Here is a 112,999-nt window from a genome sequence, read left to right as displayed (position 1 = left end):
CAACGGTGTTCCGCTCAAGGTCGAAGGGAAGTGTCTTGACCTCGAGGGGGTGGAGAGCGGAAGCAACGGCGAGAGAGTGATCCTCTGGGATTGCACGACACTCCACTCCGGCGAGGCCGCCGACAGGGACCAGCAGTGGCGCCTCTACCCGGACCAGACGATCCGAGTGCTCACTAGCGGTCGTTGCCTGGATGTTGTGGGCAACGGGACTGCTCTGTTCACTCAGGTGGAAGTGTGGGACTGCAACGGTGTGGGCGGGCAGAAATGGGTGCCCCAGGCGAACGGCTCGCTCAAGAACCCGCAGTCGGGGCTATGCCTCGATCTGCCCGGTGGCTTGACCAACAATGGGCGAGTCATGCAGATCTACACCTGCAACGGAGAGCAAGCCCAGGTCATCAAGATCAACGGTTTCTGATGCAGGCGTGATGGGAGAGTAGTCAGCTGCTCCTTGCGGGTCGGACGCCGTTCTTCAGGCGCCCGACCCGCACCTGCGGTCTTGAGCCCGCGCTCCGACTTCGGGATCTCCGTGGAGTGCCTCGCCCGGTGGTCTGCGAGCGACCACAACCTGACATCGGAGACCTCATGCCGTTCGACCCCTTCCTGTCTGCGAAGCTGCACCTGCTCGAGGGCGCGTCCTGGTCGTCGATCGATGCGGGGACTCTGGCGCGGGTCCAGGAGTACAGCCGCGATCCTGCCGAGTGGTCGGCTCCCGCCGAGGTGAGCATCCGGGACGACGAGGTCGCCGGTCTCCACGGTCCCGTGCGCTGCCGCGTGTACAACCCCGCGCGTCCGTCGGGAATCGGCCTGGTGTGGGCCCACGGCGGCGGCTTCGGTGGAGGGGACCTGGAGATGCCGGAGGCTCACATGGTCGCCGCGGAGCTCGCGGCCCGCGCCGGCACCGTGGTCGTGAGCGTCGACTACCGGCTGGCCGCGGACGGTGTGCGCTATCCCGTGCCGATCGACGACGTCAGTGCGGTGTGGTCGAGCGTCGTGAACGGGGAGGACCTCCTGGGGACGGAAGGACTCGAGTGGCTCGCCCTCGGTGGGGCGAGTGCGGGCGCCGCACTGGCGCTGGCCACGTCGATGCGGATGCGCGATGGCAAGGGCACCCCGCCCGCCGCCTTGCTGGTGGCCTATCCGTTCGCGCACTTCCCCAACCCGGCGCCGGAGCCGGCGCTGAGCGCGGAGCTTGCCGGACTGCCCCAGATCCTGCGCTTCTCGCCGGAGTCCGTGGAGGACATGGTGCGCAACTACGTGGGGCGCGTCACCGATCTCCCGGCCGATGCGCTGCCGGGCGCCGCTGCGCTCGGGGGTCTCCCGCCCGTGCACCTGTTGATCTCCGAGTACGACGACCTCCGTTCCTCGGCCGAGCTGCTCCAGCGACAGCTCGTCGAGGTCGGCGTTCCCGTGACCGCGCACCTCGCTCCCGGAATGCCCCACGGCCACCTGAACCGCACCCCGTCGTTGCCGGAGGTCGACCGGTCGCTCGACTACTTCGCCGCAGCGCTCCGTGGGGGCTTGGTCTGAGCCCGGTGATCCGGGGCCGCCGCGCCAGTAGTCCGTCCCGTCCCCCGCAAGGTCGCCTCCGACTCGCCACCGTCGGGTGGAGTCCGACAGGTCGAGCACAGATGGCGCACGCACCCGACGTCCGGCGTGTCTTGACACGGGTAACAGTTGCCTGGTCTAATTAGTTAATCGATATAGCGGACAAGGGCAACGACGGCAGCGGTGCTGCCATCGTGATGCTGGCGTCCAGCACGTCACACCCAGCGAGACTGGTGGGAGCGGATTCGGATGCAGCGCTCATGGAGTGCCCTCATGATCGCTGCCGACCAGGACCGCGCGGGCGCTCCTCTCCTTCGGACGGAGCGCCGCGTCGAGGTGGTTCACGGAACCGTCACCCGTGCGGCTCTGGCGGTGACGGCGCTCGGCATCGTGGAGTGCTACGTCGGCGGTCGCGCCGTGAGCGACGAGGTGCTCACACCCGGGTGGTCGGCGTACGAGTGGCGGCTCCGATATCGCACGCACGACGTCACACAGCTGGTGCGAGAGGCTGGTGCGCACCTGGTGCTGGGCCTTGCGTTGGGCCGCGGTTGGGCTTGCGGACGGCTCGGCTACACGGGTGGGCGTGCTTTCTACGCACAAGAGCCTTCCGCCATCGCCGAGCTCTGCATCGAGTTCGCGGATGGACACGTGCAGACGATCGTGACCGATGCGTCGTGGCAGGCAGGACCGTCATGCGTGACGGCCAACGACCTGTACGACGGGCAGTCGATCGATGCGCGGCTGCGCGACGACTCCTGGCTCAGTCCGGGAGCGATGCTGAACGACTGGGGCGGGGTGCACCCTGTGGAGTTCGACAGCTCTCGACTGGTCGCCTACAGAAGCCCCGTCGTCCGGCGTCAGGAGACGCTCGGGCCACTCGCGATCTGGACGAGCGGGTCAGGATCGACTCTCGTCGACTTCGGGCAGAACCTCGTCGGGTGGGTTCGCCTGCGGGCTCGCGGCGAACCTGGATCCGTCATCACCGTGCGGCACGCCGAGGTTCTCGACCATGGCGAGCTCGGTGTCCGTCCACTACGGTCGGCGCTCGCGACCGATCGGTTCGTCCTCAGCGGGGCTGACGACACGTTCGAACCGACCTTCACAGCCCACGGGTTCCGGTACGCCCAGGTCGACGGCTTCCCCGGGATCCTGCAGGCGGACGACCTGGAGGCGGTCGTCGTCCATACCGACCTCGACCGCATCGGAGCGTTCGAGTGCTCTGATCCGGCCGTCACGAGACTGCACGAGAACGTCGTCTGGAGCCTCAAGGGCAACGTCCTCGACGTGCCGACCGACTGCCCCCAACGGGACGAACGCCTCGGATGGACGGGGGATCTCGCCGTCGTCGCCCCCGCCGCGGCCTATCTCTTCGACGTGTCGGCGTTCCTCGACGACTGGATGGCCGACCTCGCAGCCGAGCAGCGGGCCGCGGATGGTCGCGTCCCCTTCGTCGTGCCGGACCTGCTGAAGCTGGATCAGAAGGCACGTGGCATGTTCCCGCCGATGGAGAGTGTCGCGATCTGGTCCGACGTAGCCGCGTGGCTGCCGTGGACCCTGTGGCAGGCGTACGGAGACCGCGAGGCCCTGACCCGACACTTCCCGGCGATGGTCGCCCACGTCCGGCGGGTCGAGCGCCTGCTGTCCGCACGCGGACTCTGGGAGGGTGGCTTCCAGTTCGGCGACTGGCTCGACCCCGACGCTCCTGCAGATGACGCTGCCAAGGCCAAGGCTGACAAGGCGGTCGTCGCGACAGCGGCGTTCTACCGATCGGCCGCGATCACCGCCGCAGCCGCGCGCGTGCTCGATGACGCCCCGACGGCCGACGCGATGACCGGCCTCGCAGCCAGGCTCAGGGGTGCGTTCAGGGAGCACTTCGTGTACGACGGCGGCCACGTGGTCAGTGACTGTCAAACCGTGTACGCCTTGGCAATCTGCTTCGGTCTGCTCGACGGGTCAGAGCGCGACGTCGCGGGTGCGCGCCTGGCGAGCCTCGTCGCCGGATCCGGGTACCGGATCGCGACCGGTTTCGCCGGCACTCCCTTCGTGCTGGACGCGTTGACCGACACGGGCCATGTCCAGTCCGCGTACCGCATGCTGCTGCAGCCGGAGCCACCCGGTTGGATGTACCCGATCCGGATGGGCGCCACCACCATGTGGGAACGCTGGGACTCCATGCTGCCGGACGGCTCGATCAACCCGGGTGAGATGACGAGCTTCAACCACTACGCGTTCGGGTCCGTGGCCGACTGGCTCCATCGAGTCGTGCTGGGGATCGCACCTGGGAGCCCCGGATACGGCGACGTCATCATCGCGCCGCGAGCCGGCGGCGGACTGTCCTGGGCGCGAGGTTCCCTGCGCACGCCGCGCGGGCTGGTGTCGCTCAGCTGGTCACGAGGGGACGGCGACTCGATCACGCTGGACGTCAGCGTGCCGGATGGCATGCGCGCGATCGTGCGCTTGCCGGGTGAGCCCGAGCACCAGCTCGCCGGCGGACAGCGGAGCTTTCGGTACACGACCCACGTGGCGCCGTGACCAGGAAGGCGATGACCGACTCAGCAACCACGGTCACCGCGCTGCGCACGAACCACCCCCGGGGCCTGCTCGGCGTCCCGAGCGGCCGCTTGGTGGTCAGCTGGCGCGTCCGGTCGAGCGACCCGGCAGCGCAACAGCTGGCATTCGAGCTGCAGTCCTGCGCTGACGAGGACTTCGAGGTGATCACGTCGACGGGCGTCGTCAGTGGTGCGTCCGCGATCGCACGCGACGCTCCGGGCGGGCCTCTGGCCTCCCGGGAGGTCCGGTTCCTTCGGGTGCGGATCGCCACGCACAGGGGCTGGACCAGATGGAGCCCGGTGTGCCGCGTGGAAGCGGGACTCACGCAGGTCTCGGACTGGCACGCCCGCGCGGTGGGCATCCCTTGCACGCCGGGGGGCCCATCTCCCCTGCTGAGGCGCGAGTTCGTCGTGCGGGACGTCCCGCTCCGGGCTCGGCTGCATGTCACCTCCTTGGGCGTGAACGACATCGCCATCAATGGTCAGAGGGTCTCGGGGGACCATCTGGCGCCTGGCTGGACGCCTTATCACCAGCGCCTCCTGGTCTCGACCCACGATGTGACCGACCTTCTGGTCCGCGGTCTCAACGCCATCGGGGCCGCGCTGGGCGACGGGTGGTTCCGTGGACGGCTCGGCTGGCTCGGCGTCGACCAGCACTACGGCGGGGAGCTCGCTCTCATCGCACAGCTGGAGATCACCTACCCCGACGGATCCACGGATCGAGTCGTCACGGACGAGGCGTGGCGGGGCTCGATCGGCCACATCCGTGCCTCCGGCATCTATGACGGGGTCGACATCGACTGGCGCATGGAACCGACAGGGTGGGGCTCGGCAGGCTTCGATGACGCGTCGTGGCAGCCTGTCCGCCTGGTGCCTTGGCAGATGGAGGTCCTGGCCGCGGCCGGAGCCCCGCCGATCCGTGAGATACGGACGTTCACCATGCGGGTGGAGCGGGCCGGTGAGGGGTTGATCCTCGACGCGGGCCAGAACCTGGCGGGATGGGTTCGACTCACCGTTCGCGGTCATGCCGGCGATCGAGTCGTCGTTCGGCACGCCGAGATGCTGGACACCAGCGGCGACCTGCTCACGATGCCGCTGCGATCGGCTCGGGCCACCGACACCTACCTCCTGCGAGACGAGGGCGTCACGACGCTGGAACCGGTGTTCACGTTCCACGGGTTCCGCTTCGCGGAGGTGACGGGCGACGCCGAGGTCCTGTCTGCGGTCGCCGTGGCCATCAGCAGCGACAACGAGCCGCGTGGCGACTTCGAGACCGCCGAGCCTGCCCTGGTTCGACTGCACGACAACGTCGTCTGGTCGCAGCTCAGCAACTTCCTCTCGGTTCCCACCGACTGCCCGCAGCGTGACGAACGGCTGGGCTGGACGGGCGATGCGCAGGCATTCGCGGCCACGGCGAGCACACTCTTCGACACCGCGGCGTTCTGGCAGTCCTGGCTCGTTGATCTCGCGCTCGAGCAAGAGGCCGACGGCGGCGTCACTGCGGTGGTCCCCAACGTCCTGGACCCTGAGGCGATCGTCGTCGAGGGAAGCCCGGTGGGCGTCGTGGGCCGAGCCGGCTGGGGCGACGCCGCCACGATCGTGCCCTGGGCCGTCTACGAGTCCTACGGTGATGACTCGGTGCTCCGACGGCAGCTGCCGAGCATGCGAGCGTGGATCAGCCACCTCCTTGCGCGCCGCGGCCCGGACGGGCTCCTTCCCACGGAGTTCCAGTTCGGCGACTGGCTGGACCCGGATGCCGCGCTGCCGTGGAAGGCGAAGGTCTCGGGGGACTTCGTCGCCAACGCGTTCTTTGCCCACAGCGCACGAATCCTGGCCCGCGCTGAGGCCCTCGTCGGTGATCGGGCGAGGGCTGCGCAGGCCTCCGCCCTCGCGGATGAGGTCGCGGGGCTGGCGTGGGCTCGCCACGGGCCTGCGGCGCTCGCCAGTCAGACGGGGTGCGCGCTGGCGCTGCAGCTCGCCGTCGCACCCGCGAGCGAACGAGCCCGGGTCGCGGCCGCCCTCGCCGCGGACGTCGATCGCCGGTCGGGTGCCATCGCCACAGGCTTCCTCGGAACCCCGCTCGTCCTCGAGGCGTTGTCGAACACCGGGCATGTCGAGCAGGCCTACCGCATGCTCCTACGACGCGACGCACCCTCCTGGCTGTACCAGGTCGAGGTCGGCGCCACGACCGTGTGGGAACGGTGGGACGCGCTGCGACCGGACGGGAGCGTCAACCCGGCAGACCCGACCGACCCCGCCAGCCCCAACCTGCTCTCACTGAACCACTACGCGTACGGCGCGGTGGTCGACTGGATGTATCGCAACGTGGCGGGGCTCGCGCCGGTAGCCGACGCGCCGGGCTACCAGTCGGTGCTCATCGCGCCCCGCCCCACGGTCGGCGTGCCGTGGGCTCGCGCGGCGATCGACACGAGCCTCGGGCGGCTGGCCATCGACTGGACCCTGAGGCCGCACGGCGACGTGCGGATCGACCTGGAGATTCCCTTCGGTACGACGGCCGTGCTCGCTCTTCCGATCACGGAACGCTCGATCATCACGGTGGACGGTGAGATGTCCCATGACGGTGCACGACTGACGCACGGAGACCACCAGATCGTCGTCACGGCACCATCCGTCGCGTCCGTCTAGTGCCGCGGGGTTTCGTGCATGGATACGGCGAGCGATGGCGGGCCAGTTCTCATCGGGGCCAACTGGTATCGGTTCCGTAGTGGGGAGCGCATCAGTCATGCTCACGTGCAGAGCGTATCGTTCGTCTGGGTGGCTCACGGCACAGGAACGATCGTCAGCGGCGGTCAGTCCTTCGCTATGACGACCCATGCGATCCTTCGATTGCCGTGGCGTCACGACGTGCACTACCGCCCGGACGCGCATTCTCCGTTCCACGTCGGGATCATTCACTTGATCCCGTGGCACGATGCCGCTGTGCCGGTCGAACCACGGGTCGCATTCCAGAGTGGGGATGCGCTGGTCACGGCTCCGTGGCGGCGAGCGGCGGCGCTGGGCGAGCATCCGGTGATGATGTCGAGCCGGTCCATCTCTGGGCGAAACGTCATCGCTCTCGCTTCTCACGGTGTTGAGCGGTTTCTGACTGGGAGAACAGGCGAAGCACCGCTGCGCGCGCTCGGTGTGCTCATATCGGACGAGAGCTCCGACTGGGCGGCAACCGAATCAGTTGCCCAGGGCTTCCCGACCCTGCTCGACCTGATGATCGACTGCATCCTCCGAAACATTGATCGACACCTCACCGTCGCTGAGATCGCCGATGCGGGGCAATGCAGCATCACCACGACGGAACGGTTGTTCGCGCGCTACACGGGATTGTCGGTGATTGCGTGGTCGCGGCTCAGACGAATGCAGGAGGCCGCGCTCTTGCTGCGCACGAGCGACCTTCGCGTCAACGAGGTCGCACGGCACGTCGGCTACGTCGATCCTCTCTACTTCTCTCGGGTGTTCAGCGGAGTCTATGGCGTAGCGCCCAGCAAATACGCCTCGAGTCAACTGCGCCCCTAGCCTCGCTCTTTCATGGGGCGCCGGTGCTCGGTCGTAGTGGCGGCCGGGCCGTCGGGTCGGGGTGATTTTGGCATCTGGGTGTGACAGCGGCCCGAGTGTCGTCTCGGGTGGTCACCGAGCGGCGTCGACCAGATCGTTGCGAGGGCCGAACCCTCTGTGGCGCGCAGGGTCAGTCCCTGAGCCGGCGAGCCTGCTTCAGCTCGCGGGCAAATGCCCACCCATCCGCCACGGGGCCCACGTGCCCGAGCTTGTCGGGGTTGACCACCGAGCGGATCGTCTGGACGCGCCCGCCGAGCACGTCGAGCATCAACGTGCCGACCACCTTGCCGTCCCGATCGCGAAGGATCGCGCCTGGCCGGCCGTTCACCTCGCACGGCTCGACCCTCGCGCCGATCGCGGCGAGCACCGGGGACACCGAAGCGAACACGCGGGCCACGTTGTCGGCACCGATCACGACGTTGGCAAAGGCCGGCGCCTTCCCTCCTCCGTCCCCGACCATCTCGACGTCGGCAGCGAGGAGCTCTCTCAGCCCGGCGACGTCGCCATCGCGGACCGCGTCGAAGAACCGCGCCGCCAGCTCCTCGCGTTCCCGGCGGTCCGCCTCGAACCGGGGGCGCCCCTCGTGCATGTGACGTCGCGCCCGGACCGCGAGCTGGCGGCAGGCCGCCTCGGATCTCCCGACGGCCGAGGCGATCTCGGGAAAGCCGAACGCGAACACGTCTCGCAGCACGAAGACCGCCCGCTCGAGCGGGCTGAGTCGCTCGAGCAGCAACAGGGCCGCCATCGACAACGAGTCGGCCAACTCGGCCGACCGCGCCGGATCCTCATAGGGGTCGGTGACCAGCGGCTCGGGCAGCCACGTCCCGACGTACGTTTCCCGCCGAACGCGTGCCGATCGCAGTACGTCGATCGAGATCCGAGTGACCACCGCCGCGAGAAAGGCCTTGGTCGACGTGGGCAGCGTCGGGGAGGACTCGTAGCGGAGCCAGGCCTCCTGGACCGCGTCCTCTGCTTCAGCCACGCTGCCGAGAATCCGGTAGGAGATGGCGAACATGAGCGGTCGCAGCTCCTCGAACTCCTCGGCTCGCGTCATGCGAGCTGTTCCTTGAAACCCTGTCGCCACGACGGATAGCGGAGCTCCCAGCCGAGCTCCCGCTTGGCCTTGGCGTTGGAGAAACCACGCCCCTCGGTCACCATGCCCACCGCCATCTCGCCGGCGAGCATCCGGGCCAGCCACGCGGGGACCCGCCGCGGCGGTTTGGCCCCAGCGCACTCCGCGAGATAGGGCAGCCACTCGCTGGCCGGCGCCGGCTCGTCGTCGACGATGTTGAACACGCCCGTCGCCTCCTGCTCCACCGCCAGGACGGTGGCGCTCGCCGCGTCGTCGAGATGCACCCACGAGAGATAGCCGGTGCCACCGCCGACGAGCGGGAACAGCCGCTTCCGCACGAGCGTGATCTGATCGTCGTTGGCGCCCGGCCCGTAGAACCCGCCGTAGCGCAGGACCGCCCCGCCTGCCCTGACCACCGCGTCCTCGAGGTGGGTGATCGCCTTCGTTCCCTCGATCACCTCCAACGGGTCCTCCTCGGTCTTGACCCATCCGCCCTCGCGGATCCCGTTCATGCTCGCATGGCCTTGCGAAACAACGTGGGCGACGTCGGTCGCCGCAGCCGCGGCCAGCAGGTGGTCGATCCCTTCGCTGCGGAGCCGGTTGGTCGTGGCGAAGTATCGGTCGGCCCTCCTCAGGTTGGGCTTGCCGGCGTGCGCCACGGAGAGGCCGGTCATCTGATTCACGATCGCGTCCGGCCGGGCCGCGGCCACCGCCTCGCCCACCGACGCCGCATCCAGCCCGTCCATCACGACACCCTCGGCGCCCAACTGCGCCAGCAGCCCCAGCTTGCCCGCGGTCGTCGACGTCGCCGTCACCTGATGGCCACGGGCCACCAGCTGCGGCACCAGGCGACGCCCGATGACCCCAGTCCCTCCTGCCACGAAGACTCGCATGACCTCACCCCGTCCAATCCGGTTCTGCCCTTGCCACCGAGACGAGACAGCCCGGCAGCCTGTGACATGGGAGATGGCGCAGGCGTCGGTTGCGTCGGGACGTCATCGGACTGAACTGGCAGCGCACTTACCTGGCCGGCGATCCGCGCCTTCACCGGCAGCGGCCTTCCGGCTCCTATGACCGTCAAGTCGCGAGTTCAGAAACGAGCCCTGATGGCGGGTTCAAGCGGTCGGTGCAACGGGTCCTGTGAGATGAGCCGGAAGCTGATCACGGGAGGGTCCGGATGCAGGGCAAGCATGGTCATCTCAGCCGGGAGCAGAAGCAGCTGGCGTTGCGGCTGCACGCGAAGGGCTGGCGGCTGGTCGACATCGCGCGGGAGATCGGATGCAGCGCCCCGATGGTCGGCCTCATGGTCCGGACCGGCCGACACATGGACGCCAAACCGTTCGGGTCGGAACCCCGCCCAGGCTGTCTGACGTTCGCCGAGCGCGAGCAGATCCTGGTGGGCTTGCTCAGGGACTGTCGTTGACGGCGATCGCCGCCCAGCTGGGACGCGCTGTGTCGACGATCAGTCGGGAGGTGGCCCGCGCCGGCGGCCGGGAGGAGTACTCGGCGTGGACCGCTCACGAGCACGCCCGAGCCCAGGCTCGCCGCCCCAAGCCGTTCAAGCTCGCGGCGGGCCGGCCGCTCGAGGAGGTCGCTGGGAGGCTCGAGCAGCTGTGGTCGCCTCAGGAGATCGCCGCCCGCCTACGGTTGGAGCATCCCGGCGATCCGGAGATGCAGGTGAGCCACGGGACGATCTACCAGTCGCTGTTCGTGCAGGGCCGCGGCCAGCTGCGCCGAGAGCTCACGCGCTGCCTGCGCTCGGGACGGACCGCGCGCAAGCCCCGCACTGCGGTCGACGGGCGTGGGCGGCTTCCAGGCATGGTCATGATCAGCGACCGGCCGGCCGAGGTCGAGGACCGGGCCGTTCCCGGGCACTGGGAAGGCGACCTCATCCTGGGCGAGCAGAGCCGCAGCGCGGTCGGGACACTCGTTGAGCACTCGACCCGCCTCACGCTCCTGCTGCACCTGGGCGAGGGGAAGAGCGCAGAGAATGTCGAGGTCGCGATGCGCGAGGCGATCACCGCGCTACCGGTGTCGTTGAGACGCACGATCACCTGGGACCAGGGCGCGGAGATGGCCAAGCACGCCGCATTCACCGCCGCGACGGGCATCCCGATCTACTTCTGCGACCCGCACTCACCCTGGCAGCGCGGCAGCAACGAGAACACCAACGGGCTCCTGCGCCAGTACCTGCCCAAGAGCACCGACCTGAGCCTGGTCAGCCGCGACGAGCTCGACCGGATCCAGGACAGCCTCAACGGCCGCCCCCGCAAGACCCTGGGCTACATGACACCATCAGAGAAGTTCGCAGAACTCGTTGCGACCACCGCTTGAATCCGCCATCGCATTGGACCGGCGCAGCTCCTTGACCTCGCGCTCGAGCTCGGCTGGGCACTGCCCGGTGGGCCACGCAGGTCCAGGTGGCGACCCTGCCCGCCGATGCCCGGGCGACGCTGCGTGTCGTCCTCGGGATCCTCGGCCGCAAGTACGGCAAGTCGGACGGCGTGTACGCGACCCGGCTCGGCCGCCGGCAGATCGACGGCTCCGGGCTCGTCGGGAGCATCAGCTCGCTGCGCCTGCAGCTCGGTGTCGGGGGGCCGCTGGCCTAGGTGCCCGGCTGCACGACGTGCCCGATGACGAGCCCGCCGGCTCCTCAGAAGGGCCGGCGGTTCAGACGGGCTGGAGCTCGATCGTCGCGAAGGGGGCGACATAGTGGTGCAGGTCGAGCGGCTGCGCCTGCAGGATCGGCATGTACGCCATCGCCTCGCCCTCGAGCATCGACTCCGTCGTGAAGTCGTGCCCGTCGTTGTAGTGGTAGACGAGGCGGACGTGCCCCGTGGTCACGGTCCTGGTGTTCGAGTCGCGTGCGGTGCTCATGCCGTCCATGCCACTCACCTCCACCGGGCACTCGACGAGCCTCTGCCTGTACCAGTGATGAGCCGCCGGGACGTCAGGAATGACGCCGTTCACTGGGTGAATGTCCGGGTCGTGGGTGACCCCGACGCCGCCGTAGGGTCGGCGGATGGGGTCACTCGCGTGGGATGTCGTGGACTGGCGACGTCAGGTCAGTGAGGTCTACCGAGAGGTCCGCCACGAGCGAGACCCGGCGTCTGCCCATGCGGCCTGGGCGACGGCCCGCGGACGGCTCCTGGCGACACATCCGGCATCGCCCGTGCCGATTGCCTCGCGGGCCGGCTTCGGCGGTGTGGCGATGGCGCCCTACGATCCGCGGTTCCGGTTCGTCGTACCGGTCGACGTCGACGTCGAGCCCGAACGGCGCGAGGTGGTCACCGGCACGGACGGGGTGGTGCCGTTCGAGCGGGTCGGTCGGGTGGTGCTCGCTGGGCTCGGTGCGCTGGACGTGTGGTGGATCGCGACGTACGGGGGTGGTCTGTTCCTGCCGTTGCGCGACGGAACCAGCGGCGGGACGTCCTACGGCGGTGGCCGGTACGTCCTGGACACGGTCAAGGGGGCGGACCTCGGCGGTGGACCGCGCGAGCTCGTGGTGGACCTGAACTTCGCCTACCAGCCGTCGTGCGCGTACGACGCGTCCTGGGCCTGCCCGCTGCCCGGGCCCGGCAACTCGGTGCGCGCGCCGGTCCCGGTCGGAGAGCACCACGTCCCGGTGCCGACGCGCGCACCGGCCGGGCCCGACTGATCTGTCGTAGGGAGATCGGAGCCCATATGCGGACACGGCGTCAGATAGCACCTACCATCGAGAACCAGGACGAGTACCGCCGACCGGCGGTCCTCGCGGCGAGGAGGGGGCAACCGTGGATGCGTGGCTCCTCTCGCTCGCCGCTTCACCGCTCGTTTACCTGGGGATGTTCCTCTTCGCTGTGGTCGACGGCTTCTTCCCGCCCATCCCGAGCGAAGCTGCCGCTCTCGGTCTGGCCGCCCTCTCGGTGGCGACCGGCAAGCCGAACCTCGCACTGGTCCTGCTGGTCGCCGCGGCGGGCGCCTTCACCGGCGACCAGGTCGCCTACGCGATCGGCCAGCGCCTCGACGTCCGCCGGTTCCCGCTCCTGCGCAGCGGTCGCGGGCGCAAGAGCCTGATCTGGGCGGAGCAGGCCCTGACGCATCGTGGGCCGTCGTTCATCCTCGCGGCGCGGTTCATCCCGATCGCGCGCGTCGCGGTGAACATGACGGCGGGCGCGGTGGGCTACCCCCGGCGCCGGTTCGTCTGGCTCGCCGCGCTCAGCTCGGTCACCTGGGCCGCGTACTCCGCCGTCATCGGGGTCGGGGCAGGCGCGTGGCTCCAGGGCAATCCGTGGGGTGCTGTGGCCGTCGGTGTCGTCGGCGGGCTCGTGATCGGCGTCGTCGTCGACTGGGCCCTCACCCGGCTCCCGACCCGCCGCGTCCGCGTCGACGTCCTGGTCACCACCAGCATCGACGAGACCGGTGCGCGACCTGCTCCGGTGATGGCCGACAGCGCGATCGGCGACTGAGTCAGAGCGTTCGAGCGGACTCCGTGGGGTCGAAGCCCAGGGCGACGAGCGCCCTGCCCACCGAGGCCTCGGGTGTCCCGGTGCCGGCCACTGCCCACCAGATGAGCGCCTCGATGGTGGCCCACCACAGGGTTCGGGCGAGCACGACCGGCTCGAGATCGCCGGCCGGGCGGTCGGTGCTGCGGGCGATGACGTCGGCGATCGCCGCGACGGCAGGTTCGGCGGTGGTGTGCAGGTGGGTGCGGAGCGACGGCGTGCTGTCGATCAGCCGCAGGCGCAGGCGAAGGGCATGCGTGTCGTCGCCGGGGAAGCGCAGCGCCGCCATCAGGCATCGAGCCACCTGCGGTCGCCATGCGGGCCCGGGCTCCGCGTGGCCGAGCTCGGCGAGCAGCGCCTGCTCGGCTTCGAGCCGACCGTGCCAGACGATGGCGCTCTTGCTCTCGAAGTAGCGGAACAGCGTCGATCGACCCACGCCGACCTGGCCGGCGACATCGGCCAGGGTCGTGGCGTCGTAGCCCTGACGGGCGAAGAGCTCCAGGGCGACCGAGGCGATCTGGGCAGCGGACGTGACCGGGGGGCGCCCCTGGGGAGACCGGTGCTTGTCCGTCACGGGCGTTGACTCTAGTTTGTGGACTGAGTACCGGAAACCCCGGGCTGATGATCGCGCTCGTGTCAGAGAGGACACATCCATGTCTGTCGCCGCTGAGTTCACCGAGGGTCGTTTCGCCGGCAAGACCGCCATCGTCACGGGGGCAGGTTCGGGTATCGGCCGTGCGACTGCCCTTCGTCTCGCCCGTGAAGGCGCACGGGTCGTCGCGAGCGACATCTCGGAGCAGCGCCTCGCGGAGCTCGTCGCCGAGAACCCGGACCTGGACCTGGTCACCGTGGCCGGTGACATCTCGACCGAGGCAGCCGTCCAGGCGGTCGTCGGCGCCGCCGGTGGCCGGGTCGACGCCCTGGCCAACGTGGCCGGGATCATGGACGCGTTCCTCCCGCCGGCCGAGCTCGACGACGCCACGTGGGACCGGGTCTTCGCGGTCAACGTCACCGCAGTCATGCGGCTGACCCGCGCGGTGCTGCCGCTGATGCTCGGGGTCGGCGCAGGTTCGATCGTCAACGTCTCCTCCGAGGCCAGCCTGCGCGCATCGGCGTCCGGCGCGGCGTACACGGCCTCGAAGCATGCGGTGAACGGGTTCACGAAGAGCACGGCGGTCTTCTACAAGGGCAAGGGCATCCGCGCGAACGCCGTCGCTCCGGGGGCGGTGGCGACCAACATCGAGGCGCCCTTCAAGTCCGCCTTCGCCGGCGAGGTGCTCGGGCCGTTCTTCGCCATCGTGCCACCCGTCGCGACGTCCGAGCAGCTGGCGGCCTCGATCACCTGGTTGCTCAGCGACGATGCGAGCAACGTCAACGGCGTGATCCTGCCGTGCGACGGGGGCTGGTCCGCCATCTGATCGGACTGTTCTCTCGGCAGTGTCGTCCCAGGTCAGGGTCTTGCTGGAGATGATCCGGCAGGGCCCTGGCCCTGGGGACCTTCAGCGTTCCTTCATGTCCCCGATCGGGTGGCCTTCAGGTCCGGAGCGCACCATGGGGTATCGGCGCGGCCCTCAGCGGGCCGGTCCTGTCGACGAGTCGAGAGGAATGGTTGACATGATGTGGAACGGATACGGGATGGGCCCTGGGATGTGGCTGCTGTGGTTGCTCGTCCTCGCGGGTGTGGTGGTCCTGGTGGTCGTGCTGGTGCGTCTCGCTTCGGGCGGTGGCACATCGTCCGGTGGAGGCTCGGGCCACGGTGGGACGACGTCCGGTCCACCGGCGGGTGGCGTCTCGCGGGCGCGGGCGATCCTGGAGGAGCGCTATGCGCGAGGGGAGATCGACTCCACCGAGTTCCAGGAGCGGTTGGGCAACCTGGACGGTCAGTGAGCTCGGAGGCGATCAGCCGTCGCCACGCCCTCGAGCTGGGGCTGCTGGGTGCAGCGAGCGCAGGTGTCGGGCTCGTCGGCCTGGGCGGCAACGGGTGGCCGCCGTTCGGGCCCGGCTCGACGGTCCGGAACCCGGCACCGGGGCAGGGCGCTGCGCTCACCGAGCCCGACGTGCTTCGCGCCGTTGACGGTGTGCTCCAGGTCGATCTCCGCGCCGCTCCGGCCGATGTGAGCCTCGCGGGCCGCACCGCCCACGTGCTGGCGTTCAACGGCAGCGTGCCGGGTCCGACGCTGCTCCTGGCCCCGGGTGACCGGTTGCGGGTGCGGTTGGTCAACGACCTCGACGAACCGACGAACCTCCACACGCACGGTCTGGAGGTGTCACCGCAGGGCGCGGGGGACAACCCCTTCGTCCGGGTCGACCCAGGCGAGGCGCACGCCTACGACATCCTGCTGCCGGCCGACCATCCCACCGGGCTGTTCTGGTACCACCCGCACCACCACGGTATGGTCGCCGGCCAGGTCTTCGCCGGCCTCTACGGGGCGATCGTCGTGGACCGCGACGCCTCCGCGACAGCGGGCGAACGGCTGCTGATCATCTCGGACACCAGCCTGGCCGCGGACGGGAGCGTCGCGGTGGTCTCCCCGATGGATCGCATGGCCGGGCGCGAGGGAGACCTCGTGCTCGTCAACGGGCAAGCTCGTCCGGTGCTCGAGGGCCGGACGGGCGCGACAGAGCATTGGCGCGTCCTCAACGCCTGCACCTCGCGCTACCTGCGGCTGAGCCTGGACGGCCACCCGATGAGCCTCAACGGGTTCGACGGCCGTCCTCTCGCCACGCCGCATGACGTCACCGAGATCGTCCTGGCGCCAGGGAACCGCGCGGATCTGACCGTGACCCTGCCTGCCGGCACGACGCAGCTGGAGACACTGGCCTACGACCGCGGCAGCGGGCGTGGCATGGGCATGATGGGCGGACGTCCGCCGTCCTCGCGGGGCGCCACGACCCTCGCCATCGTCCGGGCCACCGGGACGACGAGCGGGGCAGGTGCGGTTCCGCCGGCCGCACCCGGCCCCGGGCGTCGTCCGGCCGGGCGGGACCTGCGCAGCGCGTCCGTTGCGCGTTCTCGCGTGCTCGAGCTGGCGACGGGCATGGGCATGGGCATGGGCGACGGCGGGATGCGGTTCACGATCGACGGGCGTTCCTTCGATCCCGAGCGCATCGACCAGCAGGTTCGCGCCGGCGACGTCGAGGAGTGGACCATCCGCAACACCTCACCGATGAGTCACCCGTTCCACCTGCACGTGTGGCCGATGCAGCTGGTACGCACAGCGGACGGGCCTGTCACGGTGGTCGACCGCCGCGATGTCGTGGACGTCCCGGCGGACGGGGAGGTGACGGTGCGCATCGCGTTCGACCGGTTCAGCGGCCGGACCGTCTATCACTGCCACATCCTCGACCACGAGGACCTCGGGATGATGGGGACGATCGCTGTCGGCTGATGACCGTCGAGGTGCAGACGCACGGAGTGCCCTGGTCGCGCATCTGCCGGCTAGAACTGGTGGAGCAGCCGGTGCAGGAACTGCCGGGTGCGCTCGTGCTGCGGGTCACGCAGCAGCTGGGCCGGCTCACCACGCTCGACGATCGTCCCGCCGTCGACGAAGGCGACCTCGTGCGCGACCTCCCGGGCGAACTGGAGCTCGTGGGTGACGATCACCATCGTCCAGCCCTCGAGCGCGAGCTCCTTGATCAGGCCCAGGACGTCGCCGACGAGCTCGGGGTCCAGGGCCGACGTCGGCTCGTCGAAGAGCAGCAGCTGGGGCTTGAGCGCGAGCGCGCGCACGATGCCGACGCGTTGCTGCTGACCGCCCGACAGCTCGAACGGGTAGCTGTCCGACTTGTCGGTCAGGCCGACCCGATCGAGCAGGGCCCTGGCCTCGGCGTCGACCTCGGCGGCGGGGCGCCGCTGGACCACGACCGGTCCCTCGACGACGTTCTGCAGCACCGTCTTGTGCGGGAAGAGGTTGTAGTGCTGGAAGACCATCGCCGAGCGGTCGCGCAAGGCGGCAAGCTCGCGTCTGGACGGCGGACGGGCGAAGTCGAGCGCGAGGTCGGCGCCGACCGCGATCGTTCCGCCGTCGGCGACCTCCAGGCCGTTCAGGCAGCGCAGGACCGTCGTCTTGCCGGAGCCGGACGGGCCGATCAGGGCCAGCACCTGGCCGCGTCCGATCGACAGGTCGACCGAACGGAGCACCTGGTTGGCGCCGAAGCTCTTCGCCAGCCCCCGCACCGTCAGGAGCGGGGCGCCCGGGGAGGTCGGTGCGTCGGCCCGGTGCGGCGGCTCGAGCGGGTCGACGGCTCCGGGTTCAGTGGGCGACATAGCGGTCCAATCGCTTCTCGAGGGAGCCCTGCGCGGTGGACAGGACGAGGCAGATCAACCAGTAGACCAGGGCGGCCTCCAGGTACAGGAGCATGAACTCCTGGCTGAAGGCCGCCACCTCCTGGGCTTGGCGGAAGAGCTCGGTGACCAGGATCAGCGAGGCCAGCGAGGTGTCCTTGACGAGGCTGATGAAGGTGTTCGACAACGGTGGCACCGAGACGCGTGCCGCCTGCGGCAGGATGATCCGGCGCAGCGCCAACGGGTGCGACATGCCGATCATGTATGCGGCCTCCCACTGGCCCTTCGGGACGGACAGGATCGCTGCCCGGATCACCTCGGCCGCGTAGCCGCCGACGTTGATCGAGAAGGCGACGACGGCGCTCGGCCAGGGATCGATGACCACACCGATCGTTGGCAGTCCGTAGAAGATCACGAACAGCTGGACGAGCAGCGGCGTCCCCCGGACCACCGAGATGTACCCGCGGGCGACTCCCGACAACCACCGCCGTCGTGAGAGCCGCATCAGGGCCAGGACCAGTGCGAGCACCAGACCCAGTGCGAAGGACACGACGGCCAGCGGGATGGTGCCCCGGGCGGCTCCCAGTGTGAGAGGCCACAGGGAGTCCAGGACGAGCGTCCAGTCGGGTTGGCTCATGGTCGGTGTCCGTCGCTCGCCGGATCAGCTCGAGACGTCCTGGCCGAAGTACTTCTCGGAGATCTCCGTCAAGGTGCCGTCCTGCGCCAGAGCGGCCAGGGCCTCGTCCACCGCCTCGGCGAGCGTGGTGCTGCCCTTCGCGAAGGCGAACGCGCTCAGCGACTCCTCGTCGGTCTCGGCGGCGATCTTCAGCCCAGAGGCGTCATTCGTCTGGGCGTAGTCGAGGAAGGTGAGCTTGTCGTTGATCGTCGCGTCGACCCGGCCCTGCTCGACCAGGGCGACGGACTGGGCCCAGCCCTCGACCGCCTCGATGGTTGCGCCGCTGTCCTGCGCCAGGGTGTACCAGTTGCTGGTCAACGACTGGGCGGTGGTCCTGCCAGCCAGGGACTCGAACGACGTGATCGAGTCGTCGTCGGCCGGTACGACGATCACCCCGGTCGAGACGGTGTACGGGGTGGAGAACGTGTAGGCCTCCTCGCGCTCCGGGGTGATCGAGACCTGGTTCGCGATCACGTCGAAGCGGCCGGCCTCGAGCCCGGCGAAGATCGCGTCCCACTGCGTCTCCTCGAACACGACCTCGACGCCGAGCTCGGCCCCGACGGCCTCGATCACCTCGACGTCGTAGCCGGTCAGGTCGCCCGAACCGTCCTGGTGGTAGGAGAACGGCCGGTAGGTCCCCTCCGTCCCGACTGTCAGGGTGCCGGCGTCCACGACGTCGGCCAACGACGTGTCGGCGGGCTGCCCCGAAGGATCCGAGGTTGCGGTCGACCCGGCGTCGTCGCCGGTGGCTGAGCAGGCGGCAAGGGCAAGGGTGAGGGAAGCGAGGGCGGTAGCACGGGTGAGGCGGTTCTTCGACATGGTCCGGGAGTCCTTCGGTGGGTGCGCACGAGGCGCGACGTGGAGTGGGGAGGCTCGGGCAAGACGCGCGGATCCGGCGGAGCAGGGTGTCCGATCTCGGGACCTCTGCACGCCGGCTCCGAGCCGCCGGTGATCGTCCGGTGCGACCGGGACGGGAAGGGCGGTGTGCCGGGTCGGTCGGCGCCCTGTACAGGGCACGGACCGTCGCTCAGGTCAACAGTCGCAGCGGATGCCCGGACAGCACAGGCGCCGCATCGGGCCAACGGCGTGGGCCGTGGTCGATCGGGAGCTGTGTTGACGGGACATGGCCCAATTCCATCACACCGGGCGGACCTCGGCGGCCACCTGCGACGAAGGAATCGAGTCGCGCACCCGGTCCCGTGCGGTGACCGTGCATCTCGGTGGCGACGGGTCCCGCGACAGCCGGGCTGGCCACGCGGCGTATCCTTGAACCTTCCACGAACCCCACGATGTGCCTAGGTCACCCGAGCGGTCGACGACCGCACCGATCCGGAGGAACCCATGAGCGCTGGCGGCAAGCGAAACCCTGACAAGGACGAGCGGCGCGCCCGGCTCGCGGAGATCCAGGCCGCACAGCAGCGGGCCGATCGGCGCCGCACGCGACTCATCGCCCTGGTTGTCGGGTTGGTCGTGCTGGCCCTGGCGGTGCCCACGACGGTTCTGATCGTCAACGCGCAGCGTCAGGCCGCGGCGGCCCAGGCGGCGGCGAGCGCTCCGATCGAGGGGGAGGAGGTCGTCGAGGTGCCCTCTGCGACGCACGTCATCGAGGACGTTCCCTATCCGACGCCAACCGCCGCAGCCGACGAGGGTCAGGCCCTGCCTCCGGTCGGCGGGGATCACGACCCGGTCGTGCAGAACTGCGGCTTCTACGCGGAGCCGGTGCGAAGCGAGAACGCCGTGCACTCCCTGGAGCACGGTGCGGTCTGGTTGACGTACCGGCCCGGCCTCGACGACGAACAGGTCGCCACGCTGCGTGGCCTGGCAGAGGAGAACCCGTATCTCCTGGTGAGCCCCTTCGACCAGCTGGCATCCGATGTCGTCGCCACCGCCTGGGGCGTCCAGCTCGAGCTCGACTCCGCGCTGGACGAACGCCTGGCACCGTTCCTGCTGCGCTACCTCCAGGGCGAGCAGACACCCGAGCCGGGCGCCCCCTGCGACGGCGGGGTCGGCGGCTGACGGCCACGGTTGCCGTCAGCCCGGGGCCCGTCGGCGCCGCACTACCGGACAGCTAGCCGGCCTGGACCGTCGCAGCCTGCTCCCGTCGGAACAGGATGACGACCGCCAGGGTCAGACCGGTGACCCATGCGAGTGCGACCACCAGGGAGGCGGCCTCGTCGAAGGTCGCTGTGAGTGCGCCGTCGATCACCATGCGGGTGGGGCCGTAGCTCGGGAGGTATCGGGCCCAGCTCTCCGGTTGTGCCTGGAGCATCGGGCTCTGGCCGATGCCCAGGTCGATGAACGGGATGAGGAAGGCCATGAAGGTGCCGCTGACTCGCCCGAACAGCGGACCGAGAAGCACTCCGACCAGTGCGTACGTCAGGGCGACGAGCGTGATTGCAGCGACGTACACCCCCCATTGGTGGGCATCGAAGACGGTGGAGGTCACGATGACAGACGCCGCCGTGGCGATGCCGGCCGCCGCGAACACCGTGCTCAGTCGCGTGGCGAGGACGACCCAGCGGCGTTGGCCCGCCAGGGCGAGCCGTTGGTCCGCCTCGCGTGCGTCCAGCGCGATGAAGACTCCCGCAAGCGCCGCCAGCGAGGCCACGGCGACGGGGGCCATCGTCGCGGCATGCATGTGGGCGGGGTCGAGCATCTCGGTGAGCGGCGCACCGCCCTCGCGAAGCGTGACCGGGGTGCTGCCATGCGGGGTGATCGCATCTGACAGCCAGATGAACACCGTGGGGACAACAGCCAGCAGTGCCCACAGCACAGGTGTCCGCCGCCAGGTTCGCCACGCCATCCGCAGCCCGGTCCGCAGCTGGGTCCCGGCAGAGCCAGGGCGGGCGGCGCTCCATCTGCGTCCCACCGCGCTGGTCCGCAGCACGACGACGAAAGCAGTGGCCGTTGCGGTGACCGTCCAGGTGAGGGACCAGACGAGCTCGCTGGCCCCCGCGTGCCCCGCGGGCAGGTTGACTGTCCACAGGGAGATGAAGTGGGTGGGGAGAAACCGGGTCACCAGGGCATCCGAGCCGCTGAGCGTGGGACCGAAGAACACATCGATGATCCAGATGAACATCAGCAGGACTGTGCCGTTCACGGCATTCGGGACCGTGGCCCCGACCAGCGCTCCGAAGGCCAGGTAGACGACGGCGAACATGAGCGTCCCGAGGACCACACGGCCTGGCTGCTGGATACCGTTCCGGGCCGCAAGGGCGAGCAGAGCGGCGGTGCATGCAACCGCCGCCAGCAGCCCACCTGCGATCATCCGGGCGGTCACGAGCGTGAGGCGCGGGAGTCCCGACAGGACCAAGCGCCGGTCGGTGAGCTTGGCGGCGCGGACCTGGAAGTACATGGCGATCGCGGCCAGGAAGCCCGCTGCCCATCCTGCCGTGATGGTTTCGATCGGCGCCCCACCACCGGCGCCGCCGAGGAGTCGCGCTGCCTCGGCCATCGAGTCGGCCGCGACGACCACGAAGACGATCGGCACCAGGACGAGGAACAGGAGGTTGGCCCTGTTGCGCGCGTAGTCGTCGAGGAACCGGTGGACCAAGACCATGGTCGTCATCTCGGCCACGTCCGTCCGTCTCGAAGGTCGACGATCCGGTCGAATCGGTGCTCGTCGACGACGAAATGGCTGATGATCAAGACGCTCTTGCCCACTGCCCGGCGCTGCTCGACCAGTTCCCAGAACTTCAGGTAGGTGTCCCAGTCGAACCCGGCGTACGGCTCGTCCAGGAGCAGCACGCCAGGGTCGGCCAGGAGGGCGAGTCCGAGGTTGAGCTTCGACAGTGTTCCGCCGGAGAGCCGGTCGGCGCGCGTGCCGGCGTACCGAGCGAAGCCGAGAGACTGGTAGAGGTCCTGGCGGTTGCGGTGCGCGGCGACGTGGGGCATCCGGTATGCCCTGCCGAAGATCTCGAAGTGCTCGTCGCAGGTCAGCCGCGGGTAGACCAGCGGCTCCTGAGGGCAGTAGCCGATCTGCCCCGGGCGCGTCACTGAGCCGCCGTCCGCGGTCAATGCGCCGACGAGGATCTTCATCAGCGTGCTCTTGCCCGAGCCGTTCTCGCCCACGAGACCCACGACCTCGCCCGGGTAGAGGGTGAGCTCGGCGCCCAGGAGCACCCGCACGGACCGCCTCAGCGGCCACGGACCGCGGTGGTAGGACTTCTCCAGCCCGACGGCGGTGAGCACGGCCTGAGAACCCGGCGCCGATCGCGGTCCCGGTCTCTTGGCGGTGGGATGTGTGGCTTCGGCCATGATCGCCCTCACCCGGTCAGGTGACGTCTCCGCCGATCGATGGAACTGACGGACGCGTCGACTCAACGATGTCCGCGGTGGGATACACGATCAGTAGCGATCAGATGAAGGTTCGCTGAAGGTCGACGGTGACGTCCCGCTGAGTGGTGGAGTTGCTCGACACCGTGCGGGTCAGTGTGTTGATCATGCCGTGAGGAGTTCGGGGGCGTCCACCTCCGTCGCGGTCAGGGTCATGGTGGCGAGCTGGGCCATGGAGTGCTCGGACAGGTAGCGGCGGTCGGTGGCGGCCCATTCGTCGTGGGCTTCGACCAGGACGGCGCCGGCCAGGCGCAGCAGGGCGGCGGGGTTGGGGAAGACCCCCACGACGTCGGTGCGGCGTTTGACTTCCTTGTTCAGTCGTTCCAGGGGGTTGGTCGACCAGATCTTCTTCCAGTGGCTGGCGGGGAAGCCGGTGAACGCGAGCAGGTCCTCGCGGGCGTCGGTGAGCATCGCGGCGACCTTGGGGTGGGAGCGGCCCAGCATCGTGGCGATGACCTCGAACTGCTCGCCGACGTGGGCGTCGTCGGGCTGGGCGAAGATCGTGCGGATCGCCGCGGCGACCATCTCGGCGTTGGTCCTGGACACCGCGTCGAGCACGTTGCGGGTGAAGTGGACCCGGCAGCGTTGCCAGGACGAGCCGAGCAACACCGAGGCGATCGCGGTCTTCAACCCCTCATGGGCGTCGGAGATGACCAGCTGCACCCCGCCCAGGCCCCGGGCCTTGAGGGACCGCAGGAAGCTGGTCCAGAAGGCGCCGTTCTCGGAGTCCCCGACGTCGAACCCCAGGACCTCACGGTGACCGTCGGCGCGGACCCCGGTGGCGATGACCACGGCCTGGGACACCACCCGACGCCCGACCCTGGCCTTGCAGTAGGTCGCGTCCAGGTAGACGTAGGGGAACGCGATCTGGTCCAGCGACCGGTCGCGGAACGCACCGACCTCCTCGTCCAGGCCGGCGCAGATCCGGCTGACCTCACTCTTGGAGATCCCGGTGTCGGCCCCCAGAGCCTTGACCAGGTCATCGACCTTGCGGGTGGAGACCCCGTGCAGGTAGGCCTCCATCACCACCGCGAACAGCGCCTGGTCGACCCGGCGACGCCGCTCGAGCAACGAGGGGAAGAACGACCCGGTGCGCAGCTTAGGGATCCGCAGCTCCAAGTCCCCGGCCGTGGTCGTCAGGACCCGGTCCCGCGACCCGTTGCGCAGGGCGGTCCGCTCGGCGGTGCGCTGCCAGGGGCCGGCGCCGATCACCGCGGTCGCCTCGGCGTCGATCAGCTCTTGATACAGGTGCTCGGTCGCGGTCCGGACCCGGTCGGTGACCTCGGTGTCCTTCAATGCGGTCAGCAGGTCGAGCAGGGCAGACTGGTCCATGGCCATCGTGCGATGTCCTTCCGTGAGTTCCCTAGTCCGGTCTCACCGACCATCGCACGATGGCCTTCTCCGTCGCGGTCACCACGACGAACAAGATCGAGAACTACACCACCCCAGGGGACGTCACCAGGTCGACCGCCTTGGGTGACAGCTCATCCCGATGGCTCCGGAGGTTCGAAACCATCGGCTCCATGGTCAGGTCGGCGCGTTCAGGGAACGCAGCCGACCGCCCCTCGATCTCCCAGCGTGCATCCTGCCCGTCGCTACGGTCGGCCCATGCCCGTCGCCCACCTGCGCGGTGCTCAGGATCTGCAGCTCGCCGTCGAGAACGACGGTGGATGAAGGGTCCCGCGCGCGGATCTTCAGCGAGTCTTCATGGATCGCCGCTCGCTTCTTGATGGTCCGTGGCCAGGGTGGTGCACAGGTGCCACCGGGTGCCTGGTCGAACGGCAGGAGATGGCGATGGGTCTGTGGTGCACGCAGACGGGGGCAGGTGGCTGGCTGTCCATGGTCGTCCTCTGGGTCGCGGTCGTGGCGCTCATCGTCTGGGGGGTGGGACGACTGTTCCCCGCGCAGCCGGCGCCCGACGCCTATGCCGTCCTCGAGTCGCGGCTCGCATCTGGGGAGATCGATCCGGAGACCTACCGTCTGATCCGTCGCGAGCTCGACCGGTTGGCGCCGGTCGAGACGAAAGGAAGCTGATGAAGGGTCATCTCAAGCACATGGTCATTGGAGGAGCGGGCATCCTCGTCGTCCTACTTCTCTTCGGGGTCGGCTTCCAGGAGGCCCTGCCATGGGCCCTTCTGCTCGCGTGCCCTCTGATGATGGTCGGCATGATGTTCATGATGAACCGCAACCACGGAGCGGGCGCCTCCGGGGAGCACCAGCACAGCGCACACTGTGCGCAGAATTCGATCCAGACGCCTTCGTCGGCCGACCGCGACGTCCAGGCAGCCGGCCCGGAGGGGCGCATCCACGTCTGACCGATCGTTGCGGGGCGGCGCGCGCGGGGCAGCGCGCGCCGCCCCGCCCCGCCCGCCCCGCCCCGCCCGCCCCGCCCCGCCCCGCCCCGCCCCGCCCCGCTGCTCGGGCGCCGGAGATCACGCCCCGCGGCCGACGCGCGAAAGTCGCCGACGCGAGGATGCCGATGCCTCGAAGGTCCCGATGCCTGCGGGACCTCGATGCCCACCCGGTCGGTCGGTCCCGGCCACCGCTGACTACAGCAAGGTCTCGGGGTCCACGGTCACGCCGTTCACGTAGACCTCGAAGTGCAGGTGGCATGCCGTTGAGGTGCCCGTGGTGCCCGAGTAGCCGACGACCTGTCCCTGGGTGACTGTCTGCCCGGTCGTGACGGCGAAGGACGACAGGTGGTTGTAGCTGGTCAACAGCGAGCTCCCGTTCTGCAGGCCATGGTTCAGCATCACCTGGTTTCCGAATCCGCCGACGGACGCGGCCCACTGCACGGTCCCGGCGGCCGACGCGATGATCGGCGTGCCGCAGTAGGCGCGGAAGTCGGTCCCGGCGTGCAGCTTGCGGTACCCGTAGATCGGGTGGATCCGGTATCCGTAGGGCGAGGTGATCACGGGCGGGTTCATGGGGCTCGGGTAGGCCAGGACGCCGCGGCCGGGTTGCTGAGCCGGCGGCGGGGGAGCCGGTACGGGCTCGCCGGCCACGACAGCGGCCTGAGCCGCGGCGGCAGCCCGTCGCGCGCGGTCGTCCTCCTGTGCCCGCACGATGGCGGCGAGCTCGCTGGCGAGCGCCGCTTGCTGCGCTTCGTAGGCGGTCTTGCGCTCGAGTTGATCGGCGCGCCGTGCCTCGATGACGTCAGCGTTCGCCTGCTGCCGCGCCACGAGTGTGGCGACCTCGTCCCGACGTCGCTGGGCCGTGATGCGTGCGGACTCGGCCTCGGCGACGTTGGCATCGGCCTCGCTCTTGAGCTCGGCGATCTCGGTCTCTACTGCTGTCAGCCGGGCACGTCGGTTGCCGTTGAGCCCGTTGATCTGCTCGAGGTCGCGAAGGGCCTGGGTCTGCGCCTGCAGGACGGCAGAGGAGATCGCCGATCGTTGGACAAAGTCGGTGGCATTCCGGGAGTCGAGGACTGCCGACATCGCGGAGGCACTCAGGGAGCCCTTGTAGGCGTCCCGTGCGAGCTGTCCGATCGCCGATCGGCTCTGTTCGGCGCGCTGGGTGTCGACGAGGATCGCCGCGGTGATCGTGGCGCCCTCGGCCCGGGTCACGGTGAGCCGCTCCCCGATCATCGCCGCCTCGCGCTCGAGCCCGTCCAGCACGGCCTCCGCGGTGCTCAGCTCGGCCTGCGCGCCGGGCAGCTGGGCGGTGAGGGTCTGCAGATCCGCGTAGACGGCGACGAGCTCGGCGTCGGTGTCCTCGAGCAGCTCGTTGAGCTCTTCCATCGACGACGCAACTGCGCCCTGCTCGGACTTCGCGCGGGCCCGTCTGTCGTCGGACTCTTCGGCGGCGGCGGGCGCGACGAGGCTGGACGCGAGCGCTGCTATGGCGAGGGCGCCCGCGACGCTCAGTCGAACTGACCGTGATCGCATGGTTGACGATGGTGCGCCCCGTGAGTGACATGTGGGCGTAGTCAAGGCTCAGGTCAGCGAACCTTCATGGAATCTTGATCGCCGACCACTGCGGACAGTCGGGGTGCTCAGGGGCGATCGGCCGCTGTGGCGGGTTCGAGGAGGATCTCGAAGGTCGAGCCGGTACCGAGGCCGTCGCTGTGGGCGCTGACGGTTCCGCCGTGCGCCTCGACCAGGGCTCGGACGATGGCCAGGCCGATGCCTGAGCCGCCGTGGCCGCGGTCGCGGGCGGTGTCGACGCGGTAGAAGCGCTCGAACACGTGCGCGAGGTGCTGCGGGTCGATCCCTTCACCGTTGTCCACGACCGCCAGACGCACGCGACGGTCCTCGGTCAGGTGGGCGGTGAGCTCGACCGTCCCCACGCGCGGTGTGTGGCGCAGGGCGTTGTCGACGAGGTTGCCGAGCACCTGGCCCATGCGGTCGGGGTCGACCAGGACCGCGGGAAGCCCGGGCTCGACCTCCATCGCCAGATCGATGCCCGCGGCAGCGAAGCGTTCCTCGGCCGCGGCACGTGCCTGGTCGAGCAGGGCCGCGGGCGAGGTGGGTTCCCGGTGCAGGGTGAGCTCGCCGCTCTCGACGCGCGTGACGGCTGCCAGGTCGTCGGCCAGTCGCGTCAGCCGAGCGCCTTGGGTGCGGAGCACGGTGACAGTCTGGGGCGTCAGCGTCTCGACGCCGTCCTCGAGCCCCTCGAGGTAGGCGTTGAGGGTCGCCACAGGGGTACGGACCTCGTGGGCGACGTCGGCCAGGAGCCGGCGGCGCAGCGCCTGGCTCTCCTCGAGGCGAGCTGCCATGTCGTTGAACGCGTGCGAGAGCTGGTCGAACTCGGGTCCCATGCGGGGGCTGGCGACTCGGGAGTCGAACCGTCCACCAGCGATCCGGGCGACCGCGGCCGACAGCGCGCCGAGTGAGCCGGCGATGCGTTTGGTGAGGAACAGGCTCACCGCCAGGGAGGCAACGACGGCTGCGGCGAGCGCGACCGTCAAGGACAGGGCGGCGGCCGAGCGGAAGGCCTCCTCGGCGTGCAACACCGCTGCGGTGTCCTCTTCGAGCCCAGCCCGGACCATGTGCTGGTGGAAGATGGCCGGCCCGATCGCGCCGGCCACGAGCCAGGCGGTCAGCCCGCCGGCGACGACGACGAGCGCCAGCGCGGCCAGGAGCCGGCTGGCGATCCCCGGGGCGGCGGTGCGCCGCCGGTGGCTCATCCGCCGGTCCCGATGCGGTAGCCGACGCCGCGGATCGTGCGGATGAAGCGCTGCTCGTCCACCGTGTCGCCCAGCTTCTGACGCACGTGCAGCACGTGCACGTCGACGAGGTGCTCGTCTCCCACCCAGTTGTCGCCCCAGACCGCCTCGATGAGCGCGCGTCGGGTGAAGACGACCTGTGGGCTGCGGGCCAGGGCAGCCAGCACGTCGAACTCCGTCCGGGTCAGCGCGATGGGCTGCCCATCGAGGTGCACCTCACGCCCGGGTACGTCGAGTGACAGGGCTCCGATCTGCACCGGCTCGGTGGCCGGCGGGTGGAGCGAACCGGCCGGCCGTCGTGGGCGACGCAGGAGCACTCCGATCCGGGCGAGCAGCTCCCGGGGGCTGAAGGGTTTGGTCATGTAGTCGTCCGCGCCGACCGACAGGCCGATCAGGGTGTCGATCTCCTCCGAGCGGGCGGTCAGCATCACGACGTAGCAGTCGGAGAAGGTGCGCAGCTGGCGGCACACCTCGATCCCGTCGAGGCGGGGCAGTCCCAGGTCCAGCACCACGACGTCCGGGTCGACGGTGCGGGCGGCCTGGACGCCGTCCGGTCCGTCGAACGCCAGGTGGACCTCGAAGCCCTCCCGCTCGAGGTAGCCGGCGACGAGCCGGGCCAGCGCCTGCTCGTCGTCGATGACAAGTGCTCTTCGCTGGGGGGCTGCGGGTGGGTGGGCCATGAGGCCCATTGTGCGGGATCACGGGTCCTCCGATCCGTACCGCTCGTCCGTCACCCTCACCTTCATCAAACATTGATCCAACGTCGACCAAGAGCAAGCACGGTGGCGTCAACCTGGAGACGTCCGATCGCCAACCGGTTTGGAGACCCCCGTGCGTGAACCGACCCCAGGGTCACCCGTGGTGGTGACGGTGGTCCATGCCCCGGCGTGCCACTTCTGCGACGACGCGCAGGCGGCTCTGCGTGACCTGGCCGCCGAGGTCGACCTCGACGTGCGGGTCGTGGAGCTCGAGTCCGCCGAGGGCGCCGACCTCGTGGCGTGGCACCGGCCGGCGATGAATCCCCTGGTCCTGGTCGACGGTGAGTACTTCAGCTCCGGACGCCTGCCACGCAAGAAGCTCCGCACGCTGCTGGAGCGGCGCGGCGTGCTGGCTCCGACCACCGGGCGCGGTGGCCCGCTGGGGGTGGGTCGTGGGCACTGAGCTGCTGACCACGGGGTCGATCGTCGCGGCGTTCTTCGCCGGTGGCGTGGCCCTGTTCGCACCGTGCTGCATCGTGTTCCTCGCGCCGAGCTACCTCGCCGGGGCGGTGAAGAACAGGCGATGGCGACTGCTTCCCCTGACCTTCATCTTCGCCGCCGGACTGGCCCTCGTGCTGGTCCCGATCACGCTCGGGATGAGCCTGCTCGCCGGTGCCATCGCGCGGTACCACGCCCCGCTGTACTGGTCCGGGGGTCTGCTCATGATCGCCCTGGCCGGGCTGGCGCTCTCGGGCACGATGTGGTCGCTGCCCAGCGCCCTGCGCGCTCCGGACACCACGAAGGGGGACTCCGCGAGCTTCTTCGCCCTGGGCGTGTTCTCCGGTGTCGCCTCGAGCTGCTGCGCCCCCGTCCTGGCCGGCGTGATGACCCTCTCGGTCCTCTCGGGCTCTGCGATCGGGGGCCTGACCCTCGGGCTGGCCTACGTGTTCGGGATGGTCTTCCCGTTGTTCGTCATGGCCCTGATCTGGGACAAGGCCCGTCTGGGGGAGCGGAAACTCCTGCGGGCCAAGGCCGTCCGATTCCGGGTGGCCGGACGGGTGTTCGCCACCAACACGCTCAACGTGGCCGTGGCGATCGGGTTCGTCGTGATGGGCGTCTTCATCATCGCCCTGGCCGACGACGCCGACATGACCGGCGGCACCGCCGCGCAGGACGCCGCCGCCAACACCCTGACCGACGTCTTCCTGGCGGTCCAGGGCTGGCTCAGCCCGGTCCCCGAACCGGTCCTGGGCCTGGGCCTGCTCGCTCTCGTCGGCGTCTTCATCTGGGCCACCTTGTCCGAGAGACGACGCCGAACGACGACCCGCCCGACGGCCGAGTCGCGAGCGTCGCTCGGCGACGATGTCGTCCTGGTCGAGGGCCACCCCTCCCTGGCAGAGGCGACCGGACCGGCGTCGACCCCCACCTGCCACGACCCCACCACCGATCAAGGATCCGTGCGATGACCTCAGGAACCGCCTCGCGTCGCCAGGCCGAACGCCAGGAGAAGCTCGACGAGATCAAGAAGTCCCAGACCGGTGCCGCTCGGCGGCGGCGTCGGCTCAGCCTGGCGGCGTGGGGCGCCGGCCTGCTCGTGATCGCCACCCTCGTGACCGCTGCCCTGCTCAGCTCGCGGCCGGTCGAGTCCTCCGATGCGCGCCAGGCACCGAACTTCACCCTGCCCACCTCCCAGGGCGGCACCCTGACACTGTCGGCTCTGCGCGGGACACCGGTCATCCTGTACTTCAACGAGGGTGCCGGCTGCGACTCCTGCCTGCTGCAGATGGCCGAGATCGAGAAGGAGCCCGGGTTCGCCGAAGCCGGGATCAAGGTGGTGCCGATCGTGATGAACACCGCCGAGCAGATCAACCCCGAGCGGGAGCGACTCGGCGTCAGCACCCCGTTCCTGCTCGATGACGGAACCGTCTCCGAAGAGTACGGAACCCTGGGGACCGGCATGCACGAAGGCCTGCCCGGTCACGGATTCATCCTGATCGACGCCGACGGCGTCCAGCAGTGGTACGGAAACTACCCATCCATGTGGCTCGCCCCCACCGACCTGCTCCAGGAGGCACTCGACCGGCTCTGACGCCGAGAGACGGCACTGTCTAGACCATCACTGCACGCGCACAGGTTCGTCACCGGCGCGGAGACGGCCCAGTCCATGAGGACTGGGCCGTCGGTCGCCCCCAGGGAGCCGACCGGATCGGCGTGCAGGGCGTCGGCGTTCGAACTGGGCAAGTCGGCTCTTCAAGTGCCAGCCATCCGTGGCGCTCCTTCAGCGAATCTTGATCCGACCTGAGGGTGTTGTTCGGTTCGCCGACGTCAGCATCTGGTGGTGGCCCAGCCAGGCCATCGAAGCGTGCGACGAGGACTGCCTTTGACGTCGTCCATTGCACGGCTGGCAGAACTGACGGAGGACACCCATGCACCGAAGCCAACAGGCGAAGACGACCGCGGACGTGGTCCAGGAGCGGCGGTCCGAGCCCGCCCTCGCGCGGATCACCGGATCGGGCGATCGACAGACCCCACTGCAGTTCGTGACCTTGAGCACGCCGGCCCTTGCCGAGCTCGAGCCGCAGGCGCTGGGGTTGACCTACTGGTTCGACACGGATGACGCCGCGGCGCCCTACGCCGTCGGAGTGCGGTTCACCGGCACGCGCCTGGACGTCATCGGGAAACCTGGACCGAAGGATTCGTTCCAGGTGGTTGCCAAGCTCGACAAGGTCCTGCCGAGGACCGGTCGGGTCGCCCTGACGCACCGGATCACCGGGAAGAACCCGGGTCTGTGGAAGGTCGCAGCCGACGGACTGGTCATCCCACCCGGTGGGGACCGTTCCGCCGCGCGGCACCTGCCTCGTGCCACGGGCACCGGGCACACGACCTACGCTCCCGTCGCCGGGATCCGCGCACCGGGCGTGGTCCTGGGAGCGTGGCCGGCGCTGGTCGGACTGGGGGTCGTCGCCGCGCTCGTGGCGCAGTCCGTGCTCTCCCGCGCCCACGGACTCGCACCGGGCCGAGTCCTGGCGCTCGGGCTGCTGGCCTCCGTGGTCGGCTTGGTCGGTGCCAAGGTGTACTACCGGCTCACCCACCTGACGGAGAAGGGGCGCCTCCTGGTCACCGGGATGAGCGTTCAGGGATTCGTCGTGGCTGCCGTTGCGACCTTCCTTGCGGGCGGTCTGGCGTGGTCGGTCCCATTGGGGCATCTGCTCGACACGACGGTGCCCGCGCTGCTGATCGGGCAGGCCATCGGACGGCTTGGCTGCTTCTTCGGCGGCTGCTGCGTTGGACTGCCCACTGCCTCCCGATGGGGGCTCTGGTCCTCGGACCGGCGCGTGGGTCAGCGGCGGATCCCGGTGCAGCTCATGGAGTCGACGGTAGCGGCAGTGCTGGCCGCCCTGACCTTCGTCGTGGTTCTGCAGGGCCCGCCCGCGGTCGACGGGTTGGTCTTCGTCGCGGGCTTCGGCGCATACACGCTCGCACGTCAGCTCCTCTTCCCCTTGCGTGGCCTGCCTCGCAAGACCGCTCACGGCCGACAGGTCACCCTCGTCGTGACCTTCGTCGCCGCGGTTGGGTCGACGGTCGCGCTGCTCGTGACGTGACTGCCGGATCGAAGCGTCATCGGAGCTCGGCCGCCGTCTGTGGCGAGGGTACGTCGGCGGCTCAGGGGGCCAGTCGACGGGTGAGCAGGGTCTTGCCGAGCGCGGTCCGCGGGATCTCCGTCACCGCCTCCACCTCCACGCTCACCGATCCGGCTCCCGCCTCGGTGACGGCGGCGGCCACGCGCCGTTGCGCGGCGAGGAGGTCGACCGGCGCGGCTCCTGGCACCAGGAGGAGCCGCAGGCGGTCGTGGGTCTCCTGGACGACCTGCCATCCGGCGACGTTCAGGTCGTCCAGCACGGCGTGGAAGACGTTCGGGTGCAGGCTGACCGCGCCGCGCGCGGTGGTCACGGTGGGGACCTCCTGCTCGCGACCCTCGACCCGTTCCAGGACCCGGAAGGGGCTCCCGCACGCGCAGCTGTGGGCGCTGAGGGTGACCCGGTCGGAGAGCTCGTAGCGGATCAGTGGCATCGTCCGGGAGAACAGGACGGTCACCAGCAGGCGAGCCCCTGCGGTCCCGACCGGGACCGCCGCGCCCGTCGCGTCGACCGGTTCGACCAGGACGAGGTCCTCGTAGATGTGGCGGGTCCCGAGGTGGCACGGCGACGAGATGCCGGCGGTCTCGGTCGCCGCATACACATCGAACGGCGAGGATCCCCACGCCCGGGCCATGTCGCGTGCCGCGTGGTCGGTCAGGACCTCGGATGCGGACATGACGGCCTGGGGAGCGATCCGAAGACGCCCGGCGAGCTGCTCGTCGGCCAATGGTCTGAGCGCCGACGGGTAGCCGACCAGAACCTGCGGTGCGAAGGTGTTGAGGGCCTCGACGGTCTGGGCCAAGGGTGCTCGCGCGTCCAGGCGCAGCGTGGGCACGGTGCGTGACCTCAAGGAGGCGCCGACCACGGCGCTCTGATGGGTGGGTACCCGTGAGCTGACGACCGCCATCGGCACCGGGTGGCCCAGCCCGACGCGCACCCCTGCCCACATCGTTGCGCGCGAGTAGGACGCAAGGACGGTAGCCCACTCGTGGCGGTCCCAGACGAACACCCCACGCCGACCGGTCGTCCCTGCCGTCGCAGCCGTCCACCAGCGCCCTCGGAACGGCACACCCGGGTCGCCGCCGAGGTCGGTCAGCTGGGCCAGGTGCGCCTCGATCTGCTCGAGGTTCAGGTGCCGGTCCGTCACGAGCAGGTCGAAGTCCACCATCATCTGCGCCTTCGTCACGGCTGGCAGGGCAGCCAACGGCGCGTCCTGCAGGCCGGCGTGATGTCTCACATAGAACGGTGACCGTGCGTAGGCATGGCGGCGAAGGTCCGCTAGCCAGGCCGCCTGATGGGTGGCCAGCTGCGCCGGCGACCAACGGTCGTGGCGGGCCAGCGCGGCTCGGCGCGCAAGGACTCGCACCATCAGGTCGACGTCCACGATGACCTCCTCCTCGAGGCGCTACCAGCAACCGTCCGTCACCGCACGGTAGCGAGCTCCTCCTCCTGGGTCGCGGACGTCGCGTCCGTCGCGTGGCTGCTGCGGACCCGCACCGCGACGGTCACGCCGGCGAGGACGCTGACGACCGACCACAGCTGGGGTTGGGTCAGGCCGGCGACGACGGGGTCGTTGATCCGCAGGAACTCGACCAGGAACCGGGACACGCCGCTGAGGACGAGGTAGACGCCGAAGACGGCCGGGAGCGGCAACGTGCGGCTCGCGCGCCACAGCAGGACGGCGATCACCGCGGCAGCGAGGGCCTCGTACAGGGGTGTGGGGTGGACCGGGACGTCGGTCGCGACCACCCCGTTGGGAAAGGTCATCGCCCAGGGCAGGGTGCTCGGGCGTCCATACGTCCCGTCGCCCGACAGCAGGCAGCCGAGCCGGCCGATCCCGTAGGCGACGGTCAGCGGGACGGCGGCCAACCCGGCGACCACTCCCACCGGCAGGCCGTGCCGACGGATGATCACCAGCGCCGCGCCGATGCCGCCGATCAGTCCACCGAACCAGGTGAACCCCATGCCACCCAGGTCGTGCACGGTGATGCCGGGTAGCTGTTCGGCCAGGTAGTACACCTTGGCGGCCGCGAAGCCCCACATCGTGGCCCAGAAGACCAGGGTGTGGGCCGACTCCTTGGGTAGGCCGCGGCTCGCGAACGCTCGGCCGAGCAGGTATGCCGCGACGAGGGCGGCGAGTGCCTTGCTCACGCCGTAGGCCTGGATGTCGATGCCGAGAACCGAGAAGAGGACCGGTTGCATGTCACCTCGAACGTCATGTGCCGCGCCGCCGCGGGCCGGTGCGCACCAAACTGGATGGGGTCACCCAACGATGACCCCGTCGCATCAAGAACGGCCGACCGGACGATCAACCTTCGATGAAGGTTCGCGGCCAGGGGACAGGGCCGAGGGGCACTGAGCTGCGGCAGGGACGCGTCAGGGCCCGCCCGCTCACGCGGACAGGCCCATGGATCGCGCTCTACAGCCCCTGGCGGAGATTCTCCATCTCGGTGATCTCGACGGTCTGGGCGTCGATGATCGCCCCGGCGAGCTGGATCGCCGCGGCGTTCTGGCCGGCGGCCCGGAACTCCTCGGACATCTCGATCGCGCCGCGGTGGTGGTCCGTCATCAGCTCCAGGAAGCGGCGATCGAACTCGGTGCCGCTGAGCGAGGTCAGCTGCTCCATCACGGCCTCCTGGTCCATCCCGTCCATCTCCATGGGGCCGTGGTCCATCGAGCCCATCTCGGCCTCGGACGGCAGCTGCTCGTCCCAGGTCTCCAACCATGACGTCATGAGCTCGATCTCGGGGCCCTGGGCGCCGGCGATGCGCTCAGCCAGGGCCGTGACCTCGGGCGTGGTGGCCCGCTGTGCGGCGAGCTCGGCCATCTCGATCGCACCTTCGTGGTGAACGATCATCATCTGGGCGAACTCGGTGTCGGCGTCGTTGTGGACCGATCCCTCCGAGTCCGCATCGCTCGTCTCCGATGCCGTCGCCTGGTCGGGCTCGGCGGTCGGCGCGTCGGCGTCCCCGCTGCAGGCGGTCAGCGTGGCGGCCAGCACGACGGCGGTGGCAGTCAGTGTCAGGCGGCGGGTGTGAGTCATCGGCGGTACTCCCAGGATGTCAGTGGGGCAAGGATCGGACGCGCGGACCTCATTCCTGCTCGGATGCCTCAGGATGCGTCGTCCTGGCAGCAGTGCCCGCCGGCCTGATGGCTCGTCGTCGTGCTGCTGGTCGCCGCGGTGGTGGTGTTCGAGCAGCAGCCGGTGCTCTCGGTCTGGGTGTCCTTGCAGCAGGTGCTCATGGGTGTCTCCTGGATGAGTGGGCGGTCGGTGGTCATCGGATCCGAGGCCGACAGCGACGTCATCCAGCCTGCGACACGACGGTGATGATTCTTTGGCTCGGCCCATGAAGGTTCAATGAAGGTTGCTCGGGGCGGATCATGAGTCACGCGTGGGAGTGCCCGTGGCCCGCTTCGCGCTCGAGGTGGCGCCGTCGAACGGGCTGGGTCGTCACGACCAGGGCCGCGATGACGGTGGTCAGTGGGATGGCCAGGACCAGACCGATCGAGCCGACGAGGGTGCGGGCGATCTCCTCGGCGAACTCGCCGCTGCTGATCGTCTGAAGGATCGGGAGCTTGTAGACCTGCAGCAGCAGGAGGACTGGCAGCGCGGCCCCGGCGTAGGCGAAGGCGATGGTGTAGACCGCCGAGGCGATGTGATCCCGCCCGATGCGCATGCCACGGGAGAACAGGGCCCGGCGCGAGGCTGTCGGGTCGGCATCTCGCAGCTCCCAGACGGCCGATGCCTGGGTGACGGTCACATCGTTGAGGACACCCAGCCCAGCGAGCGCGACACCGGCGAGGAACAGCCCGCGCAGAGCCGTGCCGTCCAGCTGCCCGGTGAGCATCGCCAGCCGGTAGTTCTCCTCGGTGGAGATCCCGGTCAGGTGGGCCGCCTTGGCTGCCACGACGCCCAGGATCGCGGTGACCGCAAGCCCGGCGAACGTGCCGAGCAGGGCCGTGGTGGTTCGCTGGGAGAACCCGTGGGCGAGGTACAGGACCACGAACATGATCGCCGACGAGCCCACCAGGCCCACCATCAGGGCATCGCGACCCTCGAGCAGAGCCGGCAGCATGAAGGTGGCGATCACGACCGAGGCAACCGCGAGCCCGATGAGCGCCCGCAGTCCCCGCAGGCCAGCGACGGCGATCACCACGACGGCGAATGCGACCGCCAGTACGCCGAGCGGGACGCTCCGGGAGTAGTCGAACCAGGCCCAGACCTCCGGCTCGGTCTCGGTCTCCAGGTAGCGGACCAGGACGATCGCGGTCCCGGAGGGCACATCAGCGGCCCGGACCGTGGCCGGCGCCCACACCTCGACCGTCTGGCCCGCCACCTCGGCCGTCACCAAGGTGCACGGGACCGAGCCCGGTATCGTCCCGTCCGGTTGCCGGTCCTCGTTCGTACCCGCGCACGAGTCCGTCCTGGTTGAGGTGACCCGTGCCTGCGGGTACTCGGCGTCGACGGCGACGATGCCCGTCTCGTGAACCTCCCCGCTGGGCCACAGGGCCAGCAGCCCTGCGATTGTCGCGGCCACCAAGGGGACCACGATCGCCACCTGGACGATGGCGGCCCGGCCATAGCGGCTCACGCCCATGCCGAGGCCACCTGGCGGCACTCGCCGACAGGGCCGATGATGCGGTCCCTGGCGGCCGGCTCCGGGAGCGGGAGATCGTGGGTGATCACGTACACCGGCCGCACAAGGCCTCCCTGTTGTCGTCCCGGCTGAGTGGGCGGCGCATCCGGCCGCGTCGTTCGGTGCCCGGGGACAGCCTCGAGGGCCGTCATGTAGGGAGGCCGCAGGATCCGATCAATGTTCGATGAAGGTCGGGGCGCACCGACGGGGCGACCGGTCGGCGATGAACACCACCGATCGGTGGGAGGAGCAGGCCGCGATCACCCCTGCATGTCGTTCCGGCCGCGGGCCCAGGGTCGGTCGGCGCTTCCGGCCACCATGGCCGTGATGGACGAACCCTTCATCGCCGGCTTGGCGCGGCGGTTGCTTGACCCGGTCGAGCCGGGGCCGGCAACGTGACGGTGAAGGTCGAGCCCCGGCCGGGACCCTGACTCTCGGCGTGGATGGTTCCACCGTGGGCGTCGGTCAGGGCGCGGGCGATCGCAAGGCCGATGCCGCTTCCCCCCTTCTGGCGCGAGCGTCCGGCGTCGACCCGGTAGAACCGTTCGAACACCCGCCGAAGGTGCTCAGGGGCGATGCCGTCGCCGGTGTCGCGGACCACCAGTTCCACGACGGCGCGACGGCGGCGGCCGAGGACTGTGACGACGCCGGGTGCCGGTGTGTGCCGCAGTGCGTTGTCCAGAAGGTTGGCCAGCACCTCCTGGATCCGGTCCACGTCGACGAGGACGAGGGGCAGGTCCGCCTCGATCTCAGATCGCAGCTCGACTCCGGCGACCGCAAAGGCCCTGGTCGCGACCCGGACCGCGCTCTCCACCAGCTGACCGGCAGCGACAGGCACCAGGTGGAGGTCGAGCCGGCGCTCTTCGGCACGGGACACCGTTGCGAGGTCGTCGACCAGTCGCTCCACGCGGGACAGCTCGGCGTGCAGGGTCTGCAACGTCTCGGGGTTGACGCTCAGCACCCCGTCGGACAGTGCGTCGACGTAGCCGCGCAACGAGGTCAGGGGGGTACGCAGCTCGTGGGCCACGTCCCGCAGCATCTCGGCACGCGTGCGCTGGGTCGCAGCGAGCTCTTGCGCCATCTGGTCGAACGCATGCCCAAGGGAGTCGAGCTCTTCACCGGCACCATTGACGTCCACCCGAGCGGCGTAGTCGCCGCCTGCGATCCGCTCGGCCGCCCGGGCCATCGCGTGCACCGGCCGCACGACCCGCCGGGTCACGAACCAGCTGGCGACCAGTGCGGTGATCACGGCTGCGGTGACCGCCACACCCAGGGATGTCGAGGTTGCGCTGAGAAATGCCTCGTTGACGTGGTCGCGGAGGTCGCCGTCCAGGGGGACCTGAGCCCGGCTGAGGTGTTCATGGAAGAGACCGGGGGCGAGCATGACCGCCACGAGCGCCATCGTGACCGCACCGGTCACGATCACCAGACCCTGGGTGAGGAGCAAGCGCGGTCCAAGGCCGACAGGGGCGCGGGAGCGACTCACGTGTCGGCGCCCATGCTGTAGCCGACGCCCCGCACGGTGCGGATGTAGCGCTGCGCCCGGGCGTCGTCACCGAGCTTGCGCCGCAGGTTCGCCACGTGCACGTCGACCACGTGATCGTCACCGAACCACTGCCCGCCCCACACCCGCTCGAACAGCTGCTCGCGGGGGACAACCTGGCGGGGGCGCTCGGAGAGGACGTCGAGAAGGTCGAACTCCGTGCGCGTCAGCTCCAGGGGTGCCCCGTCCTGGGTTGCCTCGCGCGTTGCCGGGTCGATCGTGAGATCTGCGAACGTGCGCGTGGTCGACACGTCGGCGGCGCCGACCCGGGGACGGCGGAGCATGGCTCTGACTCGCGCCACGAGCTCGTGCGGCGAGAATGGCTTCCCAAGGTAGTCGTCAGCTCCGACGGAAAGACCCACCACCCTGTCGATCTCCTCGGTCCGCGCCGTCAGCATGATCACATACGCGTCGGAGAAGGTCCGGAGGCGCCGGCACACCTCCAGCCCGTCGATGCCGGGCAACATCAGGTCCAGGACGACCACATCGGGCCGGTACGCGCGAACTGCGTCCAGCGCGCTCTCGCCGTCGCCGGCCACGACGACCTCGAGACCCTCACGCTCGAGGTAGCCGACGAGCACCCGCACGATCGGGGGCTCGTCCTCGACGACGAGCACCCGCACCCGTGGCGGCGGTGTGCCGCCACGGGCTGCAGGGACCGCACCTTGAACCTGGCTCACTCGGGCTCCGACATCTCCACGAACCGACCGTGCCAGGTGTGGTCCCACACGTCCCCGGTCACGGCGTGAACCGAGAGCATGCCCTGGATCTGTCCGTCGCGCAGCGTGTGCATCGTGTAGTAGCTGGGAAACGCCTCGGCCGGTCCGAGCGTCATCCCCGCCGGCAGCTCCCGTTCGGCCGCCCCGCGGGCCTGGTCGGCCGACAGCTGCGGCGATCGCGAGGCGCCGGAACTGATCCCGAGACCTGTGTTCCACATCATCGCCGGACCGAACTCCGTTCGGACGCCTCCCGTGCGCGGGTCCACCAGGACCTCGGTGACGTTGGCGCCCTCGGAGTCCTCCAGCTCGGCGTAGTAGTGGTTCTCAAAACGCATCACCTCACCGACGCGCAGGTCGGCGGCGATCGCATCGGCGAACCGCCCGGCCTGCTCGCGCGCCTCCGCCAAGTCGTTGACCGGCTCGGACTCGCCGTCGAGCCAGCCGGGTCCACCCATCATCCCCCCGAGCGTCGGTGCCGGGCCCATCATCCCGCCCCACCCCTGCCAGCCGGCCGTCCCACCCGAGGCGGAGGACGACCAGGCCGCATCCCGCCCGTGGGTCACCAGCCACGTGCCAGAGGCGATGACGCCGGCCAGGGCCAGCATCGGCACAAGAAGCACGGCGATTCTGCGCGTCACGTCGCCTACCTCCGACCCGTCCGGCTCGAGGTGAGGGCGACCCGCATCGACTGGTAGGTCTCCGCATCCAGCTCACCCGCGGCGAATCGCCGGTCGAGAACCTCATCGGGCGTCTCTGATCTGGCCCCGGTGTCCCGGCCCGTGGGGAAGGCCCGCACACCGGCCCATCCGACCAGCACGAGCAGGCCGATCCAGAAGATGGCCATGGCAATCCACCCGCCGGCACCCATCCCCCATCCGTATCCCATCATTGTCCGCTCCTTTCGTTGGCAGTCCGACTGAACACATCCCACGATGCGCCGCTCGGCTCAAGGCCCTGTTCACACAACCTCAAGATCACGTCAAGGACGGGCTGGGGCACGCGATGGAAGGGCCTCATGCATAGCCGCGAGACGGCAATGGGCACCGCCGGCCTCCGGGCTCGGTGGTCACCGAGGCATCCGGTGATCGGCCGCTCGTTGGCTGACCTGAAGGCCGAGAGCGCCGGTGCGTCATGGATGCTCCGCTCTGAAGGCTTCGTCCAAGACAGGACGGCATGCAGCGGCGCCCGTCGCTGCCAACGGGTGCGTGGTTGGCATCGCGGAGTCGCCAAGCGGAGCCAGCGTGGCGACTGCGCACGGTGCGAGCGGGGTCAGTGGTGGCCGTCACCCGGCATCGCGAACATCATCACGGCCATCGCCCCCAGGCAGACGAAGGCGTAGAGGATCGCGCCGGAGCCCGCCACACCGGTCGCGACGAGGACGCCCACGATCACCAGCATGGGGATGCAGCAGGCGATCATCATCAGCCGGTGGCCGGAGTGGCCGTGATGGGCGGGGCTCTCCGCGGGGTGCTCGCGTCGGTCGTGCTCGTGCAGCAGCGTGTCCGGGTGGGCGATCTCGGGCCGTGCCGCCGGGAGCGGGATCGGGACCCTGCTGGACGTCGGTCGCGTCATGAGGTCACCTGCCTCAGCGAGGCCGGAACGTGACCCAGCTTCTTGTACAGGGGGCAGTGGCCGAGTGCCCCGGTCACGACCAGGTCGAGTCCGGCCACGATCAAGAGGACCTCGAGGACCACGGCAGTCGCCGACCCGGCACCGGCCAGCAGAATCGATCCACCGAGGACTCCGAGCAAGCCCACCAGGATGCGTGCGACCCGTTCCGTCGGAGTGATGTTGACAGTCACGTGGATGGTCATGGCCTTTCCTTCGTGGACAGGTAGGCGAGCCATCGGCTGGGTGTCTCACCCGTTACCTGAGACGCTGGTCGACTCAGATGGAGACCGGGCTGTCCTTCCATGAAGGTTCGCTCAAGTGCCCGAGGATGACCGCCGACGCGGTCACCATCGGCGGGCGGATGGTCCCGCTCACCGAGGGGCCGCCGCCTCATCACCGGCCTCCGGAGCGCGCCTCGATCTCGGTCACCGCGTCGGTGTACTCCCAGTGCCACGGCTCGTAAGGTCCGTCGCCTCCGCGGTGGGCCCAGGCCGGGTTGGCCCACCCGTACACCGGTCCGACCTCGTGCAGCCAGGTGCCAGCGTCGCCGGAGTACGTCGAGGGGCACAGGTCCACTGCCAAGCCCCAGCCGTGGTTGCTGGTTCCCGGCGCCGCGGCCAGGCCCCCCCTGCGCGCACGCAGCGCGGCCTGCTCTTCGAGGTCTCGGTAGCCGGACGACAGGCACATGTCCCGCCCGAACGCCGCCCGGTAGGCGTCATTGAGCGCGAACAAGGTGACCACGGCGTCCGCGCGGTCCTGGTATGGCGCCTGCCACAGGTCGCACAATGCGGCGGCCGGCAGCCGGCCGTTGGTGCCGATGTCGGTCACGACGCCGGTGCAGTCGGGCAGCGCTGGTCGCACGGCGCCGCGCGAGGGCCGCTCGACGATGCGGGAGGTCAGCTCGACGCCGACGCCGACGCCGACGATGGAAGGGCGGTCACGGACGGCGCGCAGGCTCTCAGGTGGGATGGCATCAGCGCTCGGGGCGCTGAGAACCTGGACGGCGGAGAGTCCGGTGGCCGGAGCGACGGGAGGAGCCGGCTCGGCGCGTCCGGCGACTGCGAAGGCTGCCGTGGACACGACCATCGCGGTGACCACACCGAGGCGTGCGGCGGCGCGACGCGGGTCGAGCTTGGCGCGCCTTCGGTGCCCGGGGCCCGTGGCCCGGACCGGTCGTAGGTCCCGGCGGCGCAGGTGCGGGGCGCCGGGCCGAGCGGGGCCGGGCGGTTCTTGGAGGTGGAGACGGTGCTCCGTGGCCATGTCGGCTTCTCCTCGTGCGCTGTCAGTGTCCCTGGGGCTGGTGCTCGCTGCGAAGCGGGCTTCGGCGATCGGCCGTGCAGTGTCGGGCGACCGGCCCAGGTCAGGAATGTCCTGCTGGGACATGCTTGATGCCCGGTCGGCGTGCACTCAACGGGGAACGACGAAGATTCGATGAAGTCTCGGTCGGGCCGCATTGGTCGGCCCGCCCTACCGGGACGTTCGGCCCGGGGACCGGCGCTGTTGCCCGGACGGGACGGAGTGCTGAGCGGGATACCGCAGCGAGTTCGCCGGAACCGACGTACGTGAAGCGTCAGCAGACCTTGACCGAGATCACAGCCGAATCTTCATCAGTGCGTACCACGTTGGGCATCTGGGTACCGATGGGCGCGTGGCGTCCAGGAAGCAGAGGTCGAGATGTCCCTCAAGAGCCTGTCAGGCAAGCTGTACTTCGGCGTCGCGGTCCTGGCCGGCGTCTTGTGGCTGGCCGGTGTGTCCGGACGGACCATCGCGTCGCTCGCCCTCGTCGGCCTGATGCTGGCGATGCACGCCGGCGGCCATGGGGGTCACGGCAGCCGGCATGCTCAGTCCGCGGAGACTGGTCACGTGGGTCATGGCAATCGCGCCGGTCTGGCCGAGGCGCCCGATCGGAACGCAGCGGTTGACGAGGCTCAGCCGCCGACCAGGTCCGGTTGCCACTAGATCGAGCGCCCACCGTCGAGCAACCGGGGTCGCCTCGTGTCCGGTCTTCATAGAACCTTCATCGAGCCGAAATGGGAACCCATTCCGTGCCCACGGATGCTTATACCGTACAGGGGTAGGGTACCAAGGGGAGGTCGGGCAATGACTCACAAGGAGCTGTTCTCTGTCGAGGGGCTCATGTGCGGCACGTGCCTGGTCGAGGTGCTCGAGCGGCTCCACGATCTTGACGGGGTCGTGGAGGTGGGCATCAGCCTGCGCGTCGGTGGGCATTCGCCCGTGGTGGTCCGGAGTGACGAGCTGGTCGCTCCGGAGGCGCTCGTCACGGCGGTGACGGAGGCGGGCTTCACGGTGACTGATCACAGCTTGAGCACTCGGCCGCCCGGGCGGGATCCACTGGTGGTCCGGGACAACCGTGATTGCACCGCCGCGGACCAGATGCCGATCGGAGGTGGCTGGAGATGAACGCGGTTCTGGTCGTTGGCGTGGCGGCTCTTCTGACGGGTGGGGCGCTGTGGTTCTTCTTCGGTCCGAAGCGGACCGGGCGACCTGACCTGGACCAGGGGGTCCAGGTTGTCCGGATCAAGGTCCAGGGCGGCTACAGCCCCGACCTGGTCGAGGTGACCCGCGGTGTGCCGGTGCGGATCGAGTTCGACCGGCAGGAGGCCGGTGACTGCTCCGCGCGGGTGGTGATGCCGGACTTCAAGGTCAACCAGATGCTCCCCGCCTACCAGACCACGACGGTGGAGTTCGTCCCAGGCGAGACGGGGACTTTCGCCTTCGCGTGCGGGATGAACATGCTGCGTGGCCGACTGGTCGTCGTGGATGGCCAGGGGGCGGACGCATCCGGGACGCCCACGTCCGTCGCGTCCGTCGCGGTGCTCGAGCCCCCTGCTGTCATGTCGCCCACCGCGCACAGGTCGGACGATGCGGGGGCCAACCCGCTCACGGCGGCACAGGCCGAGGAGGATGAGGAGCGCGAGCGCACGGCCGAGATCGCCGACCTGAGGAAGCGCGTTATCTTCGGCGCGGCCCTGACCTTCCCGGTCCTCTTCGCCGTGATGGCCGTCGAGCTCTTCGAGGTGGACTGGGTCCCCGAGCTGCTGATGGACCGCTGGCTGCAGTTCGCACTCATCACACCGGTGATGCTCTACACGGGGTGGCCGATCCATCGCACCGGGTGGCTCGCACTGCGCCACCGCGGCGCGGACATGAACTCCTTGATCACGATCGGTACGATCGCCGCCTACGGTTTCAGCGTCGTCGTCACGGTCGCACCTGGGCTGCTTCCCACCGAGGTGCGGGAGGTGTACTACGAGGCGGTCGGGGTGATCATCACCCTGATCCTGTTGGGCCGCCTGTTCGAGACGCAGGCTAAGGCCGGCACGGGTGAGGCGATCCGGACCTTGATCGGTCTCCAGCCCCGCACGGCGCGGGTCTGGCGCGCGGGCGCTGAGCTCGACATCCCCATCGAGGACGTCCTGAAGGGCGACGTCGTCGTGGTGCGGCCGGGGGAGAAGCTTCCGGTCGACGGCGAGGTCGTCGAGGGTCGGTCCGCGGTCGACGAGTCGATGATCACCGGTGAGCCGATCGCAGGCGTCAAGTCGGTGGGTGACGTGGTGATCGGGGCGACGATCAACCAGACGGGGACCTTCCGCTACCGGGCGACCAAGGTCGGCGCGGACACGATGCTCGCCCAGATCATCAAGCTGGTCCGTCAGGCCCAGGGCTCCAAGGCGCCGATCCAGCGGGTCGTCGACCGGGTCTCGGGGTACTTTGTGCCGGCGGTGATCATCATCGCCATCTGGACCTTCGTCACCTGGGCTCTGATCGGCCCACCGCCAGTGATCGTCTTCGCCCTGGTGGCCGGCGTCTCGGTCCTGATCATCGCGTGCCCCTGCGCCCTTGGGCTCGCCACACCGCTGTCGATCACGGTCGGGACCGGCAAAGGGGCCACGGCGGGGATTCTGATCCGCTCGGCCGAGGCCCTGGAGACGGCGCACAAGCTGGACACCGTGGTCCTGGACAAGACGGGCACCATCACGATGGGCAAGCCTGCGCTCACCGACGTGGTTCCGAGCGAGGGCTTCACGGCCGACGAGGTGCTCCAGCTGGTGGCCTCCGTCGAGCGGTCCTCCGAGCACCCGCTGGCCGCGGCCATCGTGGCCGGGGCGCTGGAGCGCGGCCTGGTGCTGGACGACGTCGCCGAGTTCGACTCGATCACCGGCAAGGGCGTGGGTGCCCGGCTGCACGGACGCAACATCCTGGTCGGGAACGCGCGGCTGCTGGTCGCGGCCGGCGTCGACGTCGGGAGCCTCCTGGCGGACCAGCAGCGACTCGCCGGCGACGGCAAGACGCCCATGCTGGTCGCGATCGACTCCCGGCCCGCTGCGGTCATTGCGGTGGCTGACACGGTCAAGGAGGGTTCCATCGCTGCGGTCGCTGCCCTCAAGTCCCGGGGTATCGAGGTGGTCATGATGACCGGTGACAACCGCACCACGGCTGCGGCGATCGCCCGGCAGGTCGGGATCAGTCGCGTCGTGGCCGAGGTCATGCCCGAGCACAAGGCTCGGGAGGTCAAGCGGCTCCAGGACGAAGGGCGCGTCGTCGGGATGGTCGGCGACGGGATTAACGACGCCCCAGCCCTCGCCCAGGCCGATGTCGGCTCGGCAATCGGCACCGGCACCGATGTGGCGATCGAGTCCTCGGACATCACGCTGATCTCCGGGGCGCTCGGCGGGTTGGTGACGGCCGTTGACCTGTCCCGGGCGACGATGCGCAACATCCGACAGAACCTGGCCTTCGCCTTCATCTACAACGGCCTGGGGATCCCGATCGCGGCCGGCGCCCTCTACCCGTGGCTGGGTCTGCGCCTGAGCCCGGTCATCGCCGCTGCGGCGATGGCACTCTCCTCGCTGTCCGTCGTCACCAACGCCAACCGCCTGCGCCGGTTCACGCCGACCGCGCTCCCGCAGGACATCACAGTCTCGGCCATCGAACCGGTGGTCGAAGTCGGAGCCGACGATCAACCGGAGGACACCATGACCACCACCCCCACCACGACCACCGACCCGGTGTGCGGTATGAGCGTGGACCCCTCGGCCGCGGCTGCGAGCGTGGAGCACGAGGGGCACACGTACTACTTCTGCTCCCACCACTGCCACAAGAGCTTCGTCGAGGACCCCGCCCGCTACGTCACCGCCCCGCACGACCACGCGGCGCATGACCACCACTCGCACTAACGGCCGTTCGAGGCAACGGCTGTCAGGGAGGAACCGATCCGTGATGGGTCGGTGCAGCGGCGACAAGGTCGCTCACCTGACCGACCCGACCGCACACCCCTGCTGGGTCTGCGGTCGGGTCGCTGCGGCATCCGAGGCGGCTGAGGCGCCATCGTTGGACAGTCAGGAGGATCCGTAGTGACGCACGCATGGGCGGACGGCAGCGATCGCCCCGAAGGTGCCGTCCCGACGGGTGCCGTCCCGCCCCAGGAGGCGGTGATCTTCGACATGGACGGTGTCGTGACGGACACCGCGTCGGTTCACGCCGCGGCATGGGCGCGACTCTTCGACGAGGTGCTGAACGACCTGAGGCTGTCGGGCGCCGGTCCGTACCAGCCCTTCGACGCGGTGACTGACTATCGCCGCTACGTCGACGGCCGTGCCCGTGAGGACGGGGTCTCCGCGTTCCTGGAGGCCCGCGGGATCGCCCTGCCGGTGGGCGACCAGAGCGACCTGGCTGATGCGTGGACCGTGCACGGGCTCGCGGCGCGGAAGAACTCCCTCTACCTGGAGGCGCTCGCGCGTGCGGGTGTCCGGGTGTTCCCCGGGACGGTCGACCTGGTGCGCCGCCTGAAGGCAGGCGGGGTGCGCGCGGCTCTGGTCACTGCGAGCCGCAACGCCTCGGTGCTGCTCGCCGAAGCGGACCTCACGGGCCTCTTCGACGTCGTGGTGGACGGCCAGGTGGCAGCCGAGAGGGGCCTGCCGGGCAAACCCGCCCCGGCGATGTTCCTCGAGGCGGCTCAGCTGCTTGGCGTGAATCCGGCCCGTGCGGCGGTGGTCGAGGACGCGACGGCGGGTGTCGCCGCGGCGCGGCGCGGGGGGTTCGGTCTCGTGGTCGGCATCGACCGCGGCAACCAGCGCCAAGCGCTGCTCGCCGCTGGTGCTCACATGGTCCTCGGCGACGTCTCCCAGCTGGACCTCGGTGCCCTGCGGGCCGATCCCTGGTCACTGGTCTATGAGGGTTTTGACCCCGCCCACGAAGGCCATCGCGAGGCGCTGACCACGCTCGGCAACGGGTATCTGGGAACCCGCGGCACAGCGCCGGAACGGGCCGCCGACGACGTGCACTATCCAGGCACGTATCTCGCCGGGGTCTACAACCGGATCACCTCGAACGTCCATGGGCGGGCCATGGAGAACGAAAGCCTGATCAACGTCCCGAACTGGTTGGTCCTGGACGTACGCGTCGGTCAGGCCGAGTGGTGGTCTTCCGGTGGTCTGACCACGACCCAGGAGCGGCGCGAGCTGGACCTGCGACGCGGGCTCCTGACCCGGCATGCGGTGCTGACGGACAGCCTGGGACGGCGGCTGCGCCTGACCCAACGACGCTTGGTCTCGATGGCCCGTCCGCACGTGGCGGCTCTGGAGACCACCCTGGTGGCGGAGGGCTGGACCGGTCCGGTCAGCATCCGGTGCGGGGTGGATGCCGGGGTCACGAACGGCAACGTCGCGGAGTACCGGGGTCTGGCCGACCGGCATCTTCGGACAGTGGCGGCGGAGGTGACCGAGCAGGGCACGATCCTCGTGGAGGTCGAGACCACGCAGAGCCAGGTGCGGATCGCGACGGGCGCCCGGGTCCGGCTCACCGGAACCGGCACCCCTGCCATGACCGGCGTGGAGCAGGAGGGCGACCGGACGATGCACCGGTTCGACCTGGTCCTGCTCGACGGTGAGCCGGTCACCGTCGACAAGACCGTCGCGGTGGTCACGTCCCGGGATGCCGCGTTCGCATCGCCGCGCCAGGGCGCGCTCGAGCAGCTGGGTGCGACGCAGGGCGGTTTCGTCGCACTGCTGGCTGAGCACCAGGACGCCTGGGCGCGCCTCTGGGCCAGGTTCGCGGTGAGGCTCGATGCCGACAGTCAGACCCAGCTGGTCCTCAACCTCCACGCCTTCCACCTGCTCCAGTCCGTCTCCCCGCACACCGCCGACGTGGATGCCGGGGTTCCGGCGCGCGGTCTGCACGGTGAGGGGTACCGCGGTCACGTGTTCTGGGACGAGCTGTTCGTCCTGCCCGTGCTGACCGCACACCTTCCCTGGGTCGGCCGCGCCCTGCTGGAGTACCGGTTCCGGCGCCTGCCGGCGGCCCGGCGGGCCGCTACCCACGAGGGGTACGCCGGGGCGATGTTCCCGTGGCAGAGCGGCAGCGACGGGCGCGAGGAGACGCCCTTGGAGCTGTTCAACACCCGCTCGGGGCGCTGGATCCCGGACAACTCCCGGCGTCAGCGCCACGTCGGACTTGCGGTGGCGTACAACGCCTGGAGCTATTACCAGGCCACCGGCGACGTCGCCTGGCTCGCGCACCGGGGTGCCGACCTGATCATCGAGGTGGCTCGCTTCCTCACCTCCCTGGCCACCTACGACGCCGACCAGGACCGGTTCCACCTCAGCGGTGTGATGGGACCCGACGAGTACCACGACGGATATCCCGACGCTCCCGGCCGGGGCCTGCGTGACAACGCATACACCAATGTGCTGACCTCATGGGTGTGCGGGCGCGCCGTCGACGTTCTGGCGCTGACGTCCGGGCACGACTGCGACGATCTGCGCGACCGCCTGCGGATCGGGGCGGGGGAGGCTGCGCGCTGGGAGCAGCTGAGCCGGCGTCTGGCCGTTCCGTTCCACTCCGACGGGATCATCAGCCAGTTCGATGGCTACGACGACCTGATCGAGTTCGACTGGGGGCGCTACCGACGCACCTACGGGAATATCGGACGACTGGACCTGATCCTGGACGCCGAGGGCGACTCGACCAACCGGTACAAGCTCGCCAAGCAGGCGGACGTGCTCATGCTCGTCTACCTCCTCGGCCCGGAGGAGCTGGTAACCACCCTCGACCGCCTCGGCTACCCGCTGGCGCCCGACATCCTGCCCAGGACGGTGGACTACTACCTCGCGCGTACGGCGCACGGATCCACTCTGAGCCGGGTCGTGCACACCTCCGTGCTCGCACGGATGGACCCCGCACGCGCCTGGCAGAACTTCCAGGAGGCCCTGGCGGCCGATCTGGACGACACCCAGGGCGGAACGACGAGCGAGGGTGTGCACCTGGGCGCCATGGCGGGGACCCTGGACATCGTCGTGCGGGCCTTCGCCGGGCTGCGCACACAGGACGACACGGTGATCTTGGATCCCAGGCTCCCGACGGGACTGCGCCGGGCTGAGTTCGACCTCCAGCACAGGGGGCAACGGCTACGCGTGTCGCTCGCCCACGACTCGGTGACGGTCGAGGCTGACCACTGCGCGGCCAACCCGCTGGTACGGGTACGGGTCGGCGGGGGCATCGCCGTGACGATGACCGGCGGACAGTGCCAGATGTTCAGACACCAGCGCGCCGCGCCGCCACGGCATGCCGAGGCGCAGTGGAACCCGGTGGCACCCCAGGACCAGCCAGGACACGGACCGACATGCCCCTGACCCGAGAGCGCCTCGGACATCGACCCACGCACCGATCGCGAGCTCGGCGCGGCGGCGGGCACCGGGATCGGGCTGCTGGACGTACCGATCGTGCGTCTGGGCCGCGCCGTGCCGATCACCACCGCCATCTGCTTCGAGGTCGCCTACGACCAGCTCATCCGGGCCTCGGTGGTGGCGGGTCGCGAGCTGATCGTCATCCCGACGAACAACGCCTCGTTCGGCCTGACCCAGGAACCCACCCAACAGCTGGCCATGTCGCGCTTCCGTGCCGTGGACCACGGCCGGGCGGTGGTGCAGATCTCCACCGTCGGGGTCAGTTCCATGATCGGTCCGGACGGGACGTTCCTGGAGCGCACCGGCCTTTCACCAGCGACCAGACGGGCCTGCTCACCACCCCTGCGCTGCGACGGCGCGGGACAACCCGCAAGCAACGGGCCCTGCCAGGAATCTTGACGCGGGACACATCGAACCTTCACCGATCCTCGGTCGGACCCACATCATGCAGGGGTCAACTGGGTTATGGATACCCGCCCGGGGTATCCGCGGTTGGGCGGGCCTCCTGCGCGAGGCGGAAGGTGACGGCAGGCGTGAGGTTGTGGACGCGAGCGAGATCGTGGTGTTCGCCGCGGCACCTGCGGTGGTGGGGTTGATCGGCTGGCAGTTCGTCGGACCGAAGAGACCCCGTCGCGCAGCCATCGACAACGGCGTCCAGGTGGTCACGGTCGCGGGCGGCTACAGCGCAGACGTTGTGCAGGTCGCCGCCGACGTGCCAACGCCAACCGGCTCCCGCGTCTTGCGGCCCAGGCCATCCCAGACAATGTCCGCGCATCAGCCACCGTCCCGGTGGTCGAGGTCGGACGCGATCCACAGAAGGAGCACGTCATGGCACACCACCACGGGACCTCTGAGCACGGCACGGTCATCGACCCGGTCTGCGGAATGTCGATCGACCCCTCGACGGCGGCCGCGAGCCGGGCGTACGAGGGCCGCATCTACTACTTCTGCTCCGCGCACTGCGCGGCGACCTTCGGCGCCGATCCGGCCTGACCCCTCCACCTGCCCTGGGTACCTCACTCAGGCAGGGGGCAGGGCCGCGGTGACGCGGAGCAACAGGAAGGACGAGAGAGATGATCGGAACCAGTGGCGGCAAGGCGGATCTCCTGACGCGCCTGAGCCGCATCGAGGGGCAGGTCCGGGGGATCGCGCGGATGGTGGAGGGGGACAAGTACTGCATCGACGTGCTGACCCAGGTGTCGGCGGCCTCCCGCGCCCTGCAGAGCGTGGCCCTGGGCCTGCTCGATGACCACATGAGCCACTGCCTCGTCGAGGCGGCGCGTACCGGCGGTGCCGAGCAGGACGCCAAGCTGAAGGAGGCATCGGACGCCATCTCACGGCTCGTCCGCAGCTGAGAGGGCCCATGGCCCCGGTCTGGTCCGGACGGGCCGCCGACCGGGGATGCCAGACCCCGCAGGACCCGTGCGCCGACGCGGCGCGACGCCGAACGACGAAGGAGACGATGCAAGATGCGTGCTACCCGTGTTGCTGTCAACGGCTATGGGGTGATCGGCAAGCGTGTTGCCGATGCTGTCCGTGCGATGCCGGACATGGAGCTCGTCGGTGTCGCCGACGTCGCATCGGACTGGCGGATCCGTACTGCGACCGGTCACGACATCGCGGTCTACGCGGCTACCGAACAGGCCGACGGGGCGATGCGCGCGGCCGGTGTGGCCGTCGCCGGGAGCCTGCACGATTTGCTCGGGCAGGTCGATGCGGTGGTGGACACCACACCGAAGGCCGTGGCGGCAACCAACGTCGGGCGGTATCGCGACGCGGGTGTCAAGGCCGTGTTCCAGGGCGGGGAGGCTCATGCGACCATCGGCCACTCCTTCGTCGCCCAGGCGAACTACGCCACGGCGCTGGGGCGCGAAGCGACCCGCGTCGTCTCGTGCAACACCACGAGCATCGTGCGCGTGCTCGGGGCGCTGCATGAAGCCGAGCTCCTGGCTCGGGGTCGCGGCGTCTTGATCCGCCGGGCCACGGATCCAGGGGAGTCGCACCTCGGCGGTCTGATGAACACCGTCATGCCCGAGGCGTCGATCCCTTCGCACCAGGGGCCTGATGCCCGCACGGTCCTGCCCGACCTCGATGTGGTGACGATGGCCGCCAAGGCGGCGCACACCCAGACACACAGTCACTTCTGGAGCCTGCAGCTGACTCGCCCGGCGAGCCGCGAGGAGGTGCTCGGCGCCCTGCGGGCCGCCCCGCGCATCGCGTTCATCCGGATGGCCGATGGCCTGGTCGCGTTGAACACCACCGTCGAGCTCATGCGAGATCTCGGCCGACCCCGCGGTGACATGTGGGAGGTGGCGCTCTGGGAGGACGTCCTGAACGTCGAGGGCGATGAGGCCTACCTGACCTACCAGGTCTACAACGAGGCCATCGTCGTGCCCGAGTCCATCGACGCCGTCCGGGCACTGGTCGGCAGCATCACCGACGGTCCCACCTCGATAGCCATGACCGACGCGGCCCTGGGGATGCGTCAGGAGTTCCTGCCCGCCCTCCAGGCCAGGGCACACGACGCGGAGCCCGCTCGGGCAGTTCCGAGGCCCTCGTAGGACACTCGGCACGGGGCCCAGGGCGGCCCCGACGTCTTCGGGGACCGGGCACGACGCACACCAAGGGAAGGCTGACCATGACGACCAAGAGCGCTGTACTTCAGATCGGCGGGATGCACTGGGCGACGTCGGGCGCGGTGGTGGAGCAGACCCTGCGGCGTCGCCCCGGGGTCGTGTCGATCGAGGCGAACATCGTTGCCCAGACCGCGACCGTCACCTATGACCCCGATCGCACCGACGTCGCGGAGCTGTCCGGTTGGATCCGTGACTGCGGGTTCCACTGCGCCGGGCAGTCGGTGCCTGAGCACGTGTGCGACCCGATGGCTGAGCCCGCCGGTTCGACCATCCCTGGAGTTCACGGTGCGCACGTGGGTCACGACGCGCCCGCTGTTCCTGATCTGCACGCCGGGCACGAGACGGTGGGTCGGTCGGCGCAGGAGGTCATGGGGCACGGTGGCGGACATGGCGCCATGTCGATGGCGGACATGGCGCGCGACATGCGCAACCGGCTCCTGGTCGCCGCCGTGCTCTCGGTGCCGATCCTGCTCTGGTCGCCGATCGGGCGCGACGTCCTCGGTTTCACGGTCGCGGGCCCGTTCGGGCTGCGTGACGACGTCTTCGCCCTGATCCTTTCCGTACCGGTGATCTTCTACTCGTCCTGGATCTTCTTCGATGGCGCGGTGCGGGCCCTGCGGGCCAGGACCCTGGACATGATGGTTCTGGTGGCTGTGGGGGTGGGTGCCGGCTGGCTGTACAGCCTCGGGGTCACGGTGACCGGGGGCGGGGAGGTCTTCTACGAGGCGGCCACGGTGCTGACCTCCTTCGTGCTGCTGGGGCACTGGTTCGAGATGCGGGCCCGGGGCGGGGCCAACGACGCGATCCGGACCCTGCTCGAGCTGGCACCGGCCACGGCCCTGGTCCTGCGGGACGGCGAGCCGGTCGAGGTGCCGACCGCCGACCTCCAGGTCGGTGACCTGCTCCTGGTGCGGCCCGGCTCGAAGATCCCCGTCGATGCGGTCGTGGAGGAGGGCGAGTCCGAGGTCGACGAGTCGATGGTGACCGGGGAGAGCATGCCCGTGGCCAAGGGTCCCGGTGCGGAGGTGATCGGCGCCTCGATCAACACCACCGGGACGCTGCGGGTTCGGGCGACGAAGGTCGGCGCGGACACCGCCCTGGCCCAGATCGTCGCCATGGTGCAGGAGGCGCAGAATTCCAAGGCTCCCGGGCAGCGGCTCGCGGACCGGGCGGCGTTCTGGCTGGTTCTCGTCGCCCTGGTCGGTGGTACCGCGACCTTCCTGGTCTGGTTGGCTGCCGGTGCCACCGTCCAGGCAGCGATGCTCTTCGCGATCACCGTGGTGGTCATCACCTGCCCCGACGCGCTGGGCCTGGCCACCCCGACGGCCATCATGGTCGGCACGGGCCTGGGAGCCCGGCGCGGGGTCCTGTTCAAGAACGCGACCGCCCTGGAGACCTCTGCGCGGATCGACACCGTCGTGATGGACAAGACCGGCACCCTGACCAAGGGCGAACCCGAGGTCACCGACGTCGTGGCCGACGGTATCGGCGAGGAGGAGATGCTGGCCCTGGTGGCCGCCGTCGAACGCGAGTCCGAACACCCGTTGGCGCGCGCGATCGACCAGCACGCGGCCGACCGCGGCGTGGCGACCCTGACGGCGACCGGCTTCCGGAACGTCGCGGGCCACGGCGCCGGAGCCGAGGTCGACGGCCGTCGCGTCCTGGTGGGCAACCGGCGCCTCATGAGTGCCGAGAACGTCGACCTCGGCACTCTGGAGGCCCGCCGTGACGAGTTGGCCGCCTCCGGGCGGACCGCGGTGCTGATCGCCGTGGACGGCACCGCCGTCGGGGTGATCGCCCTGGCCGACGCGGCCCGGGACACGGCCGGAGCGGCGGTGGCCGCCCTGCACAAGTCCGGGATCGAGGTGGTCATGCTGACCGGGGACAACGAAGCGACCGCGCAGCGGATCGCCGACCAGCTCGGCATCGACACCGTGATCGCCGAGGTCCTGCCCGGAGACAAGGCCGACCGGATCGCCGAGCTCCAGAAGGCCGGCAAGAAGGTGGCCATGGTCGGCGACGGCGTCAATGACGCCCCTGCCCTGGCCACCGCCGACCTGGGCATCGCCATCGGCGCAGGCACCGATGTCGCCATCGAGACTGCGGACGTCGTCCTGATGCGTTCGGATCCCCTGGACGTGCCGGTCGCCCTGCGCATCGGCAAGGGAACGTTGCGCAAGATCCGACAGAACCTGGGCTGGGCCGTGGGGTACAACGCGATCGCCCTGCCGATCGCCGCGGGCCTCTTCGCCCCAGCGTTCGGGCTGGTCCTGCGGCCGGAGATCGCGGCACTGTCGATGTCCGGCTCATCGCTGATCGTCGCGGTCAACGCGCTGCTGCTCAAGCGCCTGAACCTACCCGCCCCCGTTGTGTCCTCCCCGGTGCGCGTCGCAGCCGGCCCGGACGCGGCCCCGACGGCCGGGCGGTGACCGGCGTAGCCCTGAGAGCTGGGTCCCGGTCGCCCGCCCGCCCGGCTCCCGTCGGTCTTGCGGAGCTACGGCGGCCCAGGCCGCTGCGGATGCTGTTGATGACGGTGGCGCTCGGCGCCTGCTTCATCGGTATCCGCATCGGTTTGCGCGATGCACCGCTGTTGTGGTTCGCGGCACTACGCGCCGTCCTCGCCGGCGTGGTCCTCGTGATGGTGGCGGGTCTGCAGCGGCGTCCGGTTCCTTCCGGGGCACGAGCGTGGGGGCTGATCACGGTGCTGGGGCTGGTCAATGTCACGGTCGCGTTCGCGGCCATGTTCGCGGGAGTGTCCGACCTGGCGACTGGCACTGCCGCGGTGCTGTCGAACGCCCAGCCGCTGCTCATCCTGCTACCGGCCTGGTGGCTCTACGGCGAGGTCGTCTCGCCGCGGACGGCCGGGGCGCTCGTCGTCGGCTTCACCGGCCTTGTCCTGGTCGCGGTGCCTGGCGGCGGCGGCAGTGGCGCGGCCCTGTCTCTGCTGTCTGCGGTGGCCATCACCGGCGGCACGCTGTTAGCCCGGCGCCTGGGCGGACTCGATGTGATCGTGGCCACCGGCTGCCACTTCATCATCGGCGGCGCGGTCCTGGCGGTCCTGGCTGCGGCCGTCGAGGGGGCGCCGGTGATCGCATGGACACCCAGGTTTGTCGCCGTGCTGGCGTTCCTGGCCCTCGTGGCGACCGCCGCGACCACAGTGGTCTGGTTCATCGAGGCACGCCGGTCACGGCTCGACACCCTGACCACGTGGACGTTCCTGACGCCCGTCTTCGGCATCGTCCTGTCGGCGGTGGTGCTCGGCGAGCGTCCGGCGGGCTGGACCGCAGCCGGTCTGGTGACGGTCCTGGCGGCGATGTGGCTGGTGGTGCGACCTGCCCCTCCACGAGGGCCTCGATCTCCACGCGTCCGTCCGGTCCCCTCGGTAGCCAGCCGCGCGGCCCCCGGTGGCGGGCATCGAACCGTGCGAGGCAGCGGGCTGCACTTGCCGATCCCGTGAGTTGTCTACGTCGCCGGAAGACAGATCAGGGGTCGACGGGTGGGTTCCATCGGACGTCGCAACACGTCCTCGATGCTGGAGGTCGTGTTGTCGTCGACTCGTGGTGGCAAGAAGGGCCACCCGGTCCGTCAGGATCAGGAGGGGCGACCCGCACGCTCGTCCGTGATGAGGCAGGGACCCCTGTCCCAGACCAGGAGGAACCAATGAGAACGGCCGGAGCAGCCGACGCTCACACGCCCACAGCAATCCGCGGTGACATGGTCAACGTGCTGCCGATGCGGGCCCTGGCGGTTGACCTGCCCGCGGACAACCCCGGTCAGTGGCCGTGCGCTGCCACAACCCTCCATCACGCAGAGCTCGCCATGATGACGCTCCTGTCCTACGTAGCATGACCACGACGACGCTGCTCGCTGCACCCGCCCCTACAGCTGGCGGCCCGCACCCCCGCCGCGGTCCCCGCACATCGGTGAGTCTCGTCCTGGCTCTGGCCGGCGGTCTGGCCACCGAGTCCGCCTTCCCGGCCCGGTCGTGGTGGCCGATGGCCTACGTCGGGATTGCCCTGCTCCTGCTTGCCCTGCGCCGGGACTCGGTCCGCTGGGGCTTCCTGACCGGTGGGATCTTCGGCCTGGCATTCTTCTTGCCGCACCTGTGGTGGGCGAACGAGGCCGTGGGCGAGCCGATCGGCTGGATCGCCCTGTCAGCCATGGAGGCCTCTGCTCTGGGCGGGTTCGGCGGTGTGTGGGTCTGGGTGCGGCGCACACCCTTGGTGCGGGACCGGGCCGGCCTGCAGGTGGTGGCGGCCGCCGTCCTGTGGGTCGCTGTGGAGCAGCTGCGTGGCCGGGTGCCGTTCGGGGGCTTCCCCTGGGGCGTCCTTGCCTTCTCCCAGACGGACGCGCCGCTCCTGCGCCTCGCCTCACTCGGTGGTACCACCCTGGTCAGCGCGGCCGTGGTGGTCCTCGGTGGGGTCCTTGCGCTCGTGGCCCTCCGGGTACGGCATGACGGCGTGCGTGCGGGCGTCGTGGGAGGTGTCCTGGCCTCGGCTGTGGCGCTCGGTCCGGGATTGATGCCGCTGGGGACGGCGGCGCAGTCCGGCACCCTGGCCGTCGGCGCGATCCAGGGCGATGTGCCTGCGCAGGGGGCCGAGGCGATGTCCCAGGCCAGGGCGGTGGCCGACAACCACCTGTCCGGTACGCGGACCCTCCTACAACAGGTGGGCCCCGGCGCGCTGGACCTCGTGGTGTGGCCCGAGAGCGCCTCGGACATCGACCCGCGTACCGATCGTGAGCTCGGCGCGGCGGTTGACGCCGTCGCGCAGGCCGCAGGTGTGCCGATCCTGTTCGGCACGCAGCGGTTCGAGCCACCGGTCCGCTACAACGACTACGTCCTGTGGCAACCGGGTCTGGGCGGTACGGCCTCCTACAGCAAGCAGCGCCCCGTCCCGTTCGGGGAGTACATCCCGTACCGCAGCTTCTTCCGCCGGCTGAGCCCGGCGGTCGACCTGGTCGGCACCGACATGGTCGCGGGCGCCGGAATCGCGCTGCTGGACGTGCCGATCGTGCGTCTGGGCCGCGCCGTGCCGATCACCACCGCCATCTGCTTCGAGGTCGCGTACGACCAGCTCATCCGGGAGTCGGTGGTGGCGGGCGGCGAGCTGATCGTCATCCCGACCAACAACGCCTCGTTCGGCCTGACCCAGGAGTCCACCCAGCAGCTGGCCATGTCACGCTTCCGCGCAGTGGAGCACGGCCGGGCCGTCGTGCAGATCTCCACCGTGGGGGTCAGTGCCATGATCGGTCCTGACGGGACGTACCTGGAGCGCACCGGGCACTTCACCAGCAACCAGATGGCCCAGGACCTGCCGCTGCGCACCTCGCTCACACTCGCCGACCGCCTCGGCAGATGGCCGGCGGGGGTTGTCGACGCGTTGGCGGTCCTGCTGCTGGCCGCGGGCCTGCTCACCACCCCTGCGGTGCGACGGCGCGGCGCAAGGCCGAGCCGGTGAACCCGTTGAGAGCAGGGGCGGCGCTGCGGGCGTAGGGGGCCAGGTCCTCAGGACGCGCATTCGGCCGTCGCGCTCATTCGTGGTGTGAGTCGTCGTGGACGGGGGTGGTGTCGGATGCAGGCACGACGTCGGTGCCGCTGATGAGTGGTCCGACGACCAACGAGGACACCAAGAACATCGCGGTGAACGCGGCCAGCGCGATGCCGGGAGCCCACCAGTTGCCGAATCGCCTACGGAGCTTGAGAAGCATCGGTACGGAGGCCGCGAGGCCGAGCACGCCGAACAGAGCGGTCCCCCCAGCTCCGGCGACCAGGGCCGTCCCGACCAGGGGTCCGACGTGGTGCAGGACGTGGGGCGCCACCCCGCCGATGGCGCCGAGCGCACCCGTGACGACCGTCCAGACGGTCCGTCGGGGCCGGTGCTGAGCCGCCGGGGTACCGATCGAGACACTCTCGCGCGCATGTGTGCCGTCAGCTTCGCTCTCCATGTGCCCATCCTGGTGGGCGGGTGTCGAGCGGTGGCTGCGGCACGGTGAAGACCGGATCAAGACGTCGGCGCGGTGCGGACTCACGGTGCCGGCCAACCCGTCGGTGACGATCACGCCTCGGCCCGGGGGGCATGTGGTGACGGGACAGGGGGCAAGGCCGGCCCACCGGTCGCCCGACGCGAGTACGCGGTTCAGCCCGTCGGCTGCGCGGGCTCCTCGATGACGGTGATCGACCCCCAGTACATGCCCATGCCGCAGGAGTAGCGCAGGGTTCCCGTCTCTGTCGGGGTGAAGGACAGGACGTTGAGGCCCCGCTCGAGCACCGTCGGCTCGATGCCCAGGTCGGGTGCGTACAGGGAGGCGGCACAGCTGACCGCCACGGAGTCGATCTCCCAGCGGACCTCCCGCCCGGCGTACACCGTCGCGGCAGCCGGCTCGTACCCGTTGGCCACCTGCGTGGTGCTCAGGATCTGCAGGTCGCCGTCGAGGGTGACGTTGTCGGAGAGGCCCGTGGTGGTGGTCGCGGCGGCTGCTGCGGGTGCGACCAGGGCCGGGGCCAGGACCCCGAGGGCGCCGGTGACGTTGATCGCGGCGAAGGCCAGCACGGTGACGCCGGCGAAGCGGAAGAAGCGGGTGGCGAACGCGCCACGGACGGCGGCGGTCAGGCCGCCGATGCCGAGCAGGCCCGGCAGGGTCCCGATCGCGAACAGGCTCATGATCACCCCGGCGCGCAGCGGGCTGCCGGTGGACATCGCGTAGACCTGCACGGCCTGGGTGAAGCCGCACGGCAGCAGGAAGGTCCCGGCGCCGAGCAGCGCGGCACGACGGTCGGTGTAGGGGCCCTGCACGCGATCCAGTCCCAGTGCCCCCGACAGTGCCGGCGGCAGGGCGAAGGTTCCGCCGCGGGACAGGCGCGGGGAGAGGCTGGTCAGCTTGAGGCCGACCGCGCCCATGACCACCGAGACGACGACCATCAGGACGGCCAGCGCCCGTCCGGTCAGGGTGAAGGCCGATCCGAGGGCGCCGACCAGCGTGCCGAGGACCCCGAACCCGACGACGCGTCCGGCGTTGAAGGCGAGCTGCGGGCGCAGGCGCTGCAGCGGGGTCGCGGCGGGGCGTTGCTCGGCATGGCGGGCCGAGAGCGCCAGGACGAGCCCTCCGACCAGGGCCATGCAGGTCGAGAGGCCCGCGGCGAGTCCGAGCAGGACGATGACCGGCAGGCTCCCCGACGAGGCGAGCGCGCCGACCCGGTCCGTGAGGCTCGTCAGCCCGCTCGCCTGCAGCGCGAGGCCGAGGACGGCCAGAGTGCCGACGGCCAGGGCGATGTCCCGCCAGACCACGGAGTCGGTGGTCACCCAGGCGTTGTCATCGTGGCCCGGCTCGTACCCTGCCTTGTGGATCGCTGCGTTCAGGCGACTGCGCGGGATGTGCGCGTCGGTCTGCACCCGGGCCACGCCGCGGCGTACGGAGACCTTCACCTTCAGCACACCGGGTACCGTGCGCAGCGCCTTGGTGACCCTGACCTCGCAGGCCTGACAGGTCATGCCCTTGACGGGCAGGTCGATCACGGCCATGGGAGTCCTTCGTGAGGGGGAGCGCCGACCGGTCGCCCCAGGGGGTGGGCGACCGGTCGGCGGGTCTAGGAGGTGTGCTGGGACCAGGCCGCGAACCTACGCAGGCGCAGGGAGTTCGACACCACGAAGACGCTGGAGAACGCCATTGCCGCACCGGCGACCAGGGGGTTGAGCCGACCGGACGCCGCAAGCGGGATCGCCGCGACGTTGTAGGCCAGGGCCCAGAACAGGTTGCCCTTGATCGTGCCCAAGGTGCGCCGGGCCAGTCGGATCGCGTCCGCTGCAGCCCGGAGATCACCGCGGACGAGGGTCAGGTCGGAGGCTTCGATCGCCGCGTCGGTCCCGGTGCCCATGGACAGGCCCAGGTCGGCCTGGGCGAGGGCGGCCGCGTCGTTGACGCCGTCGCCGACCATCGCCACGACCCGGCCCTCACCCTGGAGGCGGGTGATCACTGCGACCTTGTCCTCGGGCAGGACCTCGGCGATCACCTCGGTGACGCCGAGCTGAGCGGCGACCGCCTGGGCCGCACGGGTGTTGTCACCAGTCAGCAGGATCGGCGTCAGGCCCAGGCTGCGCAGCTGGGCGATCGCCTCGGCCGACGTCGTCTTGATCGTGTCGGACACGACGAGCACGCCGCGTGCCGCGCCGTTCCAACCGACCACCACGGCGGTGCGACCAGCGCTCTCGGCCTCGTCCAGGGCGGCCGAGAGCTCGACGGGCAGGTCGAGTCCCTCGTCCTGCAGCCACGACGCCCGGCCGGCGAGGACTCGATGGCCCTCGACCGTGCCGCGGACGCCGCGTCCCGGGACGTTGGCGAAGTCCGTCACAGTCCCGAGTGTCACGCCGAGGTCGGTCGCCCCGGCGGCGATCGCAGCCGCGATCGGGTGCTCCGACGCGTTCTCGAGGGTCGCCGCCACCCGCAGCGTCTCATCGGCATCGTCTCGGGCGCCCGCCACGACATGGACGAGCGACATCCGGCCCGTCGTGACGGTCCCGGTCTTGTCCAGGACGACCGTGTCGACCTTGCGCGTCGACTCGAGGACCTCAGGACCCTTGATCAGGATGCCGAGCTGGGCGCCCCTCCCGGTACCGACCAGCAGGGCGGTCGGGGTGGCCAGACCGAGGGCGCACGGGCAGGCGATGATCAGCACCGCGACCGCAGCGGTGAACGCCGAGACGACGTCCCCGGTCAGGCCGAGCCAGAACCCGAGGGTGCCCACCGACAGCGCGATGACTATCGGGACGAAGACCGCCGAGAGCCGGTCAGCGAGCCGCTGGACGGCCGCCTTGCCGGACTGCGCGTCCACCACGAGCCGCGCGATCTGCGCGAGCTTGGTGTCGGCGCCGACGCGTGTCGCCTCGACGACGAGCCGGCCGCCGGCATTGACGGTCGCACCGGTGACGGGGTCGCCCGGACCGACCTCGACCGGTACGGACTCACCGGTCAGCAACGCGGCGTCGATCGCCGAGGAGCCCTCGACGACGACGCCGTCGGTGGCGATCTTCTCCCCGGGCCGCACGACGAACCGGTCGCCGACCTCGAGCTGGTCGATCGGGATCCGGGTCTCGACGTCGCCGGCTGCGGTCGCGCGCAGCACGGCGACGTCTTTGGCGCCCAGCTCGAGAAGCGCCCGCAGGGCTGCTCCGGAGCGCCGTTTGGCGTGGGCCTCGAAGTACCGGCCCAACAGGATGAACACGGCGAGGGCCGCGGCGATCTCCAGGTAGATCTCCGTGCTCCCGGCGCCGGGCTCGGGGAAGAGCGTGAAGTCCATCCGCATCCCCGGCATGCCGGCGTCCCCGAGGAACAGGGCCCACAGGGACCACAGGAAGGCCGCGAGGACGCCCATCGAGATCAAGGTGTCCATGGTCGCGGTGGCGTGCCGCAGGTTCTTCCAGGCCGCTCGGTGGAACGGCAGCGCACCCCAGACGACGACGGGCGCGGCAAGCGTCAGGGAGAGCCACTGCCAGTTGTCGAACTGCAGCGGCGGGATCATCGCCAACGCCAGGACCGGAGCCGTCAGGACGGCCGAGATCACCAGACGTCGGCGCAGGGCGTCGACGGGGTCGTCGTGGGTGCCGACCTGCTCGGCCGCCGCCGTGGTGCCCCCGGCAGAGGTGGCAGGCGTGGGCGGCGGCGGGGGAGCAGCCGTGTACCCGGCCTCCTCGACGGCCGAGATGAGGCGGTCGACGGTGATCGGGGTGGTGAATGCCACCTTGGCCGACTCCATCGCGAAGTTGACCGTTGCGGTCACGCCGTCGATCTTGTTGAGCTTCTTCTCGATCCGGGCTGAGCACGACGCGCAGGTCATCCCGCCGATGGCCAGCTCGATGGTGGTCACGGTGTCGTCGAGCGGTCCGCTGCCCGTCGTCGTCAGGTCGGTCGTGGTCATGGTGGTCCTCAGGCCTGGAGGGCGGAGCCGAGCGCGTACGCGACGGCGAAGGCGATGGCCAGGACCACCGCATAGGCGGTCAGTCGGCCGATGGCGGCGGCCTTCACGAGCCGGGCCCGGTCGCGTCGGCCACGTCGTAGCTCGTGGTGGTCATCGGGCTCTCTCCCTCGGTGACGTGCCTGCGGATCCCCGCACGCTCCTGCGGACGCCACGTCGTGGCACCTGCGCCGACGATCCGGCGCGCCATCCGACGCTAGCCGCTGGTCGGCCGATCCGGACCGGACGGGGGGCCTCTCGGGCGGATCTTCAGCGAACCTTCATGGTCCCGGGCGCCACCAGATGCTCGTCGAACGTCAGGAGATGGCGATGGGCCCGTGGTGCACGCAGATCGGCGCCGGTGACTGGTGGGCGCGAACGATGAAGGTCCGATGAAGAACCCGGCTCGGGTCCCACGAGTCCCGGGCCGCGCGTCCGTGGTGCCGGGACAGTGGCGTGTCGCCCCACGTCGAGGAGCCCCACGATGCGCCACCCCGCACGTCTCGCACGCACCGTCGTCCTGGCGGCCCTGCTGCTCGGAGCCGCTGCTCCCATGGCATCGGCGGCTCCCTTCGGTCCGGTGTCCACAGGACTCGGCCGGCCCGTCCTCGACGACGACCCGCCGGTCGCCGAGCACGGAGAGATGTCGCCCTCGGACCACCAGGAAGCAGTCGCGCCGGCCGACGGCGAGCCGGAACACGAGGAGATGACCGACTCCGACCATCAGGAGGTTGCCATCCCTGGCGAGGAGCACTCCGAGCGGACACCGCGCCCCCGGGCTCTGGTCCTGGGCTCGTTCGCACTCATCAACGTGGCCGTCCTGGCTGCCGCGGCGATCCTGCGCCGCCGGACGCCGCCGAAGGTCCGCCGCGGCCCAGCGGCCCGCACGACCGTCCCGTCCGCCGCCTGATCGCCCATCCACTCTCCGAGGACCAGAGATGCCGACCATCACGCTGCCCGCACCGACCGTCCGGGATGGCTCTGTCGACCCTGACGAGACGCCAGACACGACTCCTGCGCCGGTCGGCCGCAACCTGATGACCAACCGCTTCGTGGCCGGCGTGCTGCGCAGCCGGTGGTATCCGGGGGTGCTCCAGGTGCCGGTCGCCGGGGTCTTCGGCCTGGTGGCCTTCCAGCTGCTGGCCGGTCCCGATGCGGCCCACGACAACGCGGGCACGGCACTGATGTGGGTGCTGTGGTGGCCGCTGATCCCGATCGTGTTCGTGCTCCTGGGCCGGTTCTGGTGCGCGGTCTGTCCGTTCGGTGCGATCTCGGACTTCGTCCAGAAGTGGGTCGGGGTCAACCGCCCGGTCCCGGTCTTCCTGAAGCGATACGGCATCTGGATCATCGACGCCTCGTTCCTCCTGATCACCTGGGCGGACCATGTCTGGGGTGTGGTGGAGTCGCCGTGGGGCTCAGGCGTCCTGGTCCTGATCCTGACCACGGCCGTCATCGCCTCCGGTGCCCTCTTCCAGCGCCGGACCTTCTGCCGGTACCTGTGCTTCCTCGGCGGCATGTCGGGCAACTACGCGCGCGTCGGCATGGTCGAGCTGCGCGCGGACAGCGAGATCTGCAGGACGTGCAAGGCCAAGGCAGTCTGCTACAACGGCAACGACAAGGTCGCCGGATGCCCCCTGTTCACCTTTCCCCGGACGATGGAGGACAGCGCCAACTGCAACCTGTGCGCCAACTGCATCAAGTCCTGCCCCAACGACGCGATCGCGGTGCGGCTGCGGAAGCCCACCAGCGAGCTGTGGTTCATCAACAAGCCCAAGATCGAAGAGTCGTACCTCGCGATGGCGATCATGGGGATCGTCCTGATCCAGAACATCACCATGCTCGAGGTCTGGAACGACGTGCTGACCTGGATCGAGACGACCACCGGGATCACCAGCTACCCGGTCATCTTCACGGTCGCCTTCGCGCTCGCCGTCACCCTCCCCGTCGGGCTGCTGGCCCTCGCGTCACGAGCCGCCGCGGGGACGAACCTGGAGACCACCCGACAGAACTTCGCCCGCTTCGGCTACGCCCTGATCCCGCTGGACGTGGCGGGGCACCTGGCCCACAACCTGTTCCACCTGCTGGCCGAGGGCGGTTCGGTGTACTACACGGTCGCCGGCCTGTTCGGCGACGCGCCTGTGGTCGGCGATCCCGCTCTGGTCGGCGCCGGCACCATCCAGGCGCTGCAGTTCGCGCTCCTGGCCCTGGGGGTTGCCGCCTCGCTGTACACGGCCGGGCGGATCGCCCGCCGTCGGTACCGGACTGCGGCCCGACGCCGGGGCACCGTGGTGCCGTACGCGGTGATCATTGCCCTGCTCGGGGCCGTCAACGTCTACTTCTTCCTGCTGCCGATGGCCCACCGCATGTGAGGACGCCGCACCCGGTGCGGTCGTGACGACCCGCCCCGGATCAGCCGACCCGGATGAAGACCGGGTTGGACTGCCAGATCTCCCGGATCTGGATCGCCTGGCCGGGCACGGGTGAGTCGATCTGGAGGTTGCCGCCGGCGTAGATCGAGATGTGGCCAGGGGACCAGATCAGGTCTCCGGGCTGGGCGTCGGCGGCTGCGACCTCGGTGCCGGCATACCGCTGGTCGCCCGAGGTGCGGGGCAGGGTGATGCCGATCTGGGCGTACACGTAGGACGTGAACCCTGAGCAGTCGAAACCGTCCGGGGTCGTGCCGCCGTACACGTAGGGGACGCCCACGTAGCGCGAGGCGATCTCGACGATCGCGCTGCCGTTCGCGGAGGCCGGGGCAGCGGCGCCGATGGCCGCCGCGGGTGCCTGCTCGGTGCTGCGCGAGACCGGCTCGGGGGCAGGCGGCGGGGGCGGCGGGTCCGCCTCGACGCTGATCACGGGGGCGTCGAACGTCCAGACGGCATCCGCGGGCACCGACACGCGGGGCGAGACGGCCAGCGCCTCGCGCGCCAAGGCGGTCAGGGCGCGGGTGTCGACCGACGGGTGGTCCGTGCGCACCGCCGCTGACGCCGGGGCGCCCAGCATCGAGACCAGGAGGCCCGAGGCCCCGACGGCGACGACGCCGCGACGGCCGATCCGGTCGAGCGACTCGGCGACGCCGGCTGCCGCGACATGCAGCGGGTTGCGGGCGATGCCGACCGCGCGATGGCGTGGGGGGAGCGGACCTGTAGGCATGACAACCTCTCCGGTCGCCTACGAGGTGAGCTGTCGGGTTCGGACGGGAGTTCGCCCGGCCGGATCTCTCCGGCTTCACCCCAAGGACGCCATGACCGGCGCCCACGATGTGGTTCCCCCGCTCCTGCCAGCGAGCTCGTACCAGGACCCTCGGTGGTGACAGGACTCGGCGGTCCACCTCAGGCCGCTCCGGACCCCGGAGCGGGCACATGGTAGGCATACGGAGCCCCGAAAGTCACGGATGGATAACGACCACGCCACCGCCGGCACCCTTCCAGGACCGCCCCGAGGCCGGCGGCAGCGCCGATGATCGCCTCACGACCAGGTGGCGGCTCGGTCCAGCTCCTCGCGGCGCAGGGCGGACTCGACGTCGGCGAGCTGTTCGTCGGTGCACGGGAGGCCGAAGGCGAAGCGCACCGCCCGGGCGATGTCGGCTCGGTAGTCGTGCCCGGTGGCGACGAACTCCCCGGGAGTCGCGTCCACGGCGTTCTTCGTGTCGATGGCGGTCTGCAGGAAGGTGATCGGGGTCGACCAACCGGCCTGAGCGGGTACCGCCGGGGGCCGGCTGTCGCTCAGCCAGGTGGGGCTTCGGACGAGCAGGTCCGGGCTGAACAGGCTGACCCCGTCGTCGTCGTGCGCGAGCAGGAGGTAGCGGGCGGCTGCCGCAGCGGTCGGATCGAGGTGGTCGAGGTCATCGGCGCAGGCGACCTGCAGGACCTCTCCGGGCCGGACGTCCGTGCGAGCGGGGTCGCGGACCTCGTGTGCCCAACCGCTCGCGTGCGGGGTCCCGAGCCACAGTGCACGCTCGACGAAGTGCGCCTGCAGGCCACGGGTACCGGTGTGCAGGAACGCGTCCTGGCTGGTGTGGGCTCCGAGGCTCTCGCCGAACAGGACGACGCGTGGGCGGTCGGCCGGGGCCCGTCGGGCGAGGACCTCCGCCACTGCCGTCCACATGGCCCCGTTCTGCTCCCGGCCGTCGTCCACCCGGTCGAGGGACAGGATCGAGGGGCGCAGCGAGTACTGCAGGGCGAGCGACGCGCAGTCTCCACCGGTGAGGTACTCCCAGGCCGAGCTTGCTGCGTAGTTGACGTACCCGGTCCCCGTGGGGGAGACCAGCACGAGCACGGACCGGTCCAGGGCCCCGGTGCGCTCGAGCTCGGTCAGGGCCAGCTGGATGCGGTCGGCGACCGTCGGCCCGCTCGTGAGACCGACGTAGACCCGGATCGGCTCGCGCGCGGCCCGACCCATCACCGACTCGATCCTGCCGGCCGTGGTGACGGACGTCAGGTGACGACGAGGTTGGCGGGTGAGCGGTCCCCAGGCGACGACGCTGCCCGGGCCGCCACTGACGTGCGGTGAGTCCGGGGGGGCTGCGAGCGTCCCGTCGACGGCGGATGCTGCCGCCTCGACCCGTCGGTAGTACCTCGCCCCGACGCCGTAGAGCCCTGCACCGATGACGGCGACGGACGCGAGGTGGCTCGGGATGGAGCCGTGTCCGGCGCGACCGGTCACCCGGCGGATGGCGGCGTCCGCGGCGTGCGCGATGCGACGCTCCGCGGCGGCCAGGCCGACCGCCCCCATCGCCGTGACCGCGCCGATGCCCAGCGACTTCGCCACCGGGGCACCATGACCGTTGACCGGGTCGACGCCCGCGGCGCGCAGGCGCCGGACGCGTACGAGCTGCATCGCTGCGGAGATGCCCGCGCCCGCGACCACTGTCACGGGGACCGTACGCAGGGCAGCGCCGATCGCCCGGTCCCGTCCCGGCAGGGCGTCGAGCACGCTCGGCAGGATGCCCGCGACGGCGGCGGCTCGGATGCGACCTGCCGTGGTCCGGACGATCGCCCGGGCGGCCGCCTCGCCGTCGCGGCGGGGGAGGGCGACGTGCACCGCCGACGACGCTGCGAGGGCGACGAGGTCGACCGCGAGGGTCGTGCGCGCCGTGCTGCCGACGTCGATGCGCGCGCCCACGAGGCGCAGCGCGCCACGGGAGGTGCCGAGGACGACATCGTGCGCGACTGTCGTCAGTGCGTAGTTCATGGCTGAGGAGAGCCCGGTGATCAAGCCCTGGTCCGTCGCCGAGCGCGGTCGCAGGAGCGGTACCAGGCTCATCGGCACCGAGGCCGATGCGGCAACGATCCCGGCACGCTGGCTGGCTGACAGCCGCGCGTACAGGTCACCCTGCCTCATCAGCGCTCCTGTCGACGATCGGACACCCCATCGTGTCGGACGACTGTCAACCATGACGGGCGTTCCGGCGACGGCCCGAGCCGAGGATCGTCGCGGTCGCTGCGGCGGCGAGGACGGCGAGGCTGCCGCCGAACCAGAACGGGGCATCCGAGCCCAGGCCCACCCACATCGCGCCGGCGATCAGGGAGGCGAGGAGCAGCCCGATGCCCTGGAGCGTGCCGTAGACGCCGAGCACCGTGCCACGGAGGTGCGGGGGCGCGGCCTCGGCGACGAAGGCGCGTTCGGCGCCGCTGAGGAAGGCCGTGCAGGCGCCGTAGACGACGAAGAGCAGCACGACGGCTGGTCGGGACGTGAAGCCTGCGAGCCCGAGGTACACCAGCCCGGCCAGCAGGTACCCGGGGACCAGGACGGACCTGCGGCCGAACCGGTCGGAGAACCGGCCGGAGGGGATCGCGAAGACCGACGCGGAGACGTTGAAGATCAGGTAGAGGAGCATCACCTGGGTCAGTGAGAAGCCGAGGTCCGCTGCCTTGAGGAGCAGGAACGCGTTCGAGGAGTTGCCCAGGCAGAAGAAGAAGACGGTGCCCAGGTACAGCCGTAGGCGTGCGTCCAGGGGTGCCCCGCGCAGTGTCGGCCGCACGCCGGCGGGCCGCTCGACCCGCTCCTCGCGGACGGCAGGGATGATCAGGATGCCGATGACGGCGGGCACGATCGACCAGAGGAAGGCCTGGTGGAACGCGGTACCGGTGCTGACCACCACGAGGGCGAGCAGTGCGCCGGCTGACGACCCGGCCATGTCGAGCATCTTGGCCAGCCCGAAGGAGCCACCGAGCTTGCTCTGGTCGCTGGACTGCGCGATCAACGAGTCTCGCGGAGCAGTGCGGATGCCCTTGCCGGTGCGGTCCACGACCCGTGCGAGCAGGACCCCGCCCCAGGACGTCGCCGCGAGCAGCAGGACCTTGTAGACCACGGCACCGGAGTACCCGAGGAAGGCCAGGCGCTTGCGGTGCTGGTGGACGTCGCCGAGGTAGCCGCTGAAGACCTTGAGCAGCGAGGCGAGGCTCTCGGCGATCCCCTCGATCACGCCGACCACCATGGGTGTGGCCCCCAGCGTGGCGGTCAGGAAGATCGGCACGAGCGGATAGACCATCTCGGTGCTCAGGTCGACGAACATGCTGGTCAGCCCGATGAGCAGCACGTTCGGGACGACGCGCCCGTGCCGCCGGGGAACCGGCCTGTGGTCCGGGTCCATGGCCGGCATCCGCTCAGGATCCGGAGGATGCGCGGGCGGTCATGCGCAGACCGTTGAGGAGCTGGTCCAGGACGAAGTCGTAGTGGGCGTCGCTGCCGTAGGAGGCCAGCTCGTCGGCGGCTCCGACGGTGAGCGGGTACTCGCGACGGGGGAGTGCTGCGAGCGCGGCACCGACGTCGCGGCCCGGCGTGCCGGGGTCGAGGGTGCGCGGGGCCGTGAACGACGACCAGCCGTAGTTGAGGGCGATGATCCCGCTGAAGGCGGCCACGGCGCGGGCACCGGAGAGCCCGGCCTGCTGCAGGATGCCGAGTGCGCCTTCGCCGATGCGGACGGCGCCCAGCCCCGGGTTCGGCCGGCTGAAGAGCGGCGCGACGGCCCACGGATGGCCGGTCAGCACACGCCGGTGAGCATGCGCGAATCGGCGGAGGTCATCGACCCAGTCGCCGGTCGCCGGTTCGAGCTCGAAGCGGCCGAGCACGCGGTCCAGCAGGGCGTCGACCAGTGCGTCCTTGGTGGCGAAGTGGTTGTACAGCGCCATCGGCACGGCGCCGAGCCGGCCGGCGACCGCCCGCATCGTCAGGGCGTCGAAACCCTCGGCCGCGACGTCCTCGGCTGCCTGGAGGATGAGGTCCGGGTTCAGCGAGCCGCGGGATCGTCGCGTCCGGCCCGGGTCGATGGGCGACGCTGCGTCCGGCTCGTGGCTCACGGCTCTTGACCCCCCCGGGTGTACAACGTACGTTACCGTAACGGACACCGTACATCATAGAGAGGGACCATGATCTTCAGCCACGCGCCGACCGTCTCCCCGCTCACCGGCCTCCTGCTCGTCGTCGTCCCGCTCGCGTTCAACGTCGCGTTCGCGCTGCTCGCCGCACGCTTCGACTACCCCGACATCCTGCGCCGACCGACAGCGGAGGTCCTGGCGGCGTTCCGCGCCGGCGGGACGAGCCTGGTCCTGCTGTGGTGGGCCTTCGCGCTCACGGCGGTCCTCATGGTCCCGTTGGTCGTCCTGCTCTCCGAGGCGATCGGTGACGGTGACCGCGGGCTCCTCGCCGTCACCACGACCGTCGGTGTGCTGGCCGCCGCCGTGCAGTTCCTCGGGCTCGTCCGCTGGCCGTTCCTGGTGCCCTACCTCGCCCGGGCGGACGACGAGCCCGACGCGAGCGAGGCGCGCCGGGAGGCGATCGACGTCGTCTTCCAGTCCTTCAACCGCTACCTCGGCGTCGACGTCGGCGAGCACCTCGGCTATGCGCTCACCGGCGCCTGGACCACCCTGGTCGGGATCGCCCTGGCCAGGAGTGCCGTCGTGCCGTCGTGGCTGGGAGTCGTCGGGGTCGTCGTCGGGCCGGTCCTGGTCGCCTGCTCGCTGGAGTTCGTCGGTCGCCACGAGCCGATCGGCTGGCGGCTCGCCGAACGACTCACGCCGGTGGCCTACGTCGCCTGGTCGCTGTGGCTCGTCGCCATCGGCGTCGCGCTGCTCGTGTGAACGGCGGCCGGGGCGTCGTCGGGGGCCGGCGCACCGCGTACCGGTGCGCCGTCGGGCTATCCGGCTGCGAGGGCGATGACGACGCAGGCCCCGGAGAGCAGGGCGGCGACGGGAGCCATCGTCAGTCGTTCGGGCACGCTGCGCGAGACCGCGTTCATCACGACACCCAGCAGGAAGTAGCCGGCCAGGACCCACGTCCCCACCTCGGACACCGCGTCCGGCAGGACGTCGACGAGTCCGACGCGGTCGGCGAGCACGGTGCCGAAGAGCGCGTACAGCAGGATCGAGACCGCGCTGCCCACGCGAAGACGCCCGGGGAGGACCCGGTGCCGGCCTCCCCAGGCGACGCGACCCAGCGGGGCGCCCAGGGCCAGCGCGAGCTGGAACAACGCGAGCAGGGTCAGGAGGACCAGGGCGGCAACCGCAGCGCCGGTGGCCAGCTCTTCGTTCACAGGGGTGCTCGTCTCGTCGATGTCAGGCAGTCGCTATCGGGCGGCGGCCGTCGGCCAGGTCAGGCGCCCGCGCAGCCACAGGGCCAGGTAGACGAGAGCGACGAGGACGGGGACCTCGATCAGTGGGCCGACGACGCCCGCGAGCGCCTGGCCGCTCGTCACGCCGAACACGCCGATCGCCACGGCGATGGCCAGCTCGAAGTCGTTGCTGGCCGCCGAGAAGGCCAGTGCCGTGGTGCGGGGGTAGCTCAGCTTGAGCCAGCGGGCGATGCCGAAGGCGCCGAACCACATGATGGCGAAGTAGGCGAGCAGGGGGAGGGCGATGCGCACGACGTTGAGGGGCTCGTCGGTGATGGTCCTGCCCTGGAGGGCGAACAGAACGACGACCGTGAACAGCAGCCCGTAGAGGGCGATCGGGCTGATCCTCGGCAGCAGCGTCGTCTCGTACCACTCCTGGCCGCGCAGGCGTTCGCCGAGGGTGCGGGTCAGGAAGCCGGCGACCAGCGGGATGCCGAGGAAGACCAGCACGGTCGTGGCGATGTCCCACATCGAGACGTCGAGGTCCGCGGTCGCCAGGCCGAGCCATCCGGGCAGAACCTTGAGGTAGAAGTAGCCGAGCGCGGCATAGGTCAGCACCTGGAAGACGGCGTTCAGGGCGACCAGCACCGCGGCCATCTCCCGGTCCCCGCACGCCAGGTCGTTCCAGATCAGGACCATCGCGATGCAGCGCGCCAGGCCGACCAGGATGACGCCGGTGCGGTAGGCGGGCTGGTCGGCCAGCAGCAGCCAGGCCAGGGCGAACATGACCGCCGGACCGATCACCCAGTTCAGCAGCAGGCTCGCGGCGATCATGCGCTTGTCGGCGGTGACCAGGCCGATCTCGCGGTACCGGACCTTCGCCAGGACGGGGTACATCATCAGCAGCAGCCCGAGTGCGATCGGCAGGGAGGTCTGCCCGACCTTGACCGCGTCGAGGGCGTCGTCCAGGCCGGGCACGAGCCGACCGAGCAGCAGGCCCACGACCATGGCGGTGCCGATCAGCACCGGCAGGAGCCGGTCTGTCGCGGACAGCCGGGCGACCACCGCGGTGGTGTCGGCCCTCGTGACGGCGGAGTCCGGGTGGGTGCTCATGTGCAGCTTCTCCTGGTCTGCCCGGCGGCGCGGGCACGATCGGCGAGGGCGGCGAACCGTGCGCTGACGGAGTCCAGCGCATCGGGCCGCAGCCGGTAGTACGTGTAGCGACCTGCGGGCTCGGGCTCGACCAGCCCGGCGTCGCGCAGCACCCGCAGGTGGTTGGACACGTTCGTCTGGCGGGCGCCGGTCAGCTCCACCAGATGGCACGTGCACAGCTGCTCGTCGGCCAGCAGCTCGACGATCCGGGCCCGTAGTGGCTCGGCCAGCACCCGCACGACGGCGTCCGTGCTCGGTGGGTTGCCGTCATCGATTGACACCATCTCCGGATGATATCAGTCCGTAGTGATGTCCGCGGTGCTCACTCGGTGGGCCCGTCGGTCATCGACCGACGAACGTGGGCGGCGGCCGGTGCAGCCCGAGCAGCGGCCCCCGACGAGAGCTCTGATGGCTCCCGTGGAGAGGGTCACGTGCCGAGCGCGGCCCCGATCGACCGTGCGAAGGCGTCGATCGCGGGCCAGTCGCGGCCGTCCACCTCGGGGAGCAGCGGCCGGCCCGCCGGAAGGGCGCGGACGAGTCGGTGGCGCAGGTTCAGCGCGCGTGGGTCGAGCGCGCCGTCGAAGATGCGGTGCTCCTTGGCGCCGATCGCCTCCTGCACCCCTGCCAGGCCCTTGGGCTGCGGGTCGTTGTCGGTCTCCTCGGGCAGGACCGCGCCCGGCAGTGGGCCGCTGCTGAACATCCACACCGGGCGGTCGGCCAGGGTCCGACTGTTGCGCTCGACGAAAGCGGTGGCGTCCTTCATCCAGGAGCCGAAGTACACAGCGCTGCCCACGACGACGGCCTCGTGGTCGGCGACGTCCTTCGCATCCGACACGTGGCATGCCTCGGCGGGGTGCCCGGATGCGGTCAGGGTCTCGGCGATGCGCTCGGCGATGCCGGCTGTGGCACCGTACCGACTGGCGTACGCGACGAGAACGGTCATGGTTCCTCCCCGGCCTGGCTCGGGGGCACGGCGTGCTCCGCCGACCGGTGGGACAGCACGTTGTCATGGATCGCCACGACCACATTCCACACCTGCCGCCCCCCCGCGGTAGGGACGAAGCGTGCGAACATGATGCCGCCTCCACGGTGCCTCGCGTCGCACAGCCTTCAGGCGACCCCGCGTCGTGCCGATGAGCGGATGTACCGACGAAAGGGCAAACCCGCCGCGAGGAGGGGACGCCAAGCCACGGGACCCATGAGGTCAGCCGGGCCGCCGAACGAGAGGGACCGCCGTTGATCGGGATCCAGGTGCGCGACGCCCTCGGCGCCGCGCGACGAGCGTCGGGGCGACTGTCCGGGCTGCTCGGCCGCATGCGGACGCGGGCCCGCCGGCCGGCTGGGGCCCTCGAGGCCACGCGCTGGCTGTTCGCCGTGCTGGCACTCGTGACAGTCGTGCTCGCCCTGCCCGGGACGCTCGTGGCAGCGGACGGCGTGACGGTGGTCGCTGCGGTGGCCGCAGCGGTGACCCTCGGGCTGTCCTGGGTCACGGGATACCTGCGGCGTTGCGCCCCACCGGCCATGGACGTGGTGGACGCCGTCGCGATGACGGTCTTCGCGCTGGCCGGCCCTGAGCCGGCTGCCGTCTTCGGTCTGGTCTTCGCTGCGCTGTGGTTCCGCTCGCTGTACGGTTCCGCTCTCCGAGCCGTCCTGCGGTGGGCGGTCTACGCCGCAGGGCTGATCGCTGCGGTGCCCCTGTGGCAGTACGTTCCCGGCCACTCCGTGGCGGCAGATCTGGTCCCGGTGGTCAGCGTGATCCCGACCATGCTCCTGACGCTCGTCGTGGGCCGGCAGCTCGCGGGCAGCCTGCGGGCGAGGGAGCGGATGGCCCAGCTCGACGCCGTGCACGTCTCGGTGGGGCACCGGCTGCTGGGTGTGACCGATGCGGACGAGATCCGTCGGATCGCCTGGCTGGCGACCGCCCAGATCTGCGCGGTCCTGCCGGGACTACGAGTGGTCAAGGTGACCAGGGCCGGTGGTGCGCTGCGCGTGGACGGAGCGCGCGGTGGGTTCAGCGGCGTCCCCGCGACGCTTCCCGCGGACATCGTGGCGATCGGTGGCTGCGAGGAGGGGCACGTCGCAGTCCGTGGACACGCGGAGCTGGACGCGGCGGTCGGCACGCCCTGCGCCTGGGCCTGCGTACCGATGACCGACGCGCGCAACCGACCGGGGAACGAGGGGCTGTTCCTCGGCTACCCCGGAACGGTGCCCGACGAGGCGCTGGCCGCGATCGACAGCCTGGCGAACCAGGTGGCACTGGCACTGCGCAGCAGCGACGTGCACCAGGAGCTGACCTTGCGGGCGACCCTGGACAACCTCACCGGGCTGGCCAACCGGATGTCCTTCAACGCCGCTCTCGCCACCACCCTCGAGGACACCTCCGCGCAGGACACCACGGTCCTGTTCGTCGACCTCGACGACTTCAAGGACGTCAATGACCTGTTCGGCCATGGCGCAGGTGATGAGCTGCTCCGCGAGGTCGCGGGACGCCTGCGTCGGGCCACGCGCCCGGGGGACCTGTGCGCGCGCATCGGTGGGGACGAGTTCGCCATCCTGCTCCACCGCACCGGGAGTGCGCCCGCCTCGGTGATCGCCCAGCGCGTCGTCGACGCCGTCGCGGCCCCGGTGCACCTGGACGGCGGCGTGGCGCGCGTCGGAGCCAGCGTGGGTGTCGCGACCGCGACCAGCGAGTCCGACCTCGAACAGCTGATCCACCGGGCGGACGTGGCCATGTACTCGGCGAAGGCCAACGGCAAGGGCCGGATCCAGGTGTTCGCGCCGGGCCTCGTGCGGGGCTGAACGGTCGGACCGGTACGGCGGGGTGGCTCAGGGCCGCACGCTGAGATCCGCATCGTCGTGCTCCCGCCTGCTGCGGTACAGGAACGGCACCGCCACGAGCTGGATCACCGCCCCGACGAGGTACGACGGCCCGTAGCCCCAGGCATCGGCAGCCCGGCCCAGGACCGGCTGGACGACGACTCCGCCGCTGCTGCCCATCAGGGAGTCGAAGGAGAGGACCGTCGCTCGCTGCCTCGACGGGATGAGGTCGTTCAGGTAGGCCTGGCGCACCGGTAGGGCCGCGGCCTGGGACATGCCCCACAGCACGAGCAGCAGCAGGGCGAGCACGAAGCTGTGGGTGATGCCCAGCAGCGCGAGCAGGAGCGTCGCCAGGACCACGGCGACGATCAGTGCAGAGGTCCTGCGGCGCACCATCCGCCGGATCCGGGGAGCGAGGAGCCCACCGAGCATCTGGGAGCAGGCGATGATCGCTGCCGCGAGGCCGGCGATGCCGTACGCCCCCGTGTTGCCGTACAGCTCGAGCAGGAAGGGCTGCATCGCGTAGAAGGCGTAGAACCCCACCCCGGAGGTGAACGGGGCGGCGAGCATGAGCCAGCGGACCGGCGGGTTCCGCAGCCCGTGGTCGAGGGAGGTGACGACGATGGTCCGGATCGCCTGCACAGGTGTCTGCTCTGCCTCGCGGACGTGGCCCAGGTCCTTCATGAACACGGCTGCCACGACGAACATCAGGCCCAGGGTCGCCACCCGGATCAGGTAGGGCACCCCCAACGAGGTGACCTGTGCGATGTACCCGCCGGCGACGGAACCGGCGAGCATCGCCGCACCTCCGACGACCTGCGCACGTCCGAAGACCGCCTCGAGGCTGTCCTCGAACTCCGCGAACGCAAGAGCGTCGACGAGCCACGCCTCGACGGCGCCGGAGAAGAAGGTGAACCCGAGCCCGAGCAGGACCGAGACGGCGGCCCACTGCCAGAACGGCGCGTGGGTCTGCCAGAGCAGGTAGTAGAGGAACGTCGACGCGGCCAGGACGACGGTGCCGAGCAGGTAGGAGGTCCTGCGCCCCCACGCGTCGGCGACCACACCCGTCGGGATCTCGAAGACGACCATGCCAGCCGTGAAGAACGCGTTCGCCGCGAAGGCCTCGAGGTTGGTGAGGCCGGCGTCGAGCAGGAACAGGGTGTTGATGCCCCAGATGAACGACGCGGCAAGGGTGTTCCCGAGGATCAGCACCAGATAGGTCCGCTGGACCCGCCGTGCCAGCCGGTTCATTGGCCGATCGTAGCCACGCCCCGCCCCGCCACGACCCGGCGGCGGCCGACGGTGGGACGACCGCCGGATCGTTCATCGGGTTCCCGCGCCTCGTTCACCACCGAGCCACGTACCCGTGGCCGACGAACGATCTCCTAGGCCCATGACCGTGCGCTCCGCTGAGCACCCACGCCCACTCCATCTTCTCGTGCACCTGAGCGACACCCACTTCGTCACGCCGCAGGCGCCGCTGCTGCACGGCGTGGCGGACAGCAGGGCCCATCTGGCAGCGCTCCTCGAGCGGCTCGAGGCCTCGGGTGCCCGACCTGAGGCGCTGCTGTTCACCGGCGACCTCGCCGATGCCGCCGACCCGGCCGCCTACCGGAGCCTGCGGGAGGTGGTCGAGCCGACAGCCGCACGGCTGGGCGCGCGGGCCATCTGGGTCATGGGTAACCACGACGACCGCGCGGTGCTGCGGACCGAGCTCTTGGGTGAGCCCGGGTCGACCGCGCCGTACGACGACGTCGTCATGCTGGGCGGCCTGCGGATCGTCGTGCTCGACACGACCGTGCCTGGCGCGCACCACGGCGCCCTCGCCCCGGACCAGCTGCGCTGGCTGGCGGCCGTGCTCGAGCACCCCGCCCCGGAGGGCACGCTGCTCGCCATGCACCATCCGCCGGTGCCGTGCGTGCAGGACCTCGCGATCCTCGTCGAGCTGCGGGACCAGGCGGCGCTGGCGGGCGTGCTGCGAGGGTCGGACGTCAGGGGGATCCTGGCCGGCCACCTGCACCACTCGACCTCGGCGACCTTCGCCGGGATCCCCGTCTCGGTGGCGTCGGCGACCTGCTACACGCAGGACCTGCAGACCCCGTACGGCGGCACCCGAGGGCGCGACGGTGCGCAGGCGTTCAACCTCGTGCACGTGTACGACGACACGATCACGCACTCGGTCGTCCCGATCGGTGACCACGCGACCGTCGGATCGACGATCGACGCCCGCAGGACCTCGTGGCGGTGGACCGAGATCGGCGACCGGGTGCCGGTCTGAGCCCTGCCCGTACGCTCGGGGGATGATGACCCCGGACTTCGATCTCGCAGGACACGTCGCGATCGTCACCGGTGCCTCACGGGGTATCGGCCACGACCTCGTCCTCGCGCTGGCGTCGGCCGGCGCCGTGGTCGGCGCCGCCGCGCGATCCCGCCAGGACCTCGATCTTCTGCTGGACGAGGTGCGGGGCTCCGGCGGCCGCGCCTTCGGGGTCGAGACGGACGTGACCGACGTCGCGTCCGTCCGTCGCGCCGTCCACGACGTGCTCGCGCGGGAGGGCCGCCTCGACATCCTGGTCAACAACGCGGGCCTCGGCGCGAACCACGATGCGCTCGACGTCACGGAGGCCGACTGGGACGAGCTCATGGACGTCAACCTCAAGGGTCTGTTCTTCATGAGCCAGGCCGCTGCCCGGCCCATGATCGAGCGTGGCTACGGGCGGATCGTCAACCTCAGCTCCCAGGCCGGCCTCGTCGGCATCCGGCGGCATGCCGTCTACTCCGCGAGCAAGGGCGGCGTGAACATGCTCACGAAGGTGCTCGCCCTGGAATGGGCACCCCGCGGCGTCACGGTCAACGCGGTCGCGCCGACGTTCATCCGGACGCCGGGCACCGCCGAACGTCTCGACGAGCCGGACTTCGCGGACGACGTGCTGGCCCGCATCCCGGTCGGGCGGTTCGGCACCACTGCCGACGTCGCTGCCGCGGTCCTGTACCTCGCGTCCCCGGCCGCGGGCCTCGTGACCGGCACGGTGCTCCCCGTCGACGGCGGGTGGACGGCCCAGTAGCACGCGGTCGCACCGCGCCTGGGCCGCTCTCGGGTCCCGGGCCGGTGTTCGGCTGCCCGGCCGCTCAGTGGGCGTCGAGGTGCCGCTCCGGCGACCCGACGTAGGAGCTCAGCGGCCGGATCAGGGCGTTGGCGGCCCGCTGCTCCATGATGTGCGCGGTCCAGCCGACGACACGGCTCGCGGCGAACAGCGGGGTGAAGGTCGCGGTGTCGAAGCCCATCAGCCGGTAGGCGGGGCCGGAGGGGTAGTCGAGGTTCGGCAGGATGCCCTTGCGGTCGCGCATGGCCCGCTCGAGCGTGTCGTAGAGGGCCGCCAGGTCGGGGCGGTCGTACTCGGCGACCAGGGTGTCGAGGGCCGCCTTCATCGTCGGCACGCGGGAGTCCCCGCTGCGGTACACCCGGTGCCCGAACCCCATGATCTTGCGCTTGGCGGCCAAGGCGTCGTCGAGCCATGCCTCGGCGTGACCCGCATCGCCGATCTGGTCGAACATGTGCATCACTGCCTCGTTCGCCCCGCCGTGCAACGGGCCCTTGAGCGCACCGACCGCACCGACGACAGCGGAGTACAGGTCCGACAGCGTCGAGGTGATCACGCGGGCGGTGAAGGTCGAGGCGTTGAACGAGTGCTCGGCATACAGGACCATCGAGACCCGGAACGCGTCCGCGACGACCGGCGGCGGGGTGGCGCCGAAGGTCATGTGCAGGAAGTTCTGCGCGTGGTCCAGGTCGTGGCGCGGCGGCACGAGGTCCTGCCCGCGGCGCCTGCGCTGGTCGTAGGCCACGACGGCCGGCAGCTGCGCGAAGAGGCGCACGGCCTTGTCCAGGGTGGCGCCCGGGGAGGCGTCGTCGGACGTCGGGTCGTGGGCGCCCATGACGCTCACCGCGGTGCGCACCACGTCCATCGGGTGGGCACTGGTCGGCGACGAGTCGATGGCCGCCCGCACCGGTGCCTCGAGCGTGCGGTGCTGCCGCTCGGCCGCCTGCAGCTCGGCCAGCTCGGCGGTGCTGGGCAGCTCGCCGTGCCAGAGCAGCCAGGCGACCTGCTCGAAGGAGCAGGCGGCGGCGAGCTCCTGCACGGGATACCCGCGGTAGAGCAGCGAGTTGCTCTCGGGGTTCACCCGGGAGACCGAGGTCTCGTCGACGACGACGCCGGCCAGCCCCTTGCGGATCTCGGTCATGATCGCTCCTTTGCGGTCAGCGGGTCGGTCAGCGGGTCGGTCAGGCTTCGGTCATCCCTCGTCGGGATGACGGTCGGTGGGCACCGTGAACCCGAAGACGGAGGTGTCGAAGCGCGTGTACCCCTCGTAGTCGAGGAGCTCGTAGAGCCGTGAACGGTGCTGCATCTGGTCCAGCAGCGGCTCGAGCGTCCCGTGCTCGGCGATCGCGTCGAGCCCGCGTTCTGCGGCGCCCATCGCCAGGCGGAGCAACGAGACGGGGAAGATCACGATGTTGATCCCGACGTCGGCGAGCTGGCGCGTGGTCAGGAGGTCCGACTTGCCGAACTCGGTCATGTTGGCCAGCACCGGGACGTCGACGGCCCGCCGCACGGCCTCGAACTCGGCGAGGTCGACCATGGCCTCGGGGAAGATCGCGTCGGCACCGGCATCGACCAGGAGCCGGGCTCGGTCGATCATCGCCGGGAGGCCCTCCAGCGCCCGGATGTCCGTCCGGGCCATGATCAGGAAGTTCGGGTCACGCCGCGCGTCCACCGCTGCGCGGATCCGCTTCGCCGCGGTCGTGGCGTCGACCACGAGCTTGCCGTCCAGGTGCCCGCACCGCTTGGGGTTGACCTGGTCCTCGATGTGCAGGCCGGCCACGCCGGCGTCCTCGAGCAGCTGGACGGTCCGCGCGACGTTCATCGGCTCACCGAAGCCGGTGTCCGCGTCGACGAGCGCGGGCAGGTCCGTCATCCGCGCGATCTGCTGGCTGCGGCCGGCCACCTCGGTCACGGACGTCAGACCGACGTCCGGCAGGCCGAGGTCGGCCGAGATCACCGCGCCGGAGATGTAGACGCCCTCCATCCCCTTGTCCTGGATCAGGCGGGCCGAGAGCGGGTTGAACGCGCCGGGGAAGCGCAGCAGCTCACCGGTCGCCAGCGCGGCGCGGAGCGCGAGGCGCTTGTCCGCGGCGGTCGTCGTCGAGTGCAGCATCAGAAGATCCCTTCCCTGCTCGGCACGGAGGCAAGGAGGCCGTCGGGTACCACGACGGTCAACCCGCCGAGCTCGGCGGCGGTCAGGTCGGGCAGGCGTTGCGCCAGATCGAGGAACCGATCGATCTCGGCCGGGTCCAGCACATCCTCGGCCAGGTCACGGAACTTGGCCAGGTACTGTGCGCGCGCGAAGGGTCGGGCGCCGAGCGGGTGCGCGTCGGCGACAGCGATCTCGTCGACGATCTGTCGACCGTCGGTCAGGGTGATCTCCACCCGCCCGCCGAACGCCTGCTCGGCAGGATCCGTCGAGTGGTAGCGGCGCGTCCAGCCGGCGTCCTGCGCCGTCGTGACCGTGCGCCACAGGGCCACCGTGTCCGGCCGGGTCGCACGCTGCGGCTCGTAGGAGTCCTTGTGGTGCCACCGACCGTCCTGCAGGGCGACCGTGAAGATGTACGGGATCGAGTGGTCGAGAGTCTCGCGGGACGCGTGCGGGTCGTACTTCTGCGGGTCGTGCGCGCCCGAGCCGATGACCGTGTGTGTGTGGTGGCTCGTGTGGATGACGATGCTGCGGACGGTTCCGGGCTCGCGCAGCACGGGGTGCTCGGCACCGAGCCGACGGGCCAGGTCGATGAGCGCCTGGGCCTGGTACTCGGCCGAGTGCTCCTTGGTGTACGTGTCGAGGATCGCCAGCCGGGGCTCACCCGGTCCGGGCAGGATCACGTCGTACCGCGCCTCGGGCCCGTCCAGGAGCCACGCGATCACGCCGTCCTCGCCCTCGTAGACCGGCTCCGGCGAGGTCTGGCCGCGCATCGCCCGGTCGACGGCCTCGATCGCGGCCTTGCCGGCGAACGCGGGTGCGTAGGCCTTCCAGGTCGAGATCTGACCCTTGCGCGACTGGCGGGTCGCGGTCGTGGTGTGCAACGCCTGACCGATCGCCTGGAACGTCGTCTCGACGTCGAGCCCCAGCAGGGTGCCCAGCGCCGCAGCCGCGGAGGGGCCGAGGTGCGCGACGTGGTCGATCTTGTGCCGGTGCAGGCTGATCGCCCGGACCAGGTCGACCTGGATCTCGTAGCCGGTCGCGATCGCGCGCACGACGTCGTGCCCGGACAGACCGCGCCGACGACCGAGGTGCTGCGCGACGGCGAGCACGGGGGGGATGTTGTCGGCCGGGTGCGAGTACTCCGCGGCGAGGAAGGTGTCGTGGTAGTCCAGCTCCCGGACCGCGACGCCGTTCGCCCAGGCCGCCCACTCGGGGCTGACCCGGCGCTCGGTGGGTGTCCCGAAGACGGTCGAACCGGGTGCGTAGGGGTGCGCGAGGGCTTGGTCGCGCGCGGCCGCGACCGGGCCGCGCAGCACGGAGGCCGTGGCGACGGCCGCGTTGTCGATGACCCGGTTGACGACCATGTCGGCGGCCTCGGGCGTGACGTCGACGGGGTCGGCGGCGACCTCCGCAAGCGCCCAGGCGAGCTGGGCGTGGCGGGGCAGACCCTCGGCGCTGGCGTGGACCCGGACGGTGTGGGTTCGGCTCACGACGGCACTCCTGCACTGGGCGGCTCGGGAGCACCCTCGGTGGGTGCGGCGGCGAGCGACGCGAGGATCGTCGCCAGACTCATCCGCAGGTGGACGGCGGTGGCCTGCGCGGCGAGGGTCTCGTCCCCGTCGAGGATCGCCTGGACGATCAGCAGGTGCTCGTGGGCCGCCTGCTCGAGGCGCGCCGGGTTGTCCCTGGACAGGCGGCGGGCCCGCGCCGCGTGGGTCCGCACAGTGGCCAGCGAGCGGTGCAGGTAGGGACTGGCCATCGCGTCGTCGACGGCCCGGTCCAGGTCGGCGACCAGCTCGTAGTAGCGGGTGCGCTCCGGGTCGGTCCCGTCGAGCAGGGCCGTCGCGTCGGCGAACCGCGTGCGGAGCCGGGCGAAGACCTCGGCGGAGCGGCGGCGGGCGGCGAGTCGGGCGGCCTGGGTCTCGAGGGCCTCACGGAGCTCGTAGAGGTGGCGCAGATCGCCGGGCGACAGGTCGGAGACGACCAGCGTCCGCCCTCGGCCCGGTGTGGCGAGCCCCTCCGCGGAGAGCCTGGCCAGCGCCTCGCGCAGCGGGGTCCGCGACACACCCAGACGCATGGCCTGGTCGACCTCGCTGAGCTCGGTTCCCGGGGTCAGCCGCCACGCGAGGATGTCGTCCTTGAGGGATGAGTAGACCCGCTCGCTTGCCCGCACCGTCCCGACAGTACGCCGCGGCAAGGTCATTGTATACAAAGCCTTGGTCGGCCTTGGGTGCTTCGTGCTCGCGCGCAATGACGGAGACGCTCGATGCATACAGCGCCCGTGGAGTCGCGGCCGCGCGGGTCGACCCTCAACCCGCCGTGGGGGAGTCCTGACCCTGGTCCGGCTCGCGCTCCCACGGCGCGACGATGGGGAAGTACCGCGACATGAACTCGGTCACCGCACGCGCCCTGGGCTCCGCGTCGAGCTCGGGCTCGCTGCCGTCATTGAGGCAGAAGAAGTCCCTCGACCGGGACGCGAGCAGTGCCGTCATGTCCGCGAGACCCGCGCGCGACGTCGTGTCCACGTACTTGGTCCGCGCGCCGCGCTGCACGACGGCCTGGCCGCTCATCAGCGCGTAGTAGTGGTAGAGCGAGTTGGTGACGGAGATGTCCGTGCTGGCGCGGAAGCGGCTCGCAGCCGTCCGGGCGAAGTCCTCGGGAAACTCCGCCTCCAGCTGGGCCAGCACGCTGCGCCGCAGCGGAGTGGGCGCATGGTCGAGGTGCCGGACGGTCATCCGGCCGAACCGGCCGAGCAGCAGCTTCCGGTTGACGCGCGCGCCGTTCTCGAACCCGCTGCGTGCGGCGTCGTTGCTGCCGAGCCCGATCCGGGTGGGTGACTCGATGAACTGCGAGACCCCGCCGGGCGAGAAGAACATGTCCGGCCGGACGGGCCGGCCGAAGAACATGTCGTCGTTGGAGTACAGGAAGTGCTCTGCCAGGCCGTCGATGTGGTGCAGCTGCGCCTCGACGGCGTGCGAGTTGTGGGTCGGCAGCACGCTCGGGTCGGCGAAGAACTCCTCGCTCCGGACGAAGGTGACCCCCGGGTGCTCGGCCAGCCAGGCGGGCCGAGGCGAGTCGGTCGCCACGAAGATCCGGCGGACCCACGGAGCGAACATGTGCACCGACCGCAGGGCGTACCGCAGCTCGTCGACCTGACGGAACCGCGCGACGGAGTCGTCACCCTCGCCGACCACGTAGCTCTGCATCCGCGCCGCGCGGGCCTTCTGCCACTCGCCGCTGGACCCGTCGACCCAGGAGAAGACGATGTCGATGTCGAACGAGACATCGGCGGCCTGCGGGTCGAACATGCCGTCGATGGTCGTCCACGTCGCCCCGAACCGCTGGATCTCGGTGCGCACGAGCTCGCTCGGGTCGATGACGTGCCGGGTCAGCGCGTTGCCGTTCGGCAGCGTGACCTTGCGTGCACCGTAGGACCAGAGCTCGATCTGGACCGCCGTCGAGCCGCCGTAGAACAGGCCGCCGCTGGGCTCGATCCGCGGTCGGTGCACCCGGAGCACACGCCGGGCGATCAGGCCGGCCAGGCCACCCTCGGCGACCAGGACCATCGGGTCCCGGTCGGACCCGATGCCCCGGGCGTAGAACGGCTCGCCCGCGCAGCCGTCGCGAAGGGCGCGCCGCAGGGCCTTGCGGTCCGCCCAGGAGACGGCCAGCACAGGGCGTTCGCCCGTCCCGCGGACCAGCAGGTGCTCGATCCCGGCCGCGTCGAGCAGCCGACGGATGAAGAGCAGGTCCTCGACGACCGCGTCGGCGGGCGTGAGCGTCAGGTTGACCAGCGCGTAGCGGCCACCGACCAGGACGACGTCCTCGCGCGCGACGAGCCGGCTGCCGGCTGGGGTCGGTACGTGGTCGCGCACCGTCGGCTCAGCCGTGGCGACCAGGGCTGGATCGAGGGTTGCGGCTGTTCCTGCGGATGACGAGGTGATGGCGCGTCCGATTCTCGAGTGGGCACGCCGGCACGGGTGGGTATGCAGGTGGGCGGTGGTACGTCGGAGCATCATCCCACGGCTGCGACGAACCTGCCGTCTCCTCGGGTCCTGGCGACGATCAGAGCCTGGGGTCGACGTGCAGCTTCGGGCCGTCACCGGACCCGGCGGGGCGCTGGCCGGCGAGAACGGCCGCCACCGCGTCCAGGCCGATGGTGGCCGCGACGAGCGGCCGGGGGTCGACGGCACCGGAGGCGAAGCCCTCGACAGTGGCGGCAAGGCCTGGTGAGGCGCTCAGGATCCCGACCGCGGTGACGTCCTTGAGCAGCAGCTCTCGGGAGTCCACCGGTGTGGGTACGGTCGCCAGCCCGACCAGGACGACGCGTCGGCCGGGTTCCACGAGGTCGACGGCCAGGGCGGGCATGCCGGCCGCGTTCGATGCGTCGATGACCGCGTCCCACGGGCCGCCGGGCAGCTCGGCCATCGTCCAGACACCGGAGAAGCCCAGCGACCTGGCGAAGCCGCGGGATCGTGCAGAGCGGCCGAGCAGGTGGACCTCGGCCCCGGCCGCCCGGGCGAACTCCGCCACGAGCAGCCCGATCGTGCCGGGCCCGATGACGAGGATGCGGTCGCCCGCTGTGAGGTCGGCGCCCCACACCGCGCGCAGGGCGTTCCCACCAGGTTCGACAAGCGCTCCCGCGACGTCGTCGACCGCGTCCGGCAGGGCGTGCAGGGCACCGGCAGGGAACGCCATCTGCCCGGCGAGCGCACCGGCGAACCCGCCCCGGATGCCCAGCTCGAAGCGTGCCTCGCAGACGTGCTGCCGACCGGCGGCGCAGCGCCGGCAGTGCCCGCACCCGAGCATCGTGTCGCCGGTGACCCGTTGTCCGAGCCACCGGGCGTCGACGCCGTCGCCGAGGGCGGACACCGTCCCGCACCACTCGTGCCCGAGGCGGATCGGATACGCCGCGTGACCGGTGTGCAGGTACGTCATCTGGCCGGTGAAGAACTCGACGTCCGTGCCGCAGACGCCCACCCGCTCGATGTCCACCACGACCTGTCCGGGCTGGGCGACGGGGTCCGGGACCTCCTGGACGCCGGCTTCCCCTGGGGCGGTGACGACGAAGGCGCGCATGGCTCAGCTCTCTCGGGGCTCGGACGTCGCAGCGGGCGACGCAGGTCGCGCGGGCGACGGTGGGATGCCACGCCCGTTCCACGGTGTGGTCGGCTGGCCGTGGACGCCGAGCAGCGCGCCGACCGGGGCCGTGTACAGCCGACCGGAGCCGGGGTGCTCCGAGAGCCCGGCCGGGTCGAGCTCGGCCGAGGCGGTCGTGATCAGGAGCCGGTCGAGCTCCGGCCCGACGAAGGCCACCGAGGACGTGTGCGGTGCAGCGACCTCGACGACGTGCAGCACCTCGCCGCCGGGGGAGTAGCAGCGCACCTGGCCGGCACCCCACAGTGCCACCCAGAGGTTGCCGTCGGTGTCGAGGCAGAGCCCGTCGGGAAGGCCCCCGCCGGTGATCCGCAGGTGCTCACGCCGGGTCCCGGCGGTCCGGGAGGCCACGTCGTAGTCCCGCCGCCAGACGATCGCCGGCAGGGTGTCGACCGAGTACATCACGACCGGGTCGGCCGACCAGGCGAGGCCGTTGGACAGCCAGAGGTCGTCGTCGAGGACCGTGAGGGAACCGTCGTCCTCGAGCCGGGTGAGGACCTCGTGGCCGGTGGCGCCACCGACGGTGACGCTGCCGACGACGAACCGTCCGGCCGGGTCGCACGCGCCGTCGTTGAGGCGTCCGGCCGAGCCGGACGGGAGCACGGCCGGACCCGGCGTCAGGTGTCCGTCGACCTCGACGACGAGGAGCCGATCACGGCCGGCGACGAGCAGGCGCCCGTCCGGGGACGGCACGACGGCACCGACGGTGGTGTCGACAGTCATCGCACGGACGGTCTCGATCTCGTTGCCGTGCAGGAGCCCCTCGACGACGGTGCCCGCATCGATGTCCACCCACAGCACGCGGCCACGTGCGGCATCCCAGACCGGACCCTCGGCCAGCCGGTGGATCGTGGGGGTGGCCGGGTGTGCCTCGAGCAGCGTCACGGGGACTCCTTCGTCGGGACGTCCCTCGGGGAGTCCGCGCCGCGCGTCGAGATCGCATCGACGATCTCGCGGATGGCCGGGAGCTCGGCGAGCAGCGTCGCGAGCGGCGTGCGGTAGGCCAGAGCGCTGACCGAGATCGCACCGCTCGGCGCGGTGGGGGACGTCAGGTAGGCGGGGACGGCCACGCACACGATCCCTGGCTCGTTCTCCTGGTCGTCGACCGCGTAGCCCTGCTCCCGGATGGTGGCCAGCTCGGTGACGAGCGCATCGGTGCTGGTCAGCGTGCGTGGGGTGCGTGCCTCGAAGACCCGACCAGCCGCCCAGGACCGGACGGCGTCGTCGTCGCGCAAGGCCAGTGCGAGCAGGAGCTTCCCGACGCCGGTGGCATGTGCTCCGTTGCGGCCGCCGACGGTGGACGTCAGCCGGACGCCCCCGGTGAGCGGGTCGACCTTCGAGCGGTAGATCACCGTGTCGTCGTCGAGCACCGCGTAGTGCGTGGTCTCGCCGAACCGCTCGGACAGCGCCTCGAGCACCGGCGTGACCCGGACGTGGTCGGGCCGCGCCTCGTGGTGGGTGAAGGCCAACCGCAGGAACTCGTCGCCGAGGACGTAGCGACCGCGGACGTCCTGGGTCGCGAAGCCTGCGCGGCGCAGAGCGGCGAGCGCGCGGTGGACCGTCGGCTTGGGGCTGTCGACGATGCGGCTCAGGTCGTCGAGGCTGATCCCCTGCGGGTGGCCGCTGAGCTCGGTGAGCACAGCGAGCACACGGTCGGCGCCGACGAGCCGGGGCTCATCAGCGGGTTCCGGGATGTCCGTCCGTCGAGTAGAGTTCATCGCGTTCCACATGTTAGCCATACGTTCCGATTAACGGAAAGAGAGATCGATGTCGGAGCAGCGCAGCGCCCAGTGGTACGCCGGCGGCGGCAAGGATCCCTACATCCACCGGGCGTGGATGCGACGGGGTCTGCCGGCCCACGCCTTCGACGGTCGACCGCACATCGCGATCGCGAACACGGCCTCCGACCTGACACCGTGCAACATGCACCTGGACGAGGTGGCGGCCGCCGTCAAGCAGGGCATCTGGGAGGCCGGCGGCATCCCGCTCAACCTTCCGGTGGTCTCGCTCGGCGAGACCCAGGTCCGCCCCACGGCGATGCTGTGGCGGAACATGGCGGCGATGGCGACCGAGGAGATGCTGCGCGCCAACCCGATCGACGGGGTCGTGCTGCTCGGCGGCTGCGACAAGACCATCCCGAGCCTCCTGATGGCGGCGGCGTCGGTCGACCTGCCGGCGGTCGTCATCCCCGGTGGCCCGATGATCACCGGGACCTTCCGTGGGGTCCCGCTCGGTTGCGGCACGTCGACGTACCGCCTGAGCGAGGAGGTCCGCGCCGGGACGATGAGCCGGGAGGAGTTCCTCGCGTCCGAGTCGTCGATGATCCGCAGCAAGGGCCACTGCAACACGATGGGGACCGCGTCGACGATGGGACTGGTCGCCGAGGCGCTCGGCACGACCCTGCCCGGCGTCGCCGGCACACCGGCCCCTGACGCGCGACTGCTCGAGGCGTCGCACGCGACCGGGCGGCTCGCCGTCGAGCTCGTCGAGGCCGACCGCCGACCGAGCACGATCCTGAGCCGGGGCTCGTTCCTCAACGCGATCGTCGCCCTCGCTGCGATCGGCGGCTCGACCAACGCCGTCGTGCACCTGCTGGCGATCGCAGGCCGCCTGGGCATCGAGCTGTCCCTCGACGACTTCGACCGCACCGGCTCCGGTGTGCCGCTGCTCGTCGACCTCCAGCCGGCCGGACGCTTCCTGATGGACGACCTGCACCGTGCCGGTGGGCTGCTCGCCGTGCTGCGCGAGGTCCGTGACCTGCTCGACCCCACGGCGCTCACCGTCACCGGCCGGCCGCTGGTCGAGTACCTCGACACGCCCCGGATCTGGGACCCCGAGGTCATCCGGGTGCGCGCCGAGCCGCTGCAGCCCGAGGCCGGGATCGCTGTCCTGTACGGCAACCTCGCGCCCCGCGGTGCCGTGATCAAGCCGGCGGCCGCCTCACCGCACCTCATGCAGCATCGCGGACGCGCCGTCGTCTTCGACTCGATCGAGGACTTCCACGCCCGGATCGACGACCCGGCGCTGGAGGTCGACGCGGACTCGGTGCTCGTGCTGCGCGGCTGCGGGCCCAAGGGCTACCCGGGCATGCCGGAGGTGTCCAACATGGCGCTGCCCGCCAAGCTGCTCGCCGAGGGTGTGCGGGACATGGTCCGGGTCTGTGACGGACGGATGAGCGGCACGGCGTTCGGCACGGTGGTGCTGCACGTCGCCCCGGAGGCCGCGGACGGGGGTCCCCTCGGCCTGGTCCGGGACGGGGACCCGATCGTGCTCGACGTGGCGGGTCGCCGGCTCGAGCTGGACGTGCCGGCGGCCGAGCTCGCGTCCCGGGAGCAGTCGCCGGCGGCCCTCGCCGGGTACGCCGCGCCGATGCGCGGCTGGCAGCGGCTCTACATCGATCACGTCCAGCAGGCCGACACCGGTGCGGACCTGGACTTCCTGATCGGCGGGAGCGGCCACGACGTCGGTCGCGAGTCGCACTGACCGGCCACGGCGCTCGGCAGCACACCGCGGCGCCCCACCCAGCAGCACGAAGGAGAAGGTCATGACGCACCACGGGGTCACAGCCCGCAGCTCGGCGCATCTGCGCGGGCTCTGGGCCGCCGATCGGCCGGCCTTCGGGATCTGGAGCTGCTTCGCCGATCCCGCCGTCGCCGAGCTCGTCGCCGGGACCGCCTTCGACTACGTGTGCGTCGACCTCCAGCACGGCCTGGCGACCTTCAGCGAGCTCCCCGGGATGCTGCAGGCGATGCGCGCGGCCGATCGGGCGCCCCTCGTCCGGGTGCCGTGGAACGATCCCGCAGCCGTGATGCGCGCGCTGGACACCGGCGCAGCCGGCGTCGTCGTGCCCATGGTGAACAGCGCCGAGGACGCCCGGCGCGCGGCCAGGGCCTGCCGGTTCCCACCGACGGGGGACCGGAGCTGGGGACCGATGTGGGGCGACGTCCGGCCCGACGGCGCGCCGCTGCCCCAGGAGCAGGACGAGGCCGCCCTCTGCATCGTCATGATCGAGACCAGAGCGGGTCTCGACGCGCTCGACGAGATCGTCGCCGTCCCAGGTGTCGACGGCGTCTACATCGGGCCCAACGACCTGGCGCTCAGCTGCGGGTACGGTCGCGCCACCTACCGCGACTCGGTCGAGACGGACGGCGCGATCCAGCGGGTCGTCGATGCCTGTGCGCAGGCAGGCATCGTCGCGGGGCTGCACTGCTCCGACCAGGAGATGGCGACGCACTGGGCCGCGCGCGGCGTCCGGATGCTCACCGCCGCGACGGACACGACGCTGCTGCGCACCGCCGCGGAGAGCGCGTTGGCCGACCTCGGTCCCGCAGCCGGGGCAGATGCCGGATAGCGTCGTACCAGCTGCCGGTCCGTGGTTCGGCGGCCTGGAGGGAGGCCTCGATGTCCATCGATCCGCTGGAGCGGGACGTCAGCCGTGCGATCCGGTTGAGCACGCAGGGGCACTCCTGCGTGCGCATGGAGCGGGACGGGCGGGTTCTGGTCATCGACCCGGGGTCGTTCAGCCAGGCGTCGGCGCTCGCCGGCGCCGAGGCGGTCCTCGTGACGCACCACCACACCGACCACCTGGACCTGGGCCGGCTCGTCGCCGAGCTCGGCGCGTCTGCCGTACTGGAGGTCTGGGGTCCGCCGGACGTCGTCGAGCTGCTGCTGGACGGGCGTCATGCCCTTGCCGGGCGGGTGCACCCGGTCCGTCGCGGGCAGCGCGTCACGGCAGCCGGCTTCGACGTGCAGGTGCTGGGCGAGCTGCACGCACAGGTCCACCCGGACGTGCCGGTCATCGCCAACGTCGGGTACCTGCTCGACGGCGTGGTGCTCCACCCGGGGGACTCCTTCACCCTGCCGCCGGAGGGCGTCGACGTCGGCGTGCTCCTGCTCCCGGTCAGTGCACCGTGGCTCAAGGTCGCCGAAGCGGTCGAGTACGCCAGGTCGGTGCGGGCCGGCGCCGTCGTCCCGATCCACGACGCGATCCTCAGCGAGACCGGGGTCAGCCTGGTCGACCGCGTCGTCGGTGGCCTCTGCTCGGGCACGTACCTGCGTCTGGCGCCGGGTGAGCACCTCGACGTGCCGGCCTGACTGCGTGCCGGCCTGAGGGGTTCAGGCGTCCGGCGCGGTCCCCACCCGGGTGCCCTGCTCGGCCGAGCGGATGATGCCGTGCGCAACCGCGAGCGCGCGACGTCCGGCACGCGCGTGCACGGGAGGCTCCTGCCCCGCGCGCAGTGCGCCGAGCACGGCGTCGACATGGCGGTCGAACGTCGAGTGGAAGCTGCGTGCCTCGTCGTTGAAGTAGCCGGCCTCCCAGACCTGTGACGTCTCGTCGCCGGCGCGGGACAGGGTCAGCCGCCGCACGGTGTCCTGGATCAGGGCCCGGCCCTGGGTCCCGTTGATCTCCAGGCGGTGCGTGTCCGGGTAGGCGTAGGAGGAGTCGTACGTGCCCAGGAGCGTGCCGACGGCCCCGTTGGCGAGCTCGAGGGCGACGGCGAGCGTGGTGAACGTTCCCGGGCGGGTGCCGTCGTACATCTGGCACATGACCGAGACGATCGGTCCGCACAGGTGCTCGAGCATGTCGATCCCGTGGACCTGGGTCTCGATCAGGTTGGCGTGCGGTGACGTGCCCCAGTTGGGCTCGCCGCCGAACCGCCAGTCGGCGAAGACCAGCTCGCCGAGCTCACCGGCCTCGATCGCGCGCTTGGCTCGCTGCACCGGCTCGGCGTAGCGATGGTTGAGGTTGATCGCGAAGAAGAGGTCGCGAGCCGCTGCCTCCTCGAGCAGTGCGTCGGCCTCGTGCAGCTCGAAAACGAGCGGCTTCTCGACCAGCAGGGCAGCGCCGCGGCGGATCAGATGCATCGTCGGTTCGAAGTGCGCCTCGTTGGGCAGGCACACGGTCACCAGGTCGGGCTGCTCGCGATCCAGCATCTCGTCGAGGTCGGTGTACGCCGTCGTGCCGTAGGCCTCGGCCCGCGCTCCGGCGCGTTCCGGTGTCCGACCGACGATGGCGCACAGCGTCGTGTCCGTGCGGTGCGCGAAGACCCGTGCGTGCTGGTCACCCCACTGGCCAGCACCGACGACGGCAACTCTGAGCTTGGCGTCCATCCCACCACCGTGTCACACCGGTGTGGGCGGCGGGGTCAGTTCTGCGAGCCGCGCGGCTGCGGGACGCCGACCAGCAGGCCCCTGACCTCACGCTCGTCGTACCGGCGGTGACCGCCGAGCGTGCGGATCGCGGAGAGCTTGCCGGCCTTGGCCCAACGGGTCACGGTCTTGGGGTCGACGCGGAACATCGCGGCGACCTCGCTGGGGGTGAGCAGACCGCTGGTGGCGGTCATGCGGCGGGTGGACGTGGTCGACACCTTGGGTGTCATCTCAGCTCCTTGCCATTCGGTGAGCCCGGCCGACCCGAGGGTCCCGCTGGCTTTGCGTCCCCACCTTTCGATGGGTTTGCCCTTTTCGTTGACATTGAGCAGTTTGCCCGTTCCTGGCCACAATGCCATAGGTCCTCAGTCCCTTGCGCCCGGTGGGCGGGGCGCGGTTGCGGGCGCCTCGAAGTCGCGCTCGGGCGGCGTGCCGTGCTCTTGATCTCGTTCATCGGGACAGCGCCGGCCGCCGGTCCGGGGCGGACCGGTAGGACGTTCGGGCACACTGAGGCAGTGCCGGCCCACCCGGGCCGCGGGGACGAGGTCGGCGATGGACGGTCGGAGCCTCCTGGTCGACGTCCTGATCGGCGCGGCGACCAGCCTCGTGGTCCTGTGGCTCCTGCTCGTCGTCGCCCTGGTCGTCCTGCGCCCCGGCCGGGCGACGCTCGGCGAGGTGCTGCGGATCCTGCCTGCTGTGGTGCGGCTGCTGCCCCGACTCGCGCGGGACCCGACGGTGCCGCGCGCGGTCAGGGTCGGCTCTGGTTGAACGCCGGACGGACTGGCCGTGCTGATCCAGCTCGCCGGTCGGGCCACCGCGGTCCCGTGACCAGCCGGCCGGACGCGGCCGGGACCGGCGGGGCCCGTCACCCGATCGATCTCTGGACAGCGCCGTGGCCAGGGAGGATCGTCGAGGTATGGGAGAGGTCATCGCGTTGCCGCTGGCCGGCGCAGCGGCCCTGTCCGACGTCCGTGGCCAGCACCGGGCGCTGCAGGTGACCTGGCACGAGCGCGACGAGGTGTTCGTGGTGAGCACCTGGCGGTTCGGCCGGTGCGTCGCGAGTGTCCGGCTCGCGCCGGCCGATGCCGCGGCACTGATCGGCACGCTCGCCGAGGGTCTCGCCAGGCGGTCCTGAGCACCAGCCGACCCGGGACCTGCCACAGCCGCTTCGCGTGCGCCCGGCCGACCGTGCTGCGTGCTCAGCTGACAGTGATCGTCTTCGTGTCGCTCATCGGCACGCCACCGGCACCGTCGGACGGGTCGTCCTCGGTGACCACGATCGTGTAGGTACCCGGCGGCAGCTCGACGGAGAAGCTGTACGGGGCGAACGTCTGACCCTCGCTCGTCAGGGTTGCACCTGAGGCGATCTCGGAACCGTCGGCATCGAGGACCTGCCACGGCACGTTGGCCTCGAACGCGCTGGCGTCACCGGAGACCGTGACCGGGGACGTGACGTCGGCACCGTCGCGCGGTTCGTCGATCTGCACGTACGCACGCACCGCATCCGGCGACTCGCGTGTGACGGGCGCGTCCCACGACACCGCTCCCCAGAGCTCACCCGCCGGAACCCCGTCGATCTGCAGCAGCACCGGTACGGCCTGGTCCTGGGCCGCGTCGGTCACCGTGTAGACGAGCTGCTGGATCATGAGCGCCGCACCCGGCGACCCGATGGTGGCAGTCCGCGCGTCGGCCGACAGGTCGACGACGACCACACCGTCGACCTGGCTCACGCCCAGCACCTCGGTCATCGGGTTCCAGGGGCTGGTGTAGTCCGGGTCGAGCGGACCGGCGATCATCTGCTCGACGGCTGCGACCATCAGGTCGCCGTCAGGGACGTCGCGGCTCTCGCGGACGAGCCGCAGGCCGGTGCGCGTGTCGACCATCGAGTAGACGGTCACGGTGGGCGTCGTCACCTCGGTGGGCGTCGGGGCTGACGTCGGCGTCGGGCTCGGCTCGACGGACGCCGTCGTCGTCGGCGCCGAGCTCGGCTCGGGCTCCTGATCGCCTCCGGTGGCGCACGAGGTGAGGACGGCCAGCACCACGGTCGCCACCGCTGCGATGGCTGAGCGTCGGGTGCCGGTCGGTGCACAGGCCGTTCCGGTCGCGGACATCGCACAACCTCCTGCTGGCGGCCAGCGTCCAGGTGGGTCCTGCCGACAGACCACCGTCATCACGATTCTCCCACCGGACGACCCGGTGAGCGCCCGATGGCGTGGCCGGTCGCCGTCAGCGCTGCGGTGCGAGGCGCCGGAGAACGAGGTACAGCTCGCACCCGAGGCACAGGCCGAATGCGGCGTTGAGGAACGCGGCCACCAGGGCGATCGCCGCGGCGACGGGCACGGCGACGGGAGCCCCGGCGGCGGCCACGAGGAGGCCGCCTCCCGTCACGACAAGTCCGACGACCTGGGCGAAGCGGGGCGGACGGGGGTCCTCGAGGTCGGCCGGCGGAGCCAGGCGCGGACGCACCAGCGAGCGGAAGATCGCGGCCTGCAGCGTCCCCTGGACCCCGCGCATCGCACCGAGCGCGAACAGCCCGGCAGCCACGGCCAGCAGCACCGCACCGGCCGTCGTCGTGCCGAGCAGCAGCGTCGCACCGAGCAGGGCGGCGCTCACGGCGGCACCGAAGCGGGGGCCGCGCGGGTCGATGCCCGCGGGTGTCACGGGTGCCTGCGCGACTGCCGGGCGGTCCGTGGTGGTGGTGCGGTCGTCGGATCGGTCAGACATGGCTGCTCCAAGGCGTGGGTGCGGATGCGAAGGTCGGCACGGGTGCGTGCGCGTGCGTGCGGCTGGAGGGGAGGTCGTGGAGCGCTGCGGTGGCTTGCGCCGGGGTGATCGGGCCGGACGTGCGGGAGTGGATCTCGCCGTCCCGGCCCAGCAGGAGCACGGTCGGCGTGCGCAGGATGCCGAGCCGGCGCACGAGGTCCATGTGATCGTCCGCGGCGAGCTCGAGGAAGCCCACGTCGGGGGCCGACGACGCAACCTCCGTCAGCACCCGGCGGACCTGCGGGCAGGTGCTGCAGGTCTCCGCGGAGAACTGCACGAAGGTCGCGCGTGCGCCGAGCGCATGACCGGTCCCCAGGACCGACGATCCCGCGCCGGTCAGGGTCGTGGACGTGGGACCAGACGGACGGAACTGCCCACGTCGACGCTGGGTCAGCCACCAGACCAAGCTCGACAGGGCGAGCAGCGCCACGAGCTGCAGGGCGGAGTTCGTCATGGGTGAGTCCTCACGTTGGGTTCACTCTCGTTGCGCCCACAGCAGGCGCTCGGGCTGAGGGTCCGGCGCGTGGCCGGTGGCGGACGTGCGTCCGTGGCCCGTCGTGGACGGACAGGGCTCGTGGACGAACAGGGCCGGCGGAAGGGCAGGGCTGCTCGTGACGCGCTCAGGCCGCAGGACGCCGGCGACGGCACGTCAGAGCGGGCGGCAGGCCTGCTCGGGAACGGTCAGCGAGGACAGCAACCGGTCAGGCATGCCGCGCGCGACATTCGCCGACCGTACGTCGTCCTGCTCATGACGGTTCTCCTTCATGCCCGCGACCTGCGAGCCCAGCGCCTACCGTGGTCCTGGCTGTGTGCCCTGGACCCGGGGCACGCAAGTCTGTGCGGCCCGCCGCCGGATGTCAACGACCTGTCCACGCCTGGCGCCCTCGTGGCAGATCGGGCCCGACGGGGGCGCCCTGAGCCCTGCGCCCCGCCGATCAGGCCCGCGCGCCCGTGCGTGTCCCGAGGTCGTCGAGGACCGCCCCGACCGCGCGCAGCGAGTCCCGGAGCTCACCCACGCGCCGATCTCCCAGCGCTGACGAGCGTCTCGAGGATCCGGATCTGCACGCCCTGGACCTGGGACAGCACGGCCAGTCCGCTGTCGGTCAGCCGCAGCCTGCCACGGGCCGGCGCGCCATCGGTCGCCGACGCCGCCGCAGCACCGGCCCCCCGGTGCCCCTGCCCGATCGTCAGCAGGGTCTGGACCTGCCCGGGTCCGGGCGGTCGATCAGGCATCGGGGGCGCCGACCACGACCGGCTCGCTGTGGGTGGAGCCGACCTGCGGGGCGACCGACGTCGGCTGCGGGTCAGCGCCCCGCAGGGACTCGTCCCCTTCGACGGACAGGTGCGGCAGCACCCGGTCGAGCCATCGCGGGAGCCACCAGTTGGCTGCGCCGATGCGGTGCATGATCGCGGGGACGATGAGCATCCGGATCACGAACGCGTCGAGCAGCACCGCGGCGGCCATCCCGAGGCCCATCAGCTTGATCGTCCGCGAGTCGCCGAACACGAAGGCCCCGAAGACGAACACCATGATCGAGGCGGCGGCGACGATGACCCTGCCGGTGTCGGCATGCCCGATCCGGACGGCCCTGGCGTTGTCGCCGACGCGCCGCCACTCCTCGTGCATCCGGCTCACCAGGAAGACCTGGTAGTCCATCGAGAGGCCGAAGAGCATCGCGAAGAGGATCACCGGCAGGAACGGCTCGATCGGCCCGGCCTTGCCGAGGCCGATCAGGTCGGCGCCCCAGCCCCACTGGAAGACCGCGACGACGACCCCGAAGGCCGCACCGACCGACACGAGGTTCAGGGCCGCCCCGACGAGCGGTACCAGGAGGCTGCGGAAGGCGAGGACCAGGAGCAGGACCGACAGCCCGATGACGACCGAGACGAACAGCGGGATCGTCGCCTGGATCTCGGTCGCGAAGTCGTCGAAGGTCGCCGTCGGGCCACCGACCGAGACGTGGTTCCCGGTCGCCGCCTGGTACGCGGGTGCCACGTCGTCACGCACCCGCTCGATCAGGTCGCTGGTCGCCCGGTCCTGTGGGCTGGTCGTCGGCACGACGCGCAGCACGGCCGCCGTACCGTCCGCATTCGGCATCGGCCCGACGACCGAGGCGACGCCCGGGTCGGCCTGGAGCTGCGCGACGAGCGGCATCAGCGGGCTCGGGTCGCCACCCTGGAGCGGTGCAGCGGTGAGGTCGACGGCCACGACCAGCGGACCGTTCACCCCGGGTCCGAAGCCCTCTGCGAGGGTGTCGTACGCATCCCTGGTCGTCGTCCCCGACGGGTCGTTCCCCTGGTCGGCGGTGCCGAGCCGCAGGTCACCCACCGGGACGGCGATCGTCAGGAGCAGCGCGAGCCCGGCAGCCGCGAGGACGACCGGGTGCCGCTGCACGGTCTCGGCCCACCGTCGGAAGGCGCCGGTCGTGTGCTCGGGGGCCGTCCGCCCCGCTTCCAGGGCACGCCGGTCGCGGCGACCTAGCACGCGGAGCCCCAGCGCACCGAGGAGCGCCGGGACGAGCGTGGTGGCAGCCAGCACGGTGAGCACGACGGACACCGACGCGGCGATCGCCAGGCCGAAGAGGAACTCGATGCCGGTCAGGAAGAGTCCGAGCAGGGCGATCACCACGGTGATCCCGGCGAAGACCACAGCCCGGCCCGACGTGTCGAGCGCGGTGGCGATCGAGTCGTGCACCGGCACACCGGATCGCAGTCCGTTCCGGTGCCGGCTGACGATGAACAGCGCGTAGTCGATCCCCACGCCGAGCCCCAGCAGGATGCCGAGGGTCGGCGCGACGTCCGAGATGGTCGTCACGTTCGAGGCCAGGCGCACGAGCCCGGTCGCGACCCCGAGTGCCGCCGCCGCCGACACGATCGGCACGGTCATCGCGACCACGGACCGGAACAGGAGCAGCAGGACGAGGGCCGCGAAGGCCACCCCGATGAGCTCCGCGGGGCCGATCTCCGGGTGCGAGAGGCCTGCGACACCCTGACCACCGACGGCGAGGTCGAGACCGACACCGTCGACACCGTCGACACCGTCGACACCGTCGACGAGGTCGACGAGTGCCTCGAGGTCCGACCGTGGCACCTCGATGCCGGCCGTGCGGTACTGGACCGTCGCGTAAGCCACGGTGCCGTCGGCGCTGATCTGTGCGGCACCGCCGGGGCCGTACGGGCTGCGGACCGCGGCCACCGAGTCCAGGGCCGCGACCTCGTCGAACAGGCTCTGTGCGCGCTGCTGGACGGCAGGATCGGTCGCGGCGGCGCCGTCGGTGCGCAGCACGATCGTGTCGGCGTCGCCGGAGGCCTCGGGGAAGCGCTCGTGCAGCAGGTCGACGGCTGCCTGGCTGTCGGTGCCGGGCAGCGCGAAGCTGTTGCGGAAGTCCGTGCCGACCGCGTGGGAGGCCAGCTGGACGCCGACGATCGCGACGAGCCACACCAGTCCGACCAGCAGGGGGTGCCCCGAGCTCCAGCGTGCCAACTGCCTCATGACGTGCTCCTGACTGGACGACCGGTAAGGGACAGGCGGCTATGGTGTGCTCTGTCCTGACCGATCGTCAAGTCCTGGGAGGCCGCCGTGCGTGCAGAGGAGTCGGGGACGACCCGCGAGCGGATCCTCGAGGTGGCCCTCGACCTGTTCGGTCGCCAGGGCTACGAAGGCACCTCGATCCGGGACATCGCGGAGCGGATGGGGATGACCAAGGCCGCTGTCTACTACCACTTCCCGTCCAAGGAGGAGCTCCTTGCCGACGTGCTGACGCCGGCGATGGGCCGGGTCGCGAGCGTCCTCGAGGAGCACGGGCGGGCGGTGGACGAGCAGGACCGCCGAGCACTGGTCACAGCCCTGGTCGACGTCGTCGCGGAGGTCGGTCCACAGGTCGTCGTGATGCTCTCCGACCCGGCAGTCGGCAGCCACATGCGGGCCCTGACCGGGGACAGCGCCCTGCCCGAGCGGGTCGGCCGGGCCCTGGTCGGGCCGCCCCCCGCCGATCCGGTGAGCGCTGCCGAGCTCCGGATCCGGGCCGCCTGCGCCGTCGGCTGCCTGCCGGCCGGCGTCGCCGCCTGGCGGCGTGACAACCCCGGTGGCCGACATCTCGACCAGGGCACCAGGACTGTCCTGGTCGAGGTCGTGCTCGGCGTTCTCGCCGGCGCCTGAGCGGTCCGGTCGCCCGGCGTCTCAGTCGAACGAGCGTGTCAGCCGAACGAGCGTGTCAGGCGACCGGGCGTCGAGCGGTGAGGGTGTGCGCACCGTCCGGGACCAGGCTGAACGCGCCCTCCTCCTCCTGCGCGTTGTGCAGGCGGAGCACGGCGTACAGCCCGTAGAGCAGGCGACGGAGCTCGACGACATCCTCCGGCGCGGCGGTCTCGTCGGTCAGCTCGAGGAGCAGCCGGTGCAGCCGGTTGACCTGGTGCTCGATCTCGGCGTGCGTGCGGCTCAGCGCCGCTGTGGTGTCCGGGCCGCCGAGTGCGCGTGCGACGAGCGGCACGAGCAGCGCCTCGTCCGCGCGCTCGTGCGGGATGAGGTCCGTCTCGAGCGCCACGAGCAGGCCGCGCGCCGGTGCCAGGTCGCAGGCTCGCGCGGACAGCCCGTCCGCGACGGAACGGACCCGCTCGACGACCGGCAGCACCGCATCGTGCTCGACCCGCAACCGGTGGGCCATGGCGATGTCCTCCGCGGGGAGCGTGAGGGTGTGCACCCGCCCCGGCAGGACCGCGCGCAGGGCGATCGCGATCGCGAGCACGTCGATGACCTCCTGGAGCACTGCGCCCGCCGCCGGGGGCAGCAGCCCGACGGCTGCGAAGCCCATCGCGACCAGGGACAGGCTCATCCCCACGACGACGGACTGGACCGCGATCCGCCGCGACCTGCGCGCGATCATGATCGCGTCGGCCAGCGCGTCGACCCGGTCGACGGTGAGCACGACGTCGGCGGCCTCGGACGACGCGGTGGCTCCCCGGGCAGCGAGCGCGACACCCACTCCGGCCGCCGCCAGCGCGGGGGCGTCGTTCACGCCGTCACCGACCATGATCGTGCCGTTCTGACCGCCCTCGGCGTGGATCGCCCGCAGCTTCTCGGCCGGGTCGCAGTCAGCGAGCACCGAGTCGACCCCGACGATCCGGCCGACGGTGTCCGCGATGTCTGCGCGGTCGCCGGTGACCAGCACCATCCGGGCGACCCCGGCGGCGCGCAGGGCCCGCACCATGCGCGGGGCGTCCGTGCGGATCGGGTCCTCGAGCAGGAAGGCACCCGCTGCCTGCCCGTCGACGGCGACGAAGACGGTCAGGGAGCCGTCGAGATCGGCACGTCGTCGGACCTGGCGGACCCAGCTGGGGGTGGACTCGCCGACGACCCACCCCGACTTGCCGAGGCGGACCTCGTGGTCCCCGACGCGCCCCTGCAGGCCGTAGCCGTGCCGCTCGCGCACCTCGGTCGGCATCTCGAGGGCCATGCCCCGGCGGGTCGCTCCCGTGACGATGGCGGTGGCGAGCACGTGGGCCGAGACCTGGTCGAGGGAGGCGGCGAGGCGCAGCAGCTCGTCGGCGTCGATCCGATCGGTCGCGGTGACGACGTCGGAGAGCGTCGGTCGGCCCTGGGTGAGCGTGCCGGTCTTGTCGAACAGCATGACCCGGCCGACGGCCAGCCGCTCGAGGGCGCCGCCGCCCTTGATCACGACGCCGACGTGCGCAGCGCGTGACAGGCCGGACATGATCGCGATCGGCGCGGCCAGCAGCAGCGGGCACGGCGTGGCGACGACCAGGACAGCGACCGCGCGGACCGGGTCGGCGCTGATCGCCCAGGCGGCGGCCGCGACCACGAGGGTGAGCGGGACGAAGAGCACAGCGAACCGGTCGGCCACCCGGACGAACGGCGCCGAGGACGCCTGGGCCTGCTCGACGAGGCGCACCACGCCGGCGTAGGTCGACGCCGAGGCCGCTGCCGTCGAGACGAGGGTGAAGGGTGCACCGGCGTTCACCACGCCGCTGCGGACGTCGTCGCCCTGCGGCCGCTCGACCGGGAGCGGCTCGCCGGCCAGGGCGGACTCGTCCAGCACGGCCGTCGAGAGCAACCGACCGTCCACCGGGACGACCTCACCGGTGCCGACCAGGAGACGGTCGCCGGGCACGACGTCGTCGACCCCGATCTCGGCGACGCCGCCCTCGACCAGGCGGCGGGCGATCCGCGGGGCGCGGGCCACCAGCAGGCTCAGCTCGCGGCGGGCCCTGGCGCCGGCGCGCGCCTCGAGCAGCCGACCGCTCGCGAGCATCACCGTGATCATGGCGCCCGCGAACGGCTCGTCGACCACCAGCGCCCCGGCGAGGGCGAGCACCGCGATGACGTCGACGCCGGCCTGACGGGCCAGCAGGCCCTCGACGGTCCAGGCCACCGAGAAGGCCAGTCCGAGCACGGTGCCGGCGATCCACACCGCGCGCGCCGGACCGCCGAGCTCCAGCAACCAGAGCCCGCCGCCGACCGCCAGGAGGGTGGCGGACACGACGAACAGGAGTGTCTCGACGTGCGACCGCAGCCAGTCCATGGGGCCATGATCTGCCGGTGGGCGCTGTGCCGACAGTGCCCTTCGGCCCAGCGCGGTCCTAGGGTTGCCGGATGACGTCGCCGGGGAAAAGGTAGTCGGGTGGCCGCTCGCTTCGAGGAGCTGGACTGGAGCTCGACCCCGATGGGCGAGATCAGTCTCCGCCGACGGCAGGACCCGGTCACGGGGGCACAGGTCTACGAGGTCAAGCTCGGCGACGAGTACCTGATGTCGAGCCTGTTCACCGTCGCGGAGATCGAGGTGGCGCGGTTGGCGCTGGCTCTGCTGCCCGGGCCCGGGCTCGATGTCGCGGTCGGCGGGCTCGGCCTGGGCTACACGGCCCAGGCCGTCCTGGAGCACACCGGGGTGCGGTCCCTGGTCGTGGTGGAGGCACTCGCCGAGGTCATCGACTGGCACGAGCGCGGACTGGTCCCGGTGGGGGAGCGGCTCACCTCGGACTCGCGCTGCCGTCTGGTCCACGGCGACTTCTTCGCGATGGCCGCCGGGCCGGTCGGGCTCGATCCGGAGCAACCGGGGCGGCAGTTCCACGCGGTGGTCGTCGACATCGACCACTCGCCGCGCCACCTCCTGAACCCCAGCCACGCCGACTTCTACGAGGCGGCAGGGCTGCGTCGTCTCACCGAGTGGATCCACCCGGGCGGTGTGTTCGCCCTGTGGTCGAACGATCCGCCGGACGACGGCTTCCTCGCCGTTCTCTCGGCGATCTTCGTGGACGTCGAGGCGGTGGTCGTGCGGTTCCCGAACCCGCTGCAGGGCCGGGAGGCGACCAACACGGTGTACCTGGCCCGGCGGTCGGCGGGTTAGCACCCTTCGCATCGACGGGGACCTATGTCCCCCGCGCCACGTCCGGCGTGCGCCGTACAGTTCAGGCGTGACTGAATCAAGGATCGTTGAGGTGACGGACGCACCCGACGGGGGACCGATGGCGGTGCTCCAGGCCGTCGCGGACCCGATCCGCTGGACGGTGCTCGAGGTCCTGGCCGATGCCCCCCGGTGCGTGTGCGACCTGCAGGAGCGTGTCCCCGTGGCGGGCAACCTGCTGAGCTACCACCTCAAGGTGCTGCGGGACGCCGGCCTCGTCACGACCAGCCGGCGCGGGCGCTGGATCGACTACGCGCTGGCCGACGACGCGCACGACCGGATGCGCACGGCACTGCCCGGCGCGCGGGCGGTGGTGACCTCATGAGCGTCGCCGAGCGGCTGCGGGCCAGGACGCCGACGCGCCGGTGGGTCGGCCTGGCGGTGGCGGCGATCGTCTGGTTCGCCCTGTACGAGCTGAACCGTCCGTTGTGGGACTGGTTGCTCCTCGACGTCCTGGGCCTCGACCCGGCGGGCCGCCTCGGCTCCGGTGTGCACTTCTTCTTCTACGACACCGTCAAGATCGGCCTGCTCCTGGTCGGGATCATCTTCGTCGTCACCGTGCTGCGGTCGTTCATGAGTGTCGAGCGCACGCGCGCGCTCCTCGGCGGCAGGCGCGAGGGCGTCGGCAACGTGATGGCCGCCGGGCTGGGCGTGGTCACCCCGTTCTGCTCGTGCAGCGCCGTGCCGGCCTTCATCGGCTTCGTCGCGGCCGGCGTGCCGCTCGGGGTCACGATGAGCTTCCTGATCTCCAGCCCGCTGGTCAACGAGGTCGCGATCGCCCTGCTGTTCGGGATGTTCGGCATCGGCCCGACAGTGATGTACGTCGGGGCCGGCCTGACGATCGCGATCGTGGCGGGCTTCGTGCTCGGGCGGTTGCGCCTGGAGCGCTGGGTCGAACCCTTCGTCTTCGAGACCCGCCTGGGCGGTCAGCTGATCGACTCGACCCTCGGCCTGAGCTGGGACGACCGGATCCAGATGGGCATCGAAGAGGTCGGCGTGATCCTGCGCAAGATCTGGCCCTACCTGCTCGTCGGCATCGGGCTCGGTGCGGCGATCCACGGCTGGGCACCGGAGGACTTCTTCGCGGCCTATGCCGGCGCAGGCAATCCGTTCGCCGTGCTGATCGCCGTGGCGATCGGGATCCCGCTGTACTCGAACGCCGCCGGGATCATGCCACTGGTCGAGGCGCTGCACGACAAGGGCCTGCCGATGGGCACCCTGCTGGCCTTCATGATGGCCGTCGTCGCCCTGAGCCTGCCCGAGCTCATCCTGCTGCGCCGGGTGCTCAAGCCTCAGCTCATCGCCTTCTTCGTCGGCGTCGTCGGTGTCGGGATCATCGCCGTCGGCTATCTCTTCAACGCCGTCATCGGCGTCTGACAGCTCACCACCATCACCACCAGGAGGCCACCATGAAGATCAAGGTTCTCGGACCCGGCTGTGCGAACTGCGTCAACCTCGAGCGGGTCACGCGTGAGGCGGTCGCAGCGATGGGCATCGATGCCGACATCGAGAAGGTCACCGACTACGCGGCGATCGCCGGCTACGGGGTCATGCGTACACCGGCGCTGGTCGTCGACGAGAAGGTCGTGCTCTCCGGCCGGGTACCCACGGCCGGTCACGTCCGCGAGCTCCTGACGCCGTACGTCGCCTGACACCGGCGAGGCGGTCCACGGGCCTTCTATGCCGCATAGTAGGTCCATGTCCTCGACTCCCTCCACGCGCAGCAGCGAACCGGTGACCATCTCGGCGCGACCCGACGTCGGCTCCCTCCCAGGTGCCGAGCCGGCTCGCACCCTGCGCGCCGCCGCCCTCGGCCTTCGCGGCTGGACGGCCCGCCAGTACCTGGCCGCCGGCCTGTTCTCGGTGGCGTTCGCCCTCATGATCGGCTATCCGACCGTGCTGATCCCCAACCCGGTGTTCGGCCGAGAGATCCCTGTTCTGGCGTGGAACTACCCGGTGTGGATCATCACCTCGGTCCTGGCCGGGATGCTCGCGGCCACCTACGTCCGCCCCGAGGGCAGGGCCGCGCGCCGATCCGACGACGGCGCGGACGGTGCCCCCGAGGTCCTCGCCGGTGAGGACGGCACGGACACCCCGAGCAAGCTCGGCGTGGCCGGCGGGATCCTGACCTGGTTCGCGGTCGGCTGCCCGGTCTGCAACAAGCTCGCCCTGCTCGCGCTCGGCTACTCGGGAGCGATCACCTGGTTCGCACCGGTCCAGCCCTACCTGGCCGCCGTCGCGCTCCTGACGACCGCGGCCGCGCTGCTCGTCCGGCTCCGGGGGCAGGTCATGTGCCTCGTGCCGATGGGGGCCCCGCATGCCTGACCGGACGACGCCGCTGCCCCGCCTCGGTGCGCTCGAGCGCCAGGTGATGGACGTGCTCTGGTCCTGTGCCGACGAGCTGTGCACCCGGCGCGTCCTCGAACGGCTGACCACGACGACCCTGGCGTACACGACCGTCGCCACAGTCCTGACGAACCTCATGCGCAAGGGCCTCGTCGAGCGGGTCAGCACCGAACGCGCCTGGTCCTACCGACCGCGCCTGGAGCGCAGCGAGTACGTCGCCGGGCTCATGGCCCAGGAGCTCGCGGCGAGCGACGACCGTCCCGGAACCCTGCGCGACCTCGTCCGTGCCCTTGGGTCCGACGACCGGGCCGCCCTGCGGGACGCCCTTCGTCCGGGCTCACGCCGGTCCGACCCGCCCGTTGCAGCGGGATCCACGAGGTTCGCGGAATGCGACGCGTGATGGTTCCGTTGTAACCTCTCGTATACCCCCGGGGGTATCCCTTACAGATGAGAGGCTCGACCCATGCCAGAGGTGCAGGTCCAGGCGTTCGCCGCGGCGCAGGCGGACGGTGCATTCGTGCTCGACGTCCGCGAGCCGCACGAGTACGTCACCGGTCACGTCCCCGGTGCTCAGCTGATTCCCGTCGGGCAGCTCCCCGCGCGGGTGCGTGACCTTCCCCGCGACGAGCGGATCTACGTGATCTGCGCCAGCGGGAACCGGAGCCGGGTGATGACCGACCTCCTGACCCGCAACGGCTTCGATGCGCTCTCCGTCCAGGGCGGCACCGGCGAGTGGGTCCGTTCCGGGCGCCCGGTCGTCGTCGGCCCGCACCCCAACGCCTCCTGAGCCCGGCGACCCACACCTCGACCGCTGCACCTCGACCGCTGTGCCGCCGCCGTGCGGCGACCGATCAGACAGGACCACCATGAGCCACACCATCGTCCCGATCGAGACCCCGTCCCTCGGTGACCGGAGCTACCTCGTGCACGACGGCGAGGTCGCCTTCGTCGTCGACCCTCAGCGCGACATCGACCGGATGCTCGACACCGCCACCCGCGCCGGCGTGCGGATCACGCACGTGCTCGAGACGCACATCCACAACGACTACGTCACCGGCGGACATGCCCTCGCCGAGGCGACCGGCGCCCAGTACCTCGTCAACGCCGACGACCCGGTGACCTTCGAGCGCGTCCCGGTACGCGGCGGCGACGTCATCGACGTCAGCCCCCAGCTGCAGGTTCGCGTGCTGCACACGCCAGGCCACACCTTCACCCACCTGTCGTACGTGCTGGAGGGCCCCGAGCCGGTCGTCTTCTCCGGCGGCTCACTGCTGTTCGGCTCGACCGGGCGCCCCGACCTGCTCGGTGCCGCGCACACCCACACCCTTGCGCGGCACCAGTACGCCTCCGCCCACAAGCTCGCCGCCGAGCTGCCGGACGAGACGCAGGTCATGCCGACGCACGGCTTCGGCAGCTTCTGCTCGGCGACGGCCACGACGGACGGCGCCACCGGCTCGACCATCGGCCAGGAGCGCCGGAGCAACCCCGCGCTGAGCAAGGACGAGGAGGACTACGTCGCCGAGATCGTCGCAGGCCTCGACGCCTACCCGGCCTACTACGTGCACATGGGGCCGGCGAACTCCGCCGGGCCGTCCGCGCCCGACCTGACCGCACCCGAGCGGGCCGACAAGGCCGAGCTGCGCCGGCGACTGGCCGCAGGAGAGTGGCTCGTCGACCTGCGCACCCGGACCGCGTTCGCATCCGGACACGTCCCGGGGACCTTCAACTTCGGTCTCGACGGCCAGTTCGCGACCTATCTGGGCTGGTTGATCCCGTGGGGCACCCCGGTCACCCTCCTCGGCGAGAGCCCTGAGCAGGTCGCCGAGGCCCAGCGCGAGCTCGTCCGCATCGGCATCGACCGGCCGGCCGCCGCAGCAACCGGGACGCCCGCCGAGTGGACCGACGAGGTGCTGGCCACGATCGAGCGGGCGACGTTCGCCGACCTGTCCCAGGTCCGTCACCACCGACCGGTCGCCGTCCTGGACGTCCGCCGGGCCAGCGAGTGGCGTGACGGCCACATCGACGGTGCCGTCAGCATCCCGTTGCACGCGCTGCTGCAGGGCCTCGACCAGGTGCCGGACGGTGAGGTCTGGGTGCACTGCGCCGGTGGGTACCGCGCGTCGATCGCCGCGTCGCTGCTGGCTGCGCACGGCCGTCGGGTGGTGCACGTCGACGACTCGTTCGCCGAGCACGCCGCTGCCGCCGGCCTGCCGCTGGTGCAGGGCCAGGCCGCCTGATGCCGCCGCGCGCCGTCCGCACGGCGCTCGGTAACATCCCCGGGCGTGGCCCCGTCCCGGTGCCCGCGCCGTCCGAAGGGACGTGACAGTGCTCGCGTGGTTGATCCCGGTCGGCCTGGTGATCGGGCTCAGCGTCGGCTCCCTGGGCGGGGGCGGCTCGATCCTCGCGGTCCCGGCGCTGGTCTACCTGTTCGGGCAGGACTCCCGCGCCGCGACGACGACATCCCTGCTCATCGTGGGCGTGACGTCGGTGATCGGGGCGATCCCGCACCAGCGCGTCGGCCGCGTCCGGATCGGCCAGGGCATCGCCTTCGGCCTGCTCGGGGTCATCGGCTCCTACGTCGGCTCACGGCTCTCGACGACAGTCCCCGACGAGGTCCTGCTGACGGGCTTCGCCTTCCTGATCCTCGTGGTCGCCGCCCTGATGACCTGGCGACGCCACCAGCAGGCACGGATCGCTCCCGGGGCCCAGCCGGCCGCCGAGCCGGCACCGATCGTCATCTGGCGCCCGCACGTGCGGGTGGACTGGCCACGAGCCGGCACGGTGCTGGGGACGGCCACCGGCGTGGGCCTGCTCACGGGCTTCTTCGGGGTGGGTGGCGGATTCGCCGTGGTACCCGCCCTCGTGCTCGCGCTCGGCCTGTCGATGCCGGTGGCCGTCGGGACGTCCCTGGTCGTCATCGCGATCAACAGCGCGACGGCACTGGCCTCGCGGATCGGTCAGGACGTGACGCTCGACTGGGCCCTGATCGGTGGCTTCACGGCTGCGGCAGTCGTCGGCAGCCTTCTGGGCAGTCGGGTCGTCTCACGGGTGAGCCCGGCCCGTCTGAGCCTGGCGTTCACCATCCTGCTCGTCGTCGTCGCGGTCTACACCGCTGTGCGGAGCGTTCCGCAGCTCTTCTGAGCGGCACGCCCCGCAGCCGGGCCGGCGCCAGGACGACGAACGCCCCGCCGGACGAGCCTGGGCTCGTACCGCGGGGCGTGCGTCGTGGTGCGCCGTGGGGTCAGCGGCAGGTGCACTGCTGGCTGACGGGCACACTGGCCATGACGGCGTCGACGTGCATGCCGCAGCCGCTCCAGGTGACGTTCCCGCAGCGTGAGCAACGAGCCGGACTGCACATGGTGTACTCCTCGATCGGTCGGTAGGTTCGTCGACAGCATACCCCTGGGGGTATGGAGAACGCCAGTCGACAGGCTATGGCACCCACCACACGGACGCCGCGCGGCGGAGCTCAGGGCCGTGCGCAGGTACCCGGGTCACGCAGCCGCTGCGCGAGCCCGAAGCCGGTGACGAGCAGGGCGAGGACCGCTGTCGGCACTTGGCCGGGCCCGCCGTTCAGGACCGCCGCGGATGCCAGGACGGTCAGTCCCGCGACGACGGCGCACGGCGTGCAACCGATCGCCGGATGCCGCCAGGACCCGGCCACGGGGACGTAGGTCGCCAGCACCGTCGCACCGACGGACGCGATCAGGGCCACCAGGATGGTCCAGACCGGAGCGCCGACGAGGTCGACGCCGCCGCTGACGGCGGACAGCCCGACGAAGAGCACAGGTGCGACGGCTGCGGCCACCGCGACCCGCCGGGTCGAGCGACGCCCGGTCAGCCGCTGGACCTGGGTGGGCCTGGTGGGCTGGGTGGGTCGGGTCAGGGTCATGGGGTCTCTCCGGTCGTGAGGGTCGTCGCCAGCTCGTCGAGGGCGTCGAGCGCACCGGCCAGGTACCGCGCCCAGGCCTGGCCCCGGGTCGAGGCTGCGCCTGCAGTCGACCTCCACTGCTGCCGGATCTCGGCGACGACTGCCGCCGGCTCGTCCTGCAGGGCGCCGGACCGACCGCGGCTCACCAGGGTCCGACGCACCTGGGCGAGCGCCGCGGAGACGCCCTCGAGGTACTTGACGCGGTGCGTCTCGTCCGGGCCGACGGCGCACAGGGCCGTGCCTGCCAGGACGCGCGACATCTGCCCGAGCGCCTCGTCCTCGCGGGCCCGCAGGTGCACGACGAGCTCAGCGACCCCGTCGTCGGTCGGTGCCTGCTGCCCTGCCGCCGACCGCACGGCTCAGGACGCCGGGGACTCGGCTGCGACCTGGCGGCGGACCTCGGCCATGTCGAGGCCGCGCGCCTGGGCGATGAGGTCCTCGAGTGCCTTGCCCGGCAGGGCGCCGGCGTCGGCGAAGAGCAGGGTGCCGTCGCGGAAGATCATCAGCGTCGGGATCGACGTGATCGACAGGCGGGCCGCGATCTCCTGCTCGGCCTCGGTGTCGAGCTTGGCGAAGACGACGTCCGGGTGGAGCTCGGAGATCTTCTCGAAGACCGGGCCGAACCTCCGGCACGGACCGCACCACGCGGCCCAGAAGTCGACCAGGACGATGCCCTCGGCCTCGGTGGTCGCGTCGAACGTCTCGGTGGTCAGGTTGACGGTGGCCATGCGAACTCCTCGATGTCAGGGGGTGAATACCCCTGGGGGTATAACGCTACCGTGAACCGGCCATTCCCGTCGCGAGGTCCGCGACCGGAGGGCGGCTCAGATGAAGAAGGCGCCGTTGGACTCGTTGGCCTCGCCGAGGAAGGTCGCCACCCCGCCGAGCTCGACCCCGTCGATCAGGTCCGCCTGCGCGATCCCGAGCAGGTCCATCGTCATCGTGCACGCCACGAGCCGGACGCCGGACGCCTGGGCCGAGCCGATCAGCTCCGGCAGGCTCGGCACCTTGTTCGCCCGCATCACCTTCTTGATCATCGCCGTACCTCCGCCGAGCATGTGCAGCGTCGACAGCTTGAGGTCGCCCGCACCGGACGGCAGCATCGCGCCGAACACCCTGTCCATGACCGTGCGCTGCCGGGCCGGCGGGTCGTCCCTGCGCAGCGCGTTCAGACCCCAGAACGTGAAGAACATCGAGACCTCGTCGCCCATCGCGACGGCGCCGTTGGCCAGGATGAAGGCCGCGAGCACCTTGTCGAGGTCGCCGGAGAAGACGACGAACGACTTCTTGTCCGTGATCCGCGCCGCCGCGCCGCTCACCGCCGCGAAGGTGCCACCGACCGGTGCGCCCTTGCGGATCCGCGCGGCGTAGCCCGCTCCCTCGGGGACCAAGGACACGATCGTGTGCCCGTTCTTGGTCGCCCACGCAGGTGCGTCGAGGCGGAAGCCCGAGTCGGAGACGTGGGCGAGGACCTCGTCGCCGGCCCCGAGGGTCTTGATGGCCTCCTGGAGCTTCATGATCGGGCCCGGACAGGCCAGCCCGGTGCAGTCCAGGTCGAGCAGGACCCCGGTGGACGTCGGCGCCGGTGCGGTCTCCGCATAGGAGATCACGGGCGTGGGGGAGTCGATCTCGCTCGGCGTGACGTCGTGGAAGGCCCGGAAGGTCGCCATCCCGCCGGAGAGCGTCCGGACGTCGGTGAAGCCCCGCTGGACGAGCGAGCGGTAGGCCAGGTAGCTGCGGAAGCCGACGGCGCAGTAGAGCCGGATGGGGACGTTCCGGTCCCAGGTCTCCTGACGGGTCCGCAGGTCCTTGAGCGGCACGTTCTCGGCGCCCGGCAGGTGCCAGAGCGCGAACTCGTCCGGACCACGGACGTCGACGATCCGGGCACCGTCGGTCGCGCCCGGGTAGTCACCCGCGTGCCACAGTGCGAGGTCGCCCCGCAGCGTGTTGGCCGCGACGAAGCCGATCATGTTCACGGGGTCCTTCGCGGAGCCGAACGGCGGTGCGTAGGACAGCTCGAGGCTCTCGAGATCCTCGACCGTCATCCCCGCGCGCAATGCCGTGGCCAGCACGTCGAGCCGCTTGTCGACGCCGTCGAAGCCGGCGATCTGGGCGCCGAGGATGCGACCGGTGTCGGGCGCGAAGAGCAGCTTCATGTGCATCATCGCCGTGCCGGGGTAGTACCCGGCGTGACCGTGCGGGTGGGTCTGGACCGCTGCGTAGGGCACACCGGCTGCGACGAGCTGCTTCTCGGACGCACCCGTCCCGCCCGCGACCATGTCGAAGACCTTGACGACCGAGGTGCCCTGGGTGGACTCGTACACGGTCTCCCGGCCGCAGATGTTCTCCGCGGCCACCCGGCCCTGACGGTTCGCGGGCCCGGCGAGCGGGATCAGCCAGGTGTCGGGCAGCACGGTGTGCTCGACCTCGACCGCGTCACCGGCTGCCCAGATGTGCGGGTCCGAGGTCCGCATGTGGCGGTCGACCTTGATGCCGCCCCGAGGACCGAGCTCGAGGCCTGCGGCGACCGCGAGCTCCGTGCTCGGCCGGACACCCGCCGCCAGGACGACCATGTCCGTGTCGATCACCGACCCGTCCTTGAGCTCGACCCGGACCTGGCCGTCCGCACGCTCGGCGAACGCGGCGGCCGCCGTGCGCAGGTGCAGGGCGACGCCGTGCGCGCGGAGGTAGTTCTCCATCGTGGTGGTGAGCTCACGGTCCAGCGGCAGCATGATCTGGTCGGCCATCTCGACGATCTCGACGCTCACGCCCCGCTCGTGCAGGTTCTCGGCCATCTCCAGGCCGATGTAGCCCGCGCCGATCACCACGGCGTGGCCGATCCCGCCCTGCCGCTTGGCGCCGCCGCCGCCGTCGACCGCAGCCTTGATCACGTCCATGTCGCCGATCCGGCGCAGCACGTGCACCGCCGGATGGTCGATGCCGGGCAGGTTCGGTCGGATCGGGATGGCGCCGGGGGTCAGCGCCAGCGCGTCGTAGGTCTCCTCGGTGAGCTCCCCGGAGTCGACGTCGCGGACGGTGACAGTCCTCGCGGCCCGGTCGATGCCGACCACCTCACTGCCCACGCGTACATCGATGTCGAGCGACTCGCTGAGGCTCTGCGGCGTCTGCAGCATGAGCCGGTCGCGCTCGGTGATCACCTGACCGATGTGGTACGGGAGCCCGCAGTTCGCGAACGAGACGTGATGGCCCCGCTCGAGCACGACGATCTCGGCGAACTCGTCGAGCCGACGCGCGCGAGCGGCGATGGACATACCGGCTGCGACGCCACCGACGACGACGATCTTCATGTGCCTCTTCCCGTCTCCTGGATACCTCCCATGACTTTAGGTCTCGGGTCGCCGACCGTAGGAGGACTTCCGTCGCATACCCCAGCGGGTATTGCTGGTGACGCGCGTCACCTTCACAGAGTCTTCAGAGTCCCGCTCGCACAGCCACCACGTGGCGGCGGGACCGTTGAGGCAGCCGGGACGTCCCGGGTAGTGCGACAGAGGTGGTTGTGATGAGGCAGAGCATCAAGCGGGTCCTGCTGGTCGGGATCGCGACAGCGGTGATCGGCGTGCCGGTCGGTGCAGCGTGGGCAGCGACGGACGACGACGCGACGGTGCCCGGCGAGAGCTGGTCCAGGACGGCCCCGCCGTCCTGGGCACCGGAGGACTGTCAGGAACGCTTCGACTCGCCCGAGATGGTGCAGTGGCGCGAGGAGCACCAGGTCGAGATGCAGGAGGGCCGCGCGGAGCGCCAGGCGCAGATGCTGGAGAACCGCGAGCAGCGACTCGGCGACGGTGTCGGGGCGGGCCGGATGGGCGGCGGCATGTGGGATCGTGCTGACAGCTGAGACGGATCTCTGAGACGTCCGGCCGGCGGAGCACGGGAAGGGTTCGACGTGGCGTGGCGGGTACTCGTTGTGGACGACGAGCCGGGGATCCGGCGGGTGCTGGCCGGGTACCTGACGGCCGACGGGTTCGAGGTGGCCGAGGCGACGACCGGCGAGGACGCCGTCGCGCAGGTCCGGCGCTGGGCACCTGACCTCGTGCTCCTCGACGTGATGCTCCCCGACGTCGACGGGCTCGAGGTGCTCCGCCGGATCCGGATGTTCTCCGACGTCTACGTCGTGCTGGTCACCGCACGCGCCGAGGAGACCGACACCCTCGTCGGCCTCGCGGTCGGCGCCGACGACTACGTGACCAAGCCGTTCAGCCCGCGTGAGGTCGTCGCTCGCGTCAAGGCGGTCCTGCGGCGGGGTCGGGGCTCCGCGAGCACGCCGACCCGGCTCGTCTTCGACGGGCTGACGATCGACCCCGCGGCACGCGAGGTGACCCAGGGCGACCAGCCGGTCCGGCTGACCGCTCTGGAGTTCGACCTGCTGATCGCACTGGGCCGTGCACCCGGGCGGGTCTACTCCCGGCAGCAGCTGCTCGAGCAGGTGTGGGGAGGCGACTTCTACGGCGACGAGCGGGTGGTCGACGTGCACATCCGCAACCTGCGCAAGCACCTCGACGACGACGCCGGGGCACCGGCCATCATCGGGACGGTGCGCGGGGTCGGGTACAAGTTCCTCCTGGAGCCCCGATGAACCGACTCTCGACCAGGCTGCTCGTCAGCCATGGGATCGTCGCCGTCGTCGGCGGCCTGACCGCCTACCTGATCGTGCTCCTGCTCGCGCCCCAGCTCTACGACATGCGGGCCGGTCGGATGGTGGGTCCGATGCACGGTGGGACGCTGCGGGCCGCAGCCGTCGGCGCGATGAACAGTGCGGTGCTGATCGGCGTGCTGGCGGGGATCCTGACGGCGGCGGTGGCCGGAGCCTGGTCGGCCCGGCGCATCATGCGGCCGTTGACCGACGTGCGGGCTGCGACGCATCGCCTCATCGAGGGGACCTACGACGAGCAGCTGGAGCTGCCCCGCGAGCAGGAGCTCGCCGCCGTGGTGGCCGACGTCAACGCCCTCGCGCGTCGGCTCGCGAGCAGCGAGGAGCGGCGGGCCCACCTGCTCGGTGAGGTCGCCCACGAGATGCGCACGCCGCTGACGGTCCTGGACGGCTACGTCGAAGGGCTGATCGACGGCGTGTTCGACGCCGATGCGGCGACCATGGCCGAGCTTGCGGGCGAGCTCCGCCGTCTGCGCCGGCTCTCGGACGACCTCAGTGCGCTCTCGCGGGCCGAGGAGCGCGGCGTCGAGCTGCGCCTCGCGGTGACCGACCTCGGCGACGTCGCGGCCCGGGCGGCAGAACGGTTGCGACCACAGTTCGACGACGCCGGCGTCGCGCTCGAGGTCGGCTCCGGCGCGGGGCCGCTGACCGTCTCCGGGGATGCCGACCGGCTGGCGCAGGTGGTGACGAACCTCGTGGGCAACGCCCTGACCGCCACACCCCGCGGCGGAACTGTCCGGGTGCGCACCGTCGCCGATGCGGGCGGTGTCGTGACCGAGGTCTCCGACACTGGGCGTGGCATCGCGCCGGACGACCTCGAGCGCGTCTTCGAGAGGTTCTACCGCGCGCCGGCCGACGGGTCGGAGGGGACCCGCACCGGTACCGGCATCGGGCTGACGATCGCGCGAGCGATCGTCGAGGCTCATCGGGGCCGGGTCGACGTGACCTCGCCGGGCCGTGGGCTCGGTGCGACGTT

The 112,999-nt window shown here is 70.8% G+C and carries 111 protein-coding genes, 1 pseudogene and 3 riboswitches (2 of these 115 running past the window's edge); of the genes and pseudogenes, 53 read left to right on the top strand and 59 right to left on the bottom strand.

All coding sequences use genetic code 11. The features are described 5' to 3' along the window. The 5 genes from K415_RS24785 to K415_RS0117835 form a co-directional block, all read left to right on the top strand. Positions 1–415: the final stretch of an arabinofuranosidase catalytic domain-containing protein gene (locus K415_RS24785; RefSeq protein ID WP_231494929.1), read on the top strand. It extends 1,547 nt beyond the left edge of the window; the window shows 415 of its 1,962 coding nt (coding positions 1,548–1,962); its start codon lies off the left edge, out of view; its stop codon occupies positions 413–415. 167 nt (positions 416–582) lie between these two features. Further along, complete coding sequence (locus tag K415_RS0117850; RefSeq protein WP_024288393.1) at positions 583–1,527, top strand: alpha/beta hydrolase fold domain-containing protein; 945 nt, start codon at positions 583–585, stop codon at positions 1,525–1,527. Between the two features lie 291 nt (positions 1,528–1,818). Beyond that, on the top strand, positions 1,819–4,077 hold the full coding sequence (locus tag K415_RS0117845; protein WP_051480637.1) for an alpha-L-rhamnosidase: 2,259 nt from the start codon (positions 1,819–1,821) through the stop codon (positions 4,075–4,077). Between the two features lie 11 nt (positions 4,078–4,088). Further along, positions 4,089–6,740 carry an alpha-L-rhamnosidase gene (locus K415_RS0117840; protein ID WP_155859517.1) on the top strand — a complete coding sequence of 884 codons (2,652 nt, stop codon included), beginning with the start codon at positions 4,089–4,091 and terminating at the stop codon, positions 6,738–6,740. An 18-nt stretch (positions 6,741–6,758) separates the two neighbouring features. After that, positions 6,759–7,622 carry an AraC family transcriptional regulator gene (locus tag K415_RS0117835; RefSeq protein ID WP_081785089.1) on the top strand — a complete coding sequence of 288 codons (864 nt, stop codon included), beginning with the start codon at positions 6,759–6,761 and terminating at the stop codon, positions 7,620–7,622. Positions 7,623–7,791: 169 nt separating this feature from the next. Here the strand turns inward: K415_RS0117835 and K415_RS0117830 are convergent, their stop codons facing one another. Together K415_RS0117830 and K415_RS0117825 are read right to left on the bottom strand one after the other, a co-directional pair. Then, on the bottom strand, positions 7,792–8,715 hold the full coding sequence (locus tag K415_RS0117830) for an RNA polymerase sigma-70 factor (protein WP_024288389.1): 924 nt from the start codon (positions 8,713–8,715) through the stop codon (positions 7,792–7,794). Then, entirely contained in the window at positions 8,712–9,626 is a 915-nt protein-coding gene (locus K415_RS0117825) for an NAD(P)-dependent oxidoreductase (RefSeq protein ID WP_024288388.1), read from the bottom strand. The genes K415_RS0117830 and K415_RS0117825 overlap by 4 nt, the downstream gene beginning before the upstream one ends. A gap of 284 nt (positions 9,627–9,910) precedes the next feature. On the opposite strand from K415_RS0117825, the pseudogene K415_RS22165 reads away from it, so the two are divergent. Beyond that, positions 9,911–11,067 (top strand): annotated as a pseudogene (locus K415_RS22165) (IS30 family transposase). A gap of 86 nt (positions 11,068–11,153) precedes the next feature. Further along, entirely contained in the window at positions 11,154–11,342 is a 189-nt protein-coding gene (locus K415_RS0117815; protein ID WP_024288387.1) for a hypothetical protein, read from the top strand. 61 nt (positions 11,343–11,403) lie between these two features. Here K415_RS0117815 and K415_RS0117810 read toward each other — a convergent pair whose 3' ends face one another. Beyond that, complete coding sequence (locus tag K415_RS0117810) at positions 11,404–11,610, bottom strand: hypothetical protein (RefSeq protein ID WP_155859516.1); 207 nt, start codon at positions 11,608–11,610, stop codon at positions 11,404–11,406. A gap of 145 nt (positions 11,611–11,755) precedes the next feature. On the opposite strand from K415_RS0117810, the gene K415_RS0117805 reads away from it, so the two are divergent. Together K415_RS0117805 and K415_RS0117800 are read left to right on the top strand one after the other, a co-directional pair. After that, positions 11,756–12,391, top strand: coding sequence for a DUF1684 domain-containing protein (locus K415_RS0117805; RefSeq protein WP_024288385.1), 636 nt, complete (start codon positions 11,756–11,758; stop codon positions 12,389–12,391). A 115-nt stretch (positions 12,392–12,506) separates the two neighbouring features. After that, positions 12,507–13,181, top strand: coding sequence for a DedA family protein (locus K415_RS0117800; protein WP_024288384.1), 675 nt, complete (start codon positions 12,507–12,509; stop codon positions 13,179–13,181). Between the two features lies 1 nt (position 13,182). Here K415_RS0117800 and K415_RS23040 read toward each other — a convergent pair whose 3' ends face one another. Continuing rightward, positions 13,183–13,791 (bottom strand): TetR/AcrR family transcriptional regulator, encoded by a 609-nt coding sequence (locus K415_RS23040; RefSeq protein WP_024288383.1) that lies wholly within the window; start codon positions 13,789–13,791, stop codon positions 13,183–13,185. A 79-nt stretch (positions 13,792–13,870) separates the two neighbouring features. On the opposite strand from K415_RS23040, the gene K415_RS0117790 reads away from it, so the two are divergent. The 3 genes from K415_RS0117790 (at position 13,871) to K415_RS0117780 (ending at position 16,606) form a co-directional block, all read left to right on the top strand. After that, positions 13,871–14,635 carry an SDR family NAD(P)-dependent oxidoreductase gene (locus tag K415_RS0117790; protein WP_024288382.1) on the top strand — a complete coding sequence of 255 codons (765 nt, stop codon included), beginning with the start codon at positions 13,871–13,873 and terminating at the stop codon, positions 14,633–14,635. Positions 14,636–14,822: 187 nt separating this feature from the next. Then, positions 14,823–15,104: an SHOCT domain-containing protein gene (locus K415_RS0117785; protein WP_369795254.1), complete on the top strand. Its 282-nt coding sequence runs from the start codon at positions 14,823–14,825 to the stop codon at positions 15,102–15,104. Then, positions 15,101–16,606: a multicopper oxidase family protein gene (locus K415_RS0117780; RefSeq protein WP_024288380.1), complete on the top strand. Its 1,506-nt coding sequence runs from the start codon at positions 15,101–15,103 to the stop codon at positions 16,604–16,606. Before K415_RS0117785 ends, K415_RS0117780 begins: the two co-directional genes overlap by 4 nt. Positions 16,607–16,656: 50 nt before the next feature. Here K415_RS0117780 and K415_RS0117775 read toward each other — a convergent pair whose 3' ends face one another. Genes K415_RS0117775 through K415_RS0117765 form a run of 3 tightly spaced genes read right to left on the bottom strand, consistent with a single transcriptional unit; the run spans position 16,657 to position 18,997 of the window. Next, positions 16,657–17,484 carry an amino acid ABC transporter ATP-binding protein gene (locus tag K415_RS0117775; RefSeq protein ID WP_024288379.1) on the bottom strand — a complete coding sequence of 276 codons (828 nt, stop codon included), beginning with the start codon at positions 17,482–17,484 and terminating at the stop codon, positions 16,657–16,659. Further along, on the bottom strand, positions 17,471–18,139 hold the full coding sequence (locus tag K415_RS0117770; protein ID WP_024288378.1) for an amino acid ABC transporter permease: 669 nt from the start codon (positions 18,137–18,139) through the stop codon (positions 17,471–17,473). Before K415_RS0117770 ends, K415_RS0117775 begins: the two co-directional genes overlap by 14 nt. A 24-nt stretch (positions 18,140–18,163) precedes the next feature. Further along, the gene (locus K415_RS0117765) at positions 18,164–18,997 is read right to left on the bottom strand and encodes an amino acid ABC transporter substrate-binding protein (protein WP_024288377.1); all 834 of its coding nucleotides are present in this window, start codon (positions 18,995–18,997) and stop codon (positions 18,164–18,166) included. A gap of 522 nt (positions 18,998–19,519) precedes the next feature. On the opposite strand from K415_RS0117765, the gene K415_RS0117760 reads away from it, so the two are divergent. Beyond that, entirely contained in the window at positions 19,520–20,194 is a 675-nt protein-coding gene (locus tag K415_RS0117760) for a DUF3105 domain-containing protein (RefSeq protein WP_024288376.1), read from the top strand. A 52-nt stretch (positions 20,195–20,246) separates the two neighbouring features. Here the strand turns inward: K415_RS0117760 and K415_RS0117755 are convergent, their stop codons facing one another. From K415_RS0117755 to K415_RS0117740, 3 genes are all read right to left on the bottom strand, one after another. Next, positions 20,247–21,746: an ABC transporter permease gene (locus tag K415_RS0117755; protein WP_024288375.1), complete on the bottom strand. Its 1,500-nt coding sequence runs from the start codon at positions 21,744–21,746 to the stop codon at positions 20,247–20,249. Further along, positions 21,743–22,369, bottom strand: coding sequence for an ATP-binding cassette domain-containing protein (locus K415_RS0117750; RefSeq protein ID WP_231494927.1), 627 nt, complete (start codon positions 22,367–22,369; stop codon positions 21,743–21,745). Before K415_RS0117750 ends, K415_RS0117755 begins: the two co-directional genes overlap by 4 nt. A 249-nt stretch (positions 22,370–22,618) precedes the next feature. Beyond that, positions 22,619–23,851: an IS256 family transposase gene (locus K415_RS0117740; protein WP_024287948.1), complete on the bottom strand. Its 1,233-nt coding sequence runs from the start codon at positions 23,849–23,851 to the stop codon at positions 22,619–22,621. A 456-nt stretch (positions 23,852–24,307) separates the two neighbouring features. Here K415_RS0117740 and K415_RS0117735 point away from each other — a divergent pair, with 456 nt between their 5' ends. After that, a complete protein-coding gene (locus K415_RS0117735) occupies positions 24,308–24,547 on the top strand; it encodes a hypothetical protein (protein WP_024288373.1) in 240 nt (79 codons plus the stop codon). Next, positions 24,547–24,828, top strand: a complete 282-nt coding sequence (locus K415_RS0117730; RefSeq protein WP_024288372.1) for a hypothetical protein — start codon at positions 24,547–24,549, stop codon at positions 24,826–24,828. Before K415_RS0117735 ends, K415_RS0117730 begins: the two co-directional genes overlap by 1 nt. 234 nt (positions 24,829–25,062) lie before the next feature. On the opposite strand, the gene K415_RS0117725 is transcribed toward K415_RS0117730, so the two are convergent. The 3 genes from K415_RS0117725 to K415_RS0117715 all read right to left on the bottom strand — a co-directional run bounded on the left by K415_RS0117725 (position 25,063) and on the right by K415_RS0117715 (position 28,363). After that, a complete protein-coding gene (locus K415_RS0117725) occupies positions 25,063–26,403 on the bottom strand; it encodes a M23 family metallopeptidase (protein ID WP_029664075.1) in 1,341 nt (446 codons plus the stop codon). A 107-nt stretch (positions 26,404–26,510) separates the two neighbouring features. Beyond that, positions 26,511–27,644, bottom strand: coding sequence for a cell wall metabolism sensor histidine kinase WalK (locus K415_RS0117720; RefSeq protein WP_024288370.1), 1,134 nt, complete (start codon positions 27,642–27,644; stop codon positions 26,511–26,513). Then, positions 27,641–28,363, bottom strand: a complete 723-nt coding sequence (locus K415_RS0117715; RefSeq protein ID WP_024288369.1) for a response regulator transcription factor — start codon at positions 28,361–28,363, stop codon at positions 27,641–27,643. Before K415_RS0117715 ends, K415_RS0117720 begins: the two co-directional genes overlap by 4 nt. Positions 28,364–28,514: 151 nt before the next feature. On the opposite strand from K415_RS0117715, the gene K415_RS0117710 reads away from it, so the two are divergent. From K415_RS0117710 to K415_RS0117695, 4 genes are all read left to right on the top strand, one after another. Beyond that, positions 28,515–28,844, top strand: a complete 330-nt coding sequence (locus K415_RS0117710; RefSeq protein ID WP_029664073.1) for a hypothetical protein — start codon at positions 28,515–28,517, stop codon at positions 28,842–28,844. Then, positions 28,834–29,847, top strand: coding sequence for a cytochrome c biogenesis CcdA family protein (locus tag K415_RS0117705; RefSeq protein WP_024288367.1), 1,014 nt, complete (start codon positions 28,834–28,836; stop codon positions 29,845–29,847). Before K415_RS0117710 ends, K415_RS0117705 begins: the two co-directional genes overlap by 11 nt. Further along, positions 29,844–30,470 carry a peroxiredoxin gene (locus K415_RS0117700; RefSeq protein ID WP_024288366.1) on the top strand — a complete coding sequence of 209 codons (627 nt, stop codon included), beginning with the start codon at positions 29,844–29,846 and terminating at the stop codon, positions 30,468–30,470. The genes K415_RS0117705 and K415_RS0117700 overlap by 4 nt, the downstream gene beginning before the upstream one ends. Before the next feature lie 337 nt (positions 30,471–30,807). Beyond that, positions 30,808–31,983 (top strand): prolipoprotein diacylglyceryl transferase, encoded by a 1,176-nt coding sequence (locus K415_RS0117695; RefSeq protein WP_024288365.1) that lies wholly within the window; start codon positions 30,808–30,810, stop codon positions 31,981–31,983. 61 nt (positions 31,984–32,044) lie between these two features. Here the strand turns inward: K415_RS0117695 and K415_RS0117690 are convergent, their stop codons facing one another. From K415_RS0117690 to K415_RS24115, 13 genes are all read right to left on the bottom strand, one after another. Next, positions 32,045–33,223, bottom strand: coding sequence for a phenylacetate--CoA ligase family protein (locus tag K415_RS0117690; protein WP_231494926.1), 1,179 nt, complete (start codon positions 33,221–33,223; stop codon positions 32,045–32,047). A 218-nt stretch (positions 33,224–33,441) separates the two neighbouring features. Then, positions 33,442–34,221, bottom strand: a complete 780-nt coding sequence (locus K415_RS0117685; RefSeq protein WP_024288363.1) for a prolipoprotein diacylglyceryl transferase — start codon at positions 34,219–34,221, stop codon at positions 33,442–33,444. Between the two features lie 217 nt (positions 34,222–34,438). Beyond that, positions 34,439–35,062, bottom strand: a complete 624-nt coding sequence (locus K415_RS0117680; protein WP_024288362.1) for a DUF305 domain-containing protein — start codon at positions 35,060–35,062, stop codon at positions 34,439–34,441. A gap of 68 nt (positions 35,063–35,130) precedes the next feature. Then, positions 35,131–35,262, bottom strand: a complete 132-nt coding sequence (locus tag K415_RS24945) for a hypothetical protein (RefSeq protein ID WP_255347155.1) — start codon at positions 35,260–35,262, stop codon at positions 35,131–35,133. A 143-nt stretch (positions 35,263–35,405) separates the two neighbouring features. Next, positions 35,406–36,617, bottom strand: coding sequence for a YibE/F family protein (locus tag K415_RS0117670; protein ID WP_024288361.1), 1,212 nt, complete (start codon positions 36,615–36,617; stop codon positions 35,406–35,408). Positions 36,618–36,996: 379 nt separating this feature from the next. Continuing rightward, on the bottom strand, positions 36,997–38,103 hold the full coding sequence (locus K415_RS0117660; protein WP_024288360.1) for a cell wall metabolism sensor histidine kinase WalK: 1,107 nt from the start codon (positions 38,101–38,103) through the stop codon (positions 36,997–36,999). Between the two features lie 35 nt (positions 38,104–38,138). Next, positions 38,139–38,816 (bottom strand): response regulator transcription factor, encoded by a 678-nt coding sequence (locus tag K415_RS0117655; protein WP_197024821.1) that lies wholly within the window; start codon positions 38,814–38,816, stop codon positions 38,139–38,141. Between the two features lie 59 nt (positions 38,817–38,875). Further along, positions 38,876–39,556 carry a hypothetical protein gene (locus K415_RS0117650; protein ID WP_029664068.1) on the bottom strand — a complete coding sequence of 227 codons (681 nt, stop codon included), beginning with the start codon at positions 39,554–39,556 and terminating at the stop codon, positions 38,876–38,878. Between the two features lie 5 nt (positions 39,557–39,561). Further along, positions 39,562–39,807 carry a hypothetical protein gene (locus K415_RS0117645; protein WP_024288357.1) on the bottom strand — a complete coding sequence of 82 codons (246 nt, stop codon included), beginning with the start codon at positions 39,805–39,807 and terminating at the stop codon, positions 39,562–39,564. Positions 39,808–40,187: 380 nt separating this feature from the next. Continuing rightward, complete coding sequence (locus tag K415_RS22160; protein ID WP_034661377.1) at positions 40,188–40,490, bottom strand: hypothetical protein; 303 nt, start codon at positions 40,488–40,490, stop codon at positions 40,188–40,190. Then, positions 40,487–40,732 (bottom strand): DUF2892 domain-containing protein, encoded by a 246-nt coding sequence (locus K415_RS0117635; protein ID WP_024288356.1) that lies wholly within the window; start codon positions 40,730–40,732, stop codon positions 40,487–40,489. Before K415_RS0117635 ends, K415_RS22160 begins: the two co-directional genes overlap by 4 nt. Positions 40,733–40,922: 190 nt before the next feature. Continuing rightward, complete coding sequence (locus K415_RS23035; RefSeq protein WP_155859514.1) at positions 40,923–41,789, bottom strand: M15 family metallopeptidase; 867 nt, start codon at positions 41,787–41,789, stop codon at positions 40,923–40,925. Positions 41,790–42,221: 432 nt separating this feature from the next. Further along, positions 42,222–42,539: a hypothetical protein gene (locus tag K415_RS24115; protein WP_155859513.1), complete on the bottom strand. Its 318-nt coding sequence runs from the start codon at positions 42,537–42,539 to the stop codon at positions 42,222–42,224. A 90-nt stretch (positions 42,540–42,629) separates the two neighbouring features. On the opposite strand from K415_RS24115, the gene K415_RS0117620 reads away from it, so the two are divergent. The 10 genes from K415_RS0117620 to lnt all read left to right on the top strand — a co-directional run bounded on the left by K415_RS0117620 (position 42,630) and on the right by lnt (position 57,329). After that, the gene (locus K415_RS0117620; RefSeq protein WP_024288353.1) at positions 42,630–42,950 is read left to right on the top strand and encodes a heavy-metal-associated domain-containing protein; all 321 of its coding nucleotides are present in this window, start codon (positions 42,630–42,632) and stop codon (positions 42,948–42,950) included. Beyond that, positions 42,947–45,727 carry a heavy metal translocating P-type ATPase gene (locus tag K415_RS0117615; RefSeq protein WP_024288352.1) on the top strand — a complete coding sequence of 927 codons (2,781 nt, stop codon included), beginning with the start codon at positions 42,947–42,949 and terminating at the stop codon, positions 45,725–45,727. Before K415_RS0117620 ends, K415_RS0117615 begins: the two co-directional genes overlap by 4 nt. A gap of 177 nt (positions 45,728–45,904) precedes the next feature. Further along, positions 45,905–49,180, top strand: a complete 3,276-nt coding sequence (locus tag K415_RS0117610) for a beta-phosphoglucomutase family hydrolase (RefSeq protein ID WP_024288351.1) — start codon at positions 45,905–45,907, stop codon at positions 49,178–49,180. 18 nt (positions 49,181–49,198) lie between these two features. Next, on the top strand, positions 49,199–49,633 hold the full coding sequence (locus tag K415_RS0117605) for a nitrilase-related carbon-nitrogen hydrolase (protein ID WP_081785086.1): 435 nt from the start codon (positions 49,199–49,201) through the stop codon (positions 49,631–49,633). A 429-nt stretch (positions 49,634–50,062) separates the two neighbouring features. Beyond that, positions 50,063–50,227, top strand: a complete 165-nt coding sequence (locus K415_RS0117600; protein WP_081785274.1) for a YHS domain-containing protein — start codon at positions 50,063–50,065, stop codon at positions 50,225–50,227. 80 nt (positions 50,228–50,307) lie between these two features. Continuing rightward, positions 50,308–50,589, top strand: coding sequence for a metal-sensitive transcriptional regulator (locus tag K415_RS0117595; RefSeq protein ID WP_024288348.1), 282 nt, complete (start codon positions 50,308–50,310; stop codon positions 50,587–50,589). A gap of 114 nt (positions 50,590–50,703) precedes the next feature. Beyond that, positions 50,704–51,795: a type II glyceraldehyde-3-phosphate dehydrogenase gene (locus K415_RS0117590; protein WP_024288347.1), complete on the top strand. Its 1,092-nt coding sequence runs from the start codon at positions 50,704–50,706 to the stop codon at positions 51,793–51,795. A gap of 77 nt (positions 51,796–51,872) precedes the next feature. Beyond that, on the top strand, positions 51,873–54,299 hold the full coding sequence (locus K415_RS0117585) for a cation-translocating P-type ATPase (protein ID WP_024288346.1): 2,427 nt from the start codon (positions 51,873–51,875) through the stop codon (positions 54,297–54,299). 89 nt (positions 54,300–54,388) lie between these two features. After that, positions 54,389–55,327: a DMT family transporter gene (locus K415_RS0117580; protein ID WP_051480633.1), complete on the top strand. Its 939-nt coding sequence runs from the start codon at positions 54,389–54,391 to the stop codon at positions 55,325–55,327. Positions 55,328–55,715: 388 nt separating this feature from the next. Beyond that, positions 55,716–57,329, top strand: coding sequence for an apolipoprotein N-acyltransferase (gene lnt / locus K415_RS0117570; RefSeq protein ID WP_081785085.1), 1,614 nt, complete (start codon positions 55,716–55,718; stop codon positions 57,327–57,329). Positions 57,330–57,402: 73 nt separating this feature from the next. On the opposite strand, the gene K415_RS23030 is transcribed toward lnt, so the two are convergent. From K415_RS23030 to K415_RS24110, 4 genes are all read right to left on the bottom strand, one after another. Beyond that, on the bottom strand, positions 57,403–57,816 hold the full coding sequence (locus K415_RS23030) for a hypothetical protein (RefSeq protein WP_024288343.1): 414 nt from the start codon (positions 57,814–57,816) through the stop codon (positions 57,403–57,405). 191 nt (positions 57,817–58,007) lie between these two features. Next, positions 58,008–59,390 (bottom strand): sulfite exporter TauE/SafE family protein, encoded by a 1,383-nt coding sequence (locus K415_RS0117560; protein WP_024288342.1) that lies wholly within the window; start codon positions 59,388–59,390, stop codon positions 58,008–58,010. A gap of 65 nt (positions 59,391–59,455) precedes the next feature. Beyond that, a complete protein-coding gene (locus K415_RS0117555) occupies positions 59,456–61,780 on the bottom strand; it encodes a cation-translocating P-type ATPase (protein WP_024288341.1) in 2,325 nt (774 codons plus the stop codon). A 103-nt stretch (positions 61,781–61,883) separates the two neighbouring features. After that, complete coding sequence (locus tag K415_RS24110; RefSeq protein WP_155859512.1) at positions 61,884–62,027, bottom strand: hypothetical protein; 144 nt, start codon at positions 62,025–62,027, stop codon at positions 61,884–61,886. A 273-nt stretch (positions 62,028–62,300) separates the two neighbouring features. On the opposite strand from K415_RS24110, the gene K415_RS0117535 reads away from it, so the two are divergent. After that, entirely contained in the window at positions 62,301–62,726 is a 426-nt protein-coding gene (locus K415_RS0117535; protein ID WP_024288340.1) for a hypothetical protein, read from the top strand. A 28-nt stretch (positions 62,727–62,754) separates the two neighbouring features. Next, positions 62,755–64,185, top strand: a complete 1,431-nt coding sequence (locus K415_RS0117530; protein WP_024288339.1) for a 4Fe-4S binding protein — start codon at positions 62,755–62,757, stop codon at positions 64,183–64,185. 40 nt (positions 64,186–64,225) lie between these two features. Here the strand turns inward: K415_RS0117530 and K415_RS0117525 are convergent, their stop codons facing one another. The 4 genes from K415_RS0117525 to K415_RS0117510 form a co-directional block, all read right to left on the bottom strand. Next, entirely contained in the window at positions 64,226–64,969 is a 744-nt protein-coding gene (locus tag K415_RS0117525; RefSeq protein WP_024288338.1) for a C40 family peptidase, read from the bottom strand. Position 64,970: 1 nt separating this feature from the next. Next, positions 64,971–65,151: riboswitch (cyclic di-AMP (ydaO/yuaA leader) on the bottom strand. Between the two features lie 133 nt (positions 65,152–65,284). Then, on the bottom strand, positions 65,285–67,159 hold the full coding sequence (locus K415_RS23025) for an alpha/beta-hydrolase family protein (RefSeq protein WP_024288337.1): 1,875 nt from the start codon (positions 67,157–67,159) through the stop codon (positions 65,285–65,287). Positions 67,160–67,205: 46 nt separating this feature from the next. Beyond that, positions 67,206–68,420, bottom strand: coding sequence for an MFS transporter (locus K415_RS0117515; protein WP_024288336.1), 1,215 nt, complete (start codon positions 68,418–68,420; stop codon positions 67,206–67,208). 4 nt (positions 68,421–68,424) lie between these two features. Beyond that, on the bottom strand, positions 68,425–69,117 hold the full coding sequence (locus K415_RS0117510; RefSeq protein WP_024288335.1) for a TetR/AcrR family transcriptional regulator: 693 nt from the start codon (positions 69,115–69,117) through the stop codon (positions 68,425–68,427). A 69-nt stretch (positions 69,118–69,186) separates the two neighbouring features. On the opposite strand from K415_RS0117510, the gene K415_RS0117505 reads away from it, so the two are divergent. Next, the gene (locus tag K415_RS0117505) at positions 69,187–69,897 is read left to right on the top strand and encodes a DUF4386 domain-containing protein (protein ID WP_024288334.1); all 711 of its coding nucleotides are present in this window, start codon (positions 69,187–69,189) and stop codon (positions 69,895–69,897) included. A gap of 56 nt (positions 69,898–69,953) precedes the next feature. Here the strand turns inward: K415_RS0117505 and K415_RS0117500 are convergent, their stop codons facing one another. From K415_RS0117500 to K415_RS0117485, 4 genes are all read right to left on the bottom strand, one after another. Continuing rightward, on the bottom strand, positions 69,954–70,349 hold the full coding sequence (locus K415_RS0117500; protein ID WP_024288333.1) for a hypothetical protein: 396 nt from the start codon (positions 70,347–70,349) through the stop codon (positions 69,954–69,956). 33 nt (positions 70,350–70,382) lie between these two features. Next, positions 70,383–71,480 (bottom strand): ACR3 family arsenite efflux transporter, encoded by a 1,098-nt coding sequence (gene arsB, locus K415_RS0117495; protein WP_024288332.1) that lies wholly within the window; start codon positions 71,478–71,480, stop codon positions 70,383–70,385. Continuing rightward, complete coding sequence (locus K415_RS0117490) at positions 71,477–71,803, bottom strand: helix-turn-helix transcriptional regulator (RefSeq protein WP_029664055.1); 327 nt, start codon at positions 71,801–71,803, stop codon at positions 71,477–71,479. The genes arsB and K415_RS0117490 overlap by 4 nt, the downstream gene beginning before the upstream one ends. 143 nt (positions 71,804–71,946) lie before the next feature. Further along, positions 71,947–72,462 (bottom strand): flavodoxin domain-containing protein, encoded by a 516-nt coding sequence (locus K415_RS0117485; RefSeq protein ID WP_024288330.1) that lies wholly within the window; start codon positions 72,460–72,462, stop codon positions 71,947–71,949. 203 nt (positions 72,463–72,665) lie between these two features. After that, positions 72,666–72,740: riboswitch (cyclic di-GMP riboswitch) on the top strand. Between the two features lie 15 nt (positions 72,741–72,755). Between K415_RS0117485 and K415_RS23020 the strand changes: the two genes are divergently transcribed. After that, positions 72,756–74,318, top strand: coding sequence for a GGDEF domain-containing protein (locus K415_RS23020; protein ID WP_024288329.1), 1,563 nt, complete (start codon positions 72,756–72,758; stop codon positions 74,316–74,318). A gap of 27 nt (positions 74,319–74,345) precedes the next feature. Here K415_RS23020 and K415_RS0117470 read toward each other — a convergent pair whose 3' ends face one another. Next, positions 74,346–75,587: an MFS transporter gene (locus K415_RS0117470; protein ID WP_024288328.1), complete on the bottom strand. Its 1,242-nt coding sequence runs from the start codon at positions 75,585–75,587 to the stop codon at positions 74,346–74,348. A gap of 142 nt (positions 75,588–75,729) precedes the next feature. Between K415_RS0117470 and K415_RS0117465 the strand changes: the two genes are divergently transcribed. Both K415_RS0117465 and K415_RS0117460 read left to right on the top strand, forming a co-directional pair. After that, positions 75,730–76,614: a metallophosphoesterase gene (locus tag K415_RS0117465; RefSeq protein WP_024288327.1), complete on the top strand. Its 885-nt coding sequence runs from the start codon at positions 75,730–75,732 to the stop codon at positions 76,612–76,614. A 22-nt stretch (positions 76,615–76,636) separates the two neighbouring features. Beyond that, positions 76,637–77,401, top strand: coding sequence for an SDR family NAD(P)-dependent oxidoreductase (locus tag K415_RS0117460; RefSeq protein WP_197024755.1), 765 nt, complete (start codon positions 76,637–76,639; stop codon positions 77,399–77,401). A gap of 64 nt (positions 77,402–77,465) precedes the next feature. Here K415_RS0117460 and K415_RS0117455 read toward each other — a convergent pair whose 3' ends face one another. The 8 genes from K415_RS0117455 to K415_RS0117420 all read right to left on the bottom strand — a co-directional run bounded on the left by K415_RS0117455 (position 77,466) and on the right by K415_RS0117420 (position 86,464). Beyond that, complete coding sequence (locus tag K415_RS0117455; protein ID WP_024288325.1) at positions 77,466–78,578, bottom strand: bifunctional 2-methylcitrate synthase/citrate synthase; 1,113 nt, start codon at positions 78,576–78,578, stop codon at positions 77,466–77,468. Positions 78,579–78,629: 51 nt separating this feature from the next. After that, positions 78,630–79,550 carry a methylisocitrate lyase gene (prpB, locus tag K415_RS0117450; RefSeq protein WP_024288324.1) on the bottom strand — a complete coding sequence of 307 codons (921 nt, stop codon included), beginning with the start codon at positions 79,548–79,550 and terminating at the stop codon, positions 78,630–78,632. Further along, positions 79,550–81,079 (bottom strand): MmgE/PrpD family protein, encoded by a 1,530-nt coding sequence (locus K415_RS0117445; protein ID WP_024288323.1) that lies wholly within the window; start codon positions 81,077–81,079, stop codon positions 79,550–79,552. Before K415_RS0117445 ends, prpB begins: the two co-directional genes overlap by 1 nt. Continuing rightward, positions 81,076–81,762 carry a GntR family transcriptional regulator gene (locus K415_RS0117440; RefSeq protein ID WP_024288322.1) on the bottom strand — a complete coding sequence of 229 codons (687 nt, stop codon included), beginning with the start codon at positions 81,760–81,762 and terminating at the stop codon, positions 81,076–81,078. The genes K415_RS0117445 and K415_RS0117440 overlap by 4 nt, the downstream gene beginning before the upstream one ends. 136 nt (positions 81,763–81,898) lie before the next feature. Further along, a complete protein-coding gene (locus K415_RS0117435) occupies positions 81,899–83,464 on the bottom strand; it encodes a stealth family protein (RefSeq protein WP_024288321.1) in 1,566 nt (521 codons plus the stop codon). A 190-nt stretch (positions 83,465–83,654) separates the two neighbouring features. Further along, the gene (locus K415_RS0117430; protein WP_024288320.1) at positions 83,655–84,668 is read right to left on the bottom strand and encodes a zinc-binding dehydrogenase; all 1,014 of its coding nucleotides are present in this window, start codon (positions 84,666–84,668) and stop codon (positions 83,655–83,657) included. Between the two features lie 3 nt (positions 84,669–84,671). Continuing rightward, positions 84,672–85,631: an SMP-30/gluconolactonase/LRE family protein gene (locus K415_RS0117425; protein ID WP_024288319.1), complete on the bottom strand. Its 960-nt coding sequence runs from the start codon at positions 85,629–85,631 to the stop codon at positions 84,672–84,674. Further along, entirely contained in the window at positions 85,628–86,464 is an 837-nt protein-coding gene (locus tag K415_RS0117420; protein WP_024288318.1) for an IclR family transcriptional regulator, read from the bottom strand. The genes K415_RS0117425 and K415_RS0117420 overlap by 4 nt, the downstream gene beginning before the upstream one ends. A gap of 49 nt (positions 86,465–86,513) precedes the next feature. Here K415_RS0117420 and K415_RS0117415 point away from each other — a divergent pair, with 49 nt between their 5' ends. The 3 genes from K415_RS0117415 (at position 86,514) to K415_RS0117405 (ending at position 89,840) form a co-directional block, all read left to right on the top strand. Then, positions 86,514–88,229 (top strand): IlvD/Edd family dehydratase, encoded by a 1,716-nt coding sequence (locus K415_RS0117415; RefSeq protein WP_024288317.1) that lies wholly within the window; start codon positions 86,514–86,516, stop codon positions 88,227–88,229. A gap of 61 nt (positions 88,230–88,290) precedes the next feature. After that, on the top strand, positions 88,291–89,097 hold the full coding sequence (locus K415_RS0117410; RefSeq protein WP_024288316.1) for an HpcH/HpaI aldolase/citrate lyase family protein: 807 nt from the start codon (positions 88,291–88,293) through the stop codon (positions 89,095–89,097). Between the two features lie 50 nt (positions 89,098–89,147). Then, positions 89,148–89,840: an MBL fold metallo-hydrolase gene (locus K415_RS0117405; RefSeq protein ID WP_197024754.1), complete on the top strand. Its 693-nt coding sequence runs from the start codon at positions 89,148–89,150 to the stop codon at positions 89,838–89,840. 21 nt (positions 89,841–89,861) lie between these two features. Here K415_RS0117405 and K415_RS0117400 read toward each other — a convergent pair whose 3' ends face one another. Further along, positions 89,862–90,857 (bottom strand): Gfo/Idh/MocA family protein, encoded by a 996-nt coding sequence (locus tag K415_RS0117400; RefSeq protein WP_024288314.1) that lies wholly within the window; start codon positions 90,855–90,857, stop codon positions 89,862–89,864. Between the two features lie 35 nt (positions 90,858–90,892). Beyond that, a complete protein-coding gene (locus K415_RS0117395; RefSeq protein ID WP_029664048.1) occupies positions 90,893–91,090 on the bottom strand; it encodes a BldC family transcriptional regulator in 198 nt (65 codons plus the stop codon). Between the two features lie 51 nt (positions 91,091–91,141). Beyond that, positions 91,142–91,217: riboswitch (cyclic di-GMP riboswitch) on the bottom strand. A gap of 231 nt (positions 91,218–91,448) precedes the next feature. Between K415_RS0117395 and K415_RS0117390 the strand changes: the two genes are divergently transcribed. Both K415_RS0117390 and K415_RS0117385 read left to right on the top strand, forming a co-directional pair. Further along, positions 91,449–91,664: a hypothetical protein gene (locus K415_RS0117390; protein WP_051480631.1), complete on the top strand. Its 216-nt coding sequence runs from the start codon at positions 91,449–91,451 to the stop codon at positions 91,662–91,664. Positions 91,665–91,812: 148 nt separating this feature from the next. Beyond that, the gene (locus K415_RS0117385) at positions 91,813–92,031 is read left to right on the top strand and encodes a hypothetical protein (RefSeq protein ID WP_024288312.1); all 219 of its coding nucleotides are present in this window, start codon (positions 91,813–91,815) and stop codon (positions 92,029–92,031) included. 64 nt (positions 92,032–92,095) lie between these two features. Here K415_RS0117385 and K415_RS23015 read toward each other — a convergent pair whose 3' ends face one another. The 5 genes from K415_RS23015 to K415_RS0117350 all read right to left on the bottom strand — a co-directional run bounded on the left by K415_RS23015 (position 92,096) and on the right by K415_RS0117350 (position 97,152). Continuing rightward, the gene (locus tag K415_RS23015) at positions 92,096–93,007 is read right to left on the bottom strand and encodes a Gmad2 immunoglobulin-like domain-containing protein (RefSeq protein ID WP_024288311.1); all 912 of its coding nucleotides are present in this window, start codon (positions 93,005–93,007) and stop codon (positions 92,096–92,098) included. A 115-nt stretch (positions 93,008–93,122) separates the two neighbouring features. After that, complete coding sequence (locus tag K415_RS0117375; RefSeq protein WP_024288310.1) at positions 93,123–93,620, bottom strand: DUF4395 domain-containing protein; 498 nt, start codon at positions 93,618–93,620, stop codon at positions 93,123–93,125. Next, a complete protein-coding gene (locus K415_RS0117370) occupies positions 93,613–94,113 on the bottom strand; it encodes a thioredoxin family protein (protein ID WP_024288309.1) in 501 nt (166 codons plus the stop codon). The genes K415_RS0117375 and K415_RS0117370 overlap by 8 nt, the downstream gene beginning before the upstream one ends. A gap of 554 nt (positions 94,114–94,667) precedes the next feature. Continuing rightward, positions 94,668–94,892 carry a hypothetical protein gene (locus K415_RS0117355; RefSeq protein WP_024288308.1) on the bottom strand — a complete coding sequence of 75 codons (225 nt, stop codon included), beginning with the start codon at positions 94,890–94,892 and terminating at the stop codon, positions 94,668–94,670. Continuing rightward, entirely contained in the window at positions 94,885–97,152 is a 2,268-nt protein-coding gene (locus K415_RS0117350; RefSeq protein WP_024288307.1) for an MMPL family transporter, read from the bottom strand. Before K415_RS0117350 ends, K415_RS0117355 begins: the two co-directional genes overlap by 8 nt. 87 nt (positions 97,153–97,239) lie before the next feature. Here K415_RS0117350 and K415_RS0117345 point away from each other — a divergent pair, with 87 nt between their 5' ends. Further along, a complete protein-coding gene (locus K415_RS0117345) occupies positions 97,240–97,818 on the top strand; it encodes a TetR/AcrR family transcriptional regulator (RefSeq protein ID WP_024288306.1) in 579 nt (192 codons plus the stop codon). Positions 97,819–97,873: 55 nt separating this feature from the next. Here K415_RS0117345 and K415_RS0117340 read toward each other — a convergent pair whose 3' ends face one another. After that, a complete protein-coding gene (locus K415_RS0117340) occupies positions 97,874–100,198 on the bottom strand; it encodes a heavy metal translocating P-type ATPase (protein WP_024288305.1) in 2,325 nt (774 codons plus the stop codon). A gap of 99 nt (positions 100,199–100,297) precedes the next feature. Here K415_RS0117340 and K415_RS0117335 point away from each other — a divergent pair, with 99 nt between their 5' ends. From K415_RS0117335 to K415_RS0117295, 9 genes are all read left to right on the top strand, one after another. After that, a complete protein-coding gene (locus K415_RS0117335; RefSeq protein ID WP_024288304.1) occupies positions 100,298–101,020 on the top strand; it encodes a spermidine synthase in 723 nt (240 codons plus the stop codon). Between the two features lie 67 nt (positions 101,021–101,087). Beyond that, positions 101,088–101,402, top strand: coding sequence for a helix-turn-helix transcriptional regulator (locus tag K415_RS0117330; protein WP_024288303.1), 315 nt, complete (start codon positions 101,088–101,090; stop codon positions 101,400–101,402). Then, the gene (locus K415_RS0117325) at positions 101,399–102,454 is read left to right on the top strand and encodes a permease (RefSeq protein ID WP_024288302.1); all 1,056 of its coding nucleotides are present in this window, start codon (positions 101,399–101,401) and stop codon (positions 102,452–102,454) included. Before K415_RS0117330 ends, K415_RS0117325 begins: the two co-directional genes overlap by 4 nt. Before the next feature lie 32 nt (positions 102,455–102,486). Beyond that, a complete protein-coding gene (locus K415_RS0117320) occupies positions 102,487–102,729 on the top strand; it encodes a thioredoxin family protein (RefSeq protein ID WP_024288301.1) in 243 nt (80 codons plus the stop codon). A gap of 46 nt (positions 102,730–102,775) precedes the next feature. After that, a complete protein-coding gene (locus K415_RS0117315; protein WP_231494925.1) occupies positions 102,776–103,402 on the top strand; it encodes a hypothetical protein in 627 nt (208 codons plus the stop codon). Next, complete coding sequence (locus K415_RS0117310) at positions 103,395–103,823, top strand: BlaI/MecI/CopY family transcriptional regulator (protein ID WP_051480629.1); 429 nt, start codon at positions 103,395–103,397, stop codon at positions 103,821–103,823. Before K415_RS0117315 ends, K415_RS0117310 begins: the two co-directional genes overlap by 8 nt. A 63-nt stretch (positions 103,824–103,886) precedes the next feature. Beyond that, positions 103,887–104,210, top strand: a complete 324-nt coding sequence (locus tag K415_RS0117305) for a rhodanese-like domain-containing protein (RefSeq protein WP_024288298.1) — start codon at positions 103,887–103,889, stop codon at positions 104,208–104,210. A gap of 79 nt (positions 104,211–104,289) precedes the next feature. Next, positions 104,290–105,660: a rhodanese-like domain-containing protein gene (locus tag K415_RS0117300; RefSeq protein WP_024288297.1), complete on the top strand. Its 1,371-nt coding sequence runs from the start codon at positions 104,290–104,292 to the stop codon at positions 105,658–105,660. Between the two features lie 88 nt (positions 105,661–105,748). After that, a complete protein-coding gene (locus K415_RS0117295; RefSeq protein ID WP_029664039.1) occupies positions 105,749–106,564 on the top strand; it encodes a sulfite exporter TauE/SafE family protein in 816 nt (271 codons plus the stop codon). A 328-nt stretch (positions 106,565–106,892) separates the two neighbouring features. Here K415_RS0117295 and K415_RS0117285 read toward each other — a convergent pair whose 3' ends face one another. The 4 genes from K415_RS0117285 to K415_RS0117270 all read right to left on the bottom strand — a co-directional run bounded on the left by K415_RS0117285 (position 106,893) and on the right by K415_RS0117270 (position 110,662). Continuing rightward, positions 106,893–107,315, bottom strand: a complete 423-nt coding sequence (locus tag K415_RS0117285) for a hypothetical protein (protein WP_024288295.1) — start codon at positions 107,313–107,315, stop codon at positions 106,893–106,895. Then, on the bottom strand, positions 107,312–107,710 hold the full coding sequence (locus tag K415_RS0117280) for a hypothetical protein (protein ID WP_024288294.1): 399 nt from the start codon (positions 107,708–107,710) through the stop codon (positions 107,312–107,314). Before K415_RS0117280 ends, K415_RS0117285 begins: the two co-directional genes overlap by 4 nt. Positions 107,711–107,713: 3 nt before the next feature. Further along, the gene (gene trxA, locus K415_RS0117275; RefSeq protein WP_024288293.1) at positions 107,714–108,082 is read right to left on the bottom strand and encodes a thioredoxin; all 369 of its coding nucleotides are present in this window, start codon (positions 108,080–108,082) and stop codon (positions 107,714–107,716) included. 96 nt (positions 108,083–108,178) lie between these two features. Then, on the bottom strand, positions 108,179–110,662 hold the full coding sequence (locus K415_RS0117270; RefSeq protein ID WP_024288292.1) for an FAD-dependent oxidoreductase: 2,484 nt from the start codon (positions 110,660–110,662) through the stop codon (positions 108,179–108,181). 212 nt (positions 110,663–110,874) lie between these two features. Between K415_RS0117270 and K415_RS0117265 the strand changes: the two genes are divergently transcribed. The 3 genes in view from K415_RS0117265 to K415_RS0117255 are tightly spaced (at most 48 nt apart) and all read left to right on the top strand, a layout consistent with a single transcriptional unit that may run on beyond the window. Further along, complete coding sequence (locus tag K415_RS0117265) at positions 110,875–111,210, top strand: hypothetical protein (RefSeq protein WP_024288291.1); 336 nt, start codon at positions 110,875–110,877, stop codon at positions 111,208–111,210. Positions 111,211–111,258: 48 nt separating this feature from the next. Further along, on the top strand, positions 111,259–111,948 hold the full coding sequence (locus K415_RS0117260) for a response regulator (protein ID WP_024288290.1): 690 nt from the start codon (positions 111,259–111,261) through the stop codon (positions 111,946–111,948). Beyond that, positions 111,945–112,999, top strand: the 5' portion of a protein-coding gene (locus K415_RS0117255) for a cell wall metabolism sensor histidine kinase WalK (protein WP_024288289.1). Its footprint extends 25 nt past the window's final position; only the first 1,055 of its 1,080 coding nucleotides appear in the window; the start codon lies at positions 111,945–111,947; its stop codon lies off the right edge, out of view. The genes K415_RS0117260 and K415_RS0117255 overlap by 4 nt, the downstream gene beginning before the upstream one ends.

It is taken from the genome of Cellulomonas sp. KRMCY2, assembly GCF_000526515.1.
Lineage (GTDB): Bacteria > Actinomycetota > Actinomycetes > Actinomycetales > Cellulomonadaceae > Actinotalea.
The sequence above is the reverse complement of the archived record's forward strand: the minus strand, read 5'-3'. Positions and strand labels throughout refer to the sequence as shown.

Coding starts and splice junctions, on each gene's coding strand:
- K415_RS0117580 (WP_051480633.1), top strand. CDS start 54,389: ATGCTGTTGATGACGGTGGCGCTCGGCGCCTGCTTCATCGGTATCCGC.
- K415_RS0117505 (WP_024288334.1), top strand. CDS start 69,187: ATGATCTTCAGCCACGCGCCGACCGTCTCCCCGCTCACCGGCCTCCTG.
- arsB (WP_024288332.1), bottom strand. CDS start 71,480: ATGAGCACCCACCCGGACTCCGCCGTCACGAGGGCCGACACCACCGCG.
- K415_RS0117695 (WP_024288365.1), top strand. CDS start 30,808: ATGCACCGAAGCCAACAGGCGAAGACGACCGCGGACGTGGTCCAGGAG.
- K415_RS0117350 (WP_024288307.1), bottom strand. CDS start 97,152: ATGAGGCAGTTGGCACGCTGGAGCTCGGGGCACCCCCTGCTGGTCGGA.
- K415_RS0117635 (WP_024288356.1), bottom strand. CDS start 40,732: ATGACCATCCACGTGACTGTCAACATCACTCCGACGGAACGGGTCGCA.
- K415_RS0117715 (WP_024288369.1), bottom strand. CDS start 28,363: ATGGCCCACCCACCCGCAGCCCCCCAGCGAAGAGCACTTGTCATCGAC.
- K415_RS0117765 (WP_024288377.1), bottom strand. CDS start 18,997: ATGTCGAAGAACCGCCTCACCCGTGCTACCGCCCTCGCTTCCCTCACC.
- K415_RS0117355 (WP_024288308.1), bottom strand. CDS start 94,892: ATGCCTGATCGACCGCCCGGACCCGGGCAGGTCCAGACCCTGCTGACG.
- K415_RS0117755 (WP_024288375.1), bottom strand. CDS start 21,746: ATGACGACCATGGTCTTGGTCCACCGGTTCCTCGACGACTACGCGCGC.
- K415_RS0117315 (WP_231494925.1), top strand. CDS start 102,776: ATGTCCTCGACTCCCTCCACGCGCAGCAGCGAACCGGTGACCATCTCG.
- K415_RS24945 (WP_255347155.1), bottom strand. CDS start 35,262: ATGAGCACCTGCTGCAAGGACACCCAGACCGAGAGCACCGGCTGCTGC.
- K415_RS0117595 (WP_024288348.1), top strand. CDS start 50,308: ATGATCGGAACCAGTGGCGGCAAGGCGGATCTCCTGACGCGCCTGAGC.
- K415_RS0117555 (WP_024288341.1), bottom strand. CDS start 61,780: ATGACCACGACCGACCTGACGACGACGGGCAGCGGACCGCTCGACGAC.
- K415_RS0117645 (WP_024288357.1), bottom strand. CDS start 39,807: ATGATGGGATACGGATGGGGGATGGGTGCCGGCGGGTGGATTGCCATG.
- K415_RS0117465 (WP_024288327.1), top strand. CDS start 75,730: ATGACCGTGCGCTCCGCTGAGCACCCACGCCCACTCCATCTTCTCGTG.
- K415_RS0117485 (WP_024288330.1), bottom strand. CDS start 72,462: ATGACCGTTCTCGTCGCGTACGCCAGTCGGTACGGTGCCACAGCCGGC.
- K415_RS0117600 (WP_081785274.1), top strand. CDS start 50,063: ATGGCACACCACCACGGGACCTCTGAGCACGGCACGGTCATCGACCCG.
- K415_RS0117525 (WP_024288338.1), bottom strand. CDS start 64,969: ATGCCTACAGGTCCGCTCCCCCCACGCCATCGCGCGGTCGGCATCGCC.
- K415_RS0117835 (WP_081785089.1), top strand. CDS start 6,759: ATGGATACGGCGAGCGATGGCGGGCCAGTTCTCATCGGGGCCAACTGG.
- K415_RS0117340 (WP_024288305.1), bottom strand. CDS start 100,198: ATGGACTGGCTGCGGTCGCACGTCGAGACACTCCTGTTCGTCGTGTCC.
- K415_RS0117300 (WP_024288297.1), top strand. CDS start 104,290: ATGAGCCACACCATCGTCCCGATCGAGACCCCGTCCCTCGGTGACCGG.
- K415_RS0117420 (WP_024288318.1), bottom strand. CDS start 86,464: ATGAACTCTACTCGACGGACGGACATCCCGGAACCCGCTGATGAGCCC.
- K415_RS0117590 (WP_024288347.1), top strand. CDS start 50,704: ATGCGTGCTACCCGTGTTGCTGTCAACGGCTATGGGGTGATCGGCAAG.
- K415_RS0117775 (WP_024288379.1), bottom strand. CDS start 17,484: ATGTCGCCCACTGAACCCGGAGCCGTCGACCCGCTCGAGCCGCCGCAC.
- K415_RS23025 (WP_024288337.1), bottom strand. CDS start 67,159: ATGAGGCAGGGTGACCTGTACGCGCGGCTGTCAGCCAGCCAGCGTGCC.
- K415_RS0117740 (WP_024287948.1), bottom strand. CDS start 23,851: ATGGCCATGGACCAGTCTGCCCTGCTCGACCTGCTGACCGCATTGAAG.
- K415_RS0117850 (WP_024288393.1), top strand. CDS start 583: ATGCCGTTCGACCCCTTCCTGTCTGCGAAGCTGCACCTGCTCGAGGGC.
- K415_RS0117735 (WP_024288373.1), top strand. CDS start 24,308: ATGGGTCTGTGGTGCACGCAGACGGGGGCAGGTGGCTGGCTGTCCATG.
- K415_RS0117515 (WP_024288336.1), bottom strand. CDS start 68,420: ATGCCGGCCATGGACCCGGACCACAGGCCGGTTCCCCGGCGGCACGGG.
- K415_RS0117685 (WP_024288363.1), bottom strand. CDS start 34,221: ATGCAACCGGTCCTCTTCTCGGTTCTCGGCATCGACATCCAGGCCTAC.
- K415_RS0117670 (WP_024288361.1), bottom strand. CDS start 36,617: ATGGGCGTGAGCCGCTATGGCCGGGCCGCCATCGTCCAGGTGGCGATC.
- K415_RS0117375 (WP_024288310.1), bottom strand. CDS start 93,620: ATGTCTGACCGATCCGACGACCGCACCACCACCACGGACCGCCCGGCA.
- prpB (WP_024288324.1), bottom strand. CDS start 79,550: ATGCTGCACTCGACGACGACCGCCGCGGACAAGCGCCTCGCGCTCCGC.
- K415_RS0117370 (WP_024288309.1), bottom strand. CDS start 94,113: ATGACGAACTCCGCCCTGCAGCTCGTGGCGCTGCTCGCCCTGTCGAGC.
- K415_RS0117460 (WP_197024755.1), top strand. CDS start 76,637: ATGATGACCCCGGACTTCGATCTCGCAGGACACGTCGCGATCGTCACC.
- K415_RS0117400 (WP_024288314.1), bottom strand. CDS start 90,857: ATGGACGCCAAGCTCAGAGTTGCCGTCGTCGGTGCTGGCCAGTGGGGT.
- lnt (WP_081785085.1), top strand. CDS start 55,716: ATGACCACGACGACGCTGCTCGCTGCACCCGCCCCTACAGCTGGCGGC.
- K415_RS0117730 (WP_024288372.1), top strand. CDS start 24,547: ATGAAGGGTCATCTCAAGCACATGGTCATTGGAGGAGCGGGCATCCTC.
- K415_RS0117430 (WP_024288320.1), bottom strand. CDS start 84,668: ATGCGCGCCTTCGTCGTCACCGCCCCAGGGGAAGCCGGCGTCCAGGAG.
- K415_RS23015 (WP_024288311.1), bottom strand. CDS start 93,007: ATGTCCGCGACCGGAACGGCCTGTGCACCGACCGGCACCCGACGCTCA.
- K415_RS0117725 (WP_029664075.1), bottom strand. CDS start 26,403: ATGCGATCACGGTCAGTTCGACTGAGCGTCGCGGGCGCCCTCGCCATA.
- K415_RS0117790 (WP_024288382.1), top strand. CDS start 13,871: ATGTCTGTCGCCGCTGAGTTCACCGAGGGTCGTTTCGCCGGCAAGACC.
- K415_RS0117270 (WP_024288292.1), bottom strand. CDS start 110,662: ATGAAGATCGTCGTCGTCGGTGGCGTCGCAGCCGGTATGTCCATCGCC.
- K415_RS0117585 (WP_024288346.1), top strand. CDS start 51,873: ATGACGACCAAGAGCGCTGTACTTCAGATCGGCGGGATGCACTGGGCG.
- K415_RS0117385 (WP_024288312.1), top strand. CDS start 91,813: ATGGGAGAGGTCATCGCGTTGCCGCTGGCCGGCGCAGCGGCCCTGTCC.
- K415_RS0117770 (WP_024288378.1), bottom strand. CDS start 18,139: ATGAGCCAACCCGACTGGACGCTCGTCCTGGACTCCCTGTGGCCTCTC.
- K415_RS0117560 (WP_024288342.1), bottom strand. CDS start 59,390: ATGGCCGTGATCGACCTGCCCGTCAAGGGCATGACCTGTCAGGCCTGC.
- K415_RS0117395 (WP_029664048.1), bottom strand. CDS start 91,090: ATGACCGCCACCAGCGGTCTGCTCACCCCCAGCGAGGTCGCCGCGATG.
- K415_RS23030 (WP_024288343.1), bottom strand. CDS start 57,816: ATGGAGAGCGAAGCTGACGGCACACATGCGCGCGAGAGTGTCTCGATC.
- K415_RS0117455 (WP_024288325.1), bottom strand. CDS start 78,578: ATGACCGAGATCCGCAAGGGGCTGGCCGGCGTCGTCGTCGACGAGACC.
- K415_RS0117760 (WP_024288376.1), top strand. CDS start 19,520: ATGAGCGCTGGCGGCAAGCGAAACCCTGACAAGGACGAGCGGCGCGCC.
- K415_RS0117845 (WP_051480637.1), top strand. CDS start 1,819: ATGATCGCTGCCGACCAGGACCGCGCGGGCGCTCCTCTCCTTCGGACG.
- K415_RS23035 (WP_155859514.1), bottom strand. CDS start 41,789: ATGGCCACGGAGCACCGTCTCCACCTCCAAGAACCGCCCGGCCCCGCT.
- K415_RS0117700 (WP_024288366.1), top strand. CDS start 29,844: ATGACCTCAGGAACCGCCTCGCGTCGCCAGGCCGAACGCCAGGAGAAG.
- K415_RS0117840 (WP_155859517.1), top strand. CDS start 4,089: ATGACCGACTCAGCAACCACGGTCACCGCGCTGCGCACGAACCACCCC.
- K415_RS0117390 (WP_051480631.1), top strand. CDS start 91,449: ATGGACGGTCGGAGCCTCCTGGTCGACGTCCTGATCGGCGCGGCGACC.
- K415_RS0117825 (WP_024288388.1), bottom strand. CDS start 9,626: ATGCGAGTCTTCGTGGCAGGAGGGACTGGGGTCATCGGGCGTCGCCTG.
- K415_RS22160 (WP_034661377.1), bottom strand. CDS start 40,490: ATGACGCGACCGACGTCCAGCAGGGTCCCGATCCCGCTCCCGGCGGCA.
- K415_RS0117320 (WP_024288301.1), top strand. CDS start 102,487: ATGAAGATCAAGGTTCTCGGACCCGGCTGTGCGAACTGCGTCAACCTC.
- K415_RS0117810 (WP_155859516.1), bottom strand. CDS start 11,610: ATGAGCACCGCACGCGACTCGAACACCAGGACCGTGACCACGGGGCAC.
- K415_RS0117410 (WP_024288316.1), top strand. CDS start 88,291: ATGACGCACCACGGGGTCACAGCCCGCAGCTCGGCGCATCTGCGCGGG.
- K415_RS0117415 (WP_024288317.1), top strand. CDS start 86,514: ATGTCGGAGCAGCGCAGCGCCCAGTGGTACGCCGGCGGCGGCAAGGAT.
- K415_RS0117405 (WP_197024754.1), top strand. CDS start 89,148: ATGTCCATCGATCCGCTGGAGCGGGACGTCAGCCGTGCGATCCGGTTG.
- K415_RS0117325 (WP_024288302.1), top strand. CDS start 101,399: ATGAGCGTCGCCGAGCGGCTGCGGGCCAGGACGCCGACGCGCCGGTGG.
- K415_RS0117310 (WP_051480629.1), top strand. CDS start 103,395: ATGCCTGACCGGACGACGCCGCTGCCCCGCCTCGGTGCGCTCGAGCGC.
- K415_RS0117535 (WP_024288340.1), top strand. CDS start 62,301: ATGCGCCACCCCGCACGTCTCGCACGCACCGTCGTCCTGGCGGCCCTG.
- trxA (WP_024288293.1), bottom strand. CDS start 108,082: ATGGCCACCGTCAACCTGACCACCGAGACGTTCGACGCGACCACCGAG.
- K415_RS0117805 (WP_024288385.1), top strand. CDS start 11,756: ATGGGGTCACTCGCGTGGGATGTCGTGGACTGGCGACGTCAGGTCAGT.
- K415_RS24115 (WP_155859513.1), bottom strand. CDS start 42,539: ATGAAGACCGGACACGAGGCGACCCCGGTTGCTCGACGGTGGGCGCTC.
- K415_RS0117265 (WP_024288291.1), top strand. CDS start 110,875: ATGAGGCAGAGCATCAAGCGGGTCCTGCTGGTCGGGATCGCGACAGCG.
- K415_RS0117490 (WP_029664055.1), bottom strand. CDS start 71,803: ATGGTGTCAATCGATGACGGCAACCCACCGAGCACGGACGCCGTCGTG.
- K415_RS0117305 (WP_024288298.1), top strand. CDS start 103,887: ATGCCAGAGGTGCAGGTCCAGGCGTTCGCCGCGGCGCAGGCGGACGGT.
- K415_RS0117830 (WP_024288389.1), bottom strand. CDS start 8,715: ATGACGCGAGCCGAGGAGTTCGAGGAGCTGCGACCGCTCATGTTCGCC.
- K415_RS0117620 (WP_024288353.1), top strand. CDS start 42,630: ATGACTCACAAGGAGCTGTTCTCTGTCGAGGGGCTCATGTGCGGCACG.
- K415_RS0117720 (WP_024288370.1), bottom strand. CDS start 27,644: ATGAGCCACCGGCGGCGCACCGCCGCCCCGGGGATCGCCAGCCGGCTC.
- K415_RS0117530 (WP_024288339.1), top strand. CDS start 62,755: ATGCCGACCATCACGCTGCCCGCACCGACCGTCCGGGATGGCTCTGTC.
- K415_RS0117285 (WP_024288295.1), bottom strand. CDS start 107,315: ATGACCCTGACCCGACCCACCCAGCCCACCAGGCCCACCCAGGTCCAG.
- K415_RS0117615 (WP_024288352.1), top strand. CDS start 42,947: ATGAACGCGGTTCTGGTCGTTGGCGTGGCGGCTCTTCTGACGGGTGGG.
- K415_RS24110 (WP_155859512.1), bottom strand. CDS start 62,027: ATGGCGCGCCGGATCGTCGGCGCAGGTGCCACGACGTGGCGTCCGCAG.
- K415_RS0117680 (WP_024288362.1), bottom strand. CDS start 35,062: ATGACTCACACCCGCCGCCTGACACTGACTGCCACCGCCGTCGTGCTG.
- K415_RS0117785 (WP_369795254.1), top strand. CDS start 14,823: ATGGTTGACATGATGTGGAACGGATACGGGATGGGCCCTGGGATGTGG.
- K415_RS0117470 (WP_024288328.1), bottom strand. CDS start 75,587: ATGAACCGGCTGGCACGGCGGGTCCAGCGGACCTATCTGGTGCTGATC.